Origin of the sequence: Mariniflexile sp. HMF6888, from assembly GCF_044335535.1 — a bacterium.
GTDB lineage: Bacteria > Bacteroidota > Bacteroidia > Flavobacteriales > Flavobacteriaceae > Mariniflexile.
In genome coordinates this window covers 172,537-287,879 of the sequence record NZ_JBIQVZ010000001.1, presented here as the reverse complement: position 1 = coordinate 287,879, position 115,343 = coordinate 172,537, and the positions used below count along the sequence as shown (strand labels likewise).

Here is a 115,343-nt window from a genome sequence, read left to right as displayed (position 1 = left end):
AGCAAAGACAATAAAAAAAAACGATATCACCTGCCTGCCTGCCGGCAGGTATGTCCTTAAAAAAAATAATAAATATTTTCATATGAAAAAAATATTACTGATAGAAGACGATGTTATATTAAGGGAAAATACAGCAGAATTATTAGAACTGTCCGATTATAATGTCATCACAGCGCCAAATGGTAAAATTGGTTTGGACATGGCAAGAAAGGATTTCCCAGATATTATTGTGTGCGATATTATGATGCCCGAACTTGATGGTTATGGCGTTTTGGAAGCCTTGGCTGAAAATGAAAAAACCAAACATGTTCCTTTTATTTTCTTATCGGCAAAAACAGAGCGTAAAGATGTTAGAAAAGGCATGGATTTAGGAGCGGACGATTATATCACCAAACCTTTCGAGGAAGAAGAATTAATAAGTGCCATTGAAAGCAGGTTAGCTAAGGCCGCTATTTTAAAAGACAGAAGTTTCGAAGCTCAAAAAAGTTCTATTTCTAACCAAGAGGATGAACTTAGAACACTTAACGACCTCAAAAACTTTTTTGATGATAACGGTAGTGAAATAAGCTATGCCAAAGGCGATGTCATTTACGAAGAAGGTCAAAATTCCAATAACATATTTTTAATATCAAAAGGATTAATTAAATGCCATAAACTGGATGAACAAGGTAAGGATTTAACAACAGCTCTATATAAAGAAGACGATTTGTTTGGTTATACCTCATTTACACAAAATACGCCCTATCAAGAAACGGCAACAGCCATAAAAGATACGGAATTGGTGGCGCTTTCTAAAAATGAATTAAAAAATGTGCTCAACACTAACCATAATGTCACTTTGGAGCTCATACAGTTGCTAACGGACGATCTAACGGTCGTAAAAGAACAACTATTGCAAATGGCATACAGTTCGGTTAAAAGGAGAACAGCTACCACCATACTAAAATTTGCCGAAAAGCTTAACCATAAACCCAATGATACTATTAGAATTTCCAGAAACGATTTAGCTAGTGTTGCAGGTGTAGCCATAGAAAGCCTAATAAGAACACTTTCAGGTTTTAAAGATTTAGGTATTATTGAGATTGAAGGTAGAAACATTAAGATTTTAGATATCAATAAGCTACAGCAAATAAGCTAAGAGACTGTTTAAGTTTTATCCGTTGGCTCTTTTATGTGCCTTTTTCCGCCATACTTCCGCTATTTTTCGGTTCGTAGCTATGTACCTCTCCCTCGCGGCAGCCTGGCTCCTTCGCTAAAAAGGTCTCCCAGACCTTTTTTATACGCTCGGCCCTGTTTGAAGAAAAAATACCCTATAAAATATTCCAAAAACAAAATTTAAATAGTCTCTAATTTTATTCAAATAAAAACCAATTATGATTTTGGTCATATTTAGTTAAATTCCATGCCTTTACTTTTGTTTCTTAAGAAGACAAATAGGCATGAAGAATATTTTAATACCAACCGATTTCTCTGAAAATGCATGGAATGCTATAGATTATGCACTCAAATTTTTTAGTAAATCGTCCTGTAACTTTTATTTATTACACGTTAATACAGTCGGTACATCAGTAACCGATAGAAGTGCTTGTGTACAAAATAAAAGTGTTGCTTCTGAAACCTTAACAATATCACCAAAAAAATTATTGAAGGAAACTTTAAAGCGGATTTACGATAATTTCCCAAGAAATCCGAAACACAGGTTTTTTACAATTTCAGATAGTAATTATATCGTCGATTCGATTAGGGAACAAGTCGTTAAAAATAGAATTAATCTTATTGTAATGGGTACAAAAGGTGCTTCGGGATTAAAAAAAATAGCTATAGGTACCAATGCAGGAAATGTTATTACAAAAGTAAAATGTACAACCATGGTTGTGCCAGAAAATGCTAAATATTCAGAACCAAAAGAGATTGCATTTCCAACCGATTTCTCCATTTTTTACCGACCAGAAACGTTGCAGCCCATACTGGATATTGTTGAAGTAAATAATGCAACGGTTAATGTGTTACATGTAAATAAATATGGTTTGGAGCTTAACGAAGACCAACAAAAAAACAAAGAGTATTTAGATGATTATTTTACTAATTACACCCATAGTTTTCATTTTTTAACTAACAAGCATATAGAAAATGCTGTACAGCAGTTTGTAGACGAAAGGGGAATTAATTTAATAGCCATGTTGGCGAAGAATTTAAATTATTTTCAACTCATATTATTTCATCCAACAGTCAATGAGATTAGTTATTATAAAGATGTACCGTTTTTAGTATTGCATTAAAACGATGGTTGAACAAATCTTTATAATGTTTCTTTTATAACCTTCAATTAAATAAGAATGGGAAAGTGTGAACAATGTATTATTAAACAATTTAACGCGCTTAAATCTTTAACTAAAGAAGAGCTTGTTCGAATTTCAGGTTGTAAAACCTCTAAGTTTATTAAAAAAGGCGAAGTTATTTTTGATGAAGGCGAATCTATTAACGGTGTTTATTGTGTAAAAGAAGGTATTTGTAAATTGTCCAAATTAAGCGAAAATGGTAAGGATCAAATAGTGAAAATGGTTGTAAAAGGACAATTGTTGGGTCAGCGTTCCCTGATTACCGATGAGGTTTCAAATTTACAAGCAGTAGCTTTAAACGATATGGAAGTTTGTTTTATTCCTAAAAGCGAAATAATTAGCAATTTACAAAATAACCCAAAATTTTCATTTGATGTTTTAAAGGAAATGGCTCACGATTTAAGGGAAGCAGATAATATTATCGTGAATATGGCTCAAAAATCGGTACGGCAGCGTTTGGCAGAAACCTTGGTTTATATTCATGATAGTTTTGGTGTGAATCCAGATAAAACCTTAAGTATATTATTGTCCCGAGAAGATTTTGCAAATATTGTTGGTACGGCAACCGAATCTGCTATTCGAGTTTTATCACAGTTTAAAAAAGAAGCCTTAATCTCTGTTGTTGGAAAACAAATACGAATAGAAAACTTGGAAGGCTTAAAACGTGTTGAATAATATCTGTAATTCCCACATGTTAAAGAATAGATAAATCTGATTACAGTATCTTCATTTTTGTATAAAAAACAGTATTTTTATACAGCTATGACAAAATACACTACTACAAGAAAGGGTTTCATTTTCAAAAAATATGAAGCTCCAGAACAGACACCTTTCGATAAACTTTTTGATATTTTTAAAGAGCTTATTACACACACGTCTGGTGATTTTGACGAAGCCATAGATTGGTTGCGGGAATTAGACAAAGAATACGAACTAACAACTCCAGATTATACTATTGATGATTTTATAGAAGATCTTAAAAATAAAGGCTATATAAGAGAAAAAATAGACCCAGATGGAAATGGTGGCATGGCAATTACCGCCAAAACAGAACGCGCCATTCGCCAACAGGCACTCGACCAGATTTTTGGAAACATAAAACGCAGTGGGCAAGGCAACCATAAAAGTAAAAGCCCTGGTATTGGCGATGAGCATACGGGCGATTTTAGAACCTATCAATTTGGAGATGCTTTAGATAAAGTATCTATAACCGAAAGTTTGAAGAATGCCCAAATAAATCATGGTATTGGAGATTTTAGTATTTCAGAAGATGATTTGGTTGTAGAAGAAACACTCCACAAATCCCAAATGAGCACCGTATTAATGATTGATATTAGCCACAGCATGATACTTTATGGCGAAGATAGAATTACACCAGCAAAGAAAGTAGCCATGGCTTTGGCAGAATTAATCACGACACGTTACCCCAAAGACACATTGGATATTTTGGTATTTGGCAACGATGCGTGGCAGATAGAAATCAAGGATTTACCCTATTTAAAAGTTGGTCCTTACCATACAAATACCGTCGATGGCTTAAAGTTGGCTATGGATTTACTTAGAAGAAAGCGGAATACTAACAAACAAATTTTTATGATAACCGATGGGAAGCCAAGTTGTGTACGTATGCCAGATGGCCACTATTATAAAGACAGCGTTGGGTTAAACCCATTTATTACCAATAAGTGTTATGCTATGGCGCAACAAGCAAGGCGGTTGCATATCCCCATAACAACTTTTATGATTGCTAAAGACCCTTATTTAATGCAATTTGTACGAGAGTTTACCTATGCAAACCAAGGAAAAGCATTCTATACTGGATTAAAAGGCTTGGGTGAAATGATTTTTGAAGATTACGAAACCAATAGAAAAAAGAGAATAAGGGGATAGCCCCACCCAACCTCCCCAAAGGGGAGGAGTAGAAAACGAAAAAAGTAATGAATTAATATGCCCGTAATAGTTCCCTCTCCTTTGGAGAGGGTTAGGGAGAGGAAAAAATGAAAGACATAAAAACATTTGGAGAATTAAAAGCTTCAGGCTATAATAGTAAATCTATAAAAGATGAATTGCGCGATAATTTAATTCAGAAAATAAAAAATAATGAAACCACTTTCGAGGGTGTTCATGGTTATGAAAATACCGTAATTCCTGAGTTGGAACGAGCCATTTTGTCGCGTCATAATATTAATTTGTTGGGTTTGCGCGGACAAGCAAAAACACGTTTAGCACGGTTAATGTTGAATTTATTGGATGAATACATTCCATATGTAGAAGGTTCTGAAATTAATGACGATCCATTTCACCCTATATCAAGGTATGCCAAAGAATTAATTAATGAAAAAGGTGATGATACACCCATTTCGTGGTTGCACAGAAGCGAACGTTTTGCTGAAAAATTAGCAACACCAGATGTTACGGTTGCAGATATTATTGGCGATGTGGATCCGATTAAAGCGGCTAATTTAAAATTGAGTTATGCCGATGATCGCGTTATTCACTATGGGATGATACCTAGAGCCAATCGCTGTATTTTCGTCATTAACGAGTTGCCAGATTTACAAGCAAGAATACAAGTTGCTTTATTTAATATTTTACAGGAAGGTGATGTTCAAATTAGAGGTTTTAAGTTGAGGTTGCCATTGGATATTCAGTTTTTATTCACCGCAAATCCTGAAGATTATACAAACAGAGGAAGTATTGTAACACCATTAAAAGATAGGATTGGGTCTCAAATTTTAACCCATTATCCAGCAGATATAGAAACCGCAAAGCGAATTACGGCTCAAGAAGCTAAGGTTTTAGAAAGTCAAACAGCGTCTGTTACAGTACCGGATTTAGCTAAGGATTTATTAGAACAAATTGTATTTGAAGCCAGAAAAAGTGACTATATAGATGCAAAAAGTGGTGTGAGTGCCAGATTAAGTATTACAGCCTTCGAGAATTTATTGAGTACAGCTGAACGACGCGCTTTGAAGTCGGGAGACGATAAAACCATGGTGCGTTTAAGTGATTTTGTGGGCATTATTCCATCGGTTACCGGAAAAGTTGAGTTGGTTTACGAAGGCGAACAGGAGGGAGCTGCCATAGTTGCATATAATTTAATTGGTGAAGCGGTTAAAAGTTTATTCCCAAAGCTTTTTCCTAAAATAGAAAAACTAAAAAAACAAGAAGAGGAAAGCCCTTATGATGATATTGTTTCTTGGTTTTTCAATCAAAGTGACGGTTTTGAGTTATTGGATGAAATCAGAGATAAAGAATACAAACATATACTGGATGCTCTTTCTTCTTTAGATGATTTACTAGGAATATACCAGCCAAATTTAAGAAAAGAAGACTCCTATTTTATGAAAGAATTTGTGCTTTGGGCATTGGTTGAATTTAAGCTACTCAGCAAATTCAGGTTTACGGAAGGTACTCAATTTAAAGATCCTTATGGTAGTTTTATAAGCGGCATCTAACGTATTACTTCTTTAAAAGATGTTTGATTAAAAATAAGAGGCTGTCTTCTAAAAAGTCCAGTTCTATATCATATTGATTGTCGAAATATTTTAATTCACTTGCAATCAATCGGTTTCGACTAGCTCGACCTGACAAAATAAACTTAAAGACCTTTTAGAAGACAGCCTCTTTTTTATGACTTTCTTTTAAAATCAACACTTAAATTTTATTATCCTTAATTTGTTTTAGTTATATTTTCTTATTAATAAAATAAACTTCAAAACCACCTATTTTTCATAGGTTTTTTCTTTCTATTTTAAGAAGGGATTCCGATGAACTGCTTATTTTTTTGTATATTGGGATATTGGTCAAAGTCAGTCGCAGCCCTGCATCGCCATAAATTGTTTGAATAAATTATTCCCAAATTCTATAAAATATGGATATTGAAAACACTTCCCAGCAGCATGATATAAAACTATTATCGTTTGATGTAGATAATACATTAATAGAATTTCATACGCTAAAAAGTAATTTTACTAGTATATGGAATACATATAAACCAAATTCTGATATTTTACTAACCTATAATACCGGACGGTTAGTTGACGATGTTCTAAACCTAATAAAAAAAGGTGTTCTGCCCGAGCCACATTATATAATAGCTGGTGTGGGAACGCTTATTTACGACTATAAAAATGAGTGTACGGTTAAAGAGTTTAATGATGTTCTAGATGATGGCTGGAATTTGGAAGCTGTTGAAGAGCTTATCGGTAATATTAATCATCCCATAAGTGAGCAACCTATTAAGTTTCAACATGCTTATAAACGAAGTTATTATTTATATGATGCTGGACCAGAGCTTATAGATAGTATAGAACAAATATTTGTAAACGCAGAAATGCATGTTAATGTTGTTTATTCTGGAGAAAAGTTTTTAGATATTTTACCAAAGTGGGCCAATAAAGGTAATGCTTTACAGTGGTTGTTGAATAAATTAGATATAAAATCAAATACTACGTTAGTGGCTGGTGATAGTGGAAATGATTCCGCCATGTTCGATATGGTAGATGTAAAAGGTATTGTAGTAGCTAATGCCCATGAAGAACTCTATAGATACACAAAGCACCGACAAGTATATCATTCCGAATGCGACTATGACAATGGTGTTGTAGAGGGATTGATATATTATGGCTTATTACCAAAAGAGGCACTTGTGTGCAATATTGAAGATCATGCAGAAGATTTTTTTATTCAACAAGAATTAAACAATACAGACGCAGAAGAGGAAAGTGAAAAAATAGCACTGATACGAGAAGGCTATCATCATGCTGTTGAAGCTTTAAGAAAAAACATCACTCCTCTTGGTTTTTCCGCCTGCTCTATAAAAGATAATATTCCTAATGGAACAGATGAAAATTACCATAGTGTATGGGCCAGAGATGGTGCCATTACTGTTATTGGCTCTTTACCACTTATCAATGATAAAGAGATTCATAAATGCCAACGACAAACATTGGTAACGTTATTAGAACATATTTCGCATAATGGACAGATTCCATCTAACGTGCGCATAAAAGATAATATACCGGATTATTCTGGAGTTGGGGGCATCTGTTCAATAGATAGTGGTATTTGGGTTATTATTGCCTTTTACGAGTATGTTAATGTTACAAAAGATATCGCTTTTTTAAGGAACCATATTTTAGATGTAAAAGAAACCATGAGGTGGCTTGGTGCACACGATGGGAATAACGATGCTTTATTGGAAATTCCAGAAGCTGGGGACTGGACTGATTTGTTTGGTAGAAGTTATAACATTTTATATGATGAAATATTATGGTATAGATCCAATGTGTGTTTTGGTCGCATGCTTGAGATGTTAGGTGATTATGAACAAGCGGGCAAGTATATTCGTTGGTCTCAAGTCATAAAAAAGGAAATACTTCAAAACTTTTGGCCTTCAACACAACAAAAATTATTTCAATCGGTTTCTTTTGCCGAAAGACAATTTACCTTAGGAGACACTACGTATTTAATAGCCCAAGTGACACCGTTTGATTTTAGTTGGCGTTGTGATGTTTTAGGGAATGTACTTGCTTTTTTACACGGTACAATTGACGCAGATAAAGCGCATCAAACTTTACGTTTTATGTTGGGCGTGGGCGTTAATGAGCCTTTTCCCGTGGCAAATGTATACCCTGTTGTAAGTCCGGGAGATCCAGACTGGCGGCCTTATTATACGGTAAACCTTTTAAACCTACCAAACCACTATCACAATGGTGGTATATGGCCTTTTGTAGGAGGTTTTTGGGTTAAGTTTATAAATAAACTAGGTCTAAAAGATATGGCAGTTGCCGAATTGCATAAACTAGCTCTAATAAATAAAGAAGGAGTAAATGAAGAATGGGAATTTACAGAATGGGCACATGGAATCACAGGAAAGCCTATGGGTAAATCGTATCAGGCGTGGTCTGCAGCACAATATATTTCTGCATGCCATGATTTAAAAATAATAAATTAACTAAAATTAAAATTATGAAATCAATATTAATGATCTCTTTACATGGTTATGTTGGTGCCCATGCCGAATTAGGAAAACCAGATACAGGTGGACAAGTGGTATATGTTTTAGAACTAGCAGAACGTTTTAGTAGATTAGGGAAACGAGTGGATTTAGTGACCCGTCAATTTGAAGATCAACCAGAATATGATGTTGTAGATGAGAATTTTAGTGTATGGCGTATTCCTTTTGGAGGAAAAAAGTTTATCCGAAAAGAAGATATGCATGATCATTTAAAAAAGTTTGTGACCAATTGTCTAGCGGCAATTAAAAAAGAGCAAAAAAAATATGATATTGTTTACTCGCATTATTGGGATGCAGGCTGGGCAGGGCAGAAAATTGCTGAAGAATTGGGTGTCTCACATGTACATACACCGCATTCTCTTGGATGGTGGAAACGGCATACTATGGGTAGTGATATGGACGAAAAAGAAATGGAGAAAACCTACCGTTTTAAAGAGCGTATTCGAAAAGAATATTTTGTGTACCAAATGTGCAATTATGTTATTGCAACCACACTACCACAAGTAGACTTACTTACTAAACAATATGATATGTTACCTCGAGATTGTGGTATGATTCCACCAGGAATTGATGAAAATCGCTTTTATCCAGTACCTTCCAAAGAGAATGATAAAGTTCGTTCTAAATATGATATCCATCCCAACGATATTCTTGCTCTAGGCCGGATGGCACATAATAAAGGATACGATCTTCTTTTGCAGGCTTTGCCAACGGTGATACAACTTTGCCCTGAAGCACGTTTGGTTGCGGCGATAGGTGGCGATCAATCTAATCAAGATAACGAAGGCATAGAAAAGCTTAAAAAATTGGCAAGTGAGTTAGGTGTGTTAGATAAAATTAAATGGAAAAATTATATAGAAGATGAAGATTTAGCTAATGTTTATAGATCCGCAAATATTTTTGCAATGCCCTCTAGATATGAACCTTTTGGAATGGTAGCTATTGAAGCGATGGCATGTGGTACACCTAGTGTTATAACGGTACATGGAGGCTTATATGATTTAATTGATTTTGGGCATCAAGCATTATTTGCCGATCCACACCGTCCAATAGAATTTGGAACTATGTTATCGATGCCCCTTTTGTACCCTAAATTGAGAAATGAATTGTCTGTAGAAGGCGCTAGGTTTGCACGTCGTAATTTTGGATGGACAGGTATTGCAAAACGCATCCTTGAGATATTTAATAATTCGATCAATTTACGTTCTATAGAATCAAATATATATTCTCATTAGAGATTACCAATCGCTTCGGCTTTTAATATTATTAGCGCATAACTGAATGATTTCGGTGATGCGTTTTTTTCTGGTCTCTTCTCTTTTGGCTTGATTTAACCAATACAGATAACTTTTTCTGTAAGAAGGTGCAAAGTTTTGATAATTCGAAAAAGCTACTGGATTTCTATCAAATTGTAATTGTAAATCGTTAGGAATGATGCCATTTTCAACGGCATCTAAAACGGTCCAACTACCATTTTCTTTTGCTGCCTCAATGGTTTTTAATCCACTTTTGTGCATCAAATTATTAGCAATTAATTCTTCAATATACTTTTTGTTTAACGAACTCCAGACACTTTTGGGGTTTCTGGGTGTAAAATATTGCCTTCGCTTACCGTCTCCCAAACTTTTTACAGTAGAGTCTATCCATCCATAGCATAAAGCGACTTTAACAGCTTCTTCCCAACGCATGCTATCATATTCATGCTGAACTTTATAAAATATTAAATAAACACCTTTTGAGGTCTCATGATTTTCATGAAGCCACGCTCGCCATTCGGTATCTGTTTTAAAGTAATGTTCGGTAATTTTCATTAATTTCAAATTCTTTTGACATAAATATAGAAATTTGGATTAATTTCAAAAGAAGTATTATTAGAATTTAAAGGTATCGATTTCCATTCAGCATTTGGATAAATCCATTGCTCTTTACCATTAATTGTAACCAAAATGGGCATGTCAAATTTTTTAACAATGTTAGTCCAATGGTATTTTAGCTCTTTATGTTCAATTTTATATTCCAGAGTTGGAATTTTTGTAGTTCTTAAATACTGATTGAAAAACTCGGTTAAATCGATACCTGTTTCTTTTGATAAATAATCTTCAATTTGTTGCGTGCTGACCGTTTGATGATAAAATGTTTTATTTAAACCACGTAAAATTTGTCGCCATTTGTTATCATCTTCTACTAATTGCCGTAAGGTGTGTAGCATATTTCCTCCCTTTGAGTACATATCTCCAGAACCTTCCGTATTTACATGATAGTAACCTATAATAGGGCGGTCATTTTGTATATCTTTTCTAGTACCTATAACATATTCTGCACCTGCTTTTTTACCATAATAGTATTCTACAAACAAACTTTCAGAATAATTTGTAAAGCTTTCATGAATCCACATATCTGCAATATCAATATAGGTTATATTATTTGCAAACCATTCGTGACCAGATTCGTGTATGATAATGAAATCGAATTTTAATCCCCATCCAGTATCAGATAAATCGCGACCTAAATAACCTTGCATGTATTTGTTACCGTAAGTTACCGAGCTTTGATGTTCCATTCCTAAATAAGGTACTTCGACTAATTTGTAGCCATCTTTGTAAAAAGGATAGGGGCCAAACCAATGTTCAAAAGCTTTCATCATTTTGGGTGCATCTTTAAAATGGACTTTAGCTTTTTCTAAATTATCCTTTAAAACATAATAATCCATATTTAAATTTCCAGCTTCACCATCAAATACTTCCGAGAAATGTGCGTAATCACCAATGTTAACATTAATACCATAATTATTTATTGGGTTTTTTACAATCCAATTATAGGTTTTTGTATCTCCATACTGTTCTACACTTCTTAACCTGCCATTAGATACATCCATAAGCTTGCTAGGCACGTTAACGCTAATAAGCATGCTATCTACTTCGTCGTACATATGGTCTTTACAAGGCCACCAAACGCTGGCACCTAAACCTTGGCATGAGGTAGCAATAAAATCATTACCATTGTTGTCTTTTTTCCATGAAAAACCACCATCCCATGGAGCATTAACGGCTTCTTTTGGATGGCCCTCATAATGAACATCGATGCTATTGATATTGTTTATGTTTTGAGGGTCTTTTAAAGTTATAAAATGTGCATTACCATCATGCCTTATGTCTAATTCTTTATTGTTTTGAACTGCTTTTGTTATTTTTAATGGCGGTTGCAAATCAATTTGCATCACCGAATTGTTTTCAAGTACCTTATATTGAATGGTGTTCTTTCCAGAAATATATTTTTCATCTGGATTTACTTTAATGTCTAAATGGTAATAAGTTAAGTCCCACCAAACACGTTCGGGAGTGATGCTTCCTCTAAGTGTATCTTGTCTTGTGAAATTGTTTTTTTCTGAAAGCAACTGTGCTTGTACAGAAATGAATGATAAACTGAATAGGAGAGAGGTTATAAAAAAACGATGTGTCATAAGGTTATTTCTAAATATAATGATATGTTTTTTGATTTGAAAGTTACTTTTTATAATTGAATTTTACGGTTTCAACAGTGCCATTTTCCTGTTTTGTATCTACGAAGTGGTTTGAACTTTTTCTAATTGGCTAAAAAATCGCCCTTTTTTGCCCACTCTACGTCTTTTTTTCTTTCCGTAGCGATGCTATGCAACTCAAAAAAGGCTTCGATTGAACAAAAAATGACTGATTTTCGCTTCAATCGAAAAAGTTTAAACCACTTCTACTAAAACATTCATTTCATTAGCATCAATCTTTTCAAAAACCATGCCTTCAAAGATCACTTTGTTTGCTGTTATTTCTTTTAATGGAAAATCGACTGTTTCATCTTTAGTTTCCCAACCTTTCAAATCGTTATTAAAATGTTTTATCTGAAGTATTAATGTGTTGTTTACTTCCCTAATTATTTCAATTTCGTAAAAAGTAACTTTATTATTTACTATTAATTTAAAGGTAGCCATCATCGAGTCACCCGATGGTTCGCTCCAGTTTTCTTCGGTCAATCCTCCAAATGCTTCACCTTTCCAATGGCCCGAAATCCAAGCTATATTTTCTAATTTAGGTTCAAGTACTTGCTCTTTTTGTGCATAAATTGCAGCAGATATAAAAAGCAGAATAAGAATACTTAATTTTTTCATTTGATTTTTTTTACTAAAATACTTAAAAGTGGTTTAAACTTTTCTAATTGGCTAAAAAATTGCCCTTTTTTGCCCACTTTACATCTTTTTTTCTTTCCGTAGCTTTTCCAACGCGACAAGCTGGCTCCTTCTCTAAAAAGGTTTACTAAACCTTTTCTTTACGCTCGGTCCCAACTCGAAAAAGGCTTTAATTGGACAATATTGCCATTGCGCTGGCTGGCTCGTTCGCTAAAATAGCCCACTGGGTTATTTTTTCACGCTCCGTCCTGCTTCAATCGAAAAGTTTAAACCACTTTAAAATTAAAAAGCGCTTCAAAATTTATTTTGAAGCGCTTTAAGAATTGAATCAGTCACTATATATAATTTATTAAAAGCAGTATTTGTTTTCTTTAATAACTTTACTTGCTATAATATTTCTTAATTCTATAATGTTTGGCATATTTACATATTTAATATAGCGTTTTAAACCCATTAGCATCATACGTTGTTCGTCGCCAGTCGAGAATGAAATGATGGAATGTTTACCTGCGGTTTCAATTACATCTATAGCGTGGAATAAATTTAATTTTGCCATAGCTACTTCTTCTTTAGCATTCTCCTCGCCTTCTTTTTTAGCTATTTTTTCAGCACGTAGAATAGCGGATTCGGCTAAGTAAATTTGAATTAAAATATCTGAAGCAGCCAACATGAGTTGTTGATGTTTTTCAATTTCCTCACCATATTTCTGTAAAGCAGCTCCTGCAACCATTAAAAATAATTTTTTAAGATTGACTATAATACTTTTTTCCTCTGAAAATAATTCTGAAAAATCAGGCGTGTCAAATGATGGGATACCTGTTAGTTCATTAGCAACAGCAGTTGCTGGTCCCAATAAATCTAGATGCCCTTTCATGGCTTTTTTAATAAGCATCCCTATACTTAGCATGCGGTTAATTTCGTTAGTGCCTTCATAAATTCTGGCAATACGGGCATCTCTCCAAGCCGATTCAATAGGTGTTTCTTCAGAGAATCCCATGCCTCCAAAAATTTGAATGCCTTCATCGGTACATCGTTGTGTAAATTCAGAAACAGCTACTTTTAAAATAGAACATTCAATAGCATACTCTTCAACGGCTTTTAATTCCGCTTCTTGGTGGGTGTCTTTTCCGTTGTTCTGACGAAGAATAATACGGTCTTCAATATTTTTAGCTGCACGATAACTAGCAGTTTCCCCAACCCAACAATTGGTTGCCATTTCTGCTATTTTTTGACGGATAGCCCCAAAACTGGAAATAGGTGTGTTAAATTGAATACGTTCGTTAGCGTATTTAACCGATTCTGTTATAACACGACGTTGCGCATCCAAACAAGCGGCGGCTAATTTAATTCTACCAACGTTTAAGGCATTCATGGCTATTTTAAAACCATTACCTCTGGTTGACAACATATTTTCAATAGGAACAACGGTGTCATTAAAAAACACCTGTCTTGTTGAAGACGCACGGATACCTAATTTGTGTTCTTCTTCACCCATGGTAATCCCATTAGGGTTGTTTTTATCGTATTCAACAATAAAGCCTGTAATGTTTTTATCGTCTTCAATTCTTGCAAAAACAATCATTAAACTACAAAACCCGGCATTAGAAATCCACATTTTTTGTCCCGTAATGCTATACGATTTTCCATCGGCAGATAACACAGCTTTTGTTTTACCTGAATTGGCATCACTACCAGCACTAGGTTCTGTTAAACAGTAAGAGCCAAACCACTCTCCAGTTGCCAACTTTGGTACATACTTTTGTTTTTGTTCTTCAGTACCGTATAATAGTATGGGTAAAGTACCAATACCTGTATGGGCACCAAAAGCGGTACTAAAAGAACCTGTGGCACCAGAAATATAATCACATACCAACATGGTGTCTACAAACCCCATACCCATACCACCATATTCAGTGGGGACAGAAACACTTAAAAACCCCATTTCTCCAGCTTTTCGCATGCAAGATTCTGTTAAGGCATAATCTTTAGCTTCAAAGCGAGGTTTATTAGGCCAAATTTCCCTGTCAACAAATTCGGTAACGGCCTCTTTCATCATCAATTGTTCTTCCGAAAAGTCTTCAGGCGTGAATATGTCTTCACAGTTTGTTTCTTTAACTAAAAACTGACCGCCTCTTAAAATATCTTTTTCTTCCATTTTCTTTAGATTTATAGAATCAAGAATCAAGAACCTAGACTATAATTTTAGTCCAGATTGGAATCCTGAAATCATTTTTTGTATTTGTTTAATTTTTTGTTCTAATTCATTAAATTTTTCTTTCGAAAGATATCTCTCATTATATGCAATATTAAGTTGTGTTTCCCATTCAAAGGCTGAACCTAAACTATCTTCTAAATATTTATTAAAATGTTTATCTGAGCTTTTACTAGAGCCTTCAGAAATATTAGAAGGAATAGAAACTGCACATCGATTCATTTGACTCGTTAACCCATAAGCTTCAAATTCAGGAAAAGTACGAGTGAGCTTGTATGATTCTGAAACAAGTAACATACTTTCATCCCAAATTTTTAATTTCTTAAAATTATGCATAGTCTTTTTTTGGTGTCTTGATTCTTGGGTCTTAAAATCTTGATTCTTAACTTAGGAATTCAAAAACACCACAAGCACCTTGTCCTGTACCAACGCACATGGTAACAGCACCATATTTGTTTTTCATATTACGTTTGCGCATTTCGTCAAATAATTGCACCGACAGTTTTGTACCCGTACAACCAAGTGGATGTCCTAAGGCAATAGCACCTCCGTTTACATTCACAATATCTGGGTTTAAATTTAACTCTCGAATAACAGCTAGTGATTGTGATGCAAAAGCTTCGTTTAATTCAATAAGTTCTAAATCTTTTTGTTGTAATCCCGCAAAATTTAATGCCTTTGGAATCGCTTTAACAGGACCGATACCCATAATACGAGGTTCCACTCCAACTGCAGCATAACTTACTAAACGGGCAATGGGTTCGAGGTTTAATTCTTTGACCATATCTTCACTCATAACCATTACAAAAGCAGCACCGTCGCTCATTTGTGACGAGTTTCCCGCTGTGACACTTCCCCCAGCAGCAAATACAGGTCTTAATTTGGACAATGCTTCTAGACTTGTTCCAGCACGAGGACCTTCATCTTTAGTTACAGTATAAGATTTTGTTGCTTTTTTTCCGTTGTCGTCAATATAAACTTGCTCCACATTTATAGGAACAATTTGGTCTTGAAATCTATTTTCAGCTAATGCTTTCAATGCTTTCATATGTGAGTTGTAAGCAAACGCATCTTGGTCTTCACGAGATACTTTAAATTGGTTGGCAACAGCTTCGGCGGTATTTCCCATACCCCAATAGTAATCTTCATGTCCAGCTTTTACAGTATCATAATTCAATTCAGGTTTAAAACCAGTCATAGGCACCGAACTCATGCTTTCTGAGCCCCCTGCAATAATGCATTCTGCCATTCCTGTTTGAATTTTTGCTGCAGCGATAGCGATAGTTTCAATGCCTGAAGAACAAAATCGGTTAACCGTTACCCCAGGTACATCAACGCTGTTTAGTCCAATTAATGAAATAAATCTTGCCATGTTTAGACCTTGAGCGCCTTCTGGCATGGCGTTGCCGACAATAACGTCGTCAATACGCTTTACATCTAAATTTGGTAATTCTTTCATCATGTACTGGATGGTTTCAGCACCTAATTCATCGGCTCTTTTAAAGCGAAAGACACCCTTTGGTGCTTTGCCAACGGCCGTTCTGTATGCTTTTACTATATATGCTTGTTTCATTTTTCCTCTCCCTAACCCTCTCCGAAGGAGAGGGGATTTTAACGGGTATATTTTAATTATACATTATTTTTAGTTTCCAATTCCCTCCCCTTTGGGGAGGTTAGGAGGGGACTAGTTGCGAAGTGGTTTCCCAGTTTTCAGCATGTGTTGAATACGTTCTAAGGTTTTACGCTCTATACATAAACTTAAAAAGGCTTCACGTTCTAGGTCTAGTAAATATTGTTCACTAACTAAAGTAGGTTCCGATAAATCACCACCTGCCATCACATAAGCTAATTTGTTGGCGATTTTATGATCGTGTTCACTTATAAAGTTAGATGCTTCCATAGAATCGGTACCTACTAAAAACATACCTAAAGCTTGTTTACCAAGTACTTTAACATCGGTACGCTTTATGGGTTGTGTATAGCCTGTTTCTGCCATTAATTTGGCATAAGCTTTTGCGGTAGCTATTTGGCGATCTTTGTTTACAACCACCACATCTTTTCCTTTTTGAAGTACACCCATATCGAACGCTTCGTAAGCCGATGTTGCCACTTTTGCCATACCAATGGTTAAGAAATATTCTTGTAAGACATTCAATTCAACATCGCCTTTTTTAAAAGAATCGGAAGCTCGTAAAGCCATTTCTTTTGAGCCACCACCACCGGGAATAACACCAACTCCAAACTCAACCAAACCAATATAAGTTTCGGCAGCAGCCACAACTTTATCAGCATGCATCGAGAGTTCACAACCACCACCAAGTGTCATGCCATGAGGCGCAGATACCGTTGGGATAGAAGAATAACGCATACGCATCATGGTATCTTGAAAATATTTAATGGCTGCATTGAGTTCATCGTATTCTTGCTCGACAGCCATCATGAAAATCATGCCTATATTGGCACCAACCGAGAAGTTTGCTGCTTGATTACCAATAACCAAACCCGCAAAATCTTTTTCAGCAATATCTATGGCTTTATTTAATCCTGCCAACACATCGCCGCCAATGGTGTTCATTTTCGATTGGAATTCGCAGTTTAAAATACCGTCGCCCAAATCCTCAATCACAACGCCTGTATTTTTAAATACTTCTTTGGATTTTCGAATATTATCTAAAATGATGAAGGCATCTTGACCAGGTATCTTTTCTTGTGATTTTTTAGGAATATCATAAAAATAGGTGGCTCCATTTTTTACAGAGTAGAACGAGGTGTTTTCTGAAGCCAACATCTCATTTACCCAAGCGGCAGGTTCTAAACCTTCGGCTTTCATTATTTCTATGCCTTTTTCTACACCTATGGCATCCCAAATTTGAAACGGACCATGTTCCCAACCAAAGCCAGCTTTCATGGCGTCATCTATTTTATATAATTCGTCTGTGATTTCTGGAATTCTATGTGATACATAAGCGAACATAGAAGCGAAATTTTTTCTGTAAAAATCGCCTGCCTTGTCTTTTCCTGAAACCAAAACTTTAAAACGGTCGATAACTTTATCGATGGTTTTAGTTAGTTCTAAAGTTGCAAAGTTTGTTTTTTTTGAGGGTCTGTATTCTAGTGTATTTAAGTCTAATGCTAAAATGTCTTTACCTTCCTTTTTATAAAATCCTTGCCCTGTTTTACTTCCTAACCATTTTTTTTCCATCATGGTATGGATGAAATCGGGTAGTTTGAAAAGTTCGTGGGCTTCATCATTGGGACAATTTTCATAAATACCATTGGCAACATGCACCAAAGTGTCTAATCCAACCACATCGACAGTTCTAAAGGTTGCCGATTTTGGACGCCCAATAACAGGGCCTGTTAGCTTATCAATTTCTTCAACCGTTAATCCTAATGATTTTACTTGATGGAATAAGCTTTGAATACCAAAAATTCCAATACGGTTTCCTATAAATGCCGGTGTGTCTTTAGCAATTACCGATGTTTTTCCTAAAAATTGTTCGCCGTAACCATTTAAAAAGTCTAAAACTGAAGCATCTGTTTTAGGGCCAGGAATGATCTCAAATAATTTTAAATACCGTGCAGGATTGAAAAAGTGTGTGCCGCAGAAATGCTTTTGAAAATCCTCACTGCGTCCTTCGCTCATAAAATGAATAGGAATGCCTGATGTGTTGGAAGTAATTAAAGTGCCTGGAGTTCTGTGTTTGTCTAGCTTTTCAAAAACACTTTTTTTAATATCCAATCGTTCAACAACAACCTCCATAATCCAATCTACTTGGGACACTTTAGCAATATCATCTTCTAAATTTCCCGTAGTAATTCTACTGGCAAAACTTGAATGATAAATAGGAGAAGGTTTGGATTTTAATGCGGCAGCCAACGCCTCATTTACCAATCGGTTTCTCACTGTTTTGTCGTCAAGTGTTAACCCTTTTGCTTTTTCGACATCATTTAATTCTCTGGGGACAATATCGAGCAACAACACATCTACACCAATGTTTGCGAAATGACATGCAATACCGCTTCCCATAATTCCAGAGCCAATAATGGCCACTTTTTTAATTCTTCGTTTGCTCATTTTAGTTACTTATCGTTTTGGTCGTATATTTTTTTGTTTGAAATCATTTCGTTAATCATTTCGGTAACTTCATAGAAATGGTTTAATTTCTCTTCTGAAACATTCTTTTTGATACTTTCATTGAAGATTAAAACCTTTTCTTTGGAATGGGCTCTTTTTTGACGTCCAAAATCAGTAAGACGGATAATAACACCTCTACCATCTTCAGGATTAGGATGACGTTCTATCAATCCTTTTGCTTCCATTGTTTTTAATATTCTTGACAAACTGGTAGCTTCCATACCCATTTTTGGGCCTAAGGCTGTAGACGCTGTTCCTTTTTCTGGATCTATACTCAATAATGTAAAGCCAGTAGCCATGGTGCTGCCAAATTTTGCAGCTTCTTCATTATACATTTTTTGAACAGCAAGCCATGTGGTCCGTAACATATAATCAATTGTTTTTTCTTTCATGTTTTTTGGTTGGATAGTCCAAATATATGAAAATATATTATGCATGCATAATATATTAAGAAAAATTGTGACGTTTTATTTAGATTTTTGGCTTATTTAGGATCTATAGCTAAGGTCTGTAAATTTTTTCGATAAGGTCAGCGTATTTTTCTTTAATAACTTTACGCTTTAATTTCATGGTAGGAGTTAAGTGTCCTGCATCTATAGACCACACATCTGGTGTTATTTCAAACTTCTTTATTTGTTCCCAATTACCAAAGTTGGTATTGGCTTTATCTATTTCGCTTTGTATGCGCTCCAATAGTTTTGGGTTTGTAATAAGGTCGCTACTATTGTTAAAGACAATAAGGTGTTTTCTTGCCCATTCTTTAACAAAATCGAAGTTAAGTTGTATTAAAGCAGCGGGCATTTTTTCGCCATCACCAATAACCATGATTTGCTCTATAAAACGCGATTGTTTGAATTGGTTTTCAATAAGTGCTGGAGCTACATATTTTCCACCAGAGGTTTTAAACATTTCCTTTTTGCGGTCTGTTATTTTCAAAAAACCATCGGCATCAAATTCGCCAATATCTCCAGTATGAAAGTAATCGCCCGTCATTACTTCGGCTGTTTTTTCGGGGTCTTTAAAATAGCCAAGCATAACGTTAGGACCCTTTACAAGAATTTCGCCATCTTCAGCAATTTTAACTTCAATATTATCAATTGTTTTTCCAACGGTTCCAATTCTAAAGCCACCATTTCTCATATCGTTTACTGATATTACGGGCGAGGTTTCAGTAAGTCCGTACCCTTCCATAATAGGTAATTCAGCTGCTGCAAAAACACGGGTTAATCTTGTTTGTAGTGCGGCACTACCAGAAACCATAATTTCTAAATGGCCACCTAAGCCCTCTTTCCATTTGCTAAAAATGAGTTTTCTAGCTATTTTTAACTGAAATTCGTACCACCAGCCATTTTTTCCGTAAGGCTCAAACTTTAGTCCCAGATTTAATGCCCAAAAGAACAGCATTTTTTTGATGCCTGTTAAATCGGCTCCTTTTGCTACAATTTTATCATAGACCTTTTCGTAAAGTCGAGGAACAGCTGTCATAACATTCGGGCCGACTTCTTTTAGGTTGTCGCTCATTTTTTCAATAGATTCTGCAAAATAAATTTCGACGCCGCAGTATATATATAAGTACAGAATCATACGCTCAAAAACATGGCAAATGGGAAGGAAGCTTAAGGCTTTGGATTTTCCATAACGAAAAGGTACACGCTTTTTACTATCCAGTACGTTTGAAACTAGGTTGTTATGGGAAAGCATGACACCTTTTGGTTTTCCAGTAGTTCCCGAAGTGTAAATTAAGGTTGCCAAATCGGAAGGTTTTACGGTGTCTTTTGTTGCTTCAACTTCTATTTGATTGCTAATGTCTTCTCCTAATTTTAAAACATCGGTCCAATGGTTTTCGCCTTCTATAGCATCAAAAGTATATACGTTTTTTAAGTTTGTTTTACTTTTTATGGTATTTAACTTTTCAAGAACTTCAACATCAGAAACAAAACAATATAAGGATTCTGAATGATTCAGAATATATTCATAGTCTTCTGAAGCAATGGTTGGGTAAATAGGTACGTTTTGTGCACCCGTTTGTAATACACCAATATCCAGAACATTCCATTCAGTTCGATTCGTTGAAGAAATAACAGCAATTTTGTCATTTGGTTTTACGCCCAAGCGAAGCAAACCTCTACTTATAGCATTGGCTTGATTAATAAATTCCTGAGTAGAAATTGATTTCCATTCACCGTCATATTTTGTAGTCAAAGCCTTGTTTAAATTATAGGTTTCAAGCTGATAATAAGGGAAATCGAATATTCTGGTAACGTTTGTCATTAGGTCATTGTAATTTGTACGATGCAAAGTAAGAAATTAATAGTGATTTACAAATTTGCTTATTTAAATCTGTTTTTTTTATCTAAGGTAAAATATTTTAGTACTTAATAATAATATGATTTATATCATTGAAATTACCCTTTTTACAATGTAACTTTAAAGGTCATATCTATATTTTTTTAATTTATAAATTATTTATTATGGAACTACTACAGGAAGCAAAAAAAAGAGTTTACAGATTTGGAAACAAAACGGCTGATGGAAATAGCAACATGAAAAATTTATTAGGAGGTAAAGGTGCTAATTTAGCTGAAATGAGTTCGATTGGAATTCCTGTGCCTCCTGGTTTTACAATTACTACGGATGTATGTACCGAATATAATTTATTAGGTAAAGAGGCTGTTGTAGATTTAATAAAAGAAGATATAGAAGAATCAATTGCGAATATTGAATCTCAAATGACTGCTAAATTTGGCGATAAAGAAAACCCTTTATTGGTATCGGTACGTTCTGGAGCCAGAGTGTCTATGCCAGGGATGATGGATACCGTTTTAAATCTTGGAATAAATGATGAGGTTATTAAAGGATTGGCCAAGAAAACAGGAAATGAACATTTTGCATGGGATTCTTATCGCCGTTTTATTCAAATGTATGGCGGTGTAGTGCTTGGGATGAAACCAGCTTCTAAGGAAGATATCGATCCTTTTGAAGAAATTATGGAAACCCTTAAAGAAAAAAGAGGTATCCAATTAGATACGGAATTTTCCATTCAGGATTTAAAAGATTTAGTTTATGGTTTTAAGGAAGCGGTAAAAAAACAAACGGGTCATGATTTCCCAACATATCCTTGGGAACAGCTTTGGGGAGCTATCATAGCGGTATTTAATAGCTGGAATGGTGATCGCGCTATTTATTATAGAAATATGCATGGATACCCAGAAGACTGGGGAACTGCTGTAAATGTTCAAGCCATGGTATATGGTAATATGGGAAATAATTCTGGGACAGGTGTCTGTTTTACTAGGGATGCTGGAACTGGAGAAAATGTTTTTAGCGGTGAATATTTAATAAACGCACAAGGTGAAGATGTTGTTGCCGGTGTTAGAACGCCTCAGCAAATAACAAAACTGGGTTCACAGCGTTGGGCAGAATTGGCAAAAGTTAAAGAATCGGAAAGACTGGAAACATACCCATCATTAGAAGAATTGATGCCTGCTGTTTTTAATGAACTCAATGTGTATCAAAAAACACTTGAAAACCATTATAGGGAAATGCAGGATATGGAGTTTACTATTCAAGATGGTAAACTATGGATATTGCAAACCCGTAATGGTAAACGCACAGGTGCTGCCATGGTTAAAATAGCCATTGATTTATTGAAAGAAGGAAAGATTGATGAGAAAGAAGCATTGTTACGAATTGAACCTAATAAACTAGATGAATTATTACATCCGGTTTTTGATGATTCCGCTTTAAAACGAGCACATGTCATTGCCCAAGGATTGCCAGCTTCTCCTGGTGCTGCCACTGGTAAAATTGTGTTTTTTGCTGATGAAGCATCTAAATTTAAAAGTAGCATTTTAGTACGTATTGAAACATCACCTGAAGATTTGGAAGGGATGCATATTGCCAAAGGTATTTTAACGGCTCGAGGTGGTATGACCTCACATGCTGCTGTTGTTGCCCGTGGTATGGGTAAATGCTGTATTTCTGGGGCAGGTGCGTTAAAAATTAATTACAAAGCAAGAACACTTACTGTTGATGGCCATGAGTACCATGAAGGTGATTGGATTTCTTTAAATGGTTCCACAGGAAATATTATTGAAGGTAAAGTAGAAACTGTTGAACCTGAATTAAGTGGTGAATTTGCGGAAATCATGAAGTTGTCTGATAAGTATGCCAACATGAAAGTGAGAACCAATGCAGACACTCCGAAAGATGCTAAAATTGCTAGAAATTTTGGAGCACAAGGTATTGGCTTAACCAGAACCGAACACATGTTCTTTGAAGTGGATAGAATTAAAGCCATGCGTGAAATGATTTTATCCGATACCGTAAAAGGTAGAAAATTAGCTTTAAATGAATTGCTACCGATGCAGCGAGCAGATTTTGAAGGCATTTTTGAAGCTATGGACGGTTTGCCAGTAACAATTCGTTTGCTAGATCCACCATTACATGAGTTTGTGCCTCACCAATTAGCAACACAAAAAGACCTTGCTGATGATATGCACATTTCGTTACAAGCTGTAAAAAATAAAGTAGCAGAATTGGAAGAATTTAATCCTATGTTAGGGCATAGAGGCTGTAGATTAGGAAATACCTACCCAGAAATCACGGAAATGCAAACACGTGCTATCATTGAGGCTGCTTTAAACTTAAAAGCTAAAGGCATTGTTTCCAAACCTGAAATTATGGTGCCTCTCGTTGGCACTGTTAAGGAGTTCGAGATGCAAGAACAAATTATTAGACACACTGCAACTACTGTTTTTAAAGAAAGAAATGATCGTATAGACTATTTAGTAGGCACTATGATTGAGATTCCAAGAGCAGTATTGATGGCAGATAAGATCGCAGAACAAGCAGATTTCTTTTCTTTTGGAACGAATGATTTAACGCAAATGACTTTTGGATATTCGCGTGATGATGTCGGTAAATTCTTGCCCATTTATATTGAAAAAGGTATTTTAAAAGTGGATCCTTTTGAAGTGTTGGATCAAGAAGGCGTAGGGCAGTTAATAAAAATGGGTATTGAAAGAGGTCGAAGTGTTAAGCCAAATTTAAAAGTTGGCATCTGTGGTGAACACGGTGGCGAACCAAGTTCTATCGAGTTCTGCTACCGTAACGGTATGAATTATGTGAGTTGTTCCCCTTTTAGAGTTCCCATTGCTAGATTGGTTTCTGCACAGGCTGTCATTAAAGAAGCTCTGTAGTATTAATGATTTTTTCACAATTTAAAAGCCCAGGTAATTGAATTATCTGGGCCTTTTTATAAAGTAAAACAATTTTTTTCTAACCAGATCTGAGAAGACTGTGATTTCGTAACAATATAAAAGAAAAAGTAAGCATATCTAAGAAACCACATTTTACAATAAGGCGTCGTTTTTTATTTAATACCTTAATTAAAAAGTAATATATTGCATACATAAACAATATAACAATTATTGCTATTTGTTGTGGTTGTATGATTGTTACCACGATTTGAACGCAACCTTTTGATTAGAAATTCATCTTACACATATACTTATACTAATTAACTTGACTTATGAAAAATTTAATCTTTTTTGTTTTTATTGTTTTATTTTCAACACATATTAACGCACAAAAAAACTTTCATTATGGAATTAAAGGGGGTTTTAACTTTACTAATTTAACCTCTGACTATTTTGCAGAGAACAATACAAGAACTGGGTACTACCTAGGGATTTTAGCCGAAATTTCCATAAGTAGTAAGTTTTCTATTCAACCTGAAGTTTTATATGCTAATCAAGGAACAAATGCAAAAGTTATAATGCTTGGCAGTGGACCAAAATCTGAAGAATACTCTTTGGACTACTTACAAGTACCTATTTTAAGTAAGGTTTACTTACTACCAAACTTTTCGGTTGAAATCGGACCTTCTTTTAATTTTCTCGTTAATGATAAGATTTCCGATTATGAAAGTAATCTTTTAAATAATTTTGAATTCAGTGGTGCAATTGGTATTTCGTATAAACTTACTAACGGATTTTTTTCAAATGTTAGATATAATCAAGGACTTTCAAATGTCTTTGATAAAGAAAATTATTTAAGTTCATCTAAATTTTATGGATTTCAACTTGGATTAGGGTATCTATTCTAGATTTAATTCTTAAAAAAAATTGTAGGTAATAACTAGAATAACTAGCGTTCAATAACTAGAATGTATAGTTTATTGCTTCTGATTTTAATACCGGAAAATCCTAGCGAATTTTTAAGCAACGCAACCATTGACAAACAGGTTAGCAACAAGCTGAAATCATTAACTAAAATCTAATAAAGCCATCTACATTATGAAAAATATTCTTATCTTATTATTTCTGACTTTTTCATTACTTACAAATGCACAGAGAGAACAAACTCATATTCCCGCTTTAAAGTCTATTGTTGGAATTTGGAGACAAACAGGAATAGCTCTCACTAATGGCAATACTATGGATAGATTAAATGGAAATTACAAAGTAATTAATGCTGATGGTTCCTATTATACTTTTGTGACTTGGCCTAATGAAACAGTAATTGGACAATATGGCACTTACAAAATCAAATCTGATAGTATCTTGGTCGAACATATTATCATGCATGAAATGAACTCCAATTTAAATGGAAAAGATTGTACCATTAAATATAAATTAATAGATGAAACAACGCTAATGATGGCTTGGAGTTTTGATAATGAAAAATGGGTGAATGAAAAATGGACTCGTTTACCATTAGCTAGATAAGAAAAACTATTTTAGCAAATTAGTTGCTTGCACATGTGACTATCCACAAACCGTTACTATATTAAAATAATATACAATTAGAATTTAAACAAACTATATGAAAAGAATATTAAATATAGCTTTATTAGTAGTACTAGTAAATTTTATTAGTTGTACAACAAATGAAAGCAAAAACACCCAACAAAAAATTTTTAAAGCCATTATAAATGGACAGGTAGTAGATTATGGAAATCCCTCAAGTGAAATATTTTCTTTTGTCGATGCAACTCTATGGGATAATAAGAGATTAGTTATAAACGGTTGGGACACTAATCTGAATACTTCTTTAGAATTAATTATAGGAGAAACCTTTATTGAAGAGCCAATCCATGAAGGAATATATAAAATAGGAACTCTACAAGACGATCTAGAAACTAATCTGTTTTATTTTAATTCCAATGACACAAATATGAGTAACTCTGCATCTTCAGAATATTATTTAGGTGTATACGGGTGCAATGTTTTAGCTAGTAATCAGGTAGGTGAAATCAATATTACAGATTTGGATAGAGAAAATAAAATTGTATCAGGAACTTTTAATGGCACTTTATTTAGGTGGTTAGATGTTTCCACTGGGGAATCAAAAAGTATTGAAATAGAAAACGGAATTTTTACACTGCCATATATTGATAAAAACGAAGAACTAAACCCTGACAGAAATTTAATTTCAGCTAGAGTTAATGGTTTTCGTTTTATGTCTGACGACCCAGGGTCTCCTAACTCTCGTAGGTCAGAAGCTTCAGGTATAGATAAAATTGTGATTCACGGATATGACGGAAACTTTGGAAGAATGCAAATATCAATCCTTTCAAATGTGAAATCTGGAAATAATTATTTATATCAGCCAAATGGTAGCTTTCAATCTTTGGGAGTAAATTTTGTGAATAGAATTAATATTCCTGAGGGTTTGTTAACAAATAATCCTAACCAATCTAATGATTCATTTATTCATATAATAAGTCACGATCCCGAAAAAAACACCATTGAAGGAACTTTTTATATTGAAAATTCTGAAATAGAGGGTAGAACTGTTGTTGATGGGTATTTTAATGTAAACTATATTGATGATGTGGATTAAACATTAATTTAAGTAGCTCTAAATTTTCTAAAATATCAGCAAACCATTTTAAAAAAATACTAAAAAACTAAAGCCCATTAAAGTACTTGACTTAAAACTATAGTCAAATTACCGCTTAACTATTATGAATGACTTATCATTCATTTATTCTATTTTTAAGTTATTTTGAATTATTTATCATTCATAAGTATTATGTTTTCGAAATATATTGCATATATTTGTATTAGATAGCATTCAGAACAGTTAAAATAAGTTTATTATGAATGACAAGTCATACACGGAATGGAAAGCAATATCAGATAAGTCTTTAATGGAGACTATTGGGAAATTTATTCAATCACATCGTTTAAATCAAAACAAATCCCAAGACCAAGTAGCAGCTAGAGCAGGAATTAGTCGTTCTACGTTAAGCTTGCTAGAAAGAGGAGAAAAAGTAAGGATTGACAGCTTTATTCAAGTATTAAGAGTTCTTGATTTACTATACATCATGGATGTATTCAAGGTTCAAGATCAAATAAGTCCAATCGAATATGCAAAACTTAAGAAAAAGAAAAGAAAGCATGCTTCACCAAAGAAAATTGATGATAGTAAAAAAGAAGATTTAGGATGGTAGATGTAGCTGAAGTAAGAATATGGGGAGAATTCGCTGGAGCTATTCGCTGGGATGAATCACAACGATTAGGTTATTTCCAATATGACTCGAAATTTATTGAAAAAGGCTGGGATTTATCACCAATTAAAATGCCAATTGCTCAAGGCTCTAGAATTTATAGTTTTCCAGAAATAAGAAAGGGACGTAATGAAACTGAAGATACTTTCAAAGGGTTACCAGGACTGTTGTCTGATGCCTTACCTGATAAGTATGGAAATAAACTGATTAACACATGGTTATCTCAACAAGGCAGATCAGAAAACAGCATGAATCCTGTCGAAAAATTATGCTTCATTGGCACAAGAGGAATGGGAGCAATAGAGTTTGAACCAGCACAAATAAAAACCGAAATAAAAACCTTCTCACTAGAACTAAATAGCTTGGTTGAAGTTGCAAGCAAAATTTTAAATGAACGTGAAGAATTCTTGACTAACCTTAATGAAAATGAGGAGAAAGCAATGATGGAAATATTAAAAGTAGGAACTTCTGCTGGTGGAGCGCGTCCAAAAGCTGTAATTGGATATAATCCAAAAACCAAACAAATAAGGTCTGGGCAGGGTAATGTCCCTAAAGGTTTTGAACATTGGTTACTAAAACTTGATGGTGTTAGTGGAGAACAGTTTGGTGAAAGTTCTGGTTGGGGTCGAGTAGAATATGCATATTACCTAATGGCAATTGACAGTGGAATTGAAATAAGTGAATGTCAATTATTAGAAGAAAGTGGAAGGGCTCATTTTATGACCAAACGTTTTGATAGGGAGGAAAACATCAAGCACCATATACAATCATTATGTGGTTTACAGCATTATGACTTTAATGACATGTATGGCTACAGTTACGAACAAGTGTTTCAAACAATGCGATTACTGCAATTGGCCTACCCTGAAGCTGAACAAATGTTTCGAAGAATGGTATTTAATGTATTAGCTACCAATTATGATGATCATACAAAGAATTTTTCTTTCATATTAAAAAAGAATGAAAAATGGAGATTAGCACCAGCCTATGATGTATGTTTCTCTTTCGACCCTAGCAATCATTGGGTAAACAAACAAACATTAAGTGTTAATGGAAAGAGGCTGGGCATTAATAAAGATGATTTAATGACAATAGCTAAGGATAATAACATTAAAAAAGGAGAGAAAATTATTGATGAAATTAACTCTACAATAAAATCATGGAACAATTATGCTGAACAAGCACAATTGAGAAATGATTTAAAAGAAAGAATTCATGACAATTTAAATACATTCTAAAATTTCAAAAAGTACGATTGCACAACAAAGAACTCCTATGAAAAGCCTTAGTTCAGTTCTTCAAAGTTGTATTCTATTTTTAATACCTCATTAAAAAAGTAATATATTGCATACATAAACAATATAACTACAATTGTATTGCTTTTATTGTGGTAATATGATTGTTGTGCTTAATTAATGAAACTGAATGACAAAACAGAATGTACTTCTAATACTTTGGATTATTTATGGATTTATTTTCATTTCTGCGGTTGACGCTATTTTATACTTCATTATACACTTAATCTATTTTTCATTTGTCTTAATGGGCATGTCTTTTACCTTAATGATGGTATGGGTTCCAATTATTACGTTTGTGTTGTATGTGTTAACAACCATGTACCTCCTTTATAATATCTCGACAAAATCAAACAATCAGGGAATTTATCTGACCAAATTTCCAAAGAAATGGGCTATTGGACTTGGGATTATTTCTTTCGCACTTTCACCGCTAACTAACAAACTATCAGGATTCTTTAGTGAAAAATATATTTCGAATTTGGAAATGGATATGACTGATTTTTATTCGTTCTATGGGTGGTTTTATATCGGCTTTGGTGTTTCACAAATATTGATTGTAATTTCATTATTTATTTTCTTTATAATTAAATTGAAGTCGACCAATTTTAGCTAAGCACAACACCGGTAACCATTTCACAAGCTCATAATTTCACAAAAGCAAGATGAAAATGCGCTTTTTTGACGTTTGTTTTTTATGGAAGTTATTGCAATCTAAGTTAAAGGCGATTATAGCTCAGTAAAACATGACCTATGATGGCTTTTTAAGCAAAAAGCAGAGACCTTTGTATATCCATAGGTAAAAAAGTAATATATTGCATACATAAAACAATATAACTACAATTGTATTGCTATTTGTTGTGGTTGTATGATTGTTGTGGTGCATTTCACCACACGTTTCTAAAACAACGATTTAGGAATGACCCAAGAAGAATATATGGAAAAACACAGGAATTCAAAATTCGCAAAACTGAACAGAGAACAGAGAGCTAAATGTGTGCCGATTATAACAAAAATTATGATACTGCTTAATAGACTTTACCTTGAAGAAATTGAAGTAATAATGGAATCGTTGAAAGGAACATTTAAAGAATCATCACAATATATTATTGAACATATAGCGCATAGAGATAAAGAAGATTAAATTAAATCCAAAGCATTTTCAACATAAAAATTAGAATTACATTTTATGTCATTTATAATCGCTTCACTTTTTTCTTCCGTTGTTTTTATAAGAGCTAAACCAATAGCTTCAAAACCATTAATATAAAGTTTATCTCTGTAAGTATCATCTGTGACTAATTTTTGAAACTCAACTTTAAACCCAATTAAAGCAAATCCAGTATAAGTATTTTCAAACCTTGTAACAGCTACACAAACACAGTTATCGTGTGTAAAGGATTCATCAAAAGGATAATTATAATAATAAGTTGGTGGATAAGGATATAAACAACCTTGCGGACTTTCAATTGGAATTTTATTTCCTTCCATAACAAAAATATTTTTTACATTGCAGAGATAAGAATAATAAACGGACTAAAAAAGCAAAATCGGACAAAATAAAAGACGACAACACAACACAACACCGTGTCCTATAGTTCATTGCTAGTTCTATGCTCTTTTGGAAAAATTTCGGCAAAAACAAAATAAATTATTAACCAAAAATGGCAGTTGTCAAACCAACGCCACAAGCCATATACACGTTGTGGGCAATCCTCCATATTCCGAAGCATTGACTTCTTGAGCTAACGCGAAGGTGAATGACAAAGCAAATGAGAAGAATAAAAATTAAACTTATAATATATTGAATTTCAACAATTAAAAAAAACGTTAGTCAGAATTAAAACAGAAACTATTTGGCATCAAGAAAAGTAACATACAATGTTCCTGGAATTGGGAATCTAACTGCAAATTTATTTGACTACACTCAAAACCTTTATGAGTTTCTTGATAATTATGGGCATATAAATCGATTAAGAAGAATTAATCAACTTGGAAGATTACGAGATGTTTTTCAAGGTGCACATCATAATCGCTACGAGTATGTTTTTTTGAAACTTTCATTGATATCTGAACTGTGTCAACATAAACGAGGAGATTTAGGTTTATCAGGTGAAAGAACTTTTTGCGGAAAAATTAATGAATTACCTAATCACCCTAGTACTGGCGAATTATTACAATGTCTAGTTTTGCTTACTAATATGGGATATTTAGAAGGCACATTTTCAACTTCTCGTGCTTGGCTAACATTTCTAAAAGAAAATCAAAATGCTTATAATAATTTCAGAAAAGGACTTGACCCACTCGACAGGGAAACTTTCAAGCAAATTGTAGATAATTATGATTATTATAAATTTAGTATTATAGTTGCACTTTTTCAACTTCAGAGATATAAAAGAACTGGGTTAGACAAAGTAAATTTCGCTTCTAGCCTGTTAAGGACTTATTTATCGAGTGATAGAAGTGACATCCAAATAATACAATTGAGTAAATTGTATGATAGTATACGTCAAATTGCGTTTGTTACACTCGATTCGCTATATGCACCAGTACCTTTCAATCTCGATTTATCTTCTATCCTTTTAAACTTTGATAGTCTAATCGAATCTTTATTTATAAAAAATACAACTTATCGAGTAGCATTATATAATCTAGAACAAGTTCTTCAAAACTCTGTTTATATGTCGTCTGACTCATGTATAAATACCGCTCGAGCTTCAGAAGAAAAATTGGAAGAATTAAAAGGCATAGGCTCAAGTATTTCTGGTATTACTGACATTTATAATATTGTTTGTCCAAGCTGTAATATAAACTACGAATATCAAGAAATTAAAGAATTAGATTGGCATAGAGAAAGAAAATTAATTCAAGAATTTCGAATAGGCTTCAGGGACAGAGAGAATCTACCTGATTCAATAAAAGATGAAGTTAAATGGGAAATTAAAACTCGGAACAGATTAGGTGTTTCAAGAGTCAGAGTTGGTCTACTTTTGAATTCAAGAAAAAATTTGGTTAAAGTTGCTTTTGGCATAAAAACTTCGGATAATATTCAAAGTCTAAAAACTGCCTTAAAAATAAGTTTAGAGGCTGTAGCCTTAAAATCAACAATGCCAAAAAAGAGGTATTTCAATTCAGATGGAGATAATGATGAATTACTTCTTTCTTTTATTTGTAAGTCAATTTTTGGTTGGAGTAAACGATTTATTTTTGGAAATAAAAACAGAGGAACAAGTGCTATCCTAATCTGTAATGGACGAGTTAGAATGGTTAGGCAAATTAATGATTATATAGAATCTTCTCGACCATATTTAGATAATGACGAAATATTTGAGGTAGAAAAAGTTAGGGATTTTATTGAACATTTAAATTATTCTGGTTTAACCATAGCCTTTGTAGGAGGTTTAAAATTATTTAATGAAAATAAAAATCAAGAAAGTGCGGAATTTGACGGTTTAGTTATTTGTCCAAGCGTCAATATTTGCAATCCCTTTGCTCATATAATTGAAGCAAAAAATTATAATAATGGAGTTACAGACGCTAGAAATCAACTGACCAATAGAGTTAGTACACATCTAATTAACGAACTAGAAATGAATGTTATAGACTTGAATAATCGAGCAGCATTTGCAGAAATAACTGCCCACAATAACTAAGCGTTCGTGTGGACGGTACGGCCAAACATGAACGCCCTGTTCAACACCGTATTAATTGCTAGTTCAAGCCCAATGTCATTAAGTTAAGCGTGGTTATTCTAAATTGTCACATTGAGCGCAGTCGAAATGCTTGACAGAAAAGGGTTTGGCAAGGGTTTCGACTGCGCTCCTTTAGATTTGTTTTAATAAATTTAAGAAAGAGAAAGAAAATATAATTATGCACATTCTGTTGAGCATTAATTAAAATAATTGTTCAATTCGTTGTGCATTTTAAAAACAAAAAAGCTCTTACCAAAGTAAAAGCTTTTTTCAAGAATCTATAAATAACTCCTTATTTTTTTTCCAACCAAAGTCTGGCGTTCACAAACGCTTCCAACCATGGTGATACTTCGTCGTTTCTGTTTTCAGGATAATATGCCCAGTTCCATTGAAAGGTAGAACGTTCAATGTGTGGCATGGTTACTAAATGACGCCCTGTTTTATCACACATCATAGCGGTGTTAAAATCGGAACCATTTGGGTTGTGTGGATATTCACTATAACCATATTTAGCAACAATATTGTAATTGTCTTCTGTTAAAGGCAAGCTAAATTTGCCTTCGCCATGTGAAATCCAAACCCCTAGGGTGGCACCTTCTAAGGTTGAAAGCATGACCGAATTGTTCTTTTGGATCTTAACGGAAGTAAAAGCGCTTTCGTGTTTATGCGAATCGTTATGCAGCATTTTTCCGTGAATGTTGTGTTCTGGATTGATAAGTTCCAATTCCATCCATAATTGGCAGCCATTACAAATACCTACCGATAAGGTATCTTCTCTTTTAAAGAAGTCCTGAATTACTTTATTGGCCTTTTCGTTATATTTAATAGCACCAGCCCAACCCTTTGCAGAGCCTAAAACATCGGAATTTGAAAAGCCACCAACAGCTCCTAAAAACTGAATATCCTCCAAAGTTTCACGACCCGATATTAAATCAGTCATGTGTACGTCCTTCACATCAAAACCTGCTAAATACATCGCATTTGCCATTTCACGTTCGGAGTTACTGCCTTTTTCCCGTAAAATAGCTGCTTTGGGTCTCGCTCCACTTTCCTTTGGAGAGGGGCTGGGGGTGAGGCCTGTAAAGTGACTTGGGAATGTATAGTTTAAAGGTTGATTTTTGTAATTATCAAATCTATCTTTCGCTAAATTATTTGCCGTTTGTTTTTGGTCTAATAAAAACGAGGTTTTGTACCACACATCGCGTAAACGAGATATATTTAAAGTGAAAACGTCGTTATTGTTAATGATGCTCAAAACATCACTGCTAGTTACTTTTCCAATGTTATAAAAATCAATTTGCGCTTGATTTAAAACAGTTTCAATTGAAGCGTCTTTTGCTTGAATCACAATACCGGAATTTTCAGCAAATAACACTTTTACGGAGTCTTTTTCAGCTAAAGCAGAAAGGTCTAACTCAGCAGCTAAATCATTGTCAGCAAAACACATTTCCAATAAAGTAGTAATCAATCCGCCCGAAGCAACATCGTGCCCCGCAACTATTTGTTTGTCTTTTATTAATTTTTGAATGGTATTGAAAACGGTTTTTACGTAAGCGGCACTTTTTACCGTTGGTGTATCGTTTCCAATTTTATTCAATACTTGCGCAAATGAACTTCCGCCTAATTTGAAATGATCTTGTGATATATTGATGTAGTAAATATTACCAGCATTTTTTTGGAAAACAGGCTCAATGACATTGGCAATATCATTACAGTTTCCTGCTGCGGAAATAATAACCGTTCCGGGAGAAAGTACATCGCCATCAGGATATTTTTGTTTCATTGATAAGGAATCTTTCCCTGTAGGCACATTAATGCCTAAATCAATCGCAAATTCTGAAACGGCTTCAACAGCTTCATACAAACGTGCATCTTCACCTTCGTTTTTACAAGGCCACATCCAGTTTGCCGATAAGGAAACCGATGTTAAGCCGTCTTTTAACGGTGCCCAAATAATATTGGTTAAGGCTTCGGTAATAGCATTTCTACTTCCTGCGATGGGATTAATTAATCCAGAAATAGGGGAGTGTCCAATGGAGGTTGCAATGCCTTCTTTTCCTTTATAGTCCAACGCCATCACGCCAACATTGTTTAAAGGTAGTTGTAAAGGTCCAGCACATTGTTGCTTTGCTACTTTTCCGCCAACACATCGATCCACTTTGTTTGTTAGCCAATCTTTACATGCCACCGCTTCCAATTGCAAAACTTGTTCTAAATACTCATCAAATTTATTGGCGTTATAAGTAACATCATCATAGTTTCTTTCAACGGTCTTATCGGTCATGATGGTTTTTGGTGAACTACCAAACATATCTTCCATAGCTAAATCCATTGGTTTATGGCCGTTGGTTTTAGATTCAAATGTAAAACGGTCGTCACCTGTAACATCACCTACGGTGTACATAGGTGAGCGTTCTCTATCGGCAATACGTTGAAGGATATCGATATGGTCTTTGTCAATCACCAAGCCCATACGTTCTTGTGATTCGTTGCCAATAATTTCTTTATCGGAAAGCGTAGGATCACCAACAGGTAAGGCATCTAAATCTATTTTTCCACCAGTATCTTCTACCAATTCGCTTAAACAATTTAAATGGCCTCCAGCACCATGATCATGAATAGAAACGATAAAATTTTCATCACTTTCCACCATGCCACGAATGGCATTGGCAGCACGTTTTTGCATTTCTGGATTGGAACGTTGCACAGCATTTAATTCGATACCAGATGCAAATTCACCAGTATCGGCACTAGACACCGCAGCTCCACCCATGCCAATTCGGTAGTTTTCACCACCAAGAATGACAATCTTATCACCAGCTTGTGGCTTATCCTTTAAAGCCTGGTCTTTTTTTCCATAGCCAATACCACCTGCTTGCATGATCACTTTATCGAAACCTAGTTTTCTTGCTGTCACATTGAGCTTGTCGAAATGTTCATCATGCTCAAAGGTTAACACCGAACCACAAATAAGCGGTTGCCCGAACTTGTTTCCAAAGTCGGATGCACCATTGGATGCTTTTATTAGAATATCCATTGGGGTTTGGTATAGCCATTTGCGCTCTGGAAAGGCTTTTTCCCATGGGCGACTTTCTTCCAATCTGGAATAGGATGTCATGTAAACCGCTGTACCTGCTAATGGTAATGAACCTTTTCCTCCGGCAAGTCTATCGCGAATTTCACCACCCGAACCTGTTGCAGCACCATTAAATGGTTCTACGGTGGTAGGGAAGTTGTGGGTTTCTGCCTTTAATGAAATAACCGATTCGAATGCTTTTGTTTCGTAAAAATCTGGCTTATCTGCAGTTTTTGGTGCAAATTGTTCCACTTTGGGACCTTCAACAAAAGCCACATTATCTTTATAGGCCGAAACAATACTGTTGGGATGTGTTTCAGATGTTTTTCTAATTAATTTGAAAAGTGATGTTGGTTTTTCAACACCATCAATCACAAAAGTTCCGTTGAAAATTTTATGGCGACAATGTTCTGAATTCACTTGTGAAAACCCAAAAACTTCAGAATCTGTTAACGGACGCCCCATTTTTTTTGCAATCCCTTTTAAATAGTCAACTTCTTCATCACTTAAAGACAAACCTTCTTTTTGGTTATAAGCCGCAATATCTTCAATATTTAGAATAGATTCAGGCTTGATATTTATAGTAAATGATTCTTGGTTTAATCCATTGAATTTTTCAGAAATCATCGGGTCGAAACCTTTAAAATCTTCAGAAACTGCTTGGAATTCTTCAATTCGTATAATATCGGAAATGCCCATATTTTGGGTGATTTCTACAGCATTAGTGCTCCAAGGTGTTATCATAGCAGCACGTGGACCAACAAAAAAAGCATCGAGCGATGCTTGTTCTATCTTTGGTTGGTTGCCAAATAACCACGTTAATTTAGCGATGGTTTCGGTTGATAATTCTTTTGTTGCCTGCCTGTCCGGTAGGCAGGTTTGAACAGCAAATACCTTGCTGGTTACGTTTCCAAAGAAATGAATCATTATGTATTGATTTGTGTTGTGTTTAACAAAGTGCAAATTTACTTTTTTTCGGCGTAAATTCACGTAAATATTACTGTGAAAATTTAGAGTTATTCACTAGGTTTTGAACATGAATGAGCATTCTGTTTTTAATTTAGCTTATTAATAATAATTCTACCATAAAAAGTATAAATATGTGAAGAGAATATAAAACTAAACCTTCCTCTCCAGCAAAGCCATGAAAAACCCGTCAAATCCCGATTTGTGGGCTAACACTTTTTTGTCTTTTATAAGCGTGAAATTTTTACCGGATTCTGATGTTAAGAATTTGTCAACTTGTTCCTGGTTTTCTGATGGTAAAATAGAGCATGTTGCGTAAACCAATTGGCCACCAACTTTTACCATTTTAGCGTACTGCTGTAAAATATCTTGTTGGGTTGTTTTTATTTTTTCGATAAAATCTGGTTGTAATTTCCATTTAGCATCTGGGTTTCTGCGCAATACACCTAAGCCAGAGCAAGGGGCGTCAATTAAAACACGATCTGCTTTATCATATAGTTTTTTAATGACTTTTGTTGAATCGATAACCCGTGGTTCTATGTTATGGGCACCATTTCGTTTTGCGCGTCTTTTTAATTCATGAAGTTTGTTTTCATAAATGTCCATAGCTATAATTTGCCCTTTATTTTCCATTAAAGAAGCAATATGCAACGTTTTTCCACCGGCACCGGCACAAGCATCAACCACGCGCATGCCGGGTTGTACATTTAAAAATTCGGCAACTAATTGAGAAGAGGCATCTTGGACTTCAAAATAACCATTCTTAAAAGCGTCGGTAGTAAATACATTAGCACGCTCTTTAAGCTTTAAAGCATTTGGGTAGTCTTGTAAATATTCGGTCTCAATATCTAAATCAAATAACTCGGTTTGTAATTTTTCTTTAGTTGTTTTTAAGGTATTTACTCTTAAAATAACATCGGCTTGTTCATTTAAAGCGGTAATTTCCTTGTTCCAAACAGTATTTCCTAATTCTTTTTCACCTAGTTCGTCCAACCAATCTGGAATCGATTCCTTAAACTTTCTTATTTTTGAAAGCTCATCAAAACGTCCTTTTATTTTTCGGGTTGGTGTGTCTTCAAAATATTTCCAATCGGGTAATTTGATACCTTTTAAAGTTGCCCAAACAGCAAACATGCGCCACAAATTATCTCTATTAAAAGGTTCTTTTACCTCAGCAATTTCTGCATACAGGCGTTTCCAACGTACAATATCGTATGTGGTCTCGGCAACAAAAGCACGGTCGCGAGCGCCCCATCGTTTATCTCGTTTTAATAATTGTTGAATAACTTTATCGGCATAATGTCCTTCGTTAAAAATTAAGGTTAATCCGTCTATAACCGAAAAGCATAAATTTCTGTGTAATCGCATGGTGTTTAAATAAGTGTGCAAAGTTACATTAAATGCTATGAATACACGAATATTTTTATTTTATGCTAATTTTGAAAAAATTAAATTAATTACACAAGTTTTTTATTATGTTGGTGTTTCAATTTAATTAGACCACAAATAATATTTTTTTTGACTGAAAGTGAATTTATAAAAGCATTGAAAGATCATAGTGAAAAAGCTTATGGTCAATTGATTGATGATTTTCAGCAAAAAGTATTTTCTACTTGTATATCGTTTGTTCCCAACAAAGAAGACGCCGAAGATATTGCACAAGAGGTTTTCGTAGAGGTCTTTAATTCTATTGAAAAATTTAAAGGCCATTCTAAATTATCGACGTGGATTTATAGGATTACAACAAATAAATGTTTGGAATTTATTAGAAAGAAAAACACAAAAAAACGATTTGCGTTTCTGCAATCGTTATTTAGGAGTGAAATACCTTTAGATAAAACGATGTATTTTACAGATATGGACCATCCAGGTATTCTATTGGAAAACCAAGAAAGAAGTGATACGTTATTTCGTGCCATAAATAAATTGCCAGATGCCCAAAGAGTTGTATTTACCTTAAGTAAGATAGATGGTAAGAGCTACCAAGAGATTAGTGAAATAATAGATAAAAGTATTCCGTCTGTTGAGTCATTGATGTTTCGAGCTAAAAAAAAATTACAGGAACTCTTGGGTAATTTTTATAAAAATGAAAAGTAACGCAAGTTTTTTAAGTTAAAAGTATCTAAATACTAATAGAATGAAAACAAATAAAGACATACAACATAAAATAGAGGACACTTTTGAAGTGCTCAAGACTGTCCAAGAGGTTAAAGTGTCTCCTTTTTTCAAGGATAGGACTATGCAGGTGTTGTTTGCAGAAAAGGAAGCGGAGCAGAATAAGTTGCCTTGGTTTTCACCAAAGCTTCAGTTGGCAACTTTGGTTTGTATTATTTTATTGAATGTGTATGCATTTGCAAAAATAAAGACGGCCATCTATGAAGAGAAAGTGAGCGATTTTGCAAGTGCATATGGCTTATCGTTAGATTCAGAAACCAATTTGTTTAATTAAACTAAGTATGTTATGAAGAAAAATGCAATCTTATATACGTTACTCGTGTTCTTAATTATTGTAAATGGGTTTTTCTTGTTCAATTATATTGGAACCCCTGTTTTTAAAGAAACGAATGAGCAACAAGACCCAGACGATTTTATTGCAAGAGAATTGCAATTCAATGAGTCGCAAATGCAAAAAATGCATATGCTTTCTAGGGAACACCACCATAAAATAAGGCAAATACATACTAGTTTAAGAACATTAAAAAATGCGTTATTTAAAAATATTTCAGTCAGTCCTTTAAATACTTCAGAGATTGATTCTATTTCCAATGAGATAGGTTTTTTAGAGAAAGAAAGAGATATAGCAACCTTTTATAATCTTAGAGAGGTATATAATCTTTGTAATGAAAAACAAAAAGAGCGATTTAATGAGATAGTCACTGAAGCATTGCATAAAGTTGGAGAAAAAAAGCAAAGGCCACCTATTCCACACGAAGAGAATGGCCGTATGTTACCGCCGCCACATCCAAATAATTGATTCTATGATAATTAAAAGACTTTCAGCAATTGAAAGTTTTTTTTTGAAAAAAAATAAAATATCGCACAAGTTTTTTGAAATAAACACATCTAAAAAATCATACCTAAATAAAAAGGATGATTGATAAAATGAAAATTTTAAGATTTAGCATTGTTTTATTAACGATAACAGTATTGATACTAAACATCATAAATATACATAACTCATGGGAGTCTAATAATGATAAAATAAGCAATCATGAAAAGGATATTAGTGAAAATGATTATTTCCAAAATAAATAGACTATGAAACACCTAGAAAAGCTTTTAGTACTACCTATGCTTATAGTTGCGGCTTTTATTGCTTGTTCAAGTGATGACGCTTCACCAGCAGAAGAATCCATTTCAGACACCAATTATGATATAACACCTATTCTGTCAAAGTTTGAAGGTATCGGTCTGTCTTATGCAATAAATGGCAGTACAATAACCTTTACAACCCAAGATTTACCCAATCATACCAGTCCATATTACCCAGTAAGCAACCCATTATATGAAGATTATAATGGAACCAATGCGAACTGGAACCAAAACCCTAATATGATAAGCACACAAAATATAGTATTTGCCATTTCATTGCATCCTAAGGAGGCCGCAAGTAAGCAGTCTACTAGTTTAGGCCCCATTGGGATTTCTAGAAATGGAGTTGTGTTTTTTAATCAGTATGCGGGGCCCAATAGACCTTTGACCAATGAAATAGATTCCTTTGATCAGTGGTTAGGTCACCCACAACAATCTGGACAATATCATTATCATATTGAACCAGTTTATTTAACACAGGAATTTGGTGAGGATGCGTTTTTAGGATTATTGGCAGATGGCTTTCCAGTCTATGGGCCTAAAGAAAATGGTGTTGTTATAGCTAATGATGATTTGGATATATATCACGGACATACAGGAGCTACGGTCGATTTTCCTGATGGGATATACCACTATCATATTACTAGTCAGGATCCCTATATTAATGGAAGCGGGTTTTTTGGAACACCTGGAAACATTACCAATTAATTGAAAATGAAATGGGCCTATATCGTTTGTTTTTTAGCTGTGGCTAGTGCCTGTAATAAAGATAGTTTGTTGGTTTTAGATGTTTCCAAAGCAACATTAGTTCTTGATAATGGGGTATTGTTTTATAAAGAAATCCCTTTCTCTGGAATATTAAAATCTTATTTTCCGACAGGAAATCTTGAATCAGAAATACAGTACAAAGACGGAAAGAAGCAAGGTTATGAAAAACATTGGTTTGAAAATGGGAGTAAAGCCATAGAGCGCTACTATTCAAATGGTCTTAAAATAAGTGTCCATAAAGCTTGGTGGGAAAACGGCAATCTGAAATTTGAATACCATTTTAATTCTAATGGTGAGTATGATGGCAATGTTAAAGAATGGTATTCTTCAGGGGTGCTATATAGAGATTTTAATTATAAGGATGGCAAGGAAACCGGAAGCCAGCAGATGTGGAAGCTTGATGGAACTATCAAGGCAAATTATGAAGTAGTCAATGGCGAACGTTTTGGGCTTATAGGATTAAAAAAATGTTATGCAGTAACTGTTGGTAAAAATGAAGTTAGGTAATGGAAAACAGTGTTCCAAATCTTATTTGGAGATCAAAGAGAACAATAAAATGAAACAGATTTTCGTCATATTATTAATGGGACTTACTATTTTTTCATGTAAGCAAAAAGCGAAGGAAACACAAGTTCTTGCTCTGCTACCATATTTTAATTCTGCCGATTTTACACCAGAATGGACTAATAAAACCCATAAAATCCCTGACTTTTTATTTACCAATCAACATGGTAAAACAATTACCAATAAAACCTATCAAGGAAAAATATATATAGCCGATTTCTTTTTCACAACCTGTCCAGGTATTTGCCCCAAACTTACCAAGAACATGTCCATATTGCAGGATTCATATAAGACCGATAATGAAGTGATGCTTTTATCACATTCCGTCATGCCTTGGGTTGATACCGTTGATAGGCTTAAAGACTATGCTGAAAAAAACGGGGTTGATGATACGAAATGGAATTTAGTAACAGGGGATAAAGATTCCTTATACAACATGGCCAGGAACGGTTATTTCGCAGATGAGGATTTTAACAAAACTCGAGATAAAAGAGGGTTTATACATACAGAAAAATTTATTTTAGTAGACAAAGAAGGCTATATACGCGGTGTTTATAATGGTACTTTAGAAGTTGATATAGAGCGTTTAAAACGACATATTGAAATATTAAAAGGAGAGATTTAATTAATTATGTCTGTTTAAGTATTTTGAAAAGGATAAGAACCAAGCACTTTTTGTTAAAAGCTTCATGATAGTTCATGAAGCTTTTCTACTTTTATGGAAATTTACAATTTATGAAGCACATTGTATTTGTATTGATTGCTGTAGTTTTATTTTCGTGTATCGGAAAGAAAAAAGAAGCCATTGGAAACTTTAGTAAAGTAGACATAGAAACTATTTTACAAGATTCGTTATTAAGTATTCGAGCTATTGAAATATTAGAAGACAATAGCTTAGCTTTTGCTGCCAATAATGGAGCTTTTGGACTTTATAACCCATTGAAGTCGAGTTGGACAACTTCAAAACAAGCGTTTGATAGTTTAAATCTGCAATTTAGAGCAGTGGCACATACAGCAACCGATTTTTTTATGTTAAGCATCGAAAGTCCTGCTATTTTATATAAAACAGGTAATTCTGGACAGATGGAAATAGTTTACAAAGAAGATCATCCAAAAGCTTTTTACGATTCTATGAAATTTTGGAATAACCAAGAGGGCATTGCCATAGGTGATCCTACCGATGATTGTATGAACATTATTGTTACAAGAAATGGGGGAGAAACTTGGAAGAAGCTTTCTTGCGATGAGTTGCCAGAATCTAAAGAAGGCGAAGCTGCTTTTGCTGCCAGTAATACCAATATTACTATAGTTGGTAGCCATACATGGGTGGCAACTGGTGGTAAAGTAAGCCGCATTTTATATTCGCCAGATAAAGGCAGCACTTGGGAAGTCTTTAACACACCTATTGTACAAGGTTTAGAAACGGCGGGCATCTATTCCATCGATTTTTATGATGAATTAAACGGTTTTGCCATTGGTGGTGATTACACCAAGCCTGAAGACAATATGACTAATAAAATAAAGACTGTCGATGGAGGTAAAACATGGCAATTGGTGGCTCAAAACCTAAACCCAGGTTATAGAAGTTGTGTACAATACATACCAAATAGGGCAGGAAAGGAACTTGTTGCTATAGGTTTTAAAGGCATTGATTATAGTAACGATTCAGGAAATTCATGGAAACATTTAAGCGATGAAGGATTTTATACCATTCGCTTTTTAAATGATAGTATTGCTTATGCTGCTGGAGCAGGGCGAATTTCTAAGCTAGTTTTTAAAGAATAAAAGAGGCTAAAAAGTCTAGTTCTATGTCATATTAGCTTGTCGAAGACCTAAATAAACAATAGCCAGTAGTCACTAGTCAATAGTCACTAGTCACTAGCCAATAGTCACTAGCCAATAGTCACTAGCCAATAGTCAATTCAACAAATAAACAATATAATATAGCCAATAACAACCTCCAATGTCAGTCTTGTCGAAATATTTTAACTTACTGGTAATCAGTGTCAGTTTCAACAAATCTCAGTCTGATAAATTTAAAATTTAAAGGATCTCATCAATGGCGTCCTCTTTTTTTATACTCTTCAAACATTTTTCTTTTAAAGTCGTCTTCAATTCTGTGTAGAAGAATAACCTTTTTTGCTGAAATAACTTTAGTTAAGTTGTTTATATAGTCGTTTTCAAGTTCTTGCCTTTTATTATCGTTTAAACGCCATTCCTTTAAAATTTGTTTTGCATCTTCTTCGGTAATGGTTTCAAAATTTATTTTTTTTCTAGCTTCATATGCTTCTTTTCTCAATCTTGAATTTTCTTCTTCAAAATTATTGTAAATAGGCCAGAATTTTTGAGCTTCCTTTTCGCTTAAATTCAATTTTTCGGTTATATACGCAATTTTTAAAGTCTTAATCTTATCTCTATTAGACTGCGCAACGGTTACTAGCGAAAAACTTAATATAAATACGATGCTTATAAGTGTTTTCATCTGTTTGTGTTTATTTTGTGATAAAATCTTCAATATCTAGGTTGTCAAATATAAAATTATCCAATGTTTCTGAGTTGTAACCATCAGTAATTAAACGGACTTCTGATAAATCTTCTTTAGTGAAAAGAGATGCAAATTCATTTGTTTCTAAATCTTCATTTAAGATGTAATTTTCAATACTTGCCGTTTCTATGTTCTTAATGGTAATATCTTTATTGTTATTAAAGAAAATATTAATTATTAAAATGAAGCTTGCAGCTATAGCGGCAACATAAGACGCTTTACGCCATGTAAATAATTGGACTACTTTAACCTCTTTTTGTGGTTGAACCGCATTCATTATTTTGTCTTCTAACGAATCGAAATAATTATCGGGTGTTTTATAACCAGGATCAGATAATCTTTCCTTGAGTTTTATCTCGCTTAAAATAGTGTCTTCAAGTAATGCAAAGTAGTCTTTAGGAACTTTAAATCCGGTATTTTTTATATTATTATGTATTTTATTCTTTTTCATATGTAGGTATATATTGTTTTTTAAAGGTCATATGGAGTTTATCTCACGAATTTTATTTTCATTGGTGTTCGATGATTATCAATTGTGTTTCTGAATCATGGTAATTTCATTGTGTTAATAAGACTCCATATTTTAGTAATAGTTTAATTTTGAGCTAAATAAGTTTCAATTTTTTTTACGGCTATATGATAAGAAGTCTTTAATGCCCCTTCACTTGTTTCTAATATATCTGATATTTCTGAATACTTTAAATCCTGAAAATATTTCATGTTAAATACTAATTGTTGTTTTCTTGGCAATGTGGCAATAGCCTTTTGTAGTTGAAGCTGAATAGCATCGCCTTCAAAGTAAACATCTGAAGTTAATTTGTTGATTGCCGATGATTGAGCTTCTTCACTGGTTATTTGTGATTTTTTTGCATTTTGGTTAATAAATGTAATGGACTCATTTGTTGCAATGCGGTACATCCAAGAAAACAATTTACTATCTCCTTTAAAGTTATGAATATTCTTGTAAATTTTAATAAAGGTGTTTTGAAGCACGTCGTCGGTATCGTCGTGTGACTTTACAATGTTTCGTATGTGCCAATATAGCCGTTCTTTATATAACGTTATTAACGTTCTAAAGGCTTGTTCTCTATGGGTTTCAGATTTTAATTGTTCTACTAATTGTGCTTCGTCAATCACAAAAATACTTTAGTTATTAGACTTATAAATTTACTAAAAGTTTAAAATAGATTTTTTTGATTTTTTAACATTCATTTAATGTTTTGAAAATCAATATTTTAAAAATAAAATAATCGACAAACTGCATAATAAATACGATTAAATGCGTTTTTTCTTGTATGATATGTTTTTTTGTTTTATGTTTGTTTCAGAAACCTATTTATGTTGTTAGTCGTCCCCAAGTCTAACTGAACAAAAAAAAGGATAGAAACCCAAATCTCTATCCTTTTTTAATTGAACTCGTTTAAACTTTTCATAATTGGCTAAAAAATTGTCCTTTTGCACTCCCTTTTTGCCTTTTCTTCCTTCCGTAGCCCTGCTATGCAACTCAAAAAAGCCTTCAACCGAGCACAGGACGGAGCGTGTAAAAATAACCCAGAGGATTATTTTAGCGAACGAGCCAGCTGGCGTAAGGTTAAATTTTCGCTTCAATCAAAAAAGTTTAAACGAGTTCGTTTTATAAACTTTTTGGTTTTATTCAAAACTTTGCATTTCAACAAGTTTTTGGTACACACCTTTTTTTGCAATAAGTTCCAAATGCTTACCTTTTTCTACAATTTCACCTTTGTTTAAAACCACAATTTCATCGGCATTTTGAATAGTCGATAATCTGTGGGCAATAACAATGGAGGTTCTGTTTTTCATCATGTTTTCTAAGGCTACTTGTACCAAGCGTTCGCTTTCGGTATCGAGTGCTGAGGTAGCTTCGTCTAAAACCATGATTGGTGGGCTTTTTAAAACGGCACGTGCAATACTTAGACGTTGTTTCTGTCCTCCAGATAATTTATTTCCAGAATCTCCAATATTAGTTTCGATGCCATTAGGCAATTCTTTAACAAATTCCCATGCATTGGCAATTTTCAGGGCTTCAATAACTTCGTCGTCGCTAGCATCCTCTTTTCCGAGCTTCAAATTGTTTTTAATGCTATCGTTAAATAAAATAGCGTCTTGCGTAACAATGCCCAATTGTTGTCTTAAAGATTTGGTTGAAAACTCTCGAATATCAATACCATCAATTAAAATGCTTCCTTTGTTCACATCATAAAAGCGGGTAATTAAATTGGCTATGGTCGATTTTCCACTTCCCGATTGCCCAACCAATGCTATGGTTTTTCCTTTGGGAATGGTTAATGAGAAGTCTTTTAAAACATAGTCGTTTTCATATTTAAAAGAAATGTTGTCAAACACAATTTCAGAATCGAACCCTGTTTTTGTAATAGCGTTTTCTTTGTCTTTTAATGGGTTTGGGGTGTCTATAATTTCTTGAATACGCTCAGCGGCGGCATTACCTTGCTTAACATTATAAACGCCTCTTGATATGGCTTTTGCAGGTACCATGATATTGTATGCCAACCCCATATACGCAATAAATGAACTGCCATCGAGTGAGTTGTCTACAAGTACTAATTGCCCGCCATACCATAATAAAACAGAAATAACTAAAATGCCCAAAAACTCGCTTGTTGGTGAAGCTAAATTTTGTCTATTAAATAATTTATTTGAAAAGTTGTACGAACGGGTTGATGATTCTTGAAATTTAGTGTCAAACTTATGTTCGGCATTAAAACCTTTTATAATGCGTAATCCTGTTAAAGTTTCTTCTATAATAGATAAAATAACACCTTGTTCTTTTTGAACACGATCGGATTTTCGTTTTAAACTTTTACCAATTCTAGAAATTATAATGCCAGATAAAGGAATAAATATAAAAACGAACAAGGTTAATTTTAAACTTATTATCATCATCATAATTATGGTGAAAATAATGGAAAGAGGTTCTCTAGCAATAAGTTCTAAAACAGGTAGCATCGAGTATTGAAGTGTTGATATGTCTCCGGTGATACGCGACATAATATCGCCTTTTCTTTGTTCGGAAAAGAATGAAAGCGGTAGCTCTACTGTTTTTTTGTAAACCTTGTTTCTTAAATCTCGTACCACACCATTTCTTAAAAATACCATGAAGTAATTAGCTAAATACCCAAAAATATTTTTTAAAAGAAATAGGATGATGATTAAACTAACAACCAGAAACAATGCTTTTTGTGGGTCGTCTTCAGCATATAAATTTACTTGGTATGCGAGATAGTCTTTATAATAATCTTTTAAAGAAGATAGTCCTTCGTAAATGGGTTTAACAGTTGGTTTTACTTGATTTTTTTCAAATAAAATATCGAGCATAGGTATTAAAGCTACAAACGATAAAGCACCAAATAAAGCATATAATATGTTTGAAGCTATATGTCCTAAAGCATACTTTTTATAAGGTTTGGCATACTTTAGAATATTTAAAAACTGATTCATTAAATAAGATTTGTCTGTTTATAAAACATGCTTTTATGATAACCATAAAAGCATGTAAATTTTTCGCAAAGATACGGGTTATTATATTAATTTCATGTCTTTTAAAATGGCTTCGGCTTTAGCATCCAGTGCGGCCTCCGTTTTATTAAAATCGGCAGCCGAATTCAATTTAGTGTTGACACTTACATAAAACTTTATTTTTGGCTCTGTTCCGCTAGGTCTTAAAGCAACTTGGCTACCATCTTCCAAATAGTAAATAATAACATTTGATTTAGGAACATCGATAGTACTTTCTTTTCCGGTTTGTATATTTTTTGAAATGGATAAATCGTAATCTTCAATTTTTAAAACTTTAGAACCGTTCACAACTTTAAATGGATTTTCACGAGCGTCAATCATCATTTGTGTAATTTCTTGTGCACCTTCAATACCTTTTTTGGTTAGTGATACTAATTTTTCTTTGTAGCAACCATGTTCTACGTAAAGATTGATAAGTTCGTTATAAAAAGAACTGCCATTTGCTTTTGTTATAGCTGCGATTTCACAAGCCAATAGGGTAGAGGTAACGGCATCTTTATCGCGCACAAAATCGCCAACCATATACCCAAAACTTTCTTCGCCACCACCTATAAAATCAAGCTCAGGGAAGTCTTTTATTAATTTTGCAATCCATTTAAAACCTGTTAAAACAATTTTGCTTTCCACTTTATAAGCCTCGGCAAGTTTATTTAGCATGGGTGTGGAGACAATGGTTGAGGCTATAAATTCTTTTCCTTTAATTTTTCCAGCGGTTTTCCATTGTTTTAAAAGGAAATCGGTCATCATTAACATGGTTTGATTTCCGTTAAGCAGTTGTAATTTGTTTTCAGAATTACGAACCGCAACGCCTAAACGGTCGCAATCGGGGTCGGTTCCAATAACAATATCAGCATTTACTTTTTCAGCCAACTCTAAAGCCATTTTTAATGCCGCTGGTTCTTCTGGGTTTGGCGATGCTACTGTTGGGAAATTACCATCTGGCACTTCCTGTTCTTTTACGATATGAACGTTTTTAAACCCAGCACGTTTTAAAGTTTCAGGTACTGCAGTTATGGAGGTTCCATGAAGTGAGGTGAAAACAATGGTTAAATTGTTTTTTGCTTCTTTAGACGTATTAAAATCGGCATTTTTAACAGATTCATTTATAAATGCATCATCAACTTCCTTACCTATATATTTGATTAATGAATTGTTAGCTTCAAACTTAATGTCGGAATATTTTAAGCTATCAATAACGTTGATAATTTCTCCATCTTGTGGTGGTACCAACTGCCCGCCATCTTGCCAATATACTTTGTAGCCGTTATATTCTGGTGGATTGTGTGATGCGGTCAATACAATACCACAGTGGCAGTTTAAATGTTTTACAGCAAAAGATAATTCTGGAGTGGCACGTAAATCTTCAAACAAATACACTTGAATACCATTTGCTGAAAACACATCGGCAACCACTTTAGCAAGGGATTTACTGTTGTTTCTGCAATCGTAAGCAATTACGGCTTTTGGTGTTTCGTTAGGAAATGATTTGTTTAAATAATTACTTAAACCTTGTGTGCTTTTTCCAAGGGTATATTTATTAATACGGTTGGTTCCCACACCCATAACCCCACGCATACCACCAGTACCAAATTCTAGGTCTTTATAAAAACTTTCTTGAATATCTTTTGGATGGTGTGCAATACTATTCTTTATAATAGACTGGGTTTCTGCATCAAAAGTTGGGGTTAACCATGTGTTAATTCGATCTAAAATTTGTGGTTCGATGTGTATCATAATATCTTAAATATAATAGGCCTCAAAAGTAAACAATTGAAAAAGAATAATCTTTGAAAAGATGTTATTTTGAAGGTGGTGAAACGGTTTTTTAAAGTTATTAATTTAAATTTAATTCTTCTTTAATTGAATAACGTTTTTTGTCTTGTTTGGTACGTAAAATAATTTCGCCTAAAAAGCCAGCTACAAAAAATTGCGTGCCAATTATCATAGTTGAAAGCGATAAGTAGAATTGAGGACGTTCAGTAATAAGCCTTCCAGCTCGGTTTAAAAACAATTTATCAATGCCTAAGTATAAGGCAAATCCAAATCCAATGGTAAACATGATGACTCCAAGGGCGCCAAATAAATGCATAGGGCGTTTGCCAAAACTAGATAAAAACCAAATGGTAATTAAATCTAAAAAACCGTGAACAAACCGATTCATGCCAAATTTGGTTTCGCCATATTTTCGGGCTTGGTGCTGTACAATTTTTTCGGTAATTTTTGTAAAGCCGGCATTTTTTGCCAAAACAGGGATGTAACGGTGCATTTCGCCATTAACATCAATATTTTTAACAAGCTCTAGCCTGTAAGCTTTTAGGCCACAGTTAAAATCGTGAAGTTTAACACCTGATGTTTTTCTAGCTGCCCAATTGAATAATTTGGAGGGCATATTTTTGGAGATAACAGAATCATAACGTTTCTTTTTCCAGCCAGAAACCAAATCATAGCCATCGTTTGCTATCATGTTGTATAGCTCTGGAATTTCGTCTGGATTGTCTTGTAAGTCGGCATCCATAGTAATCACCACATCGCCAATAGCTTTTTCAAAACCAGCATGAAGTGCTTGTGATTTTCCAAAATTCTTTAAAAAGCGAATGCCTTTTACGTTTGGGTTTTGTGATGAAAGAGTACTTATGGTTTTCCATGACTTGTCGGTGCTGCCATCGTCAATAAAAATGATTTCATAGGAAAAACGATTGGACTGCATCACTTTTGCAATCCAATCATGTAATTCGGTTAAAGAATCCTGTTCGTTAAGTAGTGGTATAACTACTGATATATTCATTTAAAAGCTTTCAAAAAGTTGATGCTTCAAAAATACAGAAATTATTCGGTGTCAGGTTTACTTTTTTTCATTGCAGCAGCAACTATTAAGCCGATAATGCTAAAAAACACTAAGTAACCAGCCAATCCTTTTATGATGTTGCCTATTCCGAATTGATTTTGAGCCTCAATTTTATCGGCAGCTTCAGCTATGGCTTCACTTGGAGCATTAAAATTTTCCATCATTTGAACTGTTTTTTCAATGGTTTTTTCTTTTAAAACTGCAGCAGCATCGGTATCAACAACATTAAATAATAAATATGAAACCAATGTACTTACAAGCAACCCAATTAAAACAGTAATAAAATAGGAAGTAAAAGCATCTTTAAAACTGGCATAGCCATCTTGTGCTTGTTTTGTTTTTGCTACAGATACAATTCCGAAAGCAACTATGGCTATTAAAATAAAAATTCCATACCAAGTATTTGTAAGCAACTCTAGGTTTATAGCATAAGAAAGTACGGTTAATAAAGCCAATAAAACACCTAAATATAAACCGTAATTTGTAGCGATTGATTTCAAAGATTTTTCCATAATTTTGTATTTTCGTGTTAGTTGTTTAGTTAGTATTCAAATATAGTAATTCGTTACATTAATATTAGCAATAAAAAATGTAAAAAAGTATTGCAAGATTGTAAAAAATGCTTATTTTTGCACTTCCAAAATTGAAAAGAATATTAAAACTTTAAGCAGTGAAACACTTTTTTAGGTGTTATATTTGTCAGAAGAAAAAATAAATATCAGCAGATGAAAAAAGATATACATCCAGAAAACTATAGAATTGTAGCATTTAAAGATATGTCTAACGAAGACGTGTTTTTAACAAAATCTACAGCAAACACAAACGAAACTTTAGAGGTTGATGGTGTTGAGTATCCACTTGTTAAAATGGAGATTTCTAGAACGTCGCACCCGTTTTACACTGGTAAATCTAAATTAATTGATACTGCTGGTCGTATTGATAAATTCAAAAACAAATACGCTAAGTTTAGTAAATAAACTTATCAAAACTATTATACAAAGCCTTCATGTATTTATATTGAAGGCTTTTTTATTTTATACAATTAGCCTACTTTTGAATAGATAACCAATAAGTTTAAGTTTTAAGAGAACACCTTCTAACTTCTAACTTCTAACTTTTAACTTCAATATGAACTATATTCTTTTTGATGGACCTTCGCGTAACAATTTATTGCCATTTACTTTTACCCGTCCAGTTGCCGACATTAGAATAGGTATTTTGACCATTCGTGAAAAATGGGAAACGTTTTTAGATTCTACAACCACAACCATTACCGAAGATTATTTGTCTAATAAGTATCCTATGGTAGAAATGGATGAAAATGTGATGATAAATGCGTCTTACCTCCCAAATTTAGAATTGGTTGAAATGGTAAAAGATTTACAGGAAAATCAAGCCATTTTTAAAGACGAAGATGTGATTGCGTTCTATTCAAAAAATTCGCAAGAAGAAGTGGATTTTGAGACTTACGAAGCCATTGAGTTTAATGATGATGTAATTAAAATAGAGTATACTTGGGACATATATTCAAAAAACGGCGAAGTTATTCAGGAAGATTTTAATTTATTAACCCATGGCAGGCAATCCCAACCCATTCCGTCTAGCAATAATGTTATTGCTGCCGAAAATATTTTTATTGAAGAAGGTGCCAGATTAGAGTTTACAACACTTAACGCCAGCAATGGACCTATTTACATTGGAAAAGATGCCGAAATTATGGAAGGCTCTTTAGTGCGTGGCCCATTAGCACTTTGTGAGGGTGCTACTTTAAAATTGGGCACCAAAATTTATGGACCAACAACGGTAGGGCCATACAGTAAAGTAGGTGGCGAAGTTAATAACTCCGTAATTTTTGCTTATTCCAACAAAGGACATGATGGCTTTTTAGGAAATTCTGTTTTGGGCGAATGGTGCAACTTAGGTGCCGATACTAATACGTCGAACTTGAAAAATAATTATGCTGAAGTGCGTTTATGGGATTATCAAACAGAAAGTTTTGCTAAAACAGGATTACAGTTTTGCGGACTCATGATGGGCGACCATAGTAAATGTGGTATTAATACCATGTTTAATACCGGTACGGTTATAGGGGTTAGTGCCAATGTTTTTGGAAGTGGTTTCCCAAGAAATTTTGTACCAAGTTTTAGTTGGGGTGGAAGTGCTGGCTTTACAGTTTATTTAACTAAAAAGGCTTTTGAGGTTGCAGAGATTGTAATGTCGAGACGTCATGTTGAATTTACCGAGCAAGACAAAGCTATTTTAGAACACGTTTTTGAAGAAACAAAGAAGTATAGACGGGAGTAGTTTTATTAGGAGTCGCAGTCTCAGTAGCAGTCACAGTCACAGTCACAGTCACAGTCACAGTCTCAGTCACATTCTCAGTCTCAGTTGCAGTTTTCAGTAATATTCTCATTTAGCTTTGTGACTTTGCGACTTTGCGAGAAAAAGTGATTTTACTAGAAGTTAGAAATTTGAAGCTTTAATAGATGAAAAAGCAGTATTGCTAAAGTTTTGTATATTTGGATGTTACATTTTACCTAAATGACAAAATCATTGTACTTTATATTGTTTTTAGCAGGTTTTTTTGGGTTTTCACAATCTGAAACATATACCATCAAAAATATTGAAATGAATACCAAATACCCGCATTTTGGGTTGATGTTGGTAAGCGATTCTCAAATTTTATTCACATCTTATTTATTAGATAACAAAGGCCGATTAAAACGATTTCAAGGAAATCCTGTGCTTTCAATTTTTGAAGGGGAGTTATCTGAAAATGGCGCTATTAAAAATATTAAAAATATTGAAATAGCTCCTGATGAAAAAATAAAGTATATAACCAGTGCTGCTTTGTCTCCCGATAATAAAAAGCTTTATTTAACTACAACAGCAAGCAATGATTTTAATGAAGATAACTTTCAAATTAGAGTTGGAGAGTTTCAAGAAGGTATAGGTTGGGTAAATTTTAAGGAACTTCCATTTTGCAATCCTAAATATTCTTATGCACATCCTGCTATAAGTAAAGATGGGAAAAGCTTGTATTTTACATCGAATATGAGAGGCGGAAAGGAAACGACCAAAGGTGGTTCTGATATTTTTAAAGTCGATATTTTAGAAAATAATACCTTTAGTGAACCTAAAAATTTAGGCAGTAAAGTTAATTCGTATAGTAAAGACATGTTTCCTTTTATCAGTTCAGACAACACATTGTATTTTGCTTCTAATAGACCTAGCGGTTTTGGTGGTTTTGATATTTATAAAAGTAAAATGAATGATGATGGCACTTTTGAAAAAGCCGAAAAGCTACCCGAACCCATTAATAGTCTACAAGACGATTTTTGTTTGGTTATCAATGGGGTGAATAAATCTGGTTATTTTTCATCAAAACGCGATGGAGGTAAAGGCGATGATGATGTTTATTATTTCACTATAGATTAATCTTTTGTCACCCTTTTTAATTCCAATAAATTAATAGGATTGATGCCCAAACCACTCACATTTTTTCTTGTGAATCGTACCACTTCATCATAGAATAAAGGCACTACTGGTGCTTTTTTCATTACTAAACTATCCATTTTAGTGTAAAGATGTTCTCTTTTAGCAGTATTTGTTTCGTTAAAGGCTTTTTCATACCAAGCATCAAATAAATCACTTTTATAGTGTGTGTAATTCGGTCCATTTGGCGCAAAATTTTTGCTATAATAAAGTGATAAATAGTTTTCGGCATCGGGATAATCGGCAACCCAGCTGGCTCTAAATAAATTGAGTTTGCCATTTGCTTTGGCATCTTTTAAAGTGGCAGCGGGAATAACATCGACATTAACAATCAACCCGATTTTGTGAAGTTCACGCTGAATGTATTCGCAAAAACTTAAGTAGTTGCTGGTCGTTGTAATAGATATTTCTGGGTTTTTATTACCGGTTTCGGTTTTAAATTGAGCAATTAATTGTTTTGCTTTTTCTGGTTGATACGTAAAACCAATATGTTCATTATATCCTGGCAACCCTTTTGGAATAAAGCCACCATTTGCAGGAATACCTACGCCGTTTCGTAAATAAATCATCATTTTTTTTCTGTCGAAACCATAATTTACTGCTTTTCTAATAAGCTCCGATTGAATTTCCGGTACATCAGAATCCATATAAAATGCTAAATATTCGGTATTTAAATAAGGGCCACGAATCATGTTCACGTCTTTTGAATAAAAATCGCGAAGTCGCCCATCTGCCGTTAAAACTTCATCTTTATAAGAAGCATCCAATCCAGAAACAAAATCAATATTTCCTTGAGCAAATTGCAGAAATTCACTTTGTTTGTCGGGCAAAAAAGTAATGGATATTGCTTCTAAATAGGGTAACGACTTGCCTTTTTCATCTGTTTCAAAATAATTGTTATTTCTTCTAAATACCAATTTGATGTTTTCTTCCCATCGTTTAAATTTAAATGGCCCCGTGCCAATAGGGTGCGACCGAAAATCGTTTCCGTAATGTTCTATAATTTCCTTTGGAACTACCGAACAGTATTTCATGGTTAATAACCCCAAAAACGCAGGAAAAGGTTGTTTTAATTGAATTTGAAAAAGCGTGTCGTTTATAGCTTTAAAACTATCAACTTTAGCTAATACCCAACTACCGGGTGAAGCGACTTGCTTGTCTAATAATCGGTTTAAACTATATTCAAAATCTTTTGCAATGACGTTTCTCGTAGAATCAATGCCAAATAAAATATCTTTATGAAAATAGACGTCATCGCGTAAAGAAAACGAGTAGATGAGGGCGTCTTCAGAAATTGTCCAATTTTTTGCAATACAAGGCTGTACATTAAGATTTTCATCCATTTGCACCAATCCGTTAAAAAGTTGGTTGGTAGCCCATATATCAGCAATATCTTTGGAAAAAGCGGGGTCTAAGGAACCGATGTTTTTGTGTTCGTTGTACTTAAAAACTAAATGATTATTATTTGTCTTTGAATTGTTTTCGCAAGAAGTGGCGAGTAATATTATACAACTAATTGATAAATAGTTTGTTATTTGTTTTAAAACATGTTTTACCATATAACTTATTAATTGTAAATTTGCAGACTTATTACGAAAGAAGGTAAATATAATGAGATTTCTACCTTCATGGAAATAGCAAAACAATAAATGAGAAAAAAAGTTGCATTTTATACTTTAGGTTGTAAGCTGAATTTTTCTGAAACTTCTACCATTGCAAGAGGTTTTACAGATGAAGGTTTCGACCGTGTAGATTTTTCTGAGCAGGCAGATATTTATGTTATTAATACGTGTTCAGTAACCGAAAATGCAGATAAGCGTTTTAAAAGTATTGTTAAGCAAGCACAAAAAGCAAACCCCAAGGCATTTGTAGCTGCTGTTGGTTGCTATGCACAATTAAAACCACAAGAGTTGGCAGATGTTAATGGTGTGGATTTGGTTTTGGGTGCGACCGAAAAATTTAAGATTACCGATTATATAAACGATCTTTCCAAAAACGATTTTGGTGAAGTGCATTCATGTGAAATTGAGGAAGCCGATTTTTATGTGGGAAGCTATTCCATAGGTGATAGAACACGTGCTTTTTTAAAGGTACAGGATGGTTGCGATTATAAATGCACCTATTGCACCATTCCGTTGGCCCGCGGTATTTCTAGAAGTGATACTATGCAAAATGTGTTGCAGAACGCTAGGGAAATTTCAGCTCAAAACATTAAAGAAATTGTACTAACAGGTGTTAATATTGGCGACTACGGTAAGGGAGAATTCGGAAACAAAAAACATGAACATACGTTTTTGGATTTGGTAACCGAACTTGATAAGGTAGAAGGGATTGAGCGTTTAAGAATATCATCTATCGAGCCGAATCTTTTAAAGAACGAAACGATTGATTTGGTTTCAAAATCCAGAGCTTTTGTGCCTCATTTCCATATTCCATTACAATCGGGAAGCAATGAGATTTTAAAAAAAATGAAGCGTCGTTACATGCGCGAATTGTATGTGGATAGGGTTTCAAAAATAAAAGAAGTGATGCCAAATGCCTGTATAGGTGTTGACGTTATTGTTGGTTTTCCGGGTGAAACCGACACTCATTTTTTAGAGACTTACAACTTTCTAAACGAACTGGATATTTCGTATTTGCATGTGTTTACCTATTCTGAACGTGACAACACAGAAGCAGTAGAAATGGAAGGTATTGTTCCTATGAATGTTAGAAATAAGCGTAGTAAAATGTTACGTGGGTTATCTGTTAAAAAGCGTCGTGCTTTTTACGAAAGCCAATTAGGAACTACTAGAACCGTTTTGTTTGAAAGTGAAAACAAAGAGGGGTATATAAACGGCTTCACCGAAAATTACGTAAAAGTTAAAGCACCTTGGAACCCGGAATTGGTTAATACATTGCATCAAGTAGCGCTTACCAAAATAGATGAAGACGGTTTGGTACGGTTTGAGTTTGTGAATATGGAAGTATTTTAGAAACTAAAAGTCTTGCGCCGAAAGTGCATAGTTTCCACTAACGAATGAGATTAATGAATTTTTTTGTTGGTCAGTTTAAATTAAACCATTAGAGCGTTACTTTGCTTGGAGATTCTAGATGTTTTTCATAATCAGAATTGTATACAATTCCGCTATCAACTCCATTTTGAATGGCATTTTCAAAGCAATTAGGGTACTATATCCTAACCCCCACAGGAAGCATGCGTTTGTACTTTCGGTTGCTTCTTACAAACTTAGCAATTTCAGGGCTTGTGGGAACAACGCTTAAGTTACGTTCTTCAATTTGTTCAAAAACAGCAGCCAAAAACTCTTCACTAAAGGTTTCATTATTAATTTCTTCAGGAATAATAAGTTTTGTTAAAAAAATCTTTCGCTCTTGTAGGGAGTATTCAATTTTAGCTAAGTGGTTGTCGATTTTTAGTTCGTATTGGCGTAAAAAATCGTTATCAACTAAATCTGCAACATCAATCATGGCAAGTATTTTTAATTTTCAGGAAACTTTAAATAGTGAGGACTATTACATAACTTTGTTTTGCAAAAATACGAAAAATAATCGTTAATAAAAAGCAAAAAATTGGTTTAATGCCTTATAAAATAAACTATTAGAGGTTATTTGGTGTTTTTATTTTTATATTGAAATGCATGAGTGAAGAAATAATACACGTTTATTTGATGCCAGGAATGGCGGCAAGTCCCAAGATTTTTGAATATATTAAATTGCCGGAGAATCAATTTGAGATTCACTACTTGGAATGGATTTCGCCTTTAAAAAATGAATCTGTTAGCGTTTATGCTCTAAGAATGACTGAGCATATAACACATGAAAATATTGTTCTAATTGGTGTGTCTTTTGGAGGTGTTTTAGTGCAGGAAATGAGTAAACATAGGGCCGTTAGAAAGCTAATTATAGTATCCAGTGTTAAATCCATGCACGAATTACCAAAAAAAATGGTACTTGCCAAAACAACCATGGCATATAAATTGTTGCCAACACAGTTGGTGAGTAATATTGAACTTTTTGCTAAGTATGCTTTTGGTAGCAATATTACAAAGCGGTTGGAGTTATATAAAAAATATTTATCGGTAAATGATAGTAACTATTTAAGTTGGGCAATAAAAGAGATGGTTTGTTGGAACCAAGAAACCTGTCTTGCAGATATTATTCACATTCATGGAGACAATGATGCGGTATTTCCAATAAAAAATATTTCAAATTGTATTACAATAAAAGGTGGAACGCATATCATGGTTATTAATAAATATAAGTGGTTTAACGAAAATTTACCAAGGATAATTTTAGAGAATTAAACATAATAGTTACCTTTAAATAAAACTTTTTAGAAATGAAGACTGTACAGAAAACATTGGCGTTTGTAGGATTATTAAGTTTATGCGCATTATTTGTTTATGCTCTGCAAGAGGCGCCTACCGATGAGAATTTTGAAAAAAAGCTTATAAACGATTATAATGTTTATGCGCTTCAAGTGCCTAGCAATTTAGATTTTGCAGGAGAACCCATGCCACTTAAAAACCCCGATATTTTAGAACGCATGGATAAAGAACTATTGGTTAATACCTATTGGCAATCAAATGGGTTGTTAATGTTTAAACGTGCCAAAAAATATTTTCCAATTATAGAACCAATTTTGGCAAAACGTGGAGTTCCAGACGATTTTAAGTATTTAGCAGTTATAGAAAGTGGTTTAACAAATGTTGTTTCACCAGCTGGAGCTAGAGGCATTTGGCAAATTATGCCAGCTACAGGAAGAGAAAATGGATTAGAGATTAATGACAATGTAGATGAGCGCTATCATTTGGAAAAATCCACCGAAGTGGCTTGTGAATACCTGTTAAAATCTAAAAAAGAATTAGGATCGTGGACATTGGCTGCTGCTGCGTACAATGCAGGTAATTCAGGTATTGCAAAGTATTTAAGGGAACAGAATGTTAGTAACTATTACGATTTGTTATTAGGAGAAGAAACAGGGCGCTATGTGTTTAGAATAGTCGCGCTAAAAGAGATTTTGACTAACCCAGCAAAGTATGGTTTTAACTTTAGGGAAAAAGATTTATATAGCAACGTACCAACTTATAAAGTTGAAGTTAATACAGAGGTAACCGATTTTACAAAATTTGCGGAACAGTACGGAATCAATTATAAGATCCTTAAAATTCATAACCCATGGTTAAGAGAACCAAAGCTTATTAATAAATCTGGTAAAAGTTATACGATTGAAATTCCTGAGAAAGGATATTATACCAGAGCTAATTGAAGACTGTTTAAATCTTGTTTTTGGAATGTTTTATAGGGTGCTTTTTTGTCAGGCTAAGGTGTTTTGAAGTTAACAGCCATGGTTATGGACCGAAAAATAGCTGAAGTATGGCGGAAAAAGGTACATAAAAGAGCCTTAACACAGTCTCTAAGATTAACTTCTTCTTTTCTGAGATCTAATAGAGCCACCAGCACCAAAATGTTGGTTAGGCATTTGAGCACGCTTCATGTTTTCCTTCATCATTTTTATTTGATCGGTCAACATGCCTTGTTTGTCTAATTTTTGTGCTTCAGAAAGTAATTTTTCAGCTTCTAGTTTTCTACGTTTAGAAAAAGCAATGCCCGATAAATTTAATTTTGCCATAGCCAAATCGTGATTCATAGATAGTCCTAAAGCAATCGCTTTCTTAAAATATTTTTCAGCTTCGTTCATATTTGTTTGGGAAACCATCAAACCATGTAAATAATTATAATATCCTTGTTGTTTAGTAACTAAGGCGGTTTCAGGATTTTTAATTTTATCTAACCATTTTTTAGCACCTTCAAAATCTTGTTTACGCAATCTTAAAAATGCCAGTAAAATGAACTCATTTTTAAAATAAAGAAAAACAAAAATTAAAGAAAGTAGTATAAACATAATGCCATTACCTATATTTCCTTCAGTAAATTGATAAACGGCAAAGGCTATGATGCCAGCAGCTATGATAAGTTTTATAATTTTATTGTACATTTTTTATAGTTTGAGTTGTTGTTGCAGACATTTTTAGGTATCCGATTCAATTATACAATGCAAAGAAACTAAATTTTTATCAAAATCAATCCATAGATATTTAACAAAAAAACGATGTTCAACCCAAATAAATAAAGCGTTTATTATGCTATTTGATTCAAAAAAAATAATTCAAAATATTTTTAAAATAAGATTTGCCAAAGTAAAAACTCTTTGTATATTTGCGCTCAGTTTTGGAGAAAGCCAAAATTATAAATAATAAAGTACAATTCAGATTTTAAAGATATAAGATAATGAGTAAAAGAACATTTCAGCCATCGAAAAGAAAAAGAAGAAACAAACACGGTTTTAGAGAAAGAATGGCTTCTGCTAATGGAAGAAAAGTACTTGCTCGTAGAAGAGCTAAGGGTAGAAAGAAATTGTCTGTATCATCTGAATCGAGACATAAAAAATAAATGATTAACAATTGTTGATATTTAAAAGGTATTACTTAAGTGTAATGCCTTTTTTTATATCTGTTAATGCCTATTTTTGTAACTTATTAAAACACACTATTTAAACAGTAAAAATGCCAAAAAATTCAAAACTTAAATCTATTCTAATTATTGGATCTGGTCCTATCGTTATAGGGCAAGCATGCGAATTTGATTATTCAGGGACACAAGCTTTACGATCGTTAAGAGAAGATGGAATTGAAACGATTTTAATTAATTCGAACCCAGCAACTATCATGACCGACCCTTCAATGGCAGATCATGTATACTTACTACCTCTTACAACCAAGTCAATAATTAAAATTCTAAAAGATCACCCACAAATAGATGCTGTTTTACCAACAATGGGAGGACAAACGGCATTAAATTTATGTATTGAGGCAGATGAAAAAGGTATTTGGAAAGATTTTAATGTAGATATTATTGGTGTTGATATTGAAGCTATAAATATTACCGAAGATAGAGAAAAGTTCAGGGAATTAATGCTTAAAATAGGCATTCCTATGGCACCTCAAGCTACTGCAACGTCTTACTTAAAGGGAAAAGAAATTGCACAAGAGTTTGGTTTTCCGTTAGTTATTAGGGCTTCTTTTACTTTGGGTGGAGCAGGAGCTTCTTTTGTATATAAAGAAGAAGATTTTGACGAATTATTAACGCGTGGATTAGAGATTTCTCCTATCCATGAGGTTATGATTGATAAAGCATTGATAGGTTGGAAAGAATACGAGTTGGAATTACTTAGGGATTCAAACGACAACGTAGTAATTATCTGTTCTATCGAAAATATGGATCCAATGGGGATTCATACTGGGGATTCCATTACTGTTGCACCAGCAATGACATTGAGTGATAGAACGTATCAACGTATGCGAGATATGGCAATTCATATGATGCGCAGTATAGGTGACTTTGCAGGTGGCTGTAACGTGCAATTTGCTGTGAGTCCGGATGAAAAAGAAGATATTATTGCCATAGAAATTAACCCACGTGTGTCACGCTCATCAGCATTGGCAAGTAAAGCAACGGGTTATCCTATTGCGAAAATTGCGGCTAAATTAGCCATTGGGTACCATCTTGATGAATTACAAAACCAAATTACAAAATCTACTTCGGCATTATTTGAACCGACTTTAGATTACGTAATTGTAAAAATACCACGTTGGAATTTTGATAAATTTGAAGGGTCTGATAGAACATTAGGGCTTCAAATGAAATCTGTTGGGGAAGTTATGGGTATTGGGCGCTCGTTTCAAGAAGCACTTCATAAAGCAACACAATCGCTTGAAATTAAGAGAAATGGATTGGGTGCCGACGGAAAAGAGAATAAAAATTACGATCAAATTATAGAAAAACTAACCTATGCTTCTTGGGATCGTGTGTTTATTATTTACGATGCTGTTGCTATGGGGATTCCGTTAAGTAGAATTCATGAAATCACAAAAATAGATATGTGGTTTTTAAAGCAATATGAAGAATTGTTTTTACTTCAAAAGGAAATTTCTACGTTTAATATTGACACCATTCAAAAAGACTTATTGCTTGAAGCGAAGCAAAAAGGTTATGGTGACAGACAAATTGCTCATATGTTGGGTTGTTTAGAAAGTCAGGTTTACAGTAAGCGTGAAGAATTTGGTGTCAATAGAGTTTACAAGTTAGTAGATACTTGTGCCGCCGAATTTAAAGCGAAAACACCATATTATTATTCAACCTTTGAAAGTGATATGGAAACTGCCGATGGCAAACGATATGCAGATAATGAGAGTATCGTTACGGATAAGAAGAAAGTTATTGTTTTGGGTTCTGGTCCAAACCGAATAGGGCAGGGTATTGAGTTCGATTACTGTTGTGTGCATGGGGTTTTGGCTGCTGCCGAATGTGGTTACGAAACCATCATGATTAACTGTAATCCTGAAACGGTTTCAACCGATTTTGACACCGCCGATAAATTATATTTTGAGCCTGTTTTTTGGGAACATATCTATGATATTATTAAGCATGAAAAACCAGAAGGTGTCATCGTTCAATTAGGTGGACAAACCGCATTAAAACTTGCCGAAAAGCTAACTAAGTATGGCATTAAAATTATAGGAACAAGTTTTGAATCGCTTGATTTAGCCGAAGACAGAGGGCATTTTTCAAACTTATTAAAAGAAAATAACATACCATATCCTGAGTTTGATATTGCTACTACAGCTGATGAAGCTTCTGCCATTGCCGATGTGTTGGACTTCCCTATTTTAGTTCGCCCTTCTTATGTGCTTGGTGGACAAGGCATGAAAATAGTTATCAATAAAGAAGAGCTTGAAAAACATGTGGTTGATTTATTAAGTCAGATGCCAGGGAACCAACTGCTTTTAGACCATTATTTAGATGGTGCTATTGAAGCCGAAGCCGATGCGATTTGCGATGGCGAAGATGTTTACATTATAGGTATTATGGAGCATATTGAGCCTTGTGGTATTCACTCGGGCGATAGTAATTCTACCTTACCTCCATTTAACTTAGGGGAGTTTGTAATGCAGCAAATTAAAGACCATACTAAAAAAATTGCTTTAGCACTTAATACGGTTGGTTTAATAAACATTCAGTTTGCTATTAAAGATGATATTGTTTACATTATTGAAGCGAATCCAAGAGCATCCCGTACAGTGCCATTTATAGCCAAAGCGTATGGTGAGCCTTATGTAAATTACGCTACTAAAGTGATGTTGGGAGATAAGAAAGTTAAAGATTTTAACTTTAATCCGAAGCTGACAGGCTATGCCATTAAGCAACCTGTGTTCTCTTTCAACAAGTTCCATAATGTGAATAAGAAGTTAGGGCCTGAAATGAAAAGTACAGGTGAAAGCATCTTGTTTATAGATAGCTTAAAGGACGATGAGTTTTATGAGCTATACTCAAGACGAAAAATGTATCTTAATAAATAAAATAGAAGAGGCTAATCCAAAAAGGTTAGCCTTTTTCTTTTAAGGCAGGAATCTTAAATATATACAAAACAAATTCTTACTTTAGTTTTATTATATGGGTAAGGATAAAATTTTAGTAGACTTGTTTTATGTTACATTTTCTTTTAAAAAACCAGAAGAGGTTTTGAAGAGATGTTATAGTACTGTAGGGTATCTTGAAAAACTGACAACTTCTTTTAATTTGTATTTTGTTGCAAGAACAACCGAACATAGTTCGTTTTCAGAAGATAAACCTTTAAAAGCATTCTTGTTTAAAGGAAAAAAATTAAAGAAATGGATGATTCCTTTTCGATTTAATTGGTTTATAAAGTCTTTGCAACCAGATTATATTTTAGTGCATGGTTTTGGTTTTGTTCATTATTTAATTTTTTTAAAAATGATACTTCCGAAATCCAAAATTCTTTTGCAAAGCAATGGTTTTGCTCCTAAACCTAAAGGAATTAAAAAATATATTTATAAAGTTTCGGATTATTTCATTGATGGTTATTTATTTACAGGTATTGAAAATGCAAAGCCTTGGTATGAAAATAAAATCCTCACAAAGAATAAAATTTTCTCTGTCATGGAAGGTTCGACTCATTTTAAATTTTCTGGGAATGCAAAGCGTAAGCCAAATAGTTTTCTATGGGTTGGAAGATTGGATGCTAATAAAGACCCATTAACCATTTTAAAAGCGTTCGAACGTTTTCTTGATATTGAGGAGAACGCCATTTTAACAATGATTTTTCATGAGAATCATTTATTATCTCCAGTTCAAGATTTTATTTTGAATAGTGAAAAATTAAAAAAAGCCGTAATAGTAAAAGGATATGTTGAACATCACTTATTAGAAGAAATCTATAACGAAAACGAGTTTTTCATATTAGGTTCGCATTATGAAGGTAGCGGTTATGCTTTAGTTGAGGCAATGGCATGTGGCTGTATTCCAATAGTAACATCGATTCCATCTTTTCAATTTATGACTAATGATGGAGCATGTGCTTTTTTGTTTACACCAAATAGAGAGGATGAGTTGTTTCGTCAATTAAAAAGAACAAGAGATAATGATTTATTAGTCCTGCAAAAAAAGGTATTAGAACAATTTAAAAACAAATTGTCTTTTGAAGCTATAGCAAATGATATAAAGTTTATATTTAAAAAAATTGAGAATGAATCTATCAGCATTAAAAGAGAATAAAACATTTTATAACGAAAAATCGATACTTGATATTTTAGATATTGTTGCATGGAAAAAAAGCAACAAGAGTTACAATTTTGAAACCTTACCTAAAACGGTAATATTATCGTTAAGCCGTTTCCTTTTGAGTAAAAAGCAACGAATTTTCAGTAAGAAACTAAAAGGATTATTCGGGCAGAATTATATTTTAAATAAAAATTACGTCTATTGTTCTGAGTTTGGTAATGGCGCTCCTGCAATAATAGGATTAATGGAAGAGTTGAGAGTTTTTGGAGTGGAAAATTTCATTTTTATAGGTTTAGCAGGCTTGTTAAAAGATGAAATTGAAGAGAAGGTATGTATTGTAAATAATGCATTTTCGACTTCTGGGTCTACTTATTTATATTCGGATAAAGATTTTTTTCAACCTAAAAAAGAGAAATGGTTTGAATTTTTTGTAAAAGAATTAAACTATAAAGAAAGTATTTGTTGGAGTACTGATGCGCCATTTAGAGAAACCAAAATGCTATTTACTTATTTTAAAGAAAAAAATGTAACGCATGTCGATATGGAATGTGCTTCAATTTACGCTTTTGCCGAGTTTTATAAATTGAATGCACTTTGTATTGTTGTATCAGCAGATTCTATATCAAATTTTACTTGGAATCCGCCAAAATATAAAGGTGAAATTAACTTGGTCTTAAAAAAAACAATTGAGAAAATAATAGCTATAAAATATGAAGTATGATGAACCACTTGTGTCAATAATTATCACTTTTTATAATGAAGAAAAATTATTGTCAAGATGTTTAGAGTCAGTTAAAAATCAAACTTACAATAATTTAGAAGTTGTTTTAATAAATGACGGTTCAACAGATAATTCTTTGGAAATTGCTAAAAAGTTCTATGAAGAATTTTATAGTTGTAAAATTATTACTATTGAAAATTCAGGTCATGCAGAAGCTAGAAATATAGGTGTTCAAACATGTACAAGCGGTTATGTGACTTTTTTAGATGCCGATGATGAATTAGAATCTAACATGGTTTCATCTTGTATTGATGAAATGATTGTTAATAAGGCTGATTTAGTTATATGTAAATTTTCTATTATTAATAGTGATGGGAAGGTTGAGTTAATATCAGGTTGGAAGGATTACGTTTTAAATAGCAATGAAGCAAAAGATTTAATTCCACAGATGTTTACAAATGGTATTTCTGAAACCGTTTGGGGAAAAATTTATAAATCTGATATTGCCAAAAAAATTAAATTTGATAAAGGATTATGGTTTGATGATAGACCCTATGTTTTTGAATATTTGTTTTTGGCTGATACGGTCTGTTATGTAAATAAAAGCCTTTTAAAGATCCATAAGAGAGATTCATCAATAACTAGAAGAAGAATAGAAGAAAAAAGAATAATAGATTGTCAAAGAGTGTTTGAATTAGAACTTAGTACTCTTAAAAAATACCAAGGGGAAAGTAAATTAAAGAATAAAATTGCTAAGCATTATTTAGATGTTATTGTTGGTAATTATTTATTTCAAGTTATTGATAAAGATTATATCGTTGATTTAATGAATGTTAGAAAAGTTTTTTACGATACTTTAATAACTTTTAAAAAAGTGCTTAAGGATGAAAAGATTAGCCTTTCAATTAAAGATAAGCTACAATTACAATTATTAGAAATACATCGCTTTTTAGGATGGGATTTATCGAATCAAATTTTCAAATTTTTAAAACGAGAAAGAATAGTTGCGATTAATAAACTACGTTAGTTATAAAAAGAATCATAAATTTCCTTTACAGTATCTTCCATTTTGAATTTCTCAATTCTTTTAGCTTTAAAATCACTTTTTAAAACTGTTAATATTCTATTTTCTAATTCTGTTTTGTTAGTGCTATAGAAAAAAGAATCTTCAATATGGCTAGGGTTTTCTATTGGAATGGTGCTTACTACATTACAACCTGCGTAAAGCGCTTCATGTAAAACAGTACCGCTACCTTCAAATTTTGATGTGTGTAGAAATATTTTAGCATTATTCATGTATTCTAAAACTTCTTTTTGGGAAATACTTCCAGTAAATAGAATATCGTCTTGTAAATCTAAAGCATTTATTTTTTTTTCAAGATTGGCTTTATCACCTGTGTCGGCTCCACAAATGACGGCTTTTACGTCTTTAAATTCTTTTTTTATAATGGATAGAATATCAATAAAAAGAGAATAATTTTTTAAATCACTTAAATTACCAACACCTAAAATTGTGATTTCCCTATTGCTAGTATTTAATTGAGGAAATTTTCTAATATCAATTGATGCATTAGCAATTCGTTTTGCTTCAACATGATGGTCATTTAAAAATATTAATTTTTGATGTTCGGAAAGCATTATTATTTCTTCACCTGATAGTTTTAATAGCTTTGGGTATTTATTAGTTGATTTGGCATCTTGACCTAGCATCCAAACGCGTAGTTTTATTTTGAAAATAGAAGATAATATCTTTCCAAGTAAACTACTTTCTCTATACCAAAAGCATAAAATACCATCATACTTGTTTTTTTTACAAAGTATAAAACCTTTATAAATAGCTTTTATTAAATAGGGTAAGAATACATAATATCTTTTGAAACCACTTCCAATGGGATATACGTTTATGTTGTTATACTTGTAGGGTTTTGATTTTGGAAAAAATAGGCTAATTAAATCTACCTTTACATCTACACTTTCTGTAAATATAGTAGAAAATTGAGAAATAAAAGGAGCAATATGATCTTCTTCATGATTTTGAGGAAATAAAGGAGCAATGAATAATAATTTTTTAGTCATTTACAAAAGTGTTAAATTCCTATTTTCTATTTTATAAATAGTTTTATAAAAAATGTCATTATCATCGTCATGTGATACAGATAATATAGTTGTATTATCTTTTCGATTTATTTCACTTAAAAAATCAAAGATTACTTTTTCTAAATGCTTGTCTTGTTGATTCGTAGCTTCATCTAGAATTAATAATGAAGGTCTTGTGTATAAGGCTCTTACTAATGCTAAACGTTGTTTTTGTCCACCTGAAAGACGCGAACTTTCAAGAGTGATTTCTGTTTCATATTCATTATCCATTTTTCCAATAATTTCATGTAATTCCAACTTTTTACATAAATAATAAATATAATTATAATCTATTTTATTAGGGTTTTGCCCCAAAACTATATTTTCAATAATGGTTCCATTGAAGAGAAAAGGTTGTTGAGGTACATAATTAGCGAAAGGTAAGAAATCATAATTTTCAATTCTTGTTTTATCAATAAAACAATTTCCTTTTTTAGGTTTGATGATTCCTAAGATGATATATAATAATGTTGTTTTTCCTATGCCAGAATCACCTTTTATACCAATAAAAGAACCTTTGTCTATTGTTAGATTTATATTTTCTAGAATAGAGTTACCTTCATAATCAAAACTTATATTCTCTAATTTGAATTGACTTTCATAATTTATTTTGAGATTATTAATCACATTATTTTGTTCATGATTTAATAAAATATCTAACGAATACCTATAAGTTTTTATCAATGTTAAAGCACTTAGTATTTTACTGATTGAAGGGATCAATCTCAAACTTGAAGTTCCAAAAACAGTTAAAAGTATAATGACATTTTTATTACCAAAATTTATTATTGTAAATAGAACTAACGATATTATTAATGCAAACTCTAGATACCTACTGTAATTTGAATTGAAAGAAATTAATCGCCCTGTAACTTCGTTAAGTATCTTTTTTTCTTTTTTAAAGCGTTCTAAAAAGATTGGATAATTCCCGGAGTTTCTAATCTCTAAATAACCATTTAAGATATTTAATAATTCTGAATTTGATTTCGCTTGTGATTCTTTATAAATAGAATTTATTAGGTTTAATTGTTTTTTTTTGTTTAAATACATCAATGCTGCTAAAAGAAAAAGGACAAGCACAGCAATTAAGGTTAGTTTAAAATAAGCAATTAGAAGAACAACTAAAATAAGAAATAAGACAATTGTTTCAGTGATTAGATTCACAAATGACAATAAGAATTTGCAACTAAAATCTTCGGGTATTGTATTAATATCTTGAATGATTTTCCCTTTATTCAAATGTTGATGTTTAGTGTAGCTTTGGAAAACAAAATTATTTGTGCTTTCAATGGTTATTTCTGTAGATATATTATAAAAGAAAACATATAAAGACGTATTGAATTTTGTTTGTAAAATAATTTTAACTAAATAAAAAAAGATTAATGAACCTAAAAAAAATTGAACTTGAAAAGTAGAGATATCTAAACTAAAAGAAAAATACTTAATACTTAGTTCTTTGATTTTTTCAGGGTTAAAAAGCAGAATAATTACAGGAATCAGTAAAGAAATAGAGATTAAATCTAAAAAAGCAAATAATATACTTTTATATATAAAGTGCTTTATTTTTCGCCTGTTATTACTTGGAATTACACTTTTAATATTTAAATATGTTTGTTTTATATTCACTTTTATCTATTTAAAACCATCAATCCACTTGCTAAAACCGCTTTTGTTTTATGCTTCAGTGCAGCCGTTAAGTTGTTTTTTCTTTTTTTATAAAATTCTACTTCGTTTACTACTTTAGAAACTGCATAATCATAATATTTTCGAGAATAAGTTCTCTTAAAATCAATATCCCTGTCAGTAGAGGTTTCCCAATCTGGAGCCATTGTTATCTTGTCTTCAATGTCATTATACAAGCTTGTTCCTTTTATAGGATATGCGATGGTTATGGTATAGTGTGTAGGGTTAGCATCTTTTAAATACTGTATCGTTTCTGAGATGTCTTTTTCTGTTTCTCCAGGATAACCTAACATAATAAAAGTCCCAGTTTCAATTCCTAATTGATTCGTTTTCTGGATAGCTTTTTTAACCACGTTAACATCAACACGTCTGTCCATTAAATCAATTATTTTTTGGGAACCACTTTCTGCTCCAATCCAAATTCTAAAACAGCCAACGTCTTTTAGTAACTTTAGAATATCATCATTTAGACGTTCCGCTCTGGTAATGCATTCAAATGGAATAACTGCTTCCTGGTTTAAAACCTCTTCTTTAAAAGCTAATAACCATTTATGACTTACCGTAAAGACATCATCTACAAACCATATAGCATCTGGGTTGTATTGTTCTTTTAGCAGCTTCATTTCAGCGGCTACTTGTTCTGCGGGTCTTCTTCTATAACTTTGTCCATAAACAGCTGTACTGCACCATTTACAGGTATAAGGACAGCCACGTTGTGTGGAAATAGTCATCGAACTTTGTCCGTGATTGTTTTTCCAAGTGTCCAAGTATTTTTGCATGTTGATAGCTCCTCTATTGGGCAATGGTAATGCGTCGAGTTCTCTAAATTTTGTTCGCGCTTTGGTTTGAACCACTTTTTCATTTTCTAAAAAAGCAATGCCGTTTACTTCGTTATAGTTTTGATTATTTAATATTGCCTTGTACAATTCAAAAGTGGTTTCTTCTCCTTCACCAATGACTAAAAAATCAGCACCAGCGTTTAAGTAATTTTCAACATTATAAGAAACATCTGGACCACCAAGCACAATTTTTGGATGCTTATATTTTTCCGTTTTTAAGACTTTAATTAATTTGATAACTTCAATCTTAGTCATTAGATTAGTGTAAATACAAACTATTTTTGGTCTCTTGTCTAAAATGAATTGTAGTTGTTCTTCTTGATTTGAAAAAGTGCTATCAAACACATCATTTGGAATATGTTTATTTAATAAATAAGCAGACACATACAACAACCCTAATGGTGGATAGGGTTTCATTATCTTTTGCTCCTTAGGATCATCAGATAAATAATAAGCATGCGTAAATAAAACACTCATTTTTTTTCTAAGATTATCATATAATGATCGGCATATTTTGAAAGTAAAGACCAGTTTTTGATTCTGTTTTCCAAATGATTTAAAAAATTTAAAAGACCTGTTTTATTTTTAAAAAAGGGTTCTAAATAGGAGGGTGGAATAAAAAAGCCAATGGGTTTGCTTTCTAGAATATTAAAACTTGTTTTAGCTAAATTTATAATATCTTTTGGATTATAATAATAGGTTGGTACATTTTCTCCATCTACATTAGCTATTGCAACTTCTTTTTTTCGTATAAAGGCTTTGGAAAATTTTCCTTTTAAAAGGAAGTAAAATTGTTCCCAAGTCGTGTTTTTAGGCATGATTACCAAGGCTAATTTGCCTTTTTTATTAAGATTATTGGTAATACTGTTGAAGAAAAGTTCTAGTTCAGTTTTAGTTAAGCAGTTTAGCCCACCAAAATTGGAGAAAACCATATCAAACGTTCCAATCTCTTTTTTGTCAGAAATTAGATTAATGTCTAATTGTGCAAAAGTTAAGTGATGATATTGATTTTTTGTTTTTCCGATGGCAATCATTTTTTTAGAAATATCAGTGGCCAATACATTGAAGTTTTGTTTGGCTAACCAAATAGCATCTTCACCAGTTCCACAATTGATTTCAAGAATATCTTTTATTTGATGTAAATGTTTTGAGAGTAATTGGTAAACTAAATTGCGTTGAAGCCTGCCAATCTTTGTATTTGTAAAAGATTGATCATACGTATTTGCTGCTACATCAAAACTAGCTTTCATCTTGAAGGTTTTTGAGCATTGTCAAAGTTTTGAATTTTGAAAGGTACTCAACGCTTTCAATTTCAAATTATCTACAAAACTACTAGGAATATAATAACCCAATTTTACAATGGATTTCAATTTCATGACAGATGGTTTTGAATGAAAAAGTTGTTTTAAATTATGAATTCCTTGGCTTTTTCTATATTCTTTATGAACAAAACGTTGCAATTTTCTGTAATAATTTGATGAATAGGTTCCTTGAAACATCATGTCTAAATCGTCCGAATCTTTCCAGTTGGCTTTTAGTTTTAAATCATCTTTTACTTTTTCATAAAATTGGGTTCCAGGTAAAGGATATGATACTGAAATACCTATATTATCTGGTAATAATTCTTTTACCATTTGTATTGTTTTCTGAATGTCATTTTGATTTTCTGTTAGATAACCAAATTGTAAAAAGAAAGCGACTTTAATGTTTTTTTCTTTTAATAATCGAGTTGCTTGGTATATTTCCTCAACTTTGGTGCCTTTATCCATAGCATCCAAAATTTTTTGAGAAGCGCTCTCAGCACCAACCCAAACTTCTTCCAACCCAGATTCGGCTAAAACATCAATAGTATCTTCTTTCAATAATAAATCAACACGACTTTGAATAAAATATTTAATTTTGATGTTTTTTTTCTTTAATTCTAGATTGAATTCTTGAACCCAATTGGGTTTCAATCCAAAAATATCATCGCACATCCAAAAACGTGAAACCTGATATGTTTTAACCAAATATTCAATGTGTTTTACAATGTATTCCGGCGAATGGGAGTTATACCGATTGCCATAAATGGGTTTTGCACACCAATTACATTTATAAGGGCAACCTCTAGTGGTAGCAATATTTAAAGTAAATGTGTTGCCACCTTGTTTCCAGATGGTTTTGTATGCATCCATATCTACTAAATCCCAAGCTGGTAATGTAAATTCGTCCAAGTTCTTTACGACACTTCGACTAGGCGTCATGACAAACTCATCGTCTTTTAAAAAACAAATGCCCTTTATATTGGAAACATCTGTATTGCTCATTTTTGCATCAATAAGTTCCTTTATGGTTATTTCGCCCTCTCCCTTTATTACAAAATCGGCTCCAGACCCAATGTATTTTTCATAATGATCTGTAGCATCAGAACTACAAACAATTACGGTGCAATTCAGCTTTTTTGCTATTTCGATCATTTTAAAAGCTGCCTCACGCATGGTGGTTAAACACATTTTCGTGAGGTAATTGAACCCATCATCATAAATGACAAAAATTTTTGGTTTATGTGTTTCTAAAAATGGTTTAATTGATTGCGGATTGTCTAAAAGATTTGTGTCAAAAAGACCAACTTTATAACCATTTTCTCTAAGAAATGATGCTGCGTATAGTGTGCCTAACGGCGGGTATGGTGTTTTGTTCTTCCACTGTTTAGGGTCGAATTTATAATAGTATGAGTGTGAGAATACAACATCAAGCATGTTCATGTTCTAAAGTGATATTATGAATTTTTTTAACTTTAGAATACTTTTCGTTTAAAGTATCAATAACTTTTTTTTGAAAATTTTGTGGATGGTGTTTCGACACATTTTTTGTGGATTTCATGGCTATGTCAAAACTAGCTTTGTCTAAGTTTTTAAATTTACTTTTCCATTTTTTATAGGTAAATTTCATAAACCAAATATCCATATAATCTCCAAAATCATTTTTTAACAGATATTCAGTAAGTTTAACTAAAAAGTTTTTTTTAACGGTATTGATTTGATAATCTTTTTTTATATAATTAGAAAAATAATTTTCCACCCATCGGTTTTCCGTATAAAAAGATTGAAAAACATCTTTGCCACACATTGGTATCATGGTGATGAGTTCTGTAGCGGTAAATCTGTTTTTTTCAACAATCTCAAGCATATTGCTTGCAATAAAATAATTAACACAAAAGTATTTTTTTGAATTTAGTAAGAATATTTTCTTGTAAAGAACTAGTATGGTGCGTGCAACCCAAAGCCTTTTTTGAGAAGTAATAATAAAGAAATCTATATCACTTTTTTCATCATGATACCCTTTTGATAATGATCCCGAAATTCCAACACCTTCAACAAAAGGAAATTTGGCAATAAAGTTTGAAATTTTTATTGCTTTAGGAAATATTTTGGTGGCCATATTATTTCCAAGTATCCTTCTTTCGACATGAAGATCTTCGTTTTCACATAAATAATAGTCGTTTATTTTGTATATGGCTTTTTTTTCCAGAAGTAGAGACAGTTCTTCATCCAAAAGAACCTTGTTTTTTAAATTAGAGAATGAAAATATTTCGTCCCGTTTTAATGGATATTTAAAAATGGAAAAATACAATAAGGTTTTTAGAGCATTCATTCAATTCAATTTAAACAAACAATTTAAGCATACTATTTTGATTTGAGAAAAAATTCGAATGTTACTTCAATATCATTGGCAATTTTGGAACGTACTATTTTTGGGATTTTAATATCAAAACTAGAAGCCTTTTCTGTAAAATGACCAGTAATGTTTATTTGGTCTTCTTTTTTGGAGATGTTTACAGCTACCTTTTCAAGAGTTTTAGTTTTTCCGTGGAAAGTGAGAGACCCGCTAAGATAAAATACGCTTGGTTTATCGGAAAGTTTATTTATTAAAAAACCATCTATTTTTCCTTTAAAGGTAGCCTTTGGAAATTTGTCAGATTCAGCATAGTTTTCGTTGAAATGCTCTTCCATTAGGGCATTTTTAAAGCGGAATCCTTTAACCAAAACCAATGCAGCAAATTCCCCATTCTCAGTATTTAAAATAGCGGTTGCAGAATTGTTTTTAGCAGCTACTTCTTCAAAAGAAGGTACCGAAGCTTCAAAATTGACAATCCCCGATTTAGTTATGAATTTAGCCTGGGAAAATGTATTAAAGCTTATTAACACAATAATGTAAATTAATTTTTTCATTTTCTTTATTTTGATGATTATAACTAGGCCTGTCTAAGAAGTTCTTTAAATTTAATTTGTCAGGTTGAGCTTGTCAAAACCGATATCAATTACCAGTGAGTTAAAATAATTCGACAAGCTCAAGATGACATAGAACGAGATTTTTTAGACTGACTCTTTTATTTTAGTTTTCTAGAAAACCGCCATCTTTCCATTGTTGGATAAGATTTTTGTCAGCGTTTGATAAAGGACTGTTAGGTGATGGGGGCATTGGGTTTGATGTGCTATTTATTCTTGTAATTAATCCTCTAGTTTCTACAGCACTTTTTACTTGACTATATGTTGTTAAAGACATGGGTGCTCCATTTGTAGGTGTACTTCCATGACACGACGTACAATTATTAGTTATAATGCTTTTTATATGGTCATTATAGGTAACTGTAGTTGGGTCAGGATTAGGGTCAGGGTTTGGTGATAAATCATCAGTGCTATCACTAGAGCAATTAACCATTAAGAGGGAAATTACTGGGAGATAAATTAATTTTTTGAAATTCATAGCTTAATTATTTAATTGTTAATTAATACGATTCGAGTTTACTATATGTTAAAAGGTTCTACTTAAATTGAACCCAAAGTAAATGTTGCCATCTGCCCAATCTCCAGTTGCTTGACCTAAAAAGGTGTTTGTATTCATGCCTTGGGAATTAGTAAAATGCATTTGGAATACATGCCCGCCAGTTTCTAGGTCAAAGCCTATGGATAATGGGTTTTTAAAAGGCGAGTTTTTATCTCGATTCAAATGCCAACCGTAATCGGCATTTATAGACCATCGTTTACTAATTTTATAACGACCTCCAAGTCCTAAAGCGAATTGTGAATTGTCTTGTTCGCCTACTTTTATATCATTATTATAAATGCTAGAAGTTAGGTTCTCATGGAGATAAGTAGGGGCCAATTCTACTGATAAATTGGTGTTTATTTTTCTTGAAATCAATAATTGACTTGTATAGCTTAAACGGTGTTTAAATTCTAAAAGAGGTAAGTTGTCTTTTTCTAAGCCAGTATTAATGAAAACTTCGTTATGGCCTACAACGGTAAATGGAAACCCGTTTTTAATTTGTCTTAACAAACGGTACTTTATTGATGCTTGGTAGGTTTTATTGAAAGACGATCTAGAAACCCCAACATTGAAACCATCGGATATACCATAAACAAAATTGAGTCGTGTTACAGCATCATCCAATCCAAAAAAAGTGTCAATTCCATTTTCAATGCTACCAAATCTATGTGATACAATAAATGTAAATTGGTTTTTTGCTACTAATTTTGTTGACTCAAAATTAACGATTTTTAGTCCTTTAAAAGTAGCATCTGTATAGTTTGCCCATGTGGAATCTGTATCAATTTCGCTTAGCAAATCATCTTGAGCAATAGTGGATAATGGAAAAAGGGTTAAAATGAAGATTAAAATTCTCATATTCAGTATTTGTTTTATTGGTTTATTATTTTTTTGATTAATCAATAATGGTGCATTGGTCTAGTTTCACTTGTTCCAACAAATCATCATAACCAATGAAACGACCTTTAATTTTGATTTGGTCAGTATTTAAAGTCGTTTGGATTTCATTTGAAAATTGACAAAACACTTTGTCCTCTATAGTGATGCTTTTTGGGTTTTTATCAGAAATACTGCCACTCACTTCAATAGTTTTATTCAAATATTTATTTTCTGATGACAAGGGGTTAATTGCAAATTCATTCGAAATATCCGATGCAGTAAGTTTATATATGGATGTCTCCGTTGCTATATCCCGATGGTCTTGATAAACGTATCTGTAACCTATAATAACAATGACAATACATAGCAATATTAATATGACCCATTTTTTCATAACTTTTCGTTTTTTAAACTGCTTCAGCTGTTAAACTGAAGCAGTTTTGCTAGTAATCAAATGTTTTAACACTTAAAAATAACATTTGAAAATGAAACTTTTCTTTTTCATTAGGCATTTCTACTAGCTATTATTTTTTATTAAATATTTAAAAATTCTTTAGTTTCTTTATAAGTACTTTAATTACAGCTTTTAGCATATCTTAACCTGTCATTATCTCCAACTCTTAAATCAATTTTGGTTTCGGTATATTTGGATATTTCATGTAAAACCCAATCATTATTACAATAATCCAGTCCTGGGACATTTACGGTTACTACCATATTGTTACCTTCCCCAGAAGCCACCCAAGTGCCGTATGCCGTGATACCGTCCCAATAAACTGAAAGTGTGCCATTAGGGTAAAAGTTGAAGGTATAGCCATCATAGTAATTATCATAATCGTTACCGTAACGTTTTAATCTATCAACTTCCCAGCCCGAGCAGTTGGTCAAAACATCAAGTAATTGGTCTTGGTTGCAGTCATTACAATCATCGTCATTATAATCGTAATCATCATCTTCATCACAATTATTGTCATAAGTTTCTATAAGGTTTTTTAATTCAACTAGATTGTTAATAGTTAATTCGGTACCATCATAAAGCTTTACCTTAATGGGGAATGTAATAGCAACAAAATCTGAGCTACTTAAATTTTTGATAAACCCATATAACTGGGCATCGGAAGTTATGGTAATGCTATCTATGATTTCGTTGTTTGAGTTGTATAAAGAAGCCGTAATGGGATAGTAAAAATCTAAGCATTCTATATCGTCATCGATTTCATTTTCCCCATTACAAGTACTGGAATAGTTATATAGCTCTGTATAATTGTTGATTGTTACATTCGTAAAATCGCTAAGAATTATGGTGATTGGAAAAGAAATGGATATCGTATCAACATCATCATCGTCTTCATCAAAAAGATATTCAATAATTTTATAATCTTCTTCAGAATTAATAATTATGGTATTTCCATTGACATTTACGGTTATAGGTAGTTTTATATTAAAGCAATTGGCATTATAGATGATGTTGTCATTAGAACCATCGTTGATAGACGTTTTTTGTATTAAACTGGCAACTGGTGAATTGGCAACCAAAACTTCATCTTCTGGTGCTTTTATAAATTCCGTTTCCTCGGACCTGCAAGAAGTTGTTAGTGTCAATACCATTATAAAGATACAAAAGATAACTTTTCGAGCTATTGTTTTCATAATTTGGTCGCCTTAACGAGGCTTTTATTAATTAAACAACTAGGAATATAAAACTCCTGAAACTTTTTAATAAATTTTTTCATTGTTGGCGGATTAATTTTTCAAAAATATTTTTAAGGTTTTAAATCTCTCGCAAAGGCGCAAAGGCACAAAGAAATACGTTGAATGATTAAAATCTTTGCGACTTAGCGGCTTGGCGTGCAAATAAAATAAAAGGTTTAAAGGAGTTCATTAATAAGAAATACTTTTTAAATCGATTTGCTACGAACTTAAAATTACCTCAATCGGACACTGAAGAATTTTTTTAATAAGGCTTTAAATTTTTCGTATAAAGCTTTAAATCTCTCGCAAAGGCGCGAAGGCGCAAAGGGGCAAATAAATACGCTAAATGATTAAAATCTTTGCGACTTAGTGGCTTAGCGTGTAAATAAAATAAAAAGTTTAAAGGAGTTCATTGATAAAAAATGCTTTTTAACCCATTTGCAACGAACTTTAAAATTATCTTAATCGGACACTGATGAATTTTTTATATAACTTTAAGCACTAAATTAAATACTTTGCCAAAAGAACTTAACGACCATATTTGTGAAGACAAAATTTTTGAGCGTGTTTATAACAAATACTCACAAGATTTACTCAATTTTTTATATTATAAGTACGGATCACAAATAAACCCTAATGATGTTGCGCAAGATGCCTTTATTAAATTATGGGATAATTGCAAAAATGTCACTTTAAGTAAAGCCAAATCTTTTTTGTTTACCGTTGCAAACAATATGATGTTAAACGAGATAAAGCATCAAAAAGTAGTATTAAAATACCATCAAGAAAAGCCAAAGGATTATACTAACGAGTCGCCAGAATTTATTTTAGAAAAAGAGCAATTTTTACAACGATATCAAAAGGTATTAGAAAATTTAAATGAAGAACAACGCGTTGCTTTTCTATTGAATAAAGCAGAAGGAAAAAAGCATAGCGAAATTGCCGAACTTTTGGGAGTTACCCAAAAAGTAGTAGAATATAGGATTTATAGTGCCTTCAATACGTTGAAGAAAGAATTGGAAGGATTTAAAATAAAATAATCAGGAGAATTTAGTTTGAAGTTGTTATATATTAAAGTTAAGGATAGATGGACAAAGATTATTTAGTGGAAAAATGGTTAAAAGATGAGCTTAACGATGCTGAAAAAGACATGTTCAGTAAGTTGGATGATGCTCGGTCAAACGAATATATTATTGAAAATGCAGAATATTTTAAAGCATCACATTTCTCTAAATCGGATGATTTTAATACCTTTAAGACACAGTATAAATCGTCTAAAGTACCTGTTAAAAAATTAAATGGGTTTAGTTTGTTGCTTAAAATAGCGAGTGCTGTTGTTATTGGGTTAGGTATTTATTTCACTTTTTTTTCAAACACATCCACTCATGTAGAAACCTTAGCTGGCGAGAAATCTGTTATTGAGCTTCCAGACCATTCTAAAGTAGAGTTAAACGCCCTGTCTTCAATTGAATTTAATACTAAAAATTGGGATGAAAACAGATTTTTAAAGCTCGATGGAGAAGCTTTTTTTATGGTTGCCAAAGGAAAAATCTTTGATGTTCAAACCAAAAGCGGAACTGTAACAGTTTTAGGTACACAGTTTAATGTAAAACAACGTGAAAATTATTTTGAAGTCAGATGTTTTGAAGGTATTGTAAGAGTAACTTCAGATACTATCACCAGAAAGTTATTGGCAGGTGACGTATATCAAATTTTAAATGGTAAATTTACCCAAGGTAAAATAGTGGCATCTGCTCCAAAATGGAGAGAAAACAGGAGTGAGTTTGAAGCGATTCCAATAAAAGAAGTGCTTTCAGAGCTGGAACGGCAATATAACATACAAGTTACTTTTAAAAATATAAATATTAATAGATTGTTTACAGGAGAGTTTGTACATAATAATCTTGAAAATGCTCTTATTGCCATAACGCTGCCTATGAATATGACCTATGAATTGAGTTCTTCAAACCTGGTAATAATTCATGGAAAGGAGAATTAAAAAAACATCCATTTTTTTTTGCTTTTTGCTTTTTGTGTCTTTTAGTAGTTATGCTCAAAATACCAATAAGCAAGAATCGTTAGTTCATGTTATAAATGTATTGGAAGCACAATACCATGTTCAGTTTAATTATGCTGAAGATACTATTGAAGCTATTTTCCTTATTCCTCCAGATACAAGTTTATCGTTAAACGAAGCTATAACTTATCTAGAAACCCAAACAGGGTTATCGTTTTCGATGATGAGTGATAGCATTATTCTTGTTAAACCTGGGGAAGCTATGGTTTTTTGTGGCTATATAAAAGATAAAGATAATTTACAACCCTTAGCATCGGCAACCGTTCAAACTTTAAATAATTCGACCACAACAGATGAAAATGGGTTTTTTCAAATTAACGTTGAAAATATAACATATCCCATTACCATTCGGTTTATAGGTTATAAAACCATTGTCAAATCATATAATCAATTTTCAAAATCAGGTTGTGAAGATATTTTTTTGTTTCCAAACTTTCAATCACTATCGGAAGTTGTTGTTTCAAATTATATCTCAAGTGGTATAAATAAGATTAACAATGGCTCTTATGAAATAAATTTTTCTGATTTTGACATCCTTCCGGGATTAATTGATAACGATGTCTTACAATCTGTTCAGGCATTTCCGGGTATTCAAAGTATTAACGAGACCGTTTCAAATATTAATATTCGAGGTGGTACACACGACCAGAACTTGATTCTTTGGGATGATATTAAAATGTACCAATCTGGTCATTTTTTTGGATTGATTTCGATGTATAACCCCCAAATTACCCAAAAGGTTTCATTGAGAAAGAATGGGAGTGATGTGAGTTATACCGATGGTGTTTCCGGTACTATTTCAATGCAAACCAATCAATCGGTTAACAACAAATTTAACGCAACTGTAGGTGTTAATTTAACCGATGCCAATGCTTTTGTTGATGTTCCCATTGGTAATAATGCATCTTCTATACAAGTGGCTGCAAGAAAATCGATTAGTGATTTTATTGAAACGCCAACTTACATAGCCTTTTTTGACAGAATTTCCCAAAATACGGAGGTTTCCAGTAATACGACAACCATTACCAATACAGATAAAACATTTGATTTTTACGATACTTCTTTGCGTTGGATCTATAAAATAAGCGACAAAGACGAATTGCGGGTTAATTTTATTAACGTATATAACGAACTTCAGTTTAATGAAAACGCATTTGTAAATGACAAAGAAGAATCTAAGGAAAGTAATTTAACCCAAAATAGTATTGCAGGAGCAGTACATTATAACAGAACTTGGAACGACAAATTACAAACGACATTTGAAGCTTATGAAACCGATTATAAACTTAAAGCTGTAAATGTTAATATACTAGATTCCCAACGTTTTTTACAAGAAAATATCGTGTCTGAAACCAGTTTGAAGTTAAAAAGCAATTATAGATTTAGTGAGGTTTTACATTTATTGGGGGGTTATCATTTTGTGGAAACCGAAGTTACCAATTTAGATGATGTAGACACGCCATTGTTTAGGCTTTTGGTTTCAGAAGTGGTTAGAACACATGGTGCTTTCTCTCAATTGGGTTATAAGTCAAAAAGCGGAAATTCAAGTTTGAATTTTGGTATTAGATATAATTTCATTGAAAAATTCAGTAAGTCTATTTGGGAACCACGATTGAGTTTTAGCCAGCGTTTTTTAGACTTTTTCACCGTTGAGGTTTTAGGCGAGTTTAAGCATCAAAATACCTCACAAGTTATTAACTTCCAAAATGATTTTTTAGGTATTGAAAAGCGTCGGTGGCAACTATCAAATAATAAAGACATTCCTGTTATTACAAGTAAACAGGCATCACTGGGTTTAAACTATAGCCATAGAGGGTGGTTATTTAATATAGAAGGATATGTTAAGCATGTTGAAGGCATTACAGCGCAAAGCCAAGGGTTTCAAAATCAATTTGAATTTTCTAAAAGTACCGGAACTAACCGTATAAGTGGGGTAGATGTGTTATTTCGAAAACATATCAATACGTTTAGTACTTGGATATGCTATGCATATATGCACAATGAATACCAATTTAAAGACTTGTTGCCGAATTATTTTCCAAGTAACTACCATATTAAACATACTGCTACTTTAGGAATGACATATAGTTTAACACGTTTAAAACTATCGGCTGGATTAAATTGGCATTCTGGAAAACCCACAACTTTACCAGTTACCGGTAATGACATTGTAAATGGTGAAGTGAATTATGAAGCTGTTAATGCTTCGAATTTAGAAGACTATGTACGCTTAGATATGTCTGCTCTTTATGATTTTAAACTAACCAACAAAACCAAAGCCAATGTAGGGGTTTCGCTTTGGAATGTTTTGGATAGGGAAAATCAGATAAACCGATTTTATAAAATAAATAATGAAGCGGTTAATGAAACCAACCAGCGCTCTTTGGGTTTAACCCCTAATGCAGTTTTAAGAATAGATTTTTAAAAATAGTTTTAGACAGTCTCTTAACTTTCAATCAAATCTATTTTAGCATTTTGATCTTTTAAAGAATCTAAATACAGCTCCATTTTAAATTCTGAAGTTCTAAACGCCGTAGTTCTATTTTTTGCTTGTTCTTGTCTGGCAATACTTCTGGCAAAGCGCCTTACTTTATTTTTAGTATCTAAAATAATTCCTGGAACAGGGACATTTTTTCCGTTTTCATCTTTAGCAACCATGGTGAAATAAGACGAGTTGCAATGTTTTTTTTCGCCGGTTTGAATGTTTTCAGATTCTACGCGTACACCAATAACCATAGAGGTTCTACCGGTGTAATTAACCGAGGCTTTAAGTGTTATTAGTTCGCCAACTTCTATAGGATTTAAAAAATCGACTTTATTTACCGATGCGGTTACGCAATAATTTCTGGAATGTCTAGAAGCACAAGCAAAGGCGATTTGATCCATAAGGCTTAGTATAAAACCACCATGAATTTTTCCACTAAAATTGGAATGTGATGGCAGCATGAGTTGGGTTATGGTTACTTGTGATTCTTCGGTGGTTTTAAACATATGTAATAATATAAGTGTATATAATTCCTGTAATGATGGCAATACCAAAACTAATGAGTGTGCCTATTAAAATGTATTCTGTAAGTTTTCGGTGCTTAGACTTTTTTAAGTCTCCAAACCTAAAAACAGATTTTGCAGTTATTAAAAAACCAACGGCTTCCCAATGGTTAAATATGATGAAAATAAAAACTAAAATACGTTCCAAAATACCAATATATTTGCCAGCATCTTCTAACGATTGGTTGTCTTTTGTTAGCTTTTCTATGTCCCATTTCGCAAAAATAATTTTCATGATAATAGAAACGGGAATGGTTAAGAATAATAAGCAAACCAATAATAGTAGACTGTTTTCTGTTACTATATCATTTTGGTTGAATAGGCTTTCGGTATAAAGATAATAGCACAAGAAAATAACTATAATATGAAGTAGCTGATCTATAAAAAAGAATAAACGTTTTGTTTTTTTCTTTTGAATTAAAAGTTTTGCAGCATCAATAATTAAATGTGTGATGCCAATGGTTACAACTATAGGCCATAAAGAAATATCCCAAAGAAAAATACTGGTTAAAATAACATGAATTAAAACATGCAGATATAGCTTATCCGACTTTAGCTTTTTCTGTTCTTTTTCTTTGACCCATTTTTTAGGTTGAAGAAAAAAATCACCAATAATATGTGCTAACAAAAGTTTTGTTAAAAGGATCATAATGAATTCATTTTATGTCTGTACATGTGGTCTAACTCTAAAATTTCTTCTAAATGGGCACGTTTTTGACGATTGCTTATTGCATTTTGGTTAATGCCTATCAGTTTTCCTAATTCGCTTTGTAACGCCTTCGGGTTTTCTATGCTTAATTTCACGATTTCAGCCGAATTAACACTCCAACTATCCATGGTGATTAATGCGAATCTAAAATATAAATTTAATTCTTTGTTGATTTCGTTGTTATTGGTTTTGATTCGCAAATTCTGTTTTTCCTTTTTCAAAGTTTCCATAATTTCTCCCGAAAACACAAAAGCTTCGCCATTAGATTCTGTAACGTCATTGCCTTCATACGTTTTATTGCCAATGCCAATCGCCAATCGAACATCTAAACCTTTAATCATTTTAATAGCGGCTTTTATATAAATAGCAGCCATAAAACTAGCATGATAATCTCTTATTTCTATTTGAAAACTGTCACCTCTGTATATTTCCCAATATTTGGTTTCAGCACTTAAGCTCGATAATACCTTTTTTAAGGTGGTCATCCACACTTCAGGCTCTTTTTGTTTTCTAGAGTTTATAATATCTCCCGTTATAACGCTTGTCATTCAATTGAAATTTAAAATATCACACAATTACGTGATATTTAAATATATCATTCAATTAAGTGATAAACAAATATATCATTTAATTACATGATAAACAAATATATCGCTTAAATAAGTGGTATGGGGTGGAAATCTTAATCTTCTTCAGCACGCTTAATAATGGCTTCTGGCAATGCTTTTTTAGCTTTAGCTCCCATTTTTTTAAGACGTTCAACACTCGATATTAAATTCCCTTTACCATCAACCAATTTGTTCATAGCTGCGGAATAATCACTTTTAGCCGCATCAATTTTTTTACCAACCCCCGTTAAATCTGAGACTAAACCTTCAAATTTATCATACAAAGCACCTGCTTGACGTGCAATTTCAATGGCGTTTTGTTGCTGTTTTTCGTTGTTCCACATACTGTCAATAGTACGCAAGGTTGCCAAAAGGGTAGAAGGTGTTACAATAACAATGTTTTTCTCGAAGGCTTTATTGTAAATACTGTTGTCCTCATTAACAATCACTGCAAAAGCAGGTTCAATAGGGATAAACATTAAAACAAAATCCGGTGATTCTATATCGTATAAGTCTTGGTAGTTTTTTTCTGAAAGTTGATCAATGTGTTTTTTAACCGAATTCACATGGGCTTTTAAAAATTGTGCTTTGTCATCATCATCGGCATTCACCAAACGTTCATAATCGGTTAAAGACACTTTAGAATCGATAACCATTTTTTTACCATCCGGCAGGTGTAAAACAACATCAGGCAAAACCCGAGAGCCATCTGGCAGCGTAAAACTTTGTTGTACAAAATATTCTCTGTCTTTTTCTAAGCCAGACTTTTCCAGAACACGTTCTAAAACCAATTCGCCCCAATTGCCTTGCATTTTACTGTCACCTTTTAAGGCACGGGTAAGGTTGGTGGCTTCTTTGGTCATTTGTTGGTTAAGATCTTTTAAACCCAACAATTGCTCTTTTAAAGCCGAATGCATACTGATACTTTCCTTTTGGGTTGAATCTACTTTTTCTTCAAAGGTTTTAATTTTTTCTTGTAACGGATTTAAAATGTTTTTAATGTTTTCCTTATTCTGAAGGGTGAATTTCTCTGATTTTTCATCCAATATTTTAGTTGCCAACAATTCAAAGTCTTTACGCAATTCCTCTTGGCGCTTTTCTAACTCTTCATCACGCTTTAAATTAAGTTGATAGAGGTTTTCGTATTCGGTATTCCGTCTTATTAATTCGGCATTTAAAAACTCCTTTTCGGTTCTTATGGCATCGCGTTCTGCTTCAATTTTATTAAGATTTTGCTTCAACTCATTTATGGTGTTCGCCATTTGGTTTTGGCGTTCTTCCAAAGTACTTTGTTCGCTTTTACTTTTCAATTTAGTAATGGTCATACCAATATAGGCACCAATGCTTCCGGAAATTAGAATGGCGAAAATTAGAATAAGGTTGTCGTTCATTTAAAAAATAAGTTTGACCAAAGATAATTTTTTTAGTCGGAAGAACGAAGAATGATATGGAACTTGTCTTGACTTTTTCGCTTCAATCAAAAAAGTCAAGATGAGTTCGTAATCAGATATCAGGAACTTTAAATTATTTTTATAAGATGGATGAGTCAATTTTTATATCGGCATCACTCCAAGCTTGATTAAATTCTTGTTTTATTTTTTTTGCTTCTGTCATTTTGCCTTGTGCTTTAAGACTTTGATATAATCCCGTTAAAGACCATCCGTTTTGTCTGAGTGTAAGTAAATCTTCATTATATATTTTTTCAGCTTCTTCATATTTTTCAGCTTTCATAAGTATGGCTCCCAAGTTTTGTCTCGTAGGGATATGCCATGCAGCAGGTTCGTTATAGATTAACCCATCTTCTAAAGCAACAGCTTTTCTTAAGTGTTCAATGGCTGAGGTATAGTTACCTTCCAATCCAGCTAATTCTCCAGAAACAACCTCATAGGCTAATTTTGCAATGGTTGTTCCAGAATCAAATCCTGTCGCTATTATGGTTTCCATTTCAGGATCTTTAATCATTTCATTAATAGCATCCAGTTCTTCTTTAGCTTCTTTAATATTGTTTTTTCTGATAAATGCAATACCTCTAGCGTAATGCCAAATAAGTTTTAAATGCTTAATGTTATCATTTGGTTTTGGATAGGAAAGAATATCATTCCATTTTCCAAATCGTGTGTAAGCTAGAAGCGGAGTCGAAGCAAAATTTTGTAAAAAATGAAGGTCTTTCATTTCTCCTACAGGGACTTTCTCTGCTGTTTTTTTTGCAGCATCAATAGCTATTTCACTGTTTCCTAAAAGGCTAGATGCCGACCAAAGAAAATGTATGTTATGGGGATAATAAGCTAATGGATACATGCCTTGGGAAAAACATTGGGAAATATAATCTTCATCAGCTAAAATGGCTTGTTGATTTACTTTTACGGCATCTTTATATCTACCTACCCTAATATAAATATGGGATGGCATATGAACCATATGTCCAGCAGAAGGCATTAAAGCCCCCAATCTTTCGGCGCTAGGAACACCTAGTTCTGGATATGGAAGTTCTACCATATGTATGTAATAGTGATTTGCACCGGGATTATCAGGGTTTAATTGCATGGCTTTTTCAAGAGCGGCTTTTGCTTCTTTAATATTTGGTGATGGATTCCCTTTTTTGTCCCAATAATTCCAAGGTACGGTATTCATAACCGAAGCAGCGTATAACGTTAGAATGTCAGCGTCTTCCGGGTATTTAGCTGCTACTTTAGTCATAGCTTCCACATAAGCCATATTTAAAACAGAAATATCTTTCGATAAATCTTTAGAATATCTATGTGTCAATGCCTCAATGAGTGCTTGTTCTTTTGGAGTTGCTTCATTGGCCAGTTCCATCGCTTTTTCAATAGCCTCATTATATTTATTCTTGCGTTCATCATCGGGTAAGGGATCATTGATATTGGGTCCTAAAACATATGCTTGCCCCCAATAAGCCATGGCACATGTAGGGTCTAATCGTGATACTTCCATAAATGATCGATGTGCTTCGGCATGATTGAAACCGTAAGTAAGCCGCAGTCCTTGATTAAAGAAGCGTTGCGCTAATTCGTTTTTTGTACTCACTTTATAGGTGTGGTTACCAAGGTTCTCAAACAAAGGGGCAATCTGTTTTGTTGTGTCTATATTATCTAATAAAAATTTAGCGGGAGTGCAACTTATCGAATTACGGCCAATTTTTTTAGAATAGTCAAAAGTATCTACATTTCCTATTTTATATGAAATGGTTGCTAGCAGAATAATAGTAGTAAATAAAACGGTTAATTTAGTTTTCATATGCAAATATTTATTGTTTTTTAATGGTCATATGGACACGAGCGATAGCGAACAGGCGAAACAATCGCTTTATTTTCATTGGTGTTCGATGATTATCAATTGGGTTTCCAAATCATGGTGATTTCATGATGTTCGAAATAATGTTAGTAAAGACCAATAGTGTTTAATCTATAGAATTCCTCGTGGCACTGCCTCGGGATAGCGCATTTTACAACCAGTTTTATAAGTAGATTTAAAATTACTGTACTGTGTTGTTTATCAGGAGATAAGGTATATGTAAATATAATAAATTTTAAGAAATCTATAAAGAAATATTATTTTTTTACTCGAAAACTTCCTGTTTTCTCATCAAAGGCGATTAAATCTTTAGGAAATAAAGCATCGAAAACACCTTTTGAAATTAAATTACAAGGTGTATCGGACACCACTTGGTTTGGAGACATGACAATGAGTGTATCGCAAAGTTGAATGGACAAATCTATTTCGTGTGATGAAAACAAAATGGTTTTTCCTGTTTCTTTAGCTAATCTTTGAAGTAGTTTTAAAATATAGGCTTTATGATACATATCCAGATGCGTGGTAGGTTCATCTAAAATCATCAAATCGGTATCTTGTGCTAAAGCGCGTGCAATCATCACTTTCTGTAATTGGCCATCACTTAATTCGAAACACCTTTTATGTTTTAAATCTGATATGTTGGTTTGGGTTATAGCTGTGTTGACAATGGAAATATCATTTTCAGATAGATTGCCAACCCAATTGGTATAAGGTTGTCTTCCCAATGCAACCAGCTCGAAAACCGAGAGGTTTTTTGACATCATTTGCTCGGTTAAAACCAGACTCATCACTTTAGCTAAATCAAGCGCAGGAAATTGTTTTATGCTTTTTCCGTTGATGAAAATGTCACCGTCTAATGCATTTTGAACATTCGTAAGGGTTCTTAAAAGCGTCGATTTTCCAATGCCGTTACCACCAACTAAACCAACCAATGCACCTTTATGTAATTCAATATTAATATTTGAAGCCACAACAATGCGTTCCTTTTTAGAAATATACCCAATAGATAGGTCTTTGGTTTCTAAAATGATATGTTGGTTATCTTTTGTCATTGATTTGATTGAGGTTATAAAGTTATAAAGTTTCAGAGTTTCAAAGTTTCAAAGTTTCAAAGTTACAGAGTTTAAAAAGAGTCTAACAAGTCTAAAAATCTAACAGGTCTAACGATCTAACAATCTAATTCATCCAACAATTCTAAAAAGCCATCTGTCTTTCGTCTTCCGTCTTCTGTCTCCTCTCAAAAAACCATTTTCCGCTTCCTAACCAACAACCAAATAACAACCGGCGCACCTACTAAAGATGTAATGGCATTAATTGGTAAGGTATAATCGCTATTGGGTACTTGCGCAATACTATCGCAAATAAGCATGACGATGGCACCAAATAAAAAAACGGCTGGTAATAATATTTTATGATTGGATGTATTGAAAACTTGACGTGTTAAATGCGGAATGGCTAAACCTATAAATGCTATGGGTCCCGTAAAAGCCGTAATGGTTCCTGCCAATAAACTGGTTGCAATAATAATTACAAACCGACTTCTTTTAATGTTCAAACCTAAACTTTTGGCGTAATTTTCACCTAAAAGCATGGTGTTTAACGATTTTACCGAGGCTAAACTTATTATAAGGCCCAGGCAGTAAATGATAAAAAAGATCATTAATTCATCCCAAGATAAATTTCCTAAGCTACCAAAGCCCCAGAAAATATATTGTTGTAGTTGTTGTGCGGATCCAAAGTACGAAAGCACGCTTACAATGGCTGCCGTAATGCTTGCAAACATCAACCCAATAATGAGTATTGCCATGGTGTCTCGTACTTTTAACGATACCATTAAAACCGCTAGCAACACCAAAAAACTACCCAAACTGGCAGCAATAACAATGCTCCATTTTGAAATTAAAAACGTCATGAAAATACCGCCGAAAACCGATGAACCCAGAATGACTAATGCGACTCCTAAACTGGCTCCTGAACTTATACCCAACACAAAAGGACCTGCTAATGGGTTTCTAAATAAGGTTTGCATTAATAAACCTGAAATGCCCAATCCAGAACCGACTAAAATGGCAGTTAGCGCTTTTGGTAATCTATAATTTTGAATAATATGTTGCCACGTTTCCTGTTCGGTGCTACTACCTATAAGACTATTGAAAACATCTTTAAGTGGAATATAAACAGATCCCAAACTTATGTTTGTTAAAAAACAGAGCATCAGTATCATAAATAATACCAAAAATGACAGCTTATATGTTTTTGAATTCGGCAATTAATCTAAATGTTTAAAAAAGTAAAGGTCATGATTTTTTAAGAGTTCTGGATGGCAAATTTTAATAAGATCTTTTAAAATCAAATCGGGTCGGGTAGTGCCTAGTTCAAAATACAAAATACCGCCAGATTTTCCTGTGGTACTTATAGATGAATAGATAGTGTTATTTTGAAATGCTTTAAACATGGTATGATGCGAATTTCCGTTTTTAAGCGCTTCCTTGCTTACGTAGTTTGACGGACTTAACCAAATATCAGCATCTTTGGCCTTGGAATAAACGGTTTCAAAATTAAGTGATAAACTGCCAGTACCTTTGGAGTCGCTCCACAAATAATTGGTGTTGGCATCCTTTAAAAGTTGGGCTTCGGTACTGGTGCCATTGGGCAAATACCAAATGTCATTATGCATGGCGCCACTTAAAATAGTAGGTCGGTTTTTAGAGTTTTCAGCCAATTTTTTAGCTTCTAAATAATTTTGTTCAATGGTATTGAAAATTGCATCGGCTTCTTTTTCTTTATTGAATAATACTCCAAAAAACTTCATCCATTCGGCTTTTGCAAGTGGTGATTCTTCAACCCAATCGCCATTAAAAATTACAGGGATCCCCGATTTTTTAATGGTTTCGAAAGTCCGGTTGTTGCCATCAATACCAAAACCAACAACAACATCTGGTTTTAGTTCTAGCAACACTTCGGTATTAATGCCTTCGTTTTTGCCTAATTCCCGAACCAGGCCGTTTTCAATTCTATTTCGGGTTTTTTCAGAAGAAATATAATCGATTCCTGGGAAGCCAACCAATGTTTGCTCCACGTTCAATAATTCTAAGGAAGGAATGTGTGTGGTTGATGTTACGACCAGTTTTTTAATGGGAATCGTAATAATACCTTCAAATTCGTCACTATTTAATGTGATTTTTGGTAGCGCTTCTTTCTGAACTAAAGCAAACCGATAGGTTTTTTCAGCTTTTGGCCACGGATTTTTTATTTCTAAAATTTTATAAGTGCCATAATCTACAACCGAAAATCCTTTGGCATATTTCAATACTAATGATTCGCCTTCAAGAACTTCGGTAAGTTGTTTGTTGGGGTCGTTTTTACATGCTATGAAGCATATAAACAAAAGGAACAAGATGTTTTTTTTCAAGAGTCGGTGTTTTTTACTTTTTTCAAAAGTCAAAAGTAAGATTATTTAATCTTTTGAATAAATCATTATACAAAATGTTTACTTTTGCAATGGAATTTGGTTTTATTCACTCCATGTGGATAAATTAAAAGGGAATCAGGTGCGTTGATTTACGAATTTAGATTTAAGATTTACGATTGTTGAAATCGTAATTCGTCAATCGTAATTCAACAATTCCTGAGCTGTTCCCGCAACTGTAAGCTTAGTCCTTTTTTAGGATGCTTAGTAGTGCACTTCAAGTCACTGGATAATTTTCTGGGAAGACAACTACTAAGACGCAAGTCAGGAGACCTGCCTTATTCATCATCTAATTCGATTCTCGGGAGAAGAATCATAAAGATTTATGAAACATATACCAGTTTTTGTCTTGCTTTTTGTAGCCTGTTTTAGCAGTTCAGCTCAAACTATGACGGATTCTATCCAGCAATTGGATGAAGTCGTGATAAGTGATACGAAGTTAATTAACTATGCTTCAGGTATAAAGGTAGAAGTTTTAAACGATTCGGTCTTGCAGCATAATTCAAAATCTTTAACAGGATTATTAGCTTTTAACAGTAACTTATATTTTAAAGAGAATGGTTATGGGATGGTGTCTTCACCTTCTTTTCGAGGCACAAATGCATCACAAACCGCCGTAGTATGGAATGGTATTAATATTAATTCCCAACTCAATGGTCAGACCGATTTTAATACCATAAACACAAATAACTTTAATTCGATAGCCATTAGAAGTGGTGGTGGGAGTGTTCAATATGGAAGTGGTGCTATTGGAGGGAGTATTCATTTAAACAATAAGCTGGCTTTTAATAATCATTTCGAAAATAATATACAGGGTTCTTATGGTAGTTTTAATACCGAGCAAGTAGGATTTAATTCATCGTATGGAACTGATAAATTTTCAATAAATCTAGGGTCATTTTATACAAGTTCCAAAAATGATTATAAATACTTGGGAACTAATAAGGTTAATGAAAATGGTTCTTTTGAAAATATGAATTTTAATATTAACCTCGGCTTTTTTGTTTCAGAGAAGGATGTATTGAAATTATATCATCAAAATTATCAAGGTCAGAGGGATTTTTCGGGAACTCTAGTTGCACCTGCACGTAGTAAATATGAAGATGAAAACTATCGAACCATGTTAGATTGGTCGCGAGTTTCGGGAAAAACTAGTTCAAAATTCAAAGTGGCTCATTTGCACGAGTTGTTTAAATATTTTGAAAATAAAGATAAAGAAAGTTACAGCTTCGGAAAAGTAAATACACTATTACTTAATCATAATTTTAATGTGCGTATTAATGATAAAATTCAATTTGGAACCATTTTAGAATATACCAATTTACAAGGCAAGGGTAGTAGTTTTAAAGAACCGGAAAGAAATGCATTTTCTGCTATTGCATTACTTAATCATAAACCTAATAACTTAATTAGTTATGGCATTAACCTTAGAAAAGATTTTACATCGGGATTTGAGAGCCCCCTTGTGTTTTCGGTCGATGCTGGTTTTGATTTGTTTGAACATTATAAAATTCAAATAAACGGTTCTAAAAACTACCGTATTCCAACGTTTAACGATTTGTATTGGCAACCTGGAGGCAATTTGGATTTAGTTCCAGAATCGTCGTATCAAGTGGATTTTGGACAGCAATTCAATTTTAAACATTTCAATTTTAAACTGAATGGCTATTATATAAGTACCGAAGATTTAATTCAATGGAAACCAGATATAAATGGGTTTTGGAGTCCTGTAAATATTGCCGAAACTCAAAGTTATGGTGTGGAATTAGAATTGGAATCTCAATATAAAGTAAAAGCGCATCATTTTAATGTAAATGCACATTATTCATATACGGTTTCAGAAAATATAGAGACTAAAAAACAGCTTATTTACGTGCCGTTCCATAAGGGAAATGTGTCTTTAGCTTACGGTTATAAAAAAATCAATATGTATTATCAACATATGTTTAATGGCGAAGTATTTATTATAGGCAGTATGCTAAAAGGTTACAATATGGGTAATGTGAGCTTTGGTTATACTTTAAATCAAAGAGGAATCATTAATTATGAAATTAATTTTAAAGTAAATAATCTATACAACACTTATTACGAAAATGTGGCATTACGCCCCATGCCGAACAGAAATTATCAAATACAAACAATTATAAAATTTTAAATTATGAAAATTAACAAACTTACTTTATTTGCCTTAGCAATAGGCCTTATTTTTACATCTTGTACTAGCGATAACGATCCTGTAGATGAAATTAAGGGTGATTATGACAATGGGATATTAATTATGAATGAAGGCAATTTTAACCAAGGAAATGCTTCGGTTTCTTATGTGTCTAATGATTACTCAACTGTAGAAAATTCTGTTTTTTATAATGTAAATTCAAAATTATTAGGAGATACAGCACAGAGCATCGCATTTTTAGATGATTTGGCTTATATTGTTGTTGGCGTGTCTCAAAAAATTGAACTGGTAGATCGTTATACATTTACATCAATTGCAACCATTGATGCAGGCTTAGTTAATCCTAGATACATGGCTTTTGCTAATGGAAAAGGTTATGTAACAGATTGGGGAGACGGAAGTAATGCTACTGATGATGTTATTGCGGTTATTGATTTATCTACAAATACCGTAGAAAGCTCTATTTTTGTAGGCGAAGGACCAGAGCAAATTTTAGCTAAAGACGGTAAATTGTTCATTTCTCATAAAGGTGGATGGTCAACAAATAATATTATTTCGGTAATTGATACAGCAACAAATGATGTTCAAACCATTGTAGTTAATGATGTTCCAGACGAAATGATATTAAATGAAACAGGAGATTTAATTGTTTTGAGCGAAGGTGCTAATCAATATTGGTTAACTCCAGCAGTTGAAACCGCAGGTGCTATAACTAAGATTAACACATCTAACAATTCTATTATTTCAACCTTAAGTTTTGCCGAAGGTTTACATCCAAGTTTAATGGCGTATAGTGATGGTAAATTGTATTACCAAGTGTCTAGCAAAATATATAGTATGACCGATAGTGCAACTAGTTTGCCAACAGAAAGCATTATTAGTGATTCGTTTTATGGAATGGCAGTTAACAACAATACATTTTACGGTGTAAAAACTGATTTTAGTGCAGGAACTGGCGAGATACTTATTTACGATTTATCAACGAAATCGTTAAATACTACTAAAACATTAAAGGTTGGAGCTTCTAAAATATATTTCAATTAAGATTCCTTTATACGAGTTCATAATAAAAAAACGGTATATCACTTTGAGCTAACTGCCGTATTGAAGGGATACTAAGAACAAATAAGCGATTGTTGAATAGAGGTAATTCTATTCTCAATCGCTTATCTTTTAAATATCTAGTCTGTACTTTTATCTCGAAAGATAAAAATATATTTGTGTCCAGATGGTACTTTTTTAGGAGGTATTATTAATGCAATAATAAATCACAATACCAAACCCCATATTTATCATTTTTACAAATAGAATCGTCTTCTGTATTTGGGTTGTCGTATTCACGATATACTTTTTCGCCTATAGTAAACGGAATGGGTTTTTTGAAAATAGGACCATCAAAACAAAAAGTGTGAAACTCACCATTTTCGCCACAAGGATCGACACCTTCGGGTAAATTGTCAATGAAATTTTTGTCTATAACGGTTCCAACAAAGTCTTCATTAAAGTATTTTGAATTGGCACAAACAACAATGGTTTTAAATCCTAAATCTAAAAATTCATTAATAAGCTCTTTAGTGTCCCGTTTCCAAATAGGAAATACAGCTTTTAACTTTTGCTTGGCTAATTGTTCTTCTCTATAAATTCTTAAATCTTCCAGAAAAATATCGCCAAAAGCACTATGTGTAAAGCCTTCATTTTTTAATCGCGATACCGTTTCCATCATTTTTTGCTCGTAGATTTCCATGCTAGGCATTTCAGGTAACTCTATAAGATTGGATGTGATGTTTATGGCTTCTGTTTGGGCTATTAAAAGTTCCTTTCTAAGCCCGTGCATAGACACACGATTGTAATGGCTATTTATGCTTGTAATTAATTCATCAACAGCATAACGGTCGTCTTGTAGCAAATAGTAAAGAGCGAGCGCAGAGTCTTTTCCGGAACTCCAATTAAAATAGGTTTTGATTTTAGACATTTACAAGGCACTTAATTAAAAAAAGCATGATCGATATACATGTCTTTTTCAAATTTGTTTTCAGATAAAAGAGGTAAATCTAAAAATTTGCTACCTATTTTCTTTTGACTGGAATCTTTAGTTACGATGCCTCTAATATCATCAAGGGCCGCTTTTAAAACAACTTCATTCTCATCACCAAAGGGTAAAATGTTGTTCCAGTATTCATGTTCTTTTACTTCAATATCGGGCACAAAGCCTTGGGTGTAATCACTTTCGCCATTTTTATTGAATATTTGGAAAACGATGGGCTGCATGGCGTAGGTATGGCTTGGGTTGGCAGAGGCTCTATCTGTATAATTTTTAGTAGGAGCATCATATAAAGTAATGGATCCCACATTTTTACCGTAAGTGGTTGTGCCAACTATTTTTACCGCATTCATATAAGGTTTCAATCCATTTATAACCATCTCGCTAGCGGATGCCGTGCTATGGGATGTTAAAACATATAATCTATTAAGTGTATTTAGTCTATTAATAGCCTCAGTATCTATTTTATTATCATTTGAATCATAAATGTCTAATGTATTCGCAAAAAAGTAAGAGCCGTTTTCTTCTGTATGTTTAGAATTAAATTTCAAACTAGCAAATTCTTCTATTCCTGCATTCGCATAAATCATACTGGATAAATAAGCAGATGTTGCCACAGAACCACCACCATTTAATCTTAAATCAAGAATTAATTCATCGATGCCTTCATTTTTGAAAAAAGAAAATACCGCGTTTAATTCATCATTGTATGACGATCTAAATCCATTATAAACTAAATAGCCAACTTTTTTACCATTGACATCATTGAAAATTTTATTTAAATAAACAGGGTTTTCAGATATGACGGTTGCTGTAATGGATTTATCTTCCAAAAAAGTTAAAGTGCCTCCATTTTCAGAAACAAAAGAAAGTGTAACAGTATCTTCAAATAAACCGTTTACAACATTATTAAAATTTGATGTATTTAATACCGTTCCATTAATAGCATTAATAATGTCACCTCTTTTAATATTAGCAGCACTTGCAGGTGAATTATCGGCAACATATCTCACATAGATAATAATATCGCCATTGCTTAATTGAACAGATTGATATTTAATACCATGGGATTTGGAGATCCCTTGAAATGCCTGTTGTTGCTCGATGTAATCTTCTACAAACCAAGAAAATCTATCGGTAATGCCATACTGAAATATCAAACCATTAAAAAATGCTTCAGGATTACTGGTTTGATTTAAAAAGGCTGCATATTCACTCGAGTTGTCATCTTTTGTGTCAGATAAGTCGGGAACTTCAGATTGCCAATTGTACCAAGAGTTCATCCCTTTCCAAACAAAATCGTTAATTGAACTTGCTGAAATTTGGTTGTCGTCATTATCTTCAAAACAACTCGTAGTTAAAAACGAAACGATTATTAATAGAATTAGGGCTTTGTAATTTTTCATTTTTAATTAAATAAAATTATTTGATAGGCTTGAAATCCACAATTAATCCAGAACCTAAGGGAATAAAATCTTTACTACTAGCAATGTTGTCTACACGTACTCCAGGCTTGCTGATTTTATCTGAACTAAATTTGGTAGTTATTCCAGTAATTAATTCAAGAGCTTTAGCTAAGAAAGGTTCACTTTCGTCACCTAAGGTACCAAGATTTAAAATATTTTCGCCCTTTGCTATACCAGAGGAGGTGTTGTACGTTATAAAGTAATCGGGAACAAGTCCATTAAAATAATCTGAAACATCATTTACGTTTGTTGATTTTATAACAATAGGTTGCATCGCATATTTGTGATTTGGGTTGGCACCTGCTTTTTCGAAATTAGGTGAATCATATAGGGTTATAGAACCATTGAATTTTCCATAGGTATTGGTTCCAATTTGAACCACGTCAATATATGGATTAAGACCATTAATAATCAACTCACTTGATGACGCCGTACCTTCAGTTGTTAAAATATAAACCTTGTTTAAATTTAAACTATTTATAGGAGTCTCGTCTGTAAGTTCATTAACAAAGCGATTAATTAAAAATTCAGGAGCATTAGCTTCATAAAGGGCTTGGTATTTAGCGTTCCACTGTTCTTTATAAAATATGTCATCAGTAAATTGACCTGTAATCATACTGGCTAATTCAACGGCAATATAACCATATCCTCCAGGATTGTATCTTAGATCTAAAACCAATTCATCAATTCCCTCATTTTTTAATTGGGCAAAAGCATCATTTAATTCATCATCAAAATTAGCAGCAAATTGATTATACATAAGATAACCGACTTTAATGCCATTTGCATCAATCACTTTATTGATTAAAACAGGGTTTTCAGCAAAATTTTCGATTTTGGTCAATTGTACGGTTTTGCCATTTAAACCAATTGAGTTGTTCGAAATATCTGCCATACCAAGCGTGTAGGTGTTATTGGACCCAAAAAGTAAATCGGAATAATTGTTAAGTGTCAATTGTTGTCCATCAACAGTAAGGAAAAATTCACCTCTACTAATATTTTTGGTTGACGCATTAGAATTGTTTGCTACATATCTAACATATCCAAAAATATCATTAGAGCCAGAAAGCCTCACTAGCCTAAAATCTAAGCCATTGCTAAATGACGTTCCCTGAAATGAATTTTCTAGTGCGACATAATCATCAACCATCCAGCTAAATTTATCTACAATATCTTTTTGGTATAATAAATCATCAAACAAACTCTCAGGTGTGTTATAGCCATTCAAAAAAGGGAAATAGGTATCAATAATGTTTTCGGGCAAATTTTCGGTATTGTCATAATTATTGTAGAAGGTAGTATATTCTGCTGTTGTGAAAAATTTAGTGTCAGACAAATTTGAAACATTTGCCTTCCATAAATAGAGATCATTCAAACCTCTCCAAATAAAGTCGTTTATGTCACTATTTAATGTTATTGGTTCTACAACAACTGGGTCAGGAGTTTCTGTTGGCTCATCACTTTTGCTACAATTAAATAGGGCTAATCCCAAAAAGGATAAGAATAAAATGCGACTTGGTTTAAGGATTGTGTTGTTTCTTTTCATATGTATACATCTATTTATTTTTTAAAGGTCATATGGTATCGCTTTAACCTTCATTGGTATTTATGTTTCCAAATCATGGCGATTTCATAACTTTTATATAGCTTGGTCTTATAAACTGTAAATTAGCTTATATTATTATAATTATTATGTAAATATAAATATTTTGTAACAAAATAGATGGTCGTTCGTCGTAATCTCAAATAACCTTAACTAAGTTGTTTTTAAACTAATCAAACCAAAATAATGACTCAAAACGAGTTTTTAAATATTGTGATGCCTTTTAAGGATAAAGTGTTTCGTTTAGCAAAGCGATTGCTGGTTTCTACCGAGGAAGCAGAAGATGCCACACAAGAGGTGTTGTTGAAGTTATGGAATAATAAAACAAAATTTGAAGATTATAAAAATGTTGAAGCATTTTCAATGACAATGACCAAAAATTATTGTTTTGATAAATTAAAATCGAAACAAGCACAAAACTTAAAAATTGTACATAGTAATTATGAAGACGGCAACGCATCATTACAAAAACAAGTTGAGTTAAACGATAGCGTTCATTGGGTATCAAAAATTATTGAAGACCTGCCCGAACAACAAAAATTAGTCATTCAATTGCGGGATATAGAAGAATACGACCTAGACGAGATAGCAAAAATGTTAGATATGAACAATACGGCAGTGCGGGTAGCCTTGTCTAGAGCCAGAAAAACAATAAGAGAAAAATTAACTAATACACATAATTATGGTGTTAAATAATATAGAAAATTTACTAGAAAAGTACGAGAAAGGAGAAACATCCATTAAAGAAGAGCAAGCGTTAAAGAACTATTTTTCACAAGAAACCGTTGCGCCACATTTAGAAATGTATAAACCTATGTTCGTGTATTTTTCAGAGAGTAAGCAAGAACAATTTACTAAAACCCTTCCGTTAAATCCCGATAATTATCGGAATAAAAAGGTATTTAACTACAAATGGATTGCTGTTGCTGCAGTAGCTGTTCTTATGTTGGGGATTTATTTTAAAGAACCTGTTGTTTCATCTTATGAAGACTATGTCTATGGTACTTACGATGATCCCGAAGAAGCGCTTAACGAAGTCACCAAACAGTTAGCAATGATTTCAACTCATTTTAATAAAGGAGTTTCAACTGTAAACTATTTAGATAAAGTAAACGAAGGTACAGAAGCCCTTGGTTATTTAAATGAAATAGAAAGTGCCACAAGCATCATTTTTAAGAATTAATCAAGAACTCATTTTGACTTTTTGTCTTTAACCGAAAATGAGATGAAATTTATACAGATGAGACACTTTTTGCGAGGCATAACATCGCTACGCATAAAAAAAGCAAGGAAGTATGGATAAATTTTAGCCATTCCTGCCTGCCGGCAGGCAGGTTTTAGGAAATAGAAAAAGTCAAAAAGAACTCAATCAAAACGAACAAATAAATAAAATCAATTTAAAACAAGTAAAATGAAAAAGAAAGTAATAGTACTAGTCATGGCAATTATGTTATTGCCAATAACCGGAATGGCCCAAGATATTTTTGAAAAATACAGCGATAATTCCGAGGTAACCTATGTGTCCATTAAACCCAAAATGTTTCAAATGATAGCCAAAATGGGTATTAATGTTGATGAACCAGAAGCCAAAGCCTATATGGATATGGTAAAAAGCATCACCAGTTTTAAAACCATTGTTACCGATAGCAAAACCATTTCTGCAGATATTGGCAAATGGGTTAAATCGCGTTCCAGTTCTTTAGAAGAGTTAATGGAAGTGAAAGATGATGGTGCTGAAGTGAAATTTTATGTAAAAGAAGGTAAAGACGCAAACCATGTAAAAGAGCTGTTGATTTTTGTAAATGGGATTAATAAAGTAATGAAAGAATCTGTTGAGATAAATGGACAACAAAGACGTATTGAAACGGTTATTGTGTCACTTACAGGAGATATCGATTTAAACGAAATTTCTAAGTTAACCGAAAAAATGAATATTCCAGGAGGTAATCATTTAGAGAAAAAGAAAAAGTAAACCATTAATCATGAATCGAACCGTCACCCATATTATTTTAGCTCTCATTATAACTGTAACCTTAGTAAGTTGTAATGATGGTGCTAGTTTACAACGTTATTTTGTAGACCACCAAGAATCTAAAAATTTCATGACACAAGATATTCCAATATCTATGCTGAAAATAGACGAAACTAAATTTACCAATGAACAAAAGGAAGCTTATAATTCTGTAAAGCGTTTGAATTTTTTAGGCTATAAAGCCAATCAAACAAATGAAGAAACACTAAAAGTAGAATTAGAAAAAGTTAAAACTATTTTGAGCAATGGAAAGTATAAGGACCTTGTAGAATTTAGTGATAGAGGCAATAAAGTGATCGTAAAATATATTGGAAACGATGAAGAAGCAGACGAAGTGGTTGTTTTTGGAAGCTCTAAAGAACTGGGCTTTGGAATTGTTCGGGTATTGGGTGATGATATGAGTCCAGATAAAATGGTGACTTTGGTTAGTATTTTACAAAGCGCTCAGGTTGATAAAGGACAAGTTCAGGATATTATGAACTTTTTTAATTAAATTATAGTATTTCTAATAGTAAAAAGGTTTGCCTGAATTTTGGCAAACCTTTTTTATTTTAATTTGTTTTGTTTTTCTTTTTTTGATTTAGAATAGACCATAAAAAAGTTAGTTAAAATCATTAAAAATATGATAGTTAATAGGGTTTTAATAAGGTAACTATCTAAAACATCTAAAATTCCAGATACAAAAATACCACCGACCATTACGCCACAAAGTATTAATGATTGTCTATCGTTTAACATGGTTTAAGTTTAAATTCCCGTATAATTACTAGGAGTAATACGTTTCAATTCGTCTTTTATTGTGTTAGACACCTCTAAAGTATCAATAAAATTAGAAATGGAATCTTTATTTATTTTTTCATTAGTACGCGTTAAACCTTTTAAAGCTTCATAAGGGTTTGGGTAAGCTTCTCTACGTAATATGGTTTGAATCGCTTCGGCAACTACTGCCCAATTGTTTTCTAAATCTTCAGCAAACTTAGCTTCATTCAACAATAATTTATCCAATCCTTTTAATGTTGATTTAAAACCAATCAATGTATGTCCAAAAGGTACGCCCACATTTCTTAAAACAGTGCTGTCGGTTAAATCACGTTGCAATCTCGAAACAGGTAGCTTAGAAGATAGGTATTCAAAAATAGCATTCGCAATTCCTAAATTACCTTCGCTGTTTTCAAAATCTATGGGGTTTACTTTATGTGGCATGGCGCTACTGCCAACTTCACCTGCTTTTATTTTCTGTTTGAAATAATCCATGGATACGTATGTCCAGATATCTCGGTTTAAATCAATTACAATAGTGTTAATACGCTTTAAAGTATCAAACAAAGCAGCCATATGGTCGTAATGTTCTATTTGTGTAGTTGGAAACGAGTGGTGTAGTCCTAATTTTTCTTGGACAAATTTGCTGCCAAATGCTTTCCAATCAATATTTGGGTATGCGACATGGTGTGCATTAAAATTTCCAGTAGCACCACCAAATTTAGCCGCATTAGGTATATTTTTCAGTAAATTAAATTGCTCTTGTAATCTTACTACAAATACTTCAATTTCTTTCCCAAGTCGGGTAGGAGATGCCGGTTGCCCGTGGGTTCTTGCTAACATGGAAATAGCTGCCCAATCTTTTGATAATGTTTTTAGCTTGTTTAAAATAATGGTATATTCTGGTACATAAATAGTATCCATAGCTTCCTTAATACTTAAAGGAATAGCGGTATTGTTTATGTCTTGTGAGGTTAATCCAAAATGGATAAATTCTTTGAATTGTGATAAACCCAATGCGTCAAATTTTTCTTTTATAAAATATTCAACAGCCTTCACATCGTGGTTTGTAACGCTTTCAATCTTTTTAATTGCTAATGCATCCTCGTTACTAAAGTTTTTGTAAATAGCTCTTAAATCATCAAAAACACTGGTGTTTACAGCTTTAAGTTGTGGTAACGGAATTTCGCAAAGGGCAATAAAGTATTCAACCTCAACAAGAACACGGTATTTTATTAAAGCTTCTTCTGAGAAAAAAGGTGCTAATTCGTTTACTTTACTTCTGTATCTTCCATCAATTGGTGAGATGGCATTTAAAGGTGATAATTGCATGTGTTGTTTGATTTTTTTGAAGCTGCAAAGATATGAAACATCTATGACTAAAAACGATTGACGATTGACAATTTACGATTTACGATTTCAGATTTCACGATTAACGATTCACGATTGACGATTCACGATTCACGATTCACGATTGATGATTTTGAAAAATAGATGTTTTAAGGTGAAAACCAGTACCTATTTTTTTACTTTTTTAAACTTTAACCTCATAACCTCATAACCTCATAATCTCATAACTTTTTTAGAATGCGTTTTGCACGTACTTTATAACCTGCACTTTGCGTTTGAAAGTCTTTTTCCAAAATTTGGGTTAATTGCGGATGCACCCATGGATAGTTTTTTCCTAAAAGGAACAATGTGTCCATGGCATAAGCTTTGGCAGCAATTTTTTGTTTGCCTATAAGCCAATCGAAACAAACCTCAATAATTTGTTCTCTATGTATTGGTTTCAGCATTTTTTTTAAAGTATTGGGTTGCTTAGAGTCGTATTCTTGTGCTATAAAATAGCACACTTTAGCTATGGGACGTACTGCAGAATCTAAATGAACGTTTTTAATACTGTTACAAAACGTATCTAAATATGGTACTATGGCATAAATATATTCGTCGCAAACAAATTCAAACACCCAAGCAGCATAATAGGACATTTTATCATCAACCCTAAACATAATGTCAATGAGTTTAGGAAATAGACTCATATCGTTTAAAACAAAATGGGCATATTTAAGGCGGCTTTCGCGTGAAGCGTCTACGTCTTTTAATTCATTGTAAAATTCATTTGAACTCATAATTAATTTACTATTTTTATACACTGAAGTGGCTTTAACTTTTTCGATTGAAGCGAAAATTAGTCATTTTTTGTTCAATCGAAGCCTTTTTAGAGTTGCATAGCATTGCTACGGAAAGAAAAAAAGACAGGACAGAACGTTAAGAAACAGTCCAGTGGACTGTTTTAGTGAATGAGCCAGAAGGCGCATAGACAAAAAAAAGGGCAATTTTTTAGCCAATTGGAAAAAGTTTAAATCACTTCACTTTTATACAACCCGATATGAAACACCTATGGGAATTGCATTCACACACATAAGGAGGATAATTCAGGGTGTTCCATCTGACCAAATTAAAATAATAAATATAAACAGATGAAAATAATAAAAAAGATCTTCTTATTCTTGCTAATCGCATTGGTTATTGCGCAATTTTTTGGACCAGAAAAAAATGAAGGCGATTTAGCGTCAATTAATGCTTTTTTAGCTGAAACAAATCCTCCAGAAGATGTAAAGCTTATCTTAAAAGAAACCTGTTACGATTGCCATAGTGATGTTACCCGATATCCTTGGTATAATAGCATTACCCCAGTAAATTATTGGTTGGCTGGTCATGTAAAAGACGGTAAAAAGCATTTTAATTTCTCTAATTGGGAAGGTAATTCCATAAAACGTAAAGACCATAAATTTGAAGAATTAATTGAAATGGTTGAAGAAAGGGAAATGCCGTTAAAATCTTATACATGGACGCATACCGAAGCAAAACTTAGTGATACCCAAATAAAATCTGTTGTAGATTGGGCAAAGTTGGTGCGTGTAACATATAGTTTAATGCCGCAAGCTGAGTGAAGTTTCAAAGTTACAGAGTTTCAAAGTTACAGAGTTTCAGAGTTGTTGTTAGGTAGGGCAGGTTACCGATGTATTTTAGGTTTAACTATCTAAAATGTCTAACAATCTAACAAATCTAATAATCTAAAAAGTCTAATAAATCTAATTGCTTTACATGAAGCATGTCTTAATTATCGGTTTCGTATGGCCAGAACCTAAAAGTTCTGCGGCAGGTAGCCGAATGATGCAGCTTGTTTGCTTTTTTCAATCGCTTAATTACTCCATTACATTTGCAAGCCCATGTGCTAAAAGTGATAATGCGTTTGATTTAACTACTATAGGGATTCATCAAGTTTCCATAGAATTGAATAATACCAGTTTTGATGTTTTTGTAAAAGAACTAAACCCGACTATTGTTTTGTTCGACCGTTTTATGATGGAAGAACAATTTGGTTGGCGCGTTGCAAAGCAATGCCCAAATGCTTTACGAATTCTAGATACTGAAGATTTGCATTGCCTGCGTAAAGGTAGACACCAGGCTTTTAAAGAAGGAAAGCCTTTTGATACACCCTATTTGTTAAATGATACAGCAAAACGCGAAATAGCCAGTATTTATAGAAGTGATTTAAGTTTGATTATTTCGGAAGCTGAAATGGATATTCTTAAAAATCAATTTAAAGTAGCCGACGATTTATTGATGTATTTGCCTTTTATGTTGGAAACTGTTTTAGAGGAAACTATTTTGAAGCTTCCCAAATTTGAAGAGAGACATCATTTTATAAGTATAGGTAATTTTTTGCATGAACCCAATTACAATGCGGTATTGTATTTAAAGGAAACCCTTTGGAAATTAATAAAGAAGCAACTGCCAAATGCAGAATTGCATATTTATGGCGCGTATGCATCTCAAAAAGTAAATCAGTTACACAATGAAAAGGAAGGTTTTTTAATAAAAGGATTTGCAGAAGATGTCAATGAAGTGATGCAAAACGCTAAAGTGTGTTTAGCGCCCATTCGCTTTGGCGCCGGCTTAAAAGGAAAGTTGATGGATGCCATGCAAAATGGCACACCATGCGTTACAACAACGGTTGGAGCAGAAGGGATGTTTGGTGATTTTGATGCGAATGGATTTGTTGAAGATGAACCAGAAGCATTTTCTAATAAAGCAGTTCAGTTATACCAAGATGAAACTATATGGAAAGAGAAACAACAAAATGGATTTCAAATTGCCAACCAACGTTTCAATAAAACCGAATTTCAACAAAAGTTTGCTTCGATTATTGATGAAACCGTTCAAAATCTTAACGAAAAGCGTCTAAACAATTTTGTGGGTCAAATGCTTATGCACCACAGTTTGCAAAGCACCAAGTTTATGAGCAAATGGATTGAAGAAAAGAATAAAAATTAATAACTAGCTTCTAGCCATTTAAAGTTTGTTATAGTAATACCATGAGCGCAGTCGTCTTGACAACCATGAGTGATGTAATAACAATCTTTTATAATATTAGAATCGTCAACACTGAAAATAATAGTGTTATTGTCAGCATCAACAGATAAATAGTTGTTTATGCAAGTACTGTAGAGTTCGTCTATAGTAAAAGGATTAGCACCAGACTCATTGCTTCCAAGTGCTTCAGTGTTTTCGGTATATGATTCTAAAATTTGTCTGTTTTCATAGCCTAAATAAGTATCTTCATCATATAAGGAATACAATTCGTAAACTCTAGATGTAACAATATTATTTAAAACGGTAATGTGTGTTGTGCTACCAAATCCAAAAACAGAACTGGTACTAATTATATAGGAATAGGATGTTCCGTTAGTTTCTTTTAAGTTCTCCCATGCGTTTAAACTTTTTTGGTATTCAGTAATACTTTTGACTTTTGAAGAATCGTTTGTCTCACAACTTTGGTTGGTAATTAAAGTTGAAGTAATCAAAAATAAAACAAATAGTTTATTTCTCATGGGTTACTAGTTTTATAATGATTAGATGATAAAACTAGGAAAAGGTTGCGTGTTTTTTAATAAAACTCGGTTAAGCCTCAACTTCTTGTTTCTTAATTTTTCTATAAGTATACGTATTGAAAATATTGCGTTTTGCAAAACGCGTCATTTTATCAGATTGACAAAGTTTAATATACAATGCTTTGTTCACACCAAAATACTCATAGGTATTGCCATCTAAAAAAGTCACTTCCAGTACTTGGCCTTTATGCTGCCAATCGATAATAGGGCTATTAATGGTTTCGTTATAATTATCTAAATTAGTCGCTATGGTTTCTGGCGCAATACTCACTAAAAAATGGTAGCCATCAATAATTTGTTTACTTTTTATTTCGGCTTCAGCGGCTTTATCATCGCCCGCTTGAAACTTATCAGGATGCCACGCTTTTACTAAATTTCTGTAAGTCGATTTAAGTTCTTTTAAATCAATATCTTTTTCAACATTAAACAGTTTTTTGTATTCGTTTATACGTTTCATCTTGGGCTTTTTTTTAATAAGGCGCGAAGATACTATTTTTTAAGATGTAAGACGCTAGACTAGAGATAAAAGACTAAATATAAGGACGAATGTTTTGGGATATTTATATTTTTTTGCCATCAATTTAACAAATTAGTGTAAATATCAAGCCTTGCTTATTCTTAAATTCATGTAAATCAGTGAAATTCGTGGCTTAACTTTTTAATGTGTTTGCCCTAGAGCAAAAGATGTCATATTAAAGAATAAGTAATTTATTATTTTGTAAAGTCTAAAAGCAAAGCGGTCTAAAATCTAGTATCTTTTTTATAGTTTTGCAACTTTAAAAATTTACTATGATTTCAGTTGATAATTTAGCGGTAGAATTTGGTGGAACTGCCTTGTTTAGTGATGTGTCTTTCACCATAAATGAAAATGATAAAATTGCCCTTATGGGCAAAAATGGTGCCGGAAAATCGACTATGATGAAGATTATTGCGGGCGCCCAAAAAGCATCTCGTGGGCATGTGCGTTATCCAAAAGATGCGGTGATTGCTTACTTACCACAGCATTTATTAACCGAAGATAATTGTACCGTATTTGAAGAAGCATCAAAAGCATTTAATCATGTTTTTAAAATGCGTGATGAGATGGAGCAGCTCAATAAAGAATTGGAAACGAGAACCGATTACGAATCGGATGACTACATGAAAATCATAGAAAAGGTTTCCGATTTAGGCGAGAAATATTATGCCTTAGAAGATGTGAATTATGACGCCGAAGTTGAGAAGGCTTTATCAGGTTTGGGGTTTAAACGCACTGATTTTACCCGATTAACAAGTGAGTTTAGTGGTGGTTACCGTATGCGTATTGAATTGGCTAAAATTTTATTGCAAAAACCCGATTTAATTTTATTGGATGAGCCTACCAACCATATCGATATTGAGTCGGTTATTTGGTTAGAAGACTTTTTACTAAACAAAGCCAACGCTGTTATGGTTATATCGCATGACAAAGCATTTATTGATAACATTACCAATCGTACCATCGAAGTAACTATGGGGCGCATTTATGATTATAAAGCTAACTATTCGCACTATTTGCAATTGCGTGAAGATAGGCGTGCCCATCAAATAAAAGCCTATAACGAGCAGCAAAAATTTATTGCCGACAACATGGCTTTTATTGAACGTTTTAAAGGCACCTATTCTAAAACCAATCAAGTGAGTTCGCGTGAGCGTATGCTGGAAAAACTGGAAATTATTGAAATTGATGAAGTAGATACATCGGCATTAAAATTACGCTTTCCACCAGCACCACGTTCGGGCGATTATCCAGTAACGGTAAAAGATTTATCGAAGTCCTACGATAACCATGTGGTGTTTAAAGATGCCAATATGTCCATTTCCCGTGGAGAAAAAGTATCGTTTGTTGGGAGGAATGGTGAAGGAAAGTCAACTATGATCAAAGCCATTATGGGTGAAATTGATTTTGAAGGCAAATGTGCGTTGGGACATAATGTTAAGGTTGGTTATTTTGCACAAAATCAAGCATCATTATTAGATGAAAATTTAACTATTTTTCAAACAGTTGACGAGGTTGCAGAAGGCGATATCCGTACCCAAATAAAAACCATTTTAGGAGGTTTTATGTTTAAAGGCGATGATATCGATAAAAAGGTGAGCGTCCTTTCAGGTGGAGAGAAAACCCGTTTGGCTATGGTGAAATTGCTTTTAGAACCCGTTAATTTGTTAATTCTGGATGAGCCTACCAACCATTTGGATTTAAAATCGAAAGATGTTTTAAAAGAAGCTTTAAAAAACTTTGACGGCACCTTAATTTTAGTATCGCACGACCGTGATTTTCTTCAAGGTTTGTCGCAAAAAGTATTCGAATTTAAAGACCAACGTGTTATTGAACACTTTGAAACCATTGACGATTTCTTAATAAGAAACCGAATTGAAAATTTAAAACAGATTGATTTGAAGAAATAGGTTTTTTAAAATTTTTTAGAGAAGGATTTGTTGTAATTTAACAAACCGTTTCACAATTAAAAATCAAAAAGTCATGTTTACAGTAGAACAAATCAAAACGGCTCATAGCAAAGTAAAATCGGGAGCTGATTTTCCTGCTTATATACAAGACCTAAAAAAATTAGGTGTTATTTATTACGAAACTTTTGTGGCAGATGGACACACAAACTATTATGGCGCAAATAACTATAAAACCACATCTCCAGCAAAGTATCCTGATTTGGCAATTGCAGAAACATCAAACGAAGAGCAATTCAAGTCAGATTTAAAAGCGCACCAAGAGGGTAAAACCAATTATCCAACGTTCTGTAGTGACTCAGCAAAATCAGGTATCGAAAAGTGGACGGTTTCTATGGACGAGATGACTTGTACGTACTTCGATAAGTCAGGAACCAAAATTTTGGTTGAAAACATATCACAATAAAAATCATTTACCAAAAGTACTTGGCAATGCGTTTTGTTCAGTGCTATTTTTTGGTAAGAAACCATGTTGATAATTTAAAACAAATTGGTTTTAAAGAATAATTAAGTATTTAAAAATCATATATTTAAAGTATTTCTTTTAAATTTAAATAATGCACTTTATTTAGGTTACATTAGCCGAAAATTAATGTCTATAGAATCTAAAGTAAGGCAGATTGAACATTTGTTTGAACGTCTTGATGGTGAAATTTCTAAATTTCAAACCCAAACCAATTTACATTGTATAGCAGGCTGTGGTAAATGTTGTACCAAATTAGATATTGAAGCTTCTCCTTTGGAGTTTTTACCTTGGGCTTTCCATCTTTTTTTAAATGGCGAAGCAGAAAAAACACTCACAGCGTTAAACAATACCACTAAAACTATTTGCCATATCTATCAACCACTGGCATTGTTGGATAGTCATAATGGACGTTGTGGAAACTACAAATACCGTGGATTGATATGTCGTCTTTTTGGGTATGCCGGAAGTAGAGATAAATATGGTCAACTTAGATTAGCAACCTGTACCATTATTAAAGAAAACCAAAGCAATAGTTATAAAAGTGTAGATGAAGCTATTAGCAAAGGGCTTTATGTGCCTATTTTTACTGATTACTATATGAATCTTAATCAGATTGATTTTTATCTTGGAAACACCATTTTACCAATCAATCAAGCATTAAAAGTCGCTATTGAAGAAGTATTGAATTATTATATCTACAGACCATTACCTAACGGATTTAAAAATGCTTCATAACTGTTTTATTGCAGGGAAAATATTTTTTACCAAATCGTTTTTACGATAATTTAATTAATGAACTCATGGGAAAAGAAGCGTTACGTCAAGATAAAACCTGTCTTAACTGCAATTATTTTGTAAAGGAACGCTTTTGCCAAAATTGCGGACAAGAAAACACGGAAACCCGTAAAAGTTTTTATCACATATTTAGTCATTTTTTTAAAGATTTTACCCATTATGATAACGCATTTTGGAGAACCATTTATAATTTACTCTTCAAACCTGCTGCTTTATCCAAAGCATATATGTCTGGCAAACGTTTATATTATCTGAATCCCATCCGACTTTATATTTTTATTAGTTTCATTACCTTTTTTATAATCTCGTTTTTTCCAAATAAAACCACCGAAATTAAAATTGCTACAAACAAAGAATCTATAAATCAGCCCCATTTTCCTTCAATAGATTCATTGCATATTGAAGCGAAGGGTATTGATGGCCTAACAAAAATAGGTGTGATTTCCCAAGAGAGTAATGACACTCTTAAAAAGTTACTTAAGGAAACGAATGAAATTAATTCTAAAGGAATTATAAATTTGGGTTTCAAAAATATTAACGAATTGGATTCATTGGAAAAAAGTGGTGCTAAAAACATAAAGGTGAACTCAGTAAAAAATTATTTTCTTAAAAAGTGGCTTACAATAGAAGAAGATCACACAGAAGAGGAAATATTTAAGGAATTTTCAGAGTCCTTTAGATACAATTTTCCAAAGGTATTGTTTATTTATATGCCCATATTTGCTTTTATTTTATGGCTTTTTAATAATAAAAAAAAGTATTATTATTTTGATCATGCCATTTTTACGCTTCATTATTTCTCTTTTCTGCTTATAATGATATTAGTGCTCTTTTTTATAGATAAACTAAAACCTTTATTAAGCATATCTCCTGTTTTGGGTTGGGTTCATTTTAGTTTGAAAACAATAGGTATTCTATTCATGTTTTATTATTTTTTCCCTGCCCACCGTCTTTTCTATGGGGATAAACTTTTACTTTCTTTTGTTAAAAGTGCTTCGGTGTATTTAATTAATCTGTTTGTTTTTAGTGCTATCTTGGTGTTGTTTAGTTTATATACCTATCTGAATTTAAAATGAGTTTAGGGATTGCGTGTCAATTTATTGACTTACTAATAATTTCATTACCTTTTTTATTCCAATGGTTGCACTTTCAGCGATAACTGTTACATGGTTGTTGCTTTCCATGGCCGGATTAGGGTCGATAAAATAAATAGGTGTCTTTGCAGGAACATAATGCCTTAAACCCGCAGCGGGATATACTTGCATAGACGTGCCAATGATAATTAAAATATGGGCAGTTTCACATATTTCCGCAGCCTTTCCAATCATGGGTACCTCTTCACCAAACCAAACAATATGTGGGCGTAATTGATGGCCATTTGGACACGTATCACCTAATTTAATATCGGTTTTACAATCAAAAAAAGTAAATGCATCCACAACATTTCTCGATTTTAGCAATTCACCATGTAAATGAATGACGTTGGTACTGCCTGCACGCTCGTGTAAATCATCCACATTTTGGGTAATAATGCTTACTTTAAAATGGTTTTCAAGCGCCGCTAAATCAAAATGGGCTTCATTGGGTGCTACCTCAAATAACTGCCTACGGCGCTGGTTATAAAAATCTAAAACAAGTTCGGGGTTTGCATCAAAACCTTCGGGGGTAGCTACTTCCATGACATCATGTCCTTCCCATAAACCATCGGCATCTCTAAAGGTTTTTATGCCACTTTCGGCACTCATGCCTGCGCCCGTAAGTACAACGAGATGTTTCATGTGTTTCTTTTATTTTAGTTCACTAAACTATTATTTGTTAGTAGTGTTCACTGATGTGCTTCGCAGTTGTTTTTCAATGGTCATGCTTCAACTGCCCTCAGCACAGGCTTGGAACATCCTAATATAATCATTCCCTTGAGAGGAAAACTTTGCTATGGATGTTTCATGTTATAAATATAATAATTTTAGCAGATTGCGTTAGGGATAGAAACGGAAATCCTTTTTGTGAGGTACGAATAAAAAGATTGCAGTGTATAGCCCGACCACTTGCCCTGGGCGGAGCGGGAGGGTGTGGTAACGCCCAAATAGTTTAATTAGACCAGAGTTTTAAAAGACAAGGTTGGAAGTTCAGAGTTTTGAGTTCAAAGTTCTGAGTTTGTATCGTTGAAGTTTGTGATACACGATTCAACGATTACACGATTCAACGATTACACGGTTAAACAATTAAAAGTTACAGGGTATGTTTATCAACCAGAACTCAGGTTTTGTAATGATATTGTTTTTCTTTTTATATAACTATTTAAACACTTGAATGTCAGATATATTAAATCGAAGTCACGTTAATTTGGTTGGAATTATAAAGATTGCTTCGTTGAACGCTTTTGATTGGTCGAAACTTTTTTAAATTTGAATTAAACGAGTTCATTATGATAGATTTAAAACTCCTGGAACATTTAGATACTTTTTTAACCGATTCACGCAAAGAAAAATTCACTAAAGTATTAGCGCAACGCACCAAACATTTTACGGTTGCCACGGAAGATGTGTACCAGTTGCATAACACAAGTGCCGTCATACGAAGTTGTGATGTGTTCGGCATACAGGAAGTTAATGTTATCGAAGAGCGAAACTCGAAGCGTATTGATAGGGAAATTGCCATGGGTGCCCAAAAATGGGTAGATTTAAATAGATTCCATAACGTAAAAGATTGCATGGCAGATTTAAAGGAAAAAGGGTATCAAATAGTAGCAACCACGCCACATGCAGAGGATTGTGAGTTACACGAATTTGATGTGACCAAAAAATCCTGTTTTTTCTTTGGAAGGGAAACAGAAGGTTTATCGGAAGAAGTTTTAAATGCTGCAGACTGTTATTTAAAGATCCCCATGGTTGGTTTTACCGAAAGTTTAAACATTTCTGTAAGTGCTGCCATTATTTTACAACATGTTACAACCAAATTAAAGCAAACAACCATTAATTGGCAATTAACCGAAACTGAATTGCTCGAAAAGCGTATGGATTGGATTAAAAAAACGATTAAAAGTTATGATAAAATAGTAGCGCGTTATTATAGCGAATAATTTTTACTACTTTTAAGTTTCTAAAAGCTAATGTGTTATGATGGTATTGTTTTATATTTTTATAGGTATTATAGTTTTGTTAATAATTATCATGTTTGTAGCTCCTCAAGACTATGAGATAAATAGGAGTGTTGTTATTAAAAAACCTGTAACAGAAGTCTTTCAATATTTAAAGTATATTAAAAATCAAGATGATTGGTCTCCTTGGAAAAAGAAAGATCGGGATATGCAACAAACGTATGTCGGAACCGATGGCGAAGTGGGGTTTATTGCTAAATGGGAAGGCAATAAAGATGTGGGTATGGGGGAGCAAGAAATTTTAAGTATTAATGAAAGCGAAAGCGTAAAATCGAAGTTACGTTTTTTTAAACCTTGGAAATCGGAGTCTGAAGCCTATTTAAGGGTTGTTGATTTAACGAAAGACCAAACCAATGTTACTTGGGGATTTAAAGGTAAAAATCCCATCCCGTTTAATGCCTTTATGCTATTTTTTAATATGGATAAAAAAGTTGGAAAAGATTTTGAAGAAGGATTGGATAATTTAAAACGGATTTTAGAGAAATAGCGATTATTCAAGGCATAAAAAAAGAGGCTATCTAAAAAGTCCTTTAAATTTAATTTGTCAGGTTGAGCTTGTCGAAACCGATATTGATTACCAGTAATTAAACTATTTCGACAGGCTCAATATGACATAGAACTAGACTTTTTAGACAGTCTCCTTTTTATTTAAATTTTATTTCCTCGACTTCTATTTAACACCTTGTATTCTTCGTAGCATTCGCTAATAGCATCCAGTATTTGAAGGTCGTTCGCCGTTTGTATAAACCCTTTTGAGTAATTACATTGGCTTACAATTTCATCTAAATCAACCCGATCTACTTGTAATAACGCCATAAGCATTTCCCTATCAAAACGAGAAGCCAAAAGGTTTCTAATTTCATCATCTTCCTTCATCTTTTTTAACTTACGCATTTCGTTTGGGTTTTTACCAAACATGCGATGTAGAAAATCGGCAGGATTAAATATAGAACCAATAATTTTTGTAATAGTTGATGATTTGCCAGCTTCATATCCGCTAGGTAAACCAGAAATACTATATCGGTAATTGTTGTTAATTATAGGAACTTGTTTAATATCGACTTCCAAGTATCCCGTTAATTTTAATTGATTTACCACGACTTCTTCAAGTGCCAAGGCTAATTCGGTAAGCTCAATTTTAGAACTTCCAAACTTTAACCAGTCATTAGTGACACGTACTTTTATAGATTTAAAACCTAAATACGATAAATGTAGTGTATCGTTTACTTTGGCAGCAATTTGGAAAGTTCCTTCGCTATTGGTCGCTGTTCCCTTTACCTGATTAAGGTTTACAATATTTACGTTTTCAAGCGGTTCGCCATTAGATGAGTTTACAACAACCCCTATAACACTATTTATTTCTTGTGCTATTGTTATAGCCGAAATAAATAAACATATAAAAAGGAGTAGGTAATTCTTCATGTAATTAATTTGTTAACGTAAAATATGGTCATAAAAGTACTAAACGAAACACTAATAATGAATTTATAGGTTTTATTTTGACTTAAAATTAACAAAAGCATTAACTAGCGTCTAGAGCGTCTTGGTCTTGAAATACCAGAATCACTGGGTTTAGACTCACTACCAGAACGTCTTGCAGATCTGTTTGGTGCTGAACCATTCGATTTAAAATCGCCTCCGCTTCTTCTGTCTCCCCTGCTTCCAGAATCACCTCTAAAACTAGAACGACGCTCGCCACTGCCACGTCTTTCACCGCCTTTTTTATCATCACGTCTTCCGCCACTACGTCTGTCGTTGCGTCTTCCGCCGCCACCGCGGTTTTCAGAAACTTCAACATTTACAAAACGTCCGTTGTGCTTGTAATCTGTAAAGAAAGCTAATATTTTATCTTTAAGTTCATTTTCAGTATTAAAGAAAGAGAAACTGTCTTTAACTTCTACTTTAAACACATCGTCTCTACCAAGCTCTAAAACCTCTTTTAAAAAGTCTTTTAATTGCATCCAATCGAAACCATCTTTACTACCAACGTTTATAAAATAACGAGTAGAATCTGAATTTCCACCAAAATCACGGCTGCTTTCGCGTCCGCCATCTCTATCGCGACTATCTGCATCTGAAACATTTAGGTTTTTGGATTTTTGGTAATAGTTGAAGAAACGCGTAAACTCAACCGAGAAGAATTTTTTAATCAATTCATCTTTAGAAGTGTCTTCAAACAATTCATTGATGCTGGTTAGGTACTTATCGATTTCGTGATTAATTTCAGTATTGTGAATTTTATTGGCAAGCGACATTAATTGAACTTCGCAAATTTCCATACCATCTGGAATGTCTTTTTTCTCGAAGGCTTTATTGATAATGCGCTCAATGCTTTTTATTTTGCGTACTTCACTTTTGGAAACAATAACCATAGAAACCCCTGTTTTTCCTGCACGACCTGTACGTCCAGAACGGTGTGTGTAGGTTTCAATTTCATCGGGAAGTTGGTAGTTTATTACGTGGGTAATATCGTCCACATCAATACCACGAGCAGCCACATCGGTAGCTACAAGCATTTGAATTTGATTGTTTCTAAACGATTTCATTACCAAATCACGTTGGTTCTGACTTAAATCGCCATGTAATGCACCAGCACTATAACCGTCTTCAATTAAACGTTCAGCAACTTTTTGTGTATCGTTTTTAGTTCTACAAAATACTACCGAGAAAATATCTGGATTGGCATCTGCCAAACGTTTTAAAGCATCGTAACGGTCTCTTGAATTCACTAAATAGTATTCGTGGGAAACCTGACTGGTGCTTTCATTTTTATTTCCAACCGTAATTTCTTGTGGGTTGCGCATAAAGTTTTTTGCAATGGCTGCCACTTCTCTTGGCATGGTTGCAGAAAATAACCATGTGTTTTTTTCTTTTGGGGTATAACTAAGAATATCAGTGATATCTTCTTTAAAGCCCATGTTTAACATCTCATCGGCTTCATCTAAAACAGCATACTCTATTTTAGAAATATCAACCAACTTTCTGTTAATCATATCTTTCATTCTACCTGGTGTCGCCACAATAATTTGCGCACCTTTTTTAACGTCTCTTGCTTGATCTGTAATGCTAGAACCACCATAAACAGCAACCACGTTCAATCCTTTACAGTATTTTCCGTAAAGTTTCATTTCGTTGGTAATTTGCAAACAAAGTTCGCGTGTTGGCGATAAAATTAAACCTTGCGTAGTGCGGCTATCCACATCAATTTTATGAAGCATAGGAAAACCAAAAGCAGCCGTTTTTCCAGTACCGGTTTGTGCAAGTGCAACTAAATCGGTTTCAGAT

General features: G+C 33.2%; 103 protein-coding genes and 1 riboswitch (1 of these 104 running past the window's edge). Of the genes, 51 read left to right on the top strand and 52 right to left on the bottom strand.

All coding sequences use genetic code 11. From position 1 onward, the window contains the following. Positions 1–82 precede the first annotated feature (82 nt). The 7 genes from ACGLWY_RS01370 (at position 83) to ACGLWY_RS01340 (ending at position 9,596) form a co-directional block, all read left to right on the top strand. A complete protein-coding gene (locus tag ACGLWY_RS01370) occupies positions 83–1,138 on the top strand; it encodes a response regulator (protein ID WP_396617898.1) in 1,056 nt (351 codons plus the stop codon). A 301-nt stretch (positions 1,139–1,439) separates the two neighbouring features. After that, the gene (locus ACGLWY_RS01365) at positions 1,440–2,279 is read left to right on the top strand and encodes a universal stress protein (protein ID WP_396617897.1); all 840 of its coding nucleotides are present in this window, start codon (positions 1,440–1,442) and stop codon (positions 2,277–2,279) included. Positions 2,280–2,336: 57 nt separating this feature from the next. Then, entirely contained in the window at positions 2,337–3,014 is a 678-nt protein-coding gene (locus ACGLWY_RS01360; RefSeq protein WP_396617896.1) for a Crp/Fnr family transcriptional regulator, read from the top strand. Positions 3,015–3,101: 87 nt separating this feature from the next. Beyond that, positions 3,102–4,229 (top strand): VWA domain-containing protein, encoded by a 1,128-nt coding sequence (locus tag ACGLWY_RS01355; protein WP_396617895.1) that lies wholly within the window; start codon positions 3,102–3,104, stop codon positions 4,227–4,229. A gap of 107 nt (positions 4,230–4,336) precedes the next feature. Continuing rightward, positions 4,337–5,797: a magnesium chelatase gene (locus tag ACGLWY_RS01350; protein WP_396617894.1), complete on the top strand. Its 1,461-nt coding sequence runs from the start codon at positions 4,337–4,339 to the stop codon at positions 5,795–5,797. Positions 5,798–6,213: 416 nt separating this feature from the next. Further along, positions 6,214–8,298: an HAD-IIB family hydrolase gene (locus ACGLWY_RS01345; protein ID WP_396617893.1), complete on the top strand. Its 2,085-nt coding sequence runs from the start codon at positions 6,214–6,216 to the stop codon at positions 8,296–8,298. Between the two features lie 14 nt (positions 8,299–8,312). Beyond that, positions 8,313–9,596 (top strand): glycosyltransferase, encoded by a 1,284-nt coding sequence (locus tag ACGLWY_RS01340; protein ID WP_396617892.1) that lies wholly within the window; start codon positions 8,313–8,315, stop codon positions 9,594–9,596. A gap of 3 nt (positions 9,597–9,599) precedes the next feature. Here the strand turns inward: ACGLWY_RS01340 and ACGLWY_RS01335 are convergent, their stop codons facing one another. The 9 genes from ACGLWY_RS01335 to ACGLWY_RS01295 form a co-directional block, all read right to left on the bottom strand. Next, on the bottom strand, positions 9,600–10,172 hold the full coding sequence (locus tag ACGLWY_RS01335; protein WP_396617891.1) for a YdeI family protein: 573 nt from the start codon (positions 10,170–10,172) through the stop codon (positions 9,600–9,602). A gap of 5 nt (positions 10,173–10,177) precedes the next feature. Further along, complete coding sequence (locus ACGLWY_RS01330; RefSeq protein ID WP_396617890.1) at positions 10,178–11,821, bottom strand: M1 family metallopeptidase; 1,644 nt, start codon at positions 11,819–11,821, stop codon at positions 10,178–10,180. 252 nt (positions 11,822–12,073) lie between these two features. Beyond that, positions 12,074–12,499 carry a DUF6265 family protein gene (locus tag ACGLWY_RS01325; RefSeq protein WP_396617889.1) on the bottom strand — a complete coding sequence of 142 codons (426 nt, stop codon included), beginning with the start codon at positions 12,497–12,499 and terminating at the stop codon, positions 12,074–12,076. Positions 12,500–12,866: 367 nt separating this feature from the next. Beyond that, positions 12,867–14,672 carry an acyl-CoA dehydrogenase family protein gene (locus ACGLWY_RS01320; RefSeq protein ID WP_396617888.1) on the bottom strand — a complete coding sequence of 602 codons (1,806 nt, stop codon included), beginning with the start codon at positions 14,670–14,672 and terminating at the stop codon, positions 12,867–12,869. Between the two features lie 39 nt (positions 14,673–14,711). Further along, positions 14,712–15,065 carry a four helix bundle protein gene (locus tag ACGLWY_RS01315; RefSeq protein WP_396617887.1) on the bottom strand — a complete coding sequence of 118 codons (354 nt, stop codon included), beginning with the start codon at positions 15,063–15,065 and terminating at the stop codon, positions 14,712–14,714. A 46-nt stretch (positions 15,066–15,111) separates the two neighbouring features. After that, positions 15,112–16,302: an acetyl-CoA C-acyltransferase gene (locus ACGLWY_RS01310; RefSeq protein WP_396617886.1), complete on the bottom strand. Its 1,191-nt coding sequence runs from the start codon at positions 16,300–16,302 to the stop codon at positions 15,112–15,114. 111 nt (positions 16,303–16,413) lie between these two features. Beyond that, positions 16,414–18,807: a 3-hydroxyacyl-CoA dehydrogenase NAD-binding domain-containing protein gene (locus tag ACGLWY_RS01305; RefSeq protein WP_396617885.1), complete on the bottom strand. Its 2,394-nt coding sequence runs from the start codon at positions 18,805–18,807 to the stop codon at positions 16,414–16,416. Positions 18,808–18,812: 5 nt separating this feature from the next. Next, complete coding sequence (locus ACGLWY_RS01300; RefSeq protein ID WP_396617884.1) at positions 18,813–19,259, bottom strand: MarR family winged helix-turn-helix transcriptional regulator; 447 nt, start codon at positions 19,257–19,259, stop codon at positions 18,813–18,815. A gap of 109 nt (positions 19,260–19,368) precedes the next feature. After that, positions 19,369–21,138 (bottom strand): AMP-dependent synthetase/ligase, encoded by a 1,770-nt coding sequence (locus tag ACGLWY_RS01295; protein ID WP_396617883.1) that lies wholly within the window; start codon positions 21,136–21,138, stop codon positions 19,369–19,371. 200 nt (positions 21,139–21,338) lie between these two features. Between ACGLWY_RS01295 and ppdK the strand changes: the two genes are divergently transcribed. The 8 genes from ppdK to ACGLWY_RS01255 all read left to right on the top strand — a co-directional run bounded on the left by ppdK (position 21,339) and on the right by ACGLWY_RS01255 (position 29,824). After that, the gene (ppdK, locus tag ACGLWY_RS01290; protein ID WP_396617882.1) at positions 21,339–24,068 is read left to right on the top strand and encodes a pyruvate, phosphate dikinase; all 2,730 of its coding nucleotides are present in this window, start codon (positions 21,339–21,341) and stop codon (positions 24,066–24,068) included. A 332-nt stretch (positions 24,069–24,400) separates the two neighbouring features. Continuing rightward, positions 24,401–24,976: a porin family protein gene (locus ACGLWY_RS01285; RefSeq protein ID WP_396617881.1), complete on the top strand. Its 576-nt coding sequence runs from the start codon at positions 24,401–24,403 to the stop codon at positions 24,974–24,976. A gap of 190 nt (positions 24,977–25,166) precedes the next feature. Further along, on the top strand, positions 25,167–25,598 hold the full coding sequence (locus ACGLWY_RS01280) for a DUF4488 domain-containing protein (protein WP_396617880.1): 432 nt from the start codon (positions 25,167–25,169) through the stop codon (positions 25,596–25,598). A 97-nt stretch (positions 25,599–25,695) separates the two neighbouring features. Beyond that, a complete protein-coding gene (locus ACGLWY_RS01275; protein ID WP_396617879.1) occupies positions 25,696–26,715 on the top strand; it encodes a hypothetical protein in 1,020 nt (339 codons plus the stop codon). Positions 26,716–26,974: 259 nt separating this feature from the next. Continuing rightward, positions 26,975–27,328 carry a helix-turn-helix domain-containing protein gene (locus tag ACGLWY_RS01270; RefSeq protein ID WP_396617878.1) on the top strand — a complete coding sequence of 118 codons (354 nt, stop codon included), beginning with the start codon at positions 26,975–26,977 and terminating at the stop codon, positions 27,326–27,328. Continuing rightward, complete coding sequence (locus tag ACGLWY_RS01265; RefSeq protein WP_396617877.1) at positions 27,322–28,623, top strand: type II toxin-antitoxin system HipA family toxin; 1,302 nt, start codon at positions 27,322–27,324, stop codon at positions 28,621–28,623. Before ACGLWY_RS01270 ends, ACGLWY_RS01265 begins: the two co-directional genes overlap by 7 nt. Positions 28,624–28,810: 187 nt before the next feature. Continuing rightward, on the top strand, positions 28,811–29,296 hold the full coding sequence (locus ACGLWY_RS01260) for a hypothetical protein (RefSeq protein ID WP_396617876.1): 486 nt from the start codon (positions 28,811–28,813) through the stop codon (positions 29,294–29,296). A gap of 303 nt (positions 29,297–29,599) precedes the next feature. Continuing rightward, complete coding sequence (locus ACGLWY_RS01255) at positions 29,600–29,824, top strand: hypothetical protein (protein WP_396617875.1); 225 nt, start codon at positions 29,600–29,602, stop codon at positions 29,822–29,824. Here the strand turns inward: ACGLWY_RS01255 and ACGLWY_RS01250 are convergent. Beyond that, positions 29,821–30,171, bottom strand: a complete 351-nt coding sequence (locus ACGLWY_RS01250; protein ID WP_396617874.1) for a hypothetical protein — start codon at positions 30,169–30,171, stop codon at positions 29,821–29,823. The genes ACGLWY_RS01255 and ACGLWY_RS01250 overlap by 4 nt on opposite strands. Positions 30,172–30,536: 365 nt before the next feature. On the opposite strand from ACGLWY_RS01250, the gene ACGLWY_RS01245 reads away from it, so the two are divergent. After that, positions 30,537–32,333, top strand: coding sequence for a hypothetical protein (locus tag ACGLWY_RS01245; RefSeq protein ID WP_396617873.1), 1,797 nt, complete (start codon positions 30,537–30,539; stop codon positions 32,331–32,333). Positions 32,334–32,664: 331 nt separating this feature from the next. Here ACGLWY_RS01245 and purL read toward each other — a convergent pair whose 3' ends face one another. Together purL and ACGLWY_RS01235 are read right to left on the bottom strand one after the other, a co-directional pair. Then, a complete protein-coding gene (gene purL, locus ACGLWY_RS01240; protein WP_396617872.1) occupies positions 32,665–36,375 on the bottom strand; it encodes a phosphoribosylformylglycinamidine synthase in 3,711 nt (1,236 codons plus the stop codon). 192 nt (positions 36,376–36,567) lie between these two features. Further along, on the bottom strand, positions 36,568–37,782 hold the full coding sequence (locus ACGLWY_RS01235) for an RsmB/NOP family class I SAM-dependent RNA methyltransferase (protein ID WP_396617871.1): 1,215 nt from the start codon (positions 37,780–37,782) through the stop codon (positions 36,568–36,570). A 150-nt stretch (positions 37,783–37,932) separates the two neighbouring features. On the opposite strand from ACGLWY_RS01235, the gene ACGLWY_RS01230 reads away from it, so the two are divergent. The 7 genes from ACGLWY_RS01230 to ACGLWY_RS01200 all read left to right on the top strand — a co-directional run bounded on the left by ACGLWY_RS01230 (position 37,933) and on the right by ACGLWY_RS01200 (position 42,843). After that, a complete protein-coding gene (locus ACGLWY_RS01230; protein WP_396617870.1) occupies positions 37,933–38,511 on the top strand; it encodes an RNA polymerase sigma factor in 579 nt (192 codons plus the stop codon). 40 nt (positions 38,512–38,551) lie between these two features. Next, positions 38,552–38,863, top strand: coding sequence for a hypothetical protein (locus ACGLWY_RS01225; RefSeq protein ID WP_396617869.1), 312 nt, complete (start codon positions 38,552–38,554; stop codon positions 38,861–38,863). A 12-nt stretch (positions 38,864–38,875) separates the two neighbouring features. Continuing rightward, entirely contained in the window at positions 38,876–39,388 is a 513-nt protein-coding gene (locus tag ACGLWY_RS01220; protein WP_396617868.1) for a Spy/CpxP family protein refolding chaperone, read from the top strand. A 284-nt stretch (positions 39,389–39,672) separates the two neighbouring features. Further along, a complete protein-coding gene (locus ACGLWY_RS01215) occupies positions 39,673–40,434 on the top strand; it encodes a YHYH protein (protein ID WP_396617867.1) in 762 nt (253 codons plus the stop codon). Positions 40,435–40,440: 6 nt separating this feature from the next. Then, positions 40,441–41,001 carry a toxin-antitoxin system YwqK family antitoxin gene (locus tag ACGLWY_RS01210; protein ID WP_396617866.1) on the top strand — a complete coding sequence of 187 codons (561 nt, stop codon included), beginning with the start codon at positions 40,441–40,443 and terminating at the stop codon, positions 40,999–41,001. A gap of 49 nt (positions 41,002–41,050) precedes the next feature. Continuing rightward, a complete protein-coding gene (locus tag ACGLWY_RS01205) occupies positions 41,051–41,683 on the top strand; it encodes an SCO family protein (RefSeq protein WP_396617865.1) in 633 nt (210 codons plus the stop codon). Between the two features lie 110 nt (positions 41,684–41,793). Then, positions 41,794–42,843, top strand: coding sequence for a WD40/YVTN/BNR-like repeat-containing protein (locus ACGLWY_RS01200; RefSeq protein WP_396617864.1), 1,050 nt, complete (start codon positions 41,794–41,796; stop codon positions 42,841–42,843). Positions 42,844–43,114: 271 nt separating this feature from the next. Here the strand turns inward: ACGLWY_RS01200 and ACGLWY_RS01195 are convergent, their stop codons facing one another. From ACGLWY_RS01195 to ACGLWY_RS01165, 7 genes are all read right to left on the bottom strand, one after another. After that, on the bottom strand, positions 43,115–43,540 hold the full coding sequence (locus ACGLWY_RS01195; protein WP_396617863.1) for a hypothetical protein: 426 nt from the start codon (positions 43,538–43,540) through the stop codon (positions 43,115–43,117). 10 nt (positions 43,541–43,550) lie between these two features. Beyond that, entirely contained in the window at positions 43,551–44,054 is a 504-nt protein-coding gene (locus tag ACGLWY_RS01190) for a hypothetical protein (RefSeq protein WP_396617862.1), read from the bottom strand. A gap of 143 nt (positions 44,055–44,197) precedes the next feature. Next, positions 44,198–44,740 carry an RNA polymerase sigma factor gene (locus ACGLWY_RS01185; RefSeq protein WP_396617861.1) on the bottom strand — a complete coding sequence of 181 codons (543 nt, stop codon included), beginning with the start codon at positions 44,738–44,740 and terminating at the stop codon, positions 44,198–44,200. 513 nt (positions 44,741–45,253) lie between these two features. Then, positions 45,254–47,080 (bottom strand): ABC transporter ATP-binding protein, encoded by a 1,827-nt coding sequence (locus tag ACGLWY_RS01180; RefSeq protein WP_396617860.1) that lies wholly within the window; start codon positions 47,078–47,080, stop codon positions 45,254–45,256. Positions 47,081–47,161: 81 nt separating this feature from the next. Next, a complete protein-coding gene (locus ACGLWY_RS01175; RefSeq protein ID WP_396617859.1) occupies positions 47,162–48,892 on the bottom strand; it encodes a phospho-sugar mutase in 1,731 nt (576 codons plus the stop codon). A gap of 100 nt (positions 48,893–48,992) precedes the next feature. Then, entirely contained in the window at positions 48,993–49,943 is a 951-nt protein-coding gene (locus ACGLWY_RS01170) for a glycosyltransferase family 2 protein (RefSeq protein ID WP_396617858.1), read from the bottom strand. Positions 49,944–49,984: 41 nt separating this feature from the next. Beyond that, a complete protein-coding gene (locus tag ACGLWY_RS01165; protein ID WP_396617857.1) occupies positions 49,985–50,515 on the bottom strand; it encodes a DUF4199 domain-containing protein in 531 nt (176 codons plus the stop codon). Between the two features lie 213 nt (positions 50,516–50,728). Here ACGLWY_RS01165 and ACGLWY_RS01160 point away from each other — a divergent pair, with 213 nt between their 5' ends. The 3 genes from ACGLWY_RS01160 (at position 50,729) to ACGLWY_RS01150 (ending at position 53,441) form a co-directional block, all read left to right on the top strand. After that, positions 50,729–50,980: a type B 50S ribosomal protein L31 gene (locus ACGLWY_RS01160; protein ID WP_396617856.1), complete on the top strand. Its 252-nt coding sequence runs from the start codon at positions 50,729–50,731 to the stop codon at positions 50,978–50,980. 151 nt (positions 50,981–51,131) lie between these two features. Then, the gene (locus ACGLWY_RS01155) at positions 51,132–52,307 is read left to right on the top strand and encodes a GlmU family protein (protein WP_396617855.1); all 1,176 of its coding nucleotides are present in this window, start codon (positions 51,132–51,134) and stop codon (positions 52,305–52,307) included. 237 nt (positions 52,308–52,544) lie between these two features. Further along, positions 52,545–53,441, top strand: a complete 897-nt coding sequence (locus ACGLWY_RS01150; RefSeq protein ID WP_396617854.1) for a hypothetical protein — start codon at positions 52,545–52,547, stop codon at positions 53,439–53,441. On the opposite strand, the gene ACGLWY_RS01145 is transcribed toward ACGLWY_RS01150, so the two are convergent. Then, entirely contained in the window at positions 53,438–55,057 is a 1,620-nt protein-coding gene (locus ACGLWY_RS01145; RefSeq protein WP_396617853.1) for an ABC transporter substrate-binding protein, read from the bottom strand. The two genes, ACGLWY_RS01150 and ACGLWY_RS01145, sit on opposite strands and share 4 nt — an antisense overlap. A gap of 90 nt (positions 55,058–55,147) precedes the next feature. Between ACGLWY_RS01145 and mtaB the strand changes: the two genes are divergently transcribed. Next, positions 55,148–56,473 carry a tRNA (N(6)-L-threonylcarbamoyladenosine(37)-C(2))-methylthiotransferase MtaB gene (gene mtaB / locus ACGLWY_RS01140; RefSeq protein WP_396617852.1) on the top strand — a complete coding sequence of 442 codons (1,326 nt, stop codon included), beginning with the start codon at positions 55,148–55,150 and terminating at the stop codon, positions 56,471–56,473. A gap of 196 nt (positions 56,474–56,669) precedes the next feature. Here mtaB and ACGLWY_RS01135 read toward each other — a convergent pair whose 3' ends face one another. Next, positions 56,670–56,966, bottom strand: coding sequence for an N-acetyltransferase (locus tag ACGLWY_RS01135; protein ID WP_396617851.1), 297 nt, complete (start codon positions 56,964–56,966; stop codon positions 56,670–56,672). A gap of 170 nt (positions 56,967–57,136) precedes the next feature. Here ACGLWY_RS01135 and ACGLWY_RS01130 point away from each other — a divergent pair, with 170 nt between their 5' ends. Beyond that, positions 57,137–57,802 (top strand): alpha/beta hydrolase, encoded by a 666-nt coding sequence (locus ACGLWY_RS01130; RefSeq protein WP_396617850.1) that lies wholly within the window; start codon positions 57,137–57,139, stop codon positions 57,800–57,802. Positions 57,803–57,837: 35 nt separating this feature from the next. Continuing rightward, positions 57,838–58,767, top strand: a complete 930-nt coding sequence (locus ACGLWY_RS01125; RefSeq protein WP_396617849.1) for a lytic transglycosylase domain-containing protein — start codon at positions 57,838–57,840, stop codon at positions 58,765–58,767. A 153-nt stretch (positions 58,768–58,920) separates the two neighbouring features. Here the strand turns inward: ACGLWY_RS01125 and ACGLWY_RS01120 are convergent, their stop codons facing one another. After that, entirely contained in the window at positions 58,921–59,496 is a 576-nt protein-coding gene (locus ACGLWY_RS01120) for a DUF2892 domain-containing protein (protein ID WP_117172360.1), read from the bottom strand. Between the two features lie 293 nt (positions 59,497–59,789). Here ACGLWY_RS01120 and rpmH point away from each other — a divergent pair, with 293 nt between their 5' ends. The 5 genes from rpmH (at position 59,790) to ACGLWY_RS01095 (ending at position 65,887) form a co-directional block, all read left to right on the top strand. Further along, the gene (rpmH, locus tag ACGLWY_RS01115) at positions 59,790–59,951 is read left to right on the top strand and encodes a 50S ribosomal protein L34 (protein WP_038527912.1); all 162 of its coding nucleotides are present in this window, start codon (positions 59,790–59,792) and stop codon (positions 59,949–59,951) included. Between the two features lie 113 nt (positions 59,952–60,064). Beyond that, positions 60,065–62,917, top strand: a complete 2,853-nt coding sequence (gene carB, locus ACGLWY_RS01110; RefSeq protein ID WP_396617848.1) for a carbamoyl-phosphate synthase large subunit — start codon at positions 60,065–60,067, stop codon at positions 62,915–62,917. A 286-nt stretch (positions 62,918–63,203) separates the two neighbouring features. After that, positions 63,204–64,133: a glycosyltransferase family 4 protein gene (locus ACGLWY_RS01105; protein WP_396617847.1), complete on the top strand. Its 930-nt coding sequence runs from the start codon at positions 63,204–63,206 to the stop codon at positions 64,131–64,133. After that, positions 64,105–64,860: a hypothetical protein gene (locus ACGLWY_RS01100; protein ID WP_396617846.1), complete on the top strand. Its 756-nt coding sequence runs from the start codon at positions 64,105–64,107 to the stop codon at positions 64,858–64,860. Before ACGLWY_RS01105 ends, ACGLWY_RS01100 begins: the two co-directional genes overlap by 29 nt. Further along, entirely contained in the window at positions 64,850–65,887 is a 1,038-nt protein-coding gene (locus tag ACGLWY_RS01095) for a glycosyltransferase (protein WP_396617845.1), read from the top strand. Before ACGLWY_RS01100 ends, ACGLWY_RS01095 begins: the two co-directional genes overlap by 11 nt. Here ACGLWY_RS01095 and ACGLWY_RS01090 read toward each other — a convergent pair. The 11 genes from ACGLWY_RS01090 to ACGLWY_RS01040 all read right to left on the bottom strand — a co-directional run bounded on the left by ACGLWY_RS01090 (position 65,884) and on the right by ACGLWY_RS01040 (position 76,856). After that, positions 65,884–66,936: a glycosyltransferase family 4 protein gene (locus ACGLWY_RS01090; RefSeq protein ID WP_396617844.1), complete on the bottom strand. Its 1,053-nt coding sequence runs from the start codon at positions 66,934–66,936 to the stop codon at positions 65,884–65,886. The genes ACGLWY_RS01095 and ACGLWY_RS01090 overlap by 4 nt on opposite strands. Further along, positions 66,937–68,622, bottom strand: a complete 1,686-nt coding sequence (locus tag ACGLWY_RS01085; protein ID WP_396617843.1) for an ATP-binding cassette domain-containing protein — start codon at positions 68,620–68,622, stop codon at positions 66,937–66,939. Positions 68,623–68,624: 2 nt separating this feature from the next. Further along, positions 68,625–69,995 carry a B12-binding domain-containing radical SAM protein gene (locus tag ACGLWY_RS01080; RefSeq protein ID WP_396617842.1) on the bottom strand — a complete coding sequence of 457 codons (1,371 nt, stop codon included), beginning with the start codon at positions 69,993–69,995 and terminating at the stop codon, positions 68,625–68,627. Beyond that, complete coding sequence (locus tag ACGLWY_RS01075; RefSeq protein WP_396617841.1) at positions 69,992–70,768, bottom strand: class I SAM-dependent DNA methyltransferase; 777 nt, start codon at positions 70,766–70,768, stop codon at positions 69,992–69,994. The genes ACGLWY_RS01080 and ACGLWY_RS01075 overlap by 4 nt, the downstream gene beginning before the upstream one ends. Before the next feature lie 21 nt (positions 70,769–70,789). Further along, the gene (locus tag ACGLWY_RS01070; protein WP_396617840.1) at positions 70,790–72,262 is read right to left on the bottom strand and encodes a B12-binding domain-containing radical SAM protein; all 1,473 of its coding nucleotides are present in this window, start codon (positions 72,260–72,262) and stop codon (positions 70,790–70,792) included. Further along, positions 72,249–73,151: a nucleotidyltransferase domain-containing protein gene (locus tag ACGLWY_RS01065; RefSeq protein ID WP_396617839.1), complete on the bottom strand. Its 903-nt coding sequence runs from the start codon at positions 73,149–73,151 to the stop codon at positions 72,249–72,251. Before ACGLWY_RS01065 ends, ACGLWY_RS01070 begins: the two co-directional genes overlap by 14 nt. A gap of 32 nt (positions 73,152–73,183) precedes the next feature. Beyond that, complete coding sequence (locus ACGLWY_RS01060) at positions 73,184–73,729, bottom strand: YceI family protein (protein WP_396617838.1); 546 nt, start codon at positions 73,727–73,729, stop codon at positions 73,184–73,186. Between the two features lie 163 nt (positions 73,730–73,892). Continuing rightward, positions 73,893–74,264: a hypothetical protein gene (locus ACGLWY_RS01055; RefSeq protein ID WP_396617837.1), complete on the bottom strand. Its 372-nt coding sequence runs from the start codon at positions 74,262–74,264 to the stop codon at positions 73,893–73,895. 48 nt (positions 74,265–74,312) lie between these two features. After that, a complete protein-coding gene (locus ACGLWY_RS01050; protein ID WP_396617836.1) occupies positions 74,313–75,185 on the bottom strand; it encodes a DUF5777 family beta-barrel protein in 873 nt (290 codons plus the stop codon). 37 nt (positions 75,186–75,222) lie between these two features. Further along, positions 75,223–75,600: a hypothetical protein gene (locus tag ACGLWY_RS01045; protein WP_396617835.1), complete on the bottom strand. Its 378-nt coding sequence runs from the start codon at positions 75,598–75,600 to the stop codon at positions 75,223–75,225. 179 nt (positions 75,601–75,779) lie between these two features. Continuing rightward, positions 75,780–76,856 carry a hypothetical protein gene (locus tag ACGLWY_RS01040; RefSeq protein WP_396617834.1) on the bottom strand — a complete coding sequence of 359 codons (1,077 nt, stop codon included), beginning with the start codon at positions 76,854–76,856 and terminating at the stop codon, positions 75,780–75,782. A gap of 557 nt (positions 76,857–77,413) precedes the next feature. On the opposite strand from ACGLWY_RS01040, the gene ACGLWY_RS01035 reads away from it, so the two are divergent. Genes ACGLWY_RS01035 through ACGLWY_RS01025 form a run of 3 tightly spaced genes read left to right on the top strand, consistent with a single transcriptional unit; the run spans position 77,414 to position 81,400 of the window. Further along, complete coding sequence (locus ACGLWY_RS01035; RefSeq protein WP_396617833.1) at positions 77,414–77,938, top strand: RNA polymerase sigma factor; 525 nt, start codon at positions 77,414–77,416, stop codon at positions 77,936–77,938. A 47-nt stretch (positions 77,939–77,985) separates the two neighbouring features. Beyond that, complete coding sequence (locus ACGLWY_RS01030; protein WP_396617832.1) at positions 77,986–78,897, top strand: FecR family protein; 912 nt, start codon at positions 77,986–77,988, stop codon at positions 78,895–78,897. After that, the gene (locus ACGLWY_RS01025) at positions 78,881–81,400 is read left to right on the top strand and encodes a carboxypeptidase-like regulatory domain-containing protein (RefSeq protein WP_396617831.1); all 2,520 of its coding nucleotides are present in this window, start codon (positions 78,881–78,883) and stop codon (positions 81,398–81,400) included. Before ACGLWY_RS01030 ends, ACGLWY_RS01025 begins: the two co-directional genes overlap by 17 nt. Before the next feature lie 20 nt (positions 81,401–81,420). Here ACGLWY_RS01025 and ACGLWY_RS01020 read toward each other — a convergent pair whose 3' ends face one another. From ACGLWY_RS01020 to ACGLWY_RS00985, 8 genes are all read right to left on the bottom strand, one after another. Then, on the bottom strand, positions 81,421–81,966 hold the full coding sequence (locus ACGLWY_RS01020) for an acyl-CoA thioesterase (RefSeq protein ID WP_117172338.1): 546 nt from the start codon (positions 81,964–81,966) through the stop codon (positions 81,421–81,423). Continuing rightward, positions 81,959–82,672, bottom strand: a complete 714-nt coding sequence (locus ACGLWY_RS01015) for a DUF3307 domain-containing protein (protein ID WP_396617830.1) — start codon at positions 82,670–82,672, stop codon at positions 81,959–81,961. The genes ACGLWY_RS01020 and ACGLWY_RS01015 overlap by 8 nt, the downstream gene beginning before the upstream one ends. Further along, positions 82,669–83,280, bottom strand: coding sequence for a transcriptional regulator (locus tag ACGLWY_RS01010; protein WP_396617829.1), 612 nt, complete (start codon positions 83,278–83,280; stop codon positions 82,669–82,671). Before ACGLWY_RS01010 ends, ACGLWY_RS01015 begins: the two co-directional genes overlap by 4 nt. A gap of 134 nt (positions 83,281–83,414) precedes the next feature. Beyond that, the gene (gene rmuC / locus ACGLWY_RS01005; protein WP_396617828.1) at positions 83,415–84,731 is read right to left on the bottom strand and encodes a DNA recombination protein RmuC; all 1,317 of its coding nucleotides are present in this window, start codon (positions 84,729–84,731) and stop codon (positions 83,415–83,417) included. 139 nt (positions 84,732–84,870) lie between these two features. Next, complete coding sequence (locus ACGLWY_RS01000) at positions 84,871–86,595, bottom strand: hypothetical protein (RefSeq protein WP_396617827.1); 1,725 nt, start codon at positions 86,593–86,595, stop codon at positions 84,871–84,873. A 314-nt stretch (positions 86,596–86,909) separates the two neighbouring features. Beyond that, a complete protein-coding gene (locus tag ACGLWY_RS00995) occupies positions 86,910–87,704 on the bottom strand; it encodes an ABC transporter ATP-binding protein (RefSeq protein ID WP_396617826.1) in 795 nt (264 codons plus the stop codon). A 185-nt stretch (positions 87,705–87,889) separates the two neighbouring features. Continuing rightward, a complete protein-coding gene (locus ACGLWY_RS00990) occupies positions 87,890–88,921 on the bottom strand; it encodes a FecCD family ABC transporter permease (protein WP_396617825.1) in 1,032 nt (343 codons plus the stop codon). Continuing rightward, entirely contained in the window at positions 88,922–90,064 is a 1,143-nt protein-coding gene (locus tag ACGLWY_RS00985; RefSeq protein ID WP_396617824.1) for an ABC transporter substrate-binding protein, read from the bottom strand. An 80-nt stretch (positions 90,065–90,144) separates the two neighbouring features. Continuing rightward, positions 90,145–90,417: riboswitch (cobalamin riboswitch) on the top strand. A 29-nt stretch (positions 90,418–90,446) separates the two neighbouring features. On the opposite strand from ACGLWY_RS00985, the gene ACGLWY_RS00980 reads away from it, so the two are divergent. Beyond that, entirely contained in the window at positions 90,447–92,276 is a 1,830-nt protein-coding gene (locus ACGLWY_RS00980; protein WP_396617823.1) for a TonB-dependent receptor plug domain-containing protein, read from the top strand. Between the two features lie 3 nt (positions 92,277–92,279). Further along, positions 92,280–93,341, top strand: a complete 1,062-nt coding sequence (locus ACGLWY_RS00975) for a DUF5074 domain-containing protein (RefSeq protein ID WP_396617822.1) — start codon at positions 92,280–92,282, stop codon at positions 93,339–93,341. 208 nt (positions 93,342–93,549) lie between these two features. On the opposite strand, the gene ACGLWY_RS00970 is transcribed toward ACGLWY_RS00975, so the two are convergent. From ACGLWY_RS00970 to ACGLWY_RS00960, 3 genes are read right to left on the bottom strand one after another with little or no spacing between them, the layout of a single operon-like run. Next, positions 93,550–94,269, bottom strand: a complete 720-nt coding sequence (locus tag ACGLWY_RS00970; protein ID WP_396617821.1) for an ATP-binding protein — start codon at positions 94,267–94,269, stop codon at positions 93,550–93,552. A gap of 11 nt (positions 94,270–94,280) precedes the next feature. Then, on the bottom strand, positions 94,281–95,744 hold the full coding sequence (locus tag ACGLWY_RS00965) for a S41 family peptidase (protein ID WP_396617820.1): 1,464 nt from the start codon (positions 95,742–95,744) through the stop codon (positions 94,281–94,283). Positions 95,745–95,760: 16 nt separating this feature from the next. After that, positions 95,761–97,350 (bottom strand): S41 family peptidase, encoded by a 1,590-nt coding sequence (locus tag ACGLWY_RS00960; RefSeq protein WP_396617819.1) that lies wholly within the window; start codon positions 97,348–97,350, stop codon positions 95,761–95,763. 243 nt (positions 97,351–97,593) lie between these two features. On the opposite strand from ACGLWY_RS00960, the gene ACGLWY_RS00955 reads away from it, so the two are divergent. The 4 genes from ACGLWY_RS00955 to ACGLWY_RS00940 all read left to right on the top strand — a co-directional run bounded on the left by ACGLWY_RS00955 (position 97,594) and on the right by ACGLWY_RS00940 (position 99,932). Further along, positions 97,594–98,103, top strand: a complete 510-nt coding sequence (locus ACGLWY_RS00955) for an RNA polymerase sigma factor (protein WP_396617818.1) — start codon at positions 97,594–97,596, stop codon at positions 98,101–98,103. Continuing rightward, a complete protein-coding gene (locus tag ACGLWY_RS00950) occupies positions 98,090–98,590 on the top strand; it encodes a hypothetical protein (RefSeq protein WP_396617817.1) in 501 nt (166 codons plus the stop codon). The genes ACGLWY_RS00955 and ACGLWY_RS00950 overlap by 14 nt, the downstream gene beginning before the upstream one ends. A gap of 228 nt (positions 98,591–98,818) precedes the next feature. Beyond that, positions 98,819–99,379, top strand: coding sequence for a DUF4252 domain-containing protein (locus tag ACGLWY_RS00945; RefSeq protein ID WP_396617816.1), 561 nt, complete (start codon positions 98,819–98,821; stop codon positions 99,377–99,379). Between the two features lie 10 nt (positions 99,380–99,389). Further along, positions 99,390–99,932 carry a DUF4252 domain-containing protein gene (locus ACGLWY_RS00940; protein ID WP_396617815.1) on the top strand — a complete coding sequence of 181 codons (543 nt, stop codon included), beginning with the start codon at positions 99,390–99,392 and terminating at the stop codon, positions 99,930–99,932. 53 nt (positions 99,933–99,985) lie between these two features. Here ACGLWY_RS00940 and ACGLWY_RS00935 read toward each other — a convergent pair whose 3' ends face one another. The 3 genes from ACGLWY_RS00935 to ACGLWY_RS00925 form a co-directional block, all read right to left on the bottom strand. After that, a complete protein-coding gene (locus ACGLWY_RS00935; RefSeq protein WP_396617814.1) occupies positions 99,986–100,177 on the bottom strand; it encodes a hypothetical protein in 192 nt (63 codons plus the stop codon). Between the two features lie 9 nt (positions 100,178–100,186). Then, complete coding sequence (gene purB / locus ACGLWY_RS00930; protein ID WP_396617813.1) at positions 100,187–101,530, bottom strand: adenylosuccinate lyase; 1,344 nt, start codon at positions 101,528–101,530, stop codon at positions 100,187–100,189. Positions 101,531–101,769: 239 nt separating this feature from the next. Further along, a complete protein-coding gene (locus ACGLWY_RS00925) occupies positions 101,770–102,327 on the bottom strand; it encodes an adenylosuccinate lyase (RefSeq protein WP_396617812.1) in 558 nt (185 codons plus the stop codon). A gap of 351 nt (positions 102,328–102,678) precedes the next feature. On the opposite strand from ACGLWY_RS00925, the gene ACGLWY_RS00920 reads away from it, so the two are divergent. Continuing rightward, positions 102,679–103,152: a heme-binding domain-containing protein gene (locus ACGLWY_RS00920; protein ID WP_396617811.1), complete on the top strand. Its 474-nt coding sequence runs from the start codon at positions 102,679–102,681 to the stop codon at positions 103,150–103,152. Positions 103,153–103,306: 154 nt separating this feature from the next. Then, positions 103,307–104,539, top strand: a complete 1,233-nt coding sequence (locus ACGLWY_RS00915) for a glycosyltransferase (RefSeq protein WP_396617810.1) — start codon at positions 103,307–103,309, stop codon at positions 104,537–104,539. Here the strand turns inward: ACGLWY_RS00915 and ACGLWY_RS00910 are convergent. Beyond that, entirely contained in the window at positions 104,536–105,096 is a 561-nt protein-coding gene (locus ACGLWY_RS00910) for a hypothetical protein (protein ID WP_396617809.1), read from the bottom strand. The genes ACGLWY_RS00915 and ACGLWY_RS00910 overlap by 4 nt on opposite strands. 70 nt (positions 105,097–105,166) lie before the next feature. After that, positions 105,167–105,613 carry a KTSC domain-containing protein gene (locus ACGLWY_RS00905; protein WP_396617808.1) on the bottom strand — a complete coding sequence of 149 codons (447 nt, stop codon included), beginning with the start codon at positions 105,611–105,613 and terminating at the stop codon, positions 105,167–105,169. Positions 105,614–105,945: 332 nt separating this feature from the next. On the opposite strand from ACGLWY_RS00905, the gene ACGLWY_RS00900 reads away from it, so the two are divergent. The 4 genes from ACGLWY_RS00900 to ACGLWY_RS00885 all read left to right on the top strand — a co-directional run bounded on the left by ACGLWY_RS00900 (position 105,946) and on the right by ACGLWY_RS00885 (position 109,977). After that, positions 105,946–107,583, top strand: coding sequence for an ABC-F family ATP-binding cassette domain-containing protein (locus tag ACGLWY_RS00900; protein ID WP_396617807.1), 1,638 nt, complete (start codon positions 105,946–105,948; stop codon positions 107,581–107,583). Between the two features lie 73 nt (positions 107,584–107,656). Further along, positions 107,657–108,046, top strand: a complete 390-nt coding sequence (locus ACGLWY_RS00895) for a DUF1398 domain-containing protein (protein WP_396617806.1) — start codon at positions 107,657–107,659, stop codon at positions 108,044–108,046. A gap of 186 nt (positions 108,047–108,232) precedes the next feature. Further along, positions 108,233–108,841 (top strand): YkgJ family cysteine cluster protein, encoded by a 609-nt coding sequence (locus tag ACGLWY_RS00890; protein ID WP_396617805.1) that lies wholly within the window; start codon positions 108,233–108,235, stop codon positions 108,839–108,841. Positions 108,842–108,906: 65 nt separating this feature from the next. Further along, a complete protein-coding gene (locus ACGLWY_RS00885) occupies positions 108,907–109,977 on the top strand; it encodes a DUF3667 domain-containing protein (protein WP_396617804.1) in 1,071 nt (356 codons plus the stop codon). A 21-nt stretch (positions 109,978–109,998) separates the two neighbouring features. On the opposite strand, the gene ACGLWY_RS00880 is transcribed toward ACGLWY_RS00885, so the two are convergent. Beyond that, positions 109,999–110,679 carry an SIR2 family NAD-dependent protein deacylase gene (locus ACGLWY_RS00880; RefSeq protein WP_396617803.1) on the bottom strand — a complete coding sequence of 227 codons (681 nt, stop codon included), beginning with the start codon at positions 110,677–110,679 and terminating at the stop codon, positions 109,999–110,001. 647 nt (positions 110,680–111,326) lie between these two features. Here ACGLWY_RS00880 and ACGLWY_RS00875 point away from each other — a divergent pair. Together ACGLWY_RS00875 and ACGLWY_RS00870 are read left to right on the top strand one after the other, a co-directional pair. Further along, positions 111,327–111,980 carry a TrmH family RNA methyltransferase gene (locus ACGLWY_RS00875; RefSeq protein ID WP_396617802.1) on the top strand — a complete coding sequence of 218 codons (654 nt, stop codon included), beginning with the start codon at positions 111,327–111,329 and terminating at the stop codon, positions 111,978–111,980. A gap of 37 nt (positions 111,981–112,017) precedes the next feature. Continuing rightward, positions 112,018–112,545, top strand: coding sequence for an SRPBCC family protein (locus ACGLWY_RS00870; protein ID WP_396617801.1), 528 nt, complete (start codon positions 112,018–112,020; stop codon positions 112,543–112,545). Between the two features lie 161 nt (positions 112,546–112,706). Here ACGLWY_RS00870 and ACGLWY_RS00865 read toward each other — a convergent pair whose 3' ends face one another. Together ACGLWY_RS00865 and ACGLWY_RS00860 are read right to left on the bottom strand one after the other, a co-directional pair. Next, a complete protein-coding gene (locus ACGLWY_RS00865) occupies positions 112,707–113,480 on the bottom strand; it encodes a carboxypeptidase-like regulatory domain-containing protein (protein WP_396617800.1) in 774 nt (257 codons plus the stop codon). A 104-nt stretch (positions 113,481–113,584) separates the two neighbouring features. Further along, on the bottom strand, positions 113,585–115,343 hold the 3' portion of the coding sequence (locus tag ACGLWY_RS00860) for a DEAD/DEAH box helicase (protein ID WP_396617799.1). 113 nt of this gene lie beyond the right edge of the window; 1,759 of the gene's 1,872 nt are visible here — the last part of the coding sequence; its start codon lies off the right edge, out of view — the gene reads right to left on this strand; its stop codon occupies positions 113,585–113,587.

Excerpts from the sequence above, each read along its gene's own strand:
- ACGLWY_RS01370 (WP_396617898.1), top strand. The coding sequence starts at position 83 with ATGAAAAAAATATTACTGATAGAAGACGATGTTATATTAAGGGAAAAT.
- ACGLWY_RS01365 (WP_396617897.1), top strand. The coding sequence starts at position 1,440 with ATGAAGAATATTTTAATACCAACCGATTTCTCTGAAAATGCATGGAAT.
- ACGLWY_RS01360 (WP_396617896.1), top strand. The coding sequence starts at position 2,337 with ATGGGAAAGTGTGAACAATGTATTATTAAACAATTTAACGCGCTTAAA.
- ACGLWY_RS01355 (WP_396617895.1), top strand. The coding sequence starts at position 3,102 with ATGACAAAATACACTACTACAAGAAAGGGTTTCATTTTCAAAAAATAT.
- ACGLWY_RS01350 (WP_396617894.1), top strand. The coding sequence starts at position 4,337 with ATGAAAGACATAAAAACATTTGGAGAATTAAAAGCTTCAGGCTATAAT.
- ACGLWY_RS01345 (WP_396617893.1), top strand. The coding sequence starts at position 6,214 with ATGGATATTGAAAACACTTCCCAGCAGCATGATATAAAACTATTATCG.
- ACGLWY_RS01340 (WP_396617892.1), top strand. The coding sequence starts at position 8,313 with ATGAAATCAATATTAATGATCTCTTTACATGGTTATGTTGGTGCCCAT.
- ACGLWY_RS01335 (WP_396617891.1), bottom strand. The coding sequence starts at position 10,172 with ATGAAAATTACCGAACATTACTTTAAAACAGATACCGAATGGCGAGCG.
- ACGLWY_RS01330 (WP_396617890.1), bottom strand. The coding sequence starts at position 11,821 with ATGACACATCGTTTTTTTATAACCTCTCTCCTATTCAGTTTATCATTC.
- ACGLWY_RS01325 (WP_396617889.1), bottom strand. The coding sequence starts at position 12,499 with ATGAAAAAATTAAGTATTCTTATTCTGCTTTTTATATCTGCTGCAATT.
- ACGLWY_RS01320 (WP_396617888.1), bottom strand. The coding sequence starts at position 14,672 with ATGGAAGAAAAAGATATTTTAAGAGGCGGTCAGTTTTTAGTTAAAGAA.
- ACGLWY_RS01315 (WP_396617887.1), bottom strand. The coding sequence starts at position 15,065 with ATGCATAATTTTAAGAAATTAAAAATTTGGGATGAAAGTATGTTACTT.
- ACGLWY_RS01310 (WP_396617886.1), bottom strand. The coding sequence starts at position 16,302 with ATGAAACAAGCATATATAGTAAAAGCATACAGAACGGCCGTTGGCAAA.
- ACGLWY_RS01305 (WP_396617885.1), bottom strand. The coding sequence starts at position 18,807 with ATGAGCAAACGAAGAATTAAAAAAGTGGCCATTATTGGCTCTGGAATT.
- ACGLWY_RS01300 (WP_396617884.1), bottom strand. The coding sequence starts at position 19,259 with ATGAAAGAAAAAACAATTGATTATATGTTACGGACCACATGGCTTGCT.
- ACGLWY_RS01295 (WP_396617883.1), bottom strand. The coding sequence starts at position 21,138 with ATGACAAACGTTACCAGAATATTCGATTTCCCTTATTATCAGCTTGAA.
- ppdK (WP_396617882.1), top strand. The coding sequence starts at position 21,339 with ATGGAACTACTACAGGAAGCAAAAAAAAGAGTTTACAGATTTGGAAAC.
- ACGLWY_RS01285 (WP_396617881.1), top strand. The coding sequence starts at position 24,401 with ATGAAAAATTTAATCTTTTTTGTTTTTATTGTTTTATTTTCAACACAT.
- ACGLWY_RS01280 (WP_396617880.1), top strand. The coding sequence starts at position 25,167 with ATGAAAAATATTCTTATCTTATTATTTCTGACTTTTTCATTACTTACA.
- ACGLWY_RS01275 (WP_396617879.1), top strand. The coding sequence starts at position 25,696 with ATGAAAAGAATATTAAATATAGCTTTATTAGTAGTACTAGTAAATTTT.
- ACGLWY_RS01270 (WP_396617878.1), top strand. The coding sequence starts at position 26,975 with ATGAATGACAAGTCATACACGGAATGGAAAGCAATATCAGATAAGTCT.
- ACGLWY_RS01265 (WP_396617877.1), top strand. The coding sequence starts at position 27,322 with ATGGTAGATGTAGCTGAAGTAAGAATATGGGGAGAATTCGCTGGAGCT.
- ACGLWY_RS01260 (WP_396617876.1), top strand. The coding sequence starts at position 28,811 with ATGACAAAACAGAATGTACTTCTAATACTTTGGATTATTTATGGATTT.
- ACGLWY_RS01255 (WP_396617875.1), top strand. The coding sequence starts at position 29,600 with ATGACCCAAGAAGAATATATGGAAAAACACAGGAATTCAAAATTCGCA.
- ACGLWY_RS01250 (WP_396617874.1), bottom strand. The coding sequence starts at position 30,171 with ATGGAAGGAAATAAAATTCCAATTGAAAGTCCGCAAGGTTGTTTATAT.
- purL (WP_396617872.1), bottom strand. The coding sequence starts at position 36,375 with ATGATTCATTTCTTTGGAAACGTAACCAGCAAGGTATTTGCTGTTCAA.
- ACGLWY_RS01235 (WP_396617871.1), bottom strand. The coding sequence starts at position 37,782 with ATGCGATTACACAGAAATTTATGCTTTTCGGTTATAGACGGATTAACC.
- ACGLWY_RS01225 (WP_396617869.1), top strand. The coding sequence starts at position 38,552 with ATGAAAACAAATAAAGACATACAACATAAAATAGAGGACACTTTTGAA.
- ACGLWY_RS01220 (WP_396617868.1), top strand. The coding sequence starts at position 38,876 with ATGAAGAAAAATGCAATCTTATATACGTTACTCGTGTTCTTAATTATT.
- ACGLWY_RS01215 (WP_396617867.1), top strand. The coding sequence starts at position 39,673 with ATGAAACACCTAGAAAAGCTTTTAGTACTACCTATGCTTATAGTTGCG.
- ACGLWY_RS01210 (WP_396617866.1), top strand. The coding sequence starts at position 40,441 with ATGAAATGGGCCTATATCGTTTGTTTTTTAGCTGTGGCTAGTGCCTGT.
- ACGLWY_RS01205 (WP_396617865.1), top strand. The coding sequence starts at position 41,051 with ATGAAACAGATTTTCGTCATATTATTAATGGGACTTACTATTTTTTCA.
- ACGLWY_RS01200 (WP_396617864.1), top strand. The coding sequence starts at position 41,794 with ATGAAGCACATTGTATTTGTATTGATTGCTGTAGTTTTATTTTCGTGT.
- ACGLWY_RS01195 (WP_396617863.1), bottom strand. The coding sequence starts at position 43,540 with ATGAAAACACTTATAAGCATCGTATTTATATTAAGTTTTTCGCTAGTA.
- ACGLWY_RS01190 (WP_396617862.1), bottom strand. The coding sequence starts at position 44,054 with ATGAAAAAGAATAAAATACATAATAATATAAAAAATACCGGATTTAAA.
- ACGLWY_RS01180 (WP_396617860.1), bottom strand. The coding sequence starts at position 47,080 with ATGAATCAGTTTTTAAATATTCTAAAGTATGCCAAACCTTATAAAAAG.
- ACGLWY_RS01175 (WP_396617859.1), bottom strand. The coding sequence starts at position 48,892 with ATGATACACATCGAACCACAAATTTTAGATCGAATTAACACATGGTTA.
- ACGLWY_RS01170 (WP_396617858.1), bottom strand. The coding sequence starts at position 49,943 with ATGAATATATCAGTAGTTATACCACTACTTAACGAACAGGATTCTTTA.
- ACGLWY_RS01165 (WP_396617857.1), bottom strand. The coding sequence starts at position 50,515 with ATGGAAAAATCTTTGAAATCAATCGCTACAAATTACGGTTTATATTTA.
- ACGLWY_RS01160 (WP_396617856.1), top strand. The coding sequence starts at position 50,729 with ATGAAAAAAGATATACATCCAGAAAACTATAGAATTGTAGCATTTAAA.
- ACGLWY_RS01155 (WP_396617855.1), top strand. The coding sequence starts at position 51,132 with ATGAACTATATTCTTTTTGATGGACCTTCGCGTAACAATTTATTGCCA.
- ACGLWY_RS01150 (WP_396617854.1), top strand. The coding sequence starts at position 52,545 with ATGACAAAATCATTGTACTTTATATTGTTTTTAGCAGGTTTTTTTGGG.
- ACGLWY_RS01145 (WP_396617853.1), bottom strand. The coding sequence starts at position 55,057 with ATGGTAAAACATGTTTTAAAACAAATAACAAACTATTTATCAATTAGT.
- mtaB (WP_396617852.1), top strand. The coding sequence starts at position 55,148 with ATGAGAAAAAAAGTTGCATTTTATACTTTAGGTTGTAAGCTGAATTTT.
- ACGLWY_RS01135 (WP_396617851.1), bottom strand. The coding sequence starts at position 56,966 with ATGATTGATGTTGCAGATTTAGTTGATAACGATTTTTTACGCCAATAC.
- ACGLWY_RS01130 (WP_396617850.1), top strand. The coding sequence starts at position 57,137 with ATGAGTGAAGAAATAATACACGTTTATTTGATGCCAGGAATGGCGGCA.
- ACGLWY_RS01125 (WP_396617849.1), top strand. The coding sequence starts at position 57,838 with ATGAAGACTGTACAGAAAACATTGGCGTTTGTAGGATTATTAAGTTTA.
- ACGLWY_RS01120 (WP_117172360.1), bottom strand. The coding sequence starts at position 59,496 with ATGTACAATAAAATTATAAAACTTATCATAGCTGCTGGCATCATAGCC.
- rpmH (WP_038527912.1), top strand. The coding sequence starts at position 59,790 with ATGAGTAAAAGAACATTTCAGCCATCGAAAAGAAAAAGAAGAAACAAA.
- carB (WP_396617848.1), top strand. The coding sequence starts at position 60,065 with ATGCCAAAAAATTCAAAACTTAAATCTATTCTAATTATTGGATCTGGT.
- ACGLWY_RS01100 (WP_396617846.1), top strand. The coding sequence starts at position 64,105 with ATGAATCTATCAGCATTAAAAGAGAATAAAACATTTTATAACGAAAAA.
- ACGLWY_RS01095 (WP_396617845.1), top strand. The coding sequence starts at position 64,850 with ATGAAGTATGATGAACCACTTGTGTCAATAATTATCACTTTTTATAAT.
- ACGLWY_RS01090 (WP_396617844.1), bottom strand. The coding sequence starts at position 66,936 with ATGACTAAAAAATTATTATTCATTGCTCCTTTATTTCCTCAAAATCAT.
- ACGLWY_RS01080 (WP_396617842.1), bottom strand. The coding sequence starts at position 69,995 with ATGAGTGTTTTATTTACGCATGCTTATTATTTATCTGATGATCCTAAG.
- ACGLWY_RS01075 (WP_396617841.1), bottom strand. The coding sequence starts at position 70,768 with ATGAAAGCTAGTTTTGATGTAGCAGCAAATACGTATGATCAATCTTTT.
- ACGLWY_RS01070 (WP_396617840.1), bottom strand. The coding sequence starts at position 72,262 with ATGAACATGCTTGATGTTGTATTCTCACACTCATACTATTATAAATTC.
- ACGLWY_RS01065 (WP_396617839.1), bottom strand. The coding sequence starts at position 73,151 with ATGAATGCTCTAAAAACCTTATTGTATTTTTCCATTTTTAAATATCCA.
- ACGLWY_RS01060 (WP_396617838.1), bottom strand. The coding sequence starts at position 73,729 with ATGAAAAAATTAATTTACATTATTGTGTTAATAAGCTTTAATACATTT.
- ACGLWY_RS01055 (WP_396617837.1), bottom strand. The coding sequence starts at position 74,264 with ATGAATTTCAAAAAATTAATTTATCTCCCAGTAATTTCCCTCTTAATG.
- ACGLWY_RS01050 (WP_396617836.1), bottom strand. The coding sequence starts at position 75,185 with ATGAGAATTTTAATCTTCATTTTAACCCTTTTTCCATTATCCACTATT.
- ACGLWY_RS01045 (WP_396617835.1), bottom strand. The coding sequence starts at position 75,600 with ATGAAAAAATGGGTCATATTAATATTGCTATGTATTGTCATTGTTATT.
- ACGLWY_RS01040 (WP_396617834.1), bottom strand. The coding sequence starts at position 76,856 with ATGAAAACAATAGCTCGAAAAGTTATCTTTTGTATCTTTATAATGGTA.
- ACGLWY_RS01030 (WP_396617832.1), top strand. The coding sequence starts at position 77,986 with ATGGACAAAGATTATTTAGTGGAAAAATGGTTAAAAGATGAGCTTAAC.
- ACGLWY_RS01025 (WP_396617831.1), top strand. The coding sequence starts at position 78,881 with ATGGAAAGGAGAATTAAAAAAACATCCATTTTTTTTTGCTTTTTGCTT.
- ACGLWY_RS01020 (WP_117172338.1), bottom strand. The coding sequence starts at position 81,966 with ATGTTTAAAACCACCGAAGAATCACAAGTAACCATAACCCAACTCATG.
- ACGLWY_RS01015 (WP_396617830.1), bottom strand. The coding sequence starts at position 82,672 with ATGATCCTTTTAACAAAACTTTTGTTAGCACATATTATTGGTGATTTT.
- ACGLWY_RS01010 (WP_396617829.1), bottom strand. The coding sequence starts at position 83,280 with ATGACAAGCGTTATAACGGGAGATATTATAAACTCTAGAAAACAAAAA.
- rmuC (WP_396617828.1), bottom strand. The coding sequence starts at position 84,731 with ATGAACGACAACCTTATTCTAATTTTCGCCATTCTAATTTCCGGAAGC.
- ACGLWY_RS01000 (WP_396617827.1), bottom strand. The coding sequence starts at position 86,595 with ATGAAAACTAAATTAACCGTTTTATTTACTACTATTATTCTGCTAGCA.
- ACGLWY_RS00995 (WP_396617826.1), bottom strand. The coding sequence starts at position 87,704 with ATGACAAAAGATAACCAACATATCATTTTAGAAACCAAAGACCTATCT.
- ACGLWY_RS00980 (WP_396617823.1), top strand. The coding sequence starts at position 90,447 with ATGAAACATATACCAGTTTTTGTCTTGCTTTTTGTAGCCTGTTTTAGC.
- ACGLWY_RS00975 (WP_396617822.1), top strand. The coding sequence starts at position 92,280 with ATGAAAATTAACAAACTTACTTTATTTGCCTTAGCAATAGGCCTTATT.
- ACGLWY_RS00970 (WP_396617821.1), bottom strand. The coding sequence starts at position 94,269 with ATGTCTAAAATCAAAACCTATTTTAATTGGAGTTCCGGAAAAGACTCT.
- ACGLWY_RS00965 (WP_396617820.1), bottom strand. The coding sequence starts at position 95,744 with ATGAAAAATTACAAAGCCCTAATTCTATTAATAATCGTTTCGTTTTTA.
- ACGLWY_RS00960 (WP_396617819.1), bottom strand. The coding sequence starts at position 97,350 with ATGAAAAGAAACAACACAATCCTTAAACCAAGTCGCATTTTATTCTTA.
- ACGLWY_RS00955 (WP_396617818.1), top strand. The coding sequence starts at position 97,594 with ATGACTCAAAACGAGTTTTTAAATATTGTGATGCCTTTTAAGGATAAA.
- ACGLWY_RS00950 (WP_396617817.1), top strand. The coding sequence starts at position 98,090 with ATGGTGTTAAATAATATAGAAAATTTACTAGAAAAGTACGAGAAAGGA.
- ACGLWY_RS00945 (WP_396617816.1), top strand. The coding sequence starts at position 98,819 with ATGAAAAAGAAAGTAATAGTACTAGTCATGGCAATTATGTTATTGCCA.
- ACGLWY_RS00940 (WP_396617815.1), top strand. The coding sequence starts at position 99,390 with ATGAATCGAACCGTCACCCATATTATTTTAGCTCTCATTATAACTGTA.
- ACGLWY_RS00935 (WP_396617814.1), bottom strand. The coding sequence starts at position 100,177 with ATGTTAAACGATAGACAATCATTAATACTTTGTGGCGTAATGGTCGGT.
- purB (WP_396617813.1), bottom strand. The coding sequence starts at position 101,530 with ATGCAATTATCACCTTTAAATGCCATCTCACCAATTGATGGAAGATAC.
- ACGLWY_RS00925 (WP_396617812.1), bottom strand. The coding sequence starts at position 102,327 with ATGAGTTCAAATGAATTTTACAATGAATTAAAAGACGTAGACGCTTCA.
- ACGLWY_RS00920 (WP_396617811.1), top strand. The coding sequence starts at position 102,679 with ATGAAAATAATAAAAAAGATCTTCTTATTCTTGCTAATCGCATTGGTT.
- ACGLWY_RS00915 (WP_396617810.1), top strand. The coding sequence starts at position 103,307 with ATGAAGCATGTCTTAATTATCGGTTTCGTATGGCCAGAACCTAAAAGT.
- ACGLWY_RS00910 (WP_396617809.1), bottom strand. The coding sequence starts at position 105,096 with ATGAGAAATAAACTATTTGTTTTATTTTTGATTACTTCAACTTTAATT.
- ACGLWY_RS00905 (WP_396617808.1), bottom strand. The coding sequence starts at position 105,613 with ATGAAACGTATAAACGAATACAAAAAACTGTTTAATGTTGAAAAAGAT.
- ACGLWY_RS00900 (WP_396617807.1), top strand. The coding sequence starts at position 105,946 with ATGATTTCAGTTGATAATTTAGCGGTAGAATTTGGTGGAACTGCCTTG.
- ACGLWY_RS00895 (WP_396617806.1), top strand. The coding sequence starts at position 107,657 with ATGTTTACAGTAGAACAAATCAAAACGGCTCATAGCAAAGTAAAATCG.
- ACGLWY_RS00890 (WP_396617805.1), top strand. The coding sequence starts at position 108,233 with ATGTCTATAGAATCTAAAGTAAGGCAGATTGAACATTTGTTTGAACGT.
- ACGLWY_RS00885 (WP_396617804.1), top strand. The coding sequence starts at position 108,907 with ATGGGAAAAGAAGCGTTACGTCAAGATAAAACCTGTCTTAACTGCAAT.
- ACGLWY_RS00880 (WP_396617803.1), bottom strand. The coding sequence starts at position 110,679 with ATGAAACATCTCGTTGTACTTACGGGCGCAGGCATGAGTGCCGAAAGT.
- ACGLWY_RS00875 (WP_396617802.1), top strand. The coding sequence starts at position 111,327 with ATGATAGATTTAAAACTCCTGGAACATTTAGATACTTTTTTAACCGAT.
- ACGLWY_RS00870 (WP_396617801.1), top strand. The coding sequence starts at position 112,018 with ATGATGGTATTGTTTTATATTTTTATAGGTATTATAGTTTTGTTAATA.
- ACGLWY_RS00865 (WP_396617800.1), bottom strand. The coding sequence starts at position 113,480 with ATGAAGAATTACCTACTCCTTTTTATATGTTTATTTATTTCGGCTATA.